The sequence below is a fragment of the Streptomyces sp. NPDC088197 genome (genome assembly GCF_044741185.1).
Lineage (GTDB): Bacteria > Actinomycetota > Actinomycetes > Streptomycetales > Streptomycetaceae > Actinacidiphila.
Genome location: NZ_JBIUSD010000001.1, coordinates 113060 through 228402 on the forward strand (window position 1 = coordinate 113060; position 115343 = coordinate 228402).

At 71.6% G+C, this 115343-nt stretch carries 91 protein-coding genes, 4 tRNA genes and 1 pseudogene (1 of these 96 cut by a window edge); 29 read left to right on the plus strand and 67 right to left on the minus strand.

Annotated elements, in window-relative coordinates:
• Window positions 1–243: 243 nt before the first annotated feature.
• Together bldC and ACIOC1_RS00610 are read right to left on the minus strand one after the other, a co-directional pair.
• Complete coding sequence (bldC, locus tag ACIOC1_RS00605; protein WP_003949541.1) at window positions 244–450, minus strand: developmental transcriptional regulator BldC; 207 nt, start codon at window positions 448–450, stop codon at window positions 244–246.
• 577 nt (window positions 451–1027) lie between these two features.
• Window positions 1028–1873, minus strand: a complete 846-nt coding sequence (locus ACIOC1_RS00610; protein ID WP_355336167.1) for a hypothetical protein — start codon at window positions 1871–1873, stop codon at window positions 1028–1030.
• A 249-nt stretch (window positions 1874–2122) separates the two neighbouring features.
• On the opposite strand from ACIOC1_RS00610, the gene ACIOC1_RS00615 reads away from it, so the two are divergent.
• Window positions 2123–3277 (plus strand): Leu/Phe/Val dehydrogenase, encoded by a 1155-nt coding sequence (locus ACIOC1_RS00615; protein ID WP_401716927.1) that lies wholly within the window; start codon window positions 2123–2125, stop codon window positions 3275–3277.
• 244 nt (window positions 3278–3521) lie between these two features.
• A complete protein-coding gene (locus ACIOC1_RS00620) occupies window positions 3522–3773 on the plus strand; it encodes a DUF3073 domain-containing protein (RefSeq protein ID WP_355336163.1) in 252 nt (83 codons plus the stop codon).
• A 107-nt stretch (window positions 3774–3880) separates the two neighbouring features.
• On the opposite strand, the gene purM is transcribed toward ACIOC1_RS00620, so the two are convergent.
• The 5 genes from purM to ACIOC1_RS00645 form a co-directional block, all read right to left on the minus strand.
• Window positions 3881–4978 carry a phosphoribosylformylglycinamidine cyclo-ligase gene (gene purM, locus ACIOC1_RS00625; RefSeq protein WP_355336161.1) on the minus strand — a complete coding sequence of 366 codons (1098 nt, stop codon included), beginning with the start codon at window positions 4976–4978 and terminating at the stop codon, window positions 3881–3883.
• A 54-nt stretch (window positions 4979–5032) separates the two neighbouring features.
• On the minus strand, window positions 5033–6550 hold the full coding sequence (gene purF, locus ACIOC1_RS00630; protein ID WP_355336160.1) for an amidophosphoribosyltransferase: 1518 nt from the start codon (window positions 6548–6550) through the stop codon (window positions 5033–5035).
• A 225-nt stretch (window positions 6551–6775) separates the two neighbouring features.
• Window positions 6776–7582: a sterol carrier family protein gene (locus ACIOC1_RS00635; protein ID WP_401850818.1), complete on the minus strand. Its 807-nt coding sequence runs from the start codon at window positions 7580–7582 to the stop codon at window positions 6776–6778.
• A gap of 36 nt (window positions 7583–7618) precedes the next feature.
• Window positions 7619–10279 carry a caspase family protein gene (locus tag ACIOC1_RS00640; RefSeq protein WP_401850821.1) on the minus strand — a complete coding sequence of 887 codons (2661 nt, stop codon included), beginning with the start codon at window positions 10277–10279 and terminating at the stop codon, window positions 7619–7621.
• A 4-nt stretch (window positions 10280–10283) separates the two neighbouring features.
• Window positions 10284–10652, minus strand: a complete 369-nt coding sequence (locus tag ACIOC1_RS00645; protein WP_401850824.1) for a hypothetical protein — start codon at window positions 10650–10652, stop codon at window positions 10284–10286.
• A 253-nt stretch (window positions 10653–10905) separates the two neighbouring features.
• Between ACIOC1_RS00645 and ACIOC1_RS00650 the strand changes: the two genes are divergently transcribed.
• On the plus strand, window positions 10906–11862 hold the full coding sequence (locus tag ACIOC1_RS00650) for a TIGR03564 family F420-dependent LLM class oxidoreductase (RefSeq protein ID WP_401314307.1): 957 nt from the start codon (window positions 10906–10908) through the stop codon (window positions 11860–11862).
• A gap of 94 nt (window positions 11863–11956) precedes the next feature.
• On the opposite strand, the gene ACIOC1_RS00655 is transcribed toward ACIOC1_RS00650, so the two are convergent.
• The 10 genes from ACIOC1_RS00655 to purS all read right to left on the minus strand — a co-directional run bounded on the left by ACIOC1_RS00655 (window position 11957) and on the right by purS (window position 24237).
• Window positions 11957–12751: a hypothetical protein gene (locus ACIOC1_RS00655; protein ID WP_401850827.1), complete on the minus strand. Its 795-nt coding sequence runs from the start codon at window positions 12749–12751 to the stop codon at window positions 11957–11959.
• 36 nt (window positions 12752–12787) lie between these two features.
• Entirely contained in the window at window positions 12788–14227 is a 1440-nt protein-coding gene (locus ACIOC1_RS00660) for a serine/threonine-protein kinase (RefSeq protein WP_401850829.1), read from the minus strand.
• Window positions 14214–16637 carry a PQQ-binding-like beta-propeller repeat protein gene (locus ACIOC1_RS00665; protein WP_401850832.1) on the minus strand — a complete coding sequence of 808 codons (2424 nt, stop codon included), beginning with the start codon at window positions 16635–16637 and terminating at the stop codon, window positions 14214–14216. The genes ACIOC1_RS00660 and ACIOC1_RS00665 overlap by 14 nt, the downstream gene beginning before the upstream one ends.
• 131 nt (window positions 16638–16768) lie before the next feature.
• Window positions 16769–18577, minus strand: a complete 1809-nt coding sequence (locus tag ACIOC1_RS00670) for an NB-ARC domain-containing protein (protein ID WP_401850835.1) — start codon at window positions 18575–18577, stop codon at window positions 16769–16771.
• Window positions 18578–18822: 245 nt separating this feature from the next.
• Complete coding sequence (locus tag ACIOC1_RS00675; protein WP_401850837.1) at window positions 18823–19284, minus strand: hypothetical protein; 462 nt, start codon at window positions 19282–19284, stop codon at window positions 18823–18825.
• Window positions 19285–19772: 488 nt separating this feature from the next.
• Window positions 19773–20300 carry a DUF664 domain-containing protein gene (locus ACIOC1_RS00680; RefSeq protein WP_391130444.1) on the minus strand — a complete coding sequence of 176 codons (528 nt, stop codon included), beginning with the start codon at window positions 20298–20300 and terminating at the stop codon, window positions 19773–19775.
• A gap of 93 nt (window positions 20301–20393) precedes the next feature.
• A complete protein-coding gene (locus ACIOC1_RS00685) occupies window positions 20394–20792 on the minus strand; it encodes a hypothetical protein (RefSeq protein ID WP_391159372.1) in 399 nt (132 codons plus the stop codon).
• Window positions 20793–21068: 276 nt separating this feature from the next.
• Window positions 21069–23318, minus strand: a complete 2250-nt coding sequence (purL, locus tag ACIOC1_RS00690; RefSeq protein ID WP_401850841.1) for a phosphoribosylformylglycinamidine synthase subunit PurL — start codon at window positions 23316–23318, stop codon at window positions 21069–21071.
• Window positions 23315–23995: a phosphoribosylformylglycinamidine synthase subunit PurQ gene (gene purQ, locus ACIOC1_RS00695; RefSeq protein WP_355336137.1), complete on the minus strand. Its 681-nt coding sequence runs from the start codon at window positions 23993–23995 to the stop codon at window positions 23315–23317. Before purQ ends, purL begins: the two co-directional genes overlap by 4 nt.
• Window positions 23992–24237 (minus strand): phosphoribosylformylglycinamidine synthase subunit PurS, encoded by a 246-nt coding sequence (gene purS, locus ACIOC1_RS00700; RefSeq protein WP_093716007.1) that lies wholly within the window; start codon window positions 24235–24237, stop codon window positions 23992–23994. The genes purQ and purS overlap by 4 nt, the downstream gene beginning before the upstream one ends.
• Window positions 24238–24640: 403 nt before the next feature.
• Between purS and ACIOC1_RS00705 the strand changes: the two genes are divergently transcribed.
• The 4 genes from ACIOC1_RS00705 (at window position 24641) to ACIOC1_RS00720 (ending at window position 25551) form a co-directional block, all read left to right on the plus strand.
• Window positions 24641–24958, plus strand: coding sequence for an Lsr2 family protein (locus ACIOC1_RS00705; RefSeq protein ID WP_188284161.1), 318 nt, complete (start codon window positions 24641–24643; stop codon window positions 24956–24958).
• Window positions 24959–25099: 141 nt separating this feature from the next.
• A tRNA-Gly gene (locus ACIOC1_RS00710) sits at window positions 25100–25171 on the plus strand.
• Between the two features lie 49 nt (window positions 25172–25220).
• Window positions 25221–25296, plus strand: a tRNA-Gly gene (locus ACIOC1_RS00715).
• A gap of 179 nt (window positions 25297–25475) precedes the next feature.
• A tRNA-Gly gene (locus tag ACIOC1_RS00720) sits at window positions 25476–25551 on the plus strand.
• A 66-nt stretch (window positions 25552–25617) separates the two neighbouring features.
• Here ACIOC1_RS00720 and ACIOC1_RS00725 read toward each other — a convergent pair.
• From ACIOC1_RS00725 to purD, 4 genes are all read right to left on the minus strand, one after another.
• Window positions 25618–26520, minus strand: coding sequence for a phosphoribosylaminoimidazolesuccinocarboxamide synthase (locus tag ACIOC1_RS00725; protein WP_401850845.1), 903 nt, complete (start codon window positions 26518–26520; stop codon window positions 25618–25620).
• Between the two features lie 155 nt (window positions 26521–26675).
• Complete coding sequence (locus ACIOC1_RS00730; protein WP_391042664.1) at window positions 26676–28160, minus strand: N,N-dimethylformamidase beta subunit family domain-containing protein; 1485 nt, start codon at window positions 28158–28160, stop codon at window positions 26676–26678.
• 519 nt (window positions 28161–28679) lie between these two features.
• A complete protein-coding gene (locus ACIOC1_RS00735; protein WP_401850848.1) occupies window positions 28680–30491 on the minus strand; it encodes a hypothetical protein in 1812 nt (603 codons plus the stop codon).
• Window positions 30492–30686: 195 nt separating this feature from the next.
• The gene (gene purD / locus ACIOC1_RS00740) at window positions 30687–31934 is read right to left on the minus strand and encodes a phosphoribosylamine--glycine ligase (RefSeq protein ID WP_355336130.1); all 1248 of its coding nucleotides are present in this window, start codon (window positions 31932–31934) and stop codon (window positions 30687–30689) included.
• Between the two features lie 236 nt (window positions 31935–32170).
• On the opposite strand from purD, the gene ACIOC1_RS00745 reads away from it, so the two are divergent.
• A complete protein-coding gene (locus tag ACIOC1_RS00745; protein ID WP_355336128.1) occupies window positions 32171–32917 on the plus strand; it encodes an SLATT domain-containing protein in 747 nt (248 codons plus the stop codon).
• Between the two features lie 107 nt (window positions 32918–33024).
• Here the strand turns inward: ACIOC1_RS00745 and ACIOC1_RS00750 are convergent, their stop codons facing one another.
• Entirely contained in the window at window positions 33025–33675 is a 651-nt protein-coding gene (locus ACIOC1_RS00750; RefSeq protein WP_188284155.1) for a hypothetical protein, read from the minus strand.
• Window positions 33676–33728: 53 nt separating this feature from the next.
• Window positions 33729–34415: a GntR family transcriptional regulator gene (locus ACIOC1_RS00755; RefSeq protein ID WP_401850852.1), complete on the minus strand. Its 687-nt coding sequence runs from the start codon at window positions 34413–34415 to the stop codon at window positions 33729–33731.
• A 244-nt stretch (window positions 34416–34659) separates the two neighbouring features.
• On the opposite strand from ACIOC1_RS00755, the gene ACIOC1_RS00760 reads away from it, so the two are divergent.
• Window positions 34660–36402, plus strand: a complete 1743-nt coding sequence (locus ACIOC1_RS00760) for a protein kinase (RefSeq protein ID WP_401850854.1) — start codon at window positions 34660–34662, stop codon at window positions 36400–36402.
• 83 nt (window positions 36403–36485) lie between these two features.
• Here the strand turns inward: ACIOC1_RS00760 and ACIOC1_RS00765 are convergent, their stop codons facing one another.
• Window positions 36486–37769, minus strand: coding sequence for an adenylosuccinate synthase (locus ACIOC1_RS00765; RefSeq protein ID WP_355336123.1), 1284 nt, complete (start codon window positions 37767–37769; stop codon window positions 36486–36488).
• 134 nt (window positions 37770–37903) lie between these two features.
• Between ACIOC1_RS00765 and ACIOC1_RS00770 the strand changes: the two genes are divergently transcribed.
• Window positions 37904–38749 carry a diacylglycerol kinase family protein gene (locus ACIOC1_RS00770; RefSeq protein WP_355336121.1) on the plus strand — a complete coding sequence of 282 codons (846 nt, stop codon included), beginning with the start codon at window positions 37904–37906 and terminating at the stop codon, window positions 38747–38749.
• A 31-nt stretch (window positions 38750–38780) separates the two neighbouring features.
• Here ACIOC1_RS00770 and ACIOC1_RS00775 read toward each other — a convergent pair whose 3' ends face one another.
• On the minus strand, window positions 38781–39263 hold the full coding sequence (locus ACIOC1_RS00775) for a helix-turn-helix domain-containing protein (RefSeq protein ID WP_355336119.1): 483 nt from the start codon (window positions 39261–39263) through the stop codon (window positions 38781–38783).
• Window positions 39264–39364: 101 nt separating this feature from the next.
• On the opposite strand from ACIOC1_RS00775, the gene ACIOC1_RS00780 reads away from it, so the two are divergent.
• Window positions 39365–40489, plus strand: coding sequence for an ATP-binding cassette domain-containing protein (locus ACIOC1_RS00780; protein ID WP_401850859.1), 1125 nt, complete (start codon window positions 39365–39367; stop codon window positions 40487–40489).
• A complete protein-coding gene (locus ACIOC1_RS00785) occupies window positions 40486–42093 on the plus strand; it encodes an ABC transporter permease (protein WP_401850860.1) in 1608 nt (535 codons plus the stop codon). Before ACIOC1_RS00780 ends, ACIOC1_RS00785 begins: the two co-directional genes overlap by 4 nt.
• 116 nt (window positions 42094–42209) lie before the next feature.
• On the opposite strand, the gene ACIOC1_RS00790 is transcribed toward ACIOC1_RS00785, so the two are convergent.
• From ACIOC1_RS00790 to ACIOC1_RS00810, 5 genes are all read right to left on the minus strand, one after another.
• Window positions 42210–43460, minus strand: coding sequence for a cytochrome P450 (locus ACIOC1_RS00790; protein ID WP_401850863.1), 1251 nt, complete (start codon window positions 43458–43460; stop codon window positions 42210–42212).
• Entirely contained in the window at window positions 43457–44290 is an 834-nt protein-coding gene (locus ACIOC1_RS00795) for an MBL fold metallo-hydrolase (RefSeq protein WP_401850865.1), read from the minus strand. The genes ACIOC1_RS00790 and ACIOC1_RS00795 overlap by 4 nt, the downstream gene beginning before the upstream one ends.
• Window positions 44287–45240 (minus strand): NUDIX hydrolase, encoded by a 954-nt coding sequence (locus tag ACIOC1_RS00800; RefSeq protein WP_401850867.1) that lies wholly within the window; start codon window positions 45238–45240, stop codon window positions 44287–44289. Before ACIOC1_RS00800 ends, ACIOC1_RS00795 begins: the two co-directional genes overlap by 4 nt.
• A 157-nt stretch (window positions 45241–45397) precedes the next feature.
• Complete coding sequence (locus ACIOC1_RS00805) at window positions 45398–45865, minus strand: RidA family protein (RefSeq protein ID WP_355336109.1); 468 nt, start codon at window positions 45863–45865, stop codon at window positions 45398–45400.
• Complete coding sequence (locus ACIOC1_RS00810; RefSeq protein ID WP_188284144.1) at window positions 45862–46023, minus strand: DUF4177 domain-containing protein; 162 nt, start codon at window positions 46021–46023, stop codon at window positions 45862–45864. Before ACIOC1_RS00810 ends, ACIOC1_RS00805 begins: the two co-directional genes overlap by 4 nt.
• 208 nt (window positions 46024–46231) lie before the next feature.
• Between ACIOC1_RS00810 and ACIOC1_RS00815 the strand changes: the two genes are divergently transcribed.
• Window positions 46232–47350 carry an ArsA-related P-loop ATPase gene (locus ACIOC1_RS00815; RefSeq protein WP_355336106.1) on the plus strand — a complete coding sequence of 373 codons (1119 nt, stop codon included), beginning with the start codon at window positions 46232–46234 and terminating at the stop codon, window positions 47348–47350.
• A gap of 3 nt (window positions 47351–47353) precedes the next feature.
• Window positions 47354–48688 carry an ArsA family ATPase gene (locus ACIOC1_RS00820; RefSeq protein ID WP_355336104.1) on the plus strand — a complete coding sequence of 445 codons (1335 nt, stop codon included), beginning with the start codon at window positions 47354–47356 and terminating at the stop codon, window positions 48686–48688.
• Between the two features lie 71 nt (window positions 48689–48759).
• Here ACIOC1_RS00820 and ACIOC1_RS00825 read toward each other — a convergent pair whose 3' ends face one another.
• Window positions 48760–49092 carry a WhiB family transcriptional regulator gene (locus ACIOC1_RS00825; protein WP_093716024.1) on the minus strand — a complete coding sequence of 111 codons (333 nt, stop codon included), beginning with the start codon at window positions 49090–49092 and terminating at the stop codon, window positions 48760–48762.
• A gap of 397 nt (window positions 49093–49489) precedes the next feature.
• Between ACIOC1_RS00825 and ACIOC1_RS00830 the strand changes: the two genes are divergently transcribed.
• Window positions 49490–51847 (plus strand): transglycosylase domain-containing protein, encoded by a 2358-nt coding sequence (locus tag ACIOC1_RS00830; RefSeq protein WP_355336102.1) that lies wholly within the window; start codon window positions 49490–49492, stop codon window positions 51845–51847.
• A 137-nt stretch (window positions 51848–51984) separates the two neighbouring features.
• On the opposite strand, the gene ACIOC1_RS00835 is transcribed toward ACIOC1_RS00830, so the two are convergent.
• Complete coding sequence (locus ACIOC1_RS00835) at window positions 51985–52443, minus strand: GatB/YqeY domain-containing protein (protein ID WP_391042635.1); 459 nt, start codon at window positions 52441–52443, stop codon at window positions 51985–51987.
• 263 nt (window positions 52444–52706) lie between these two features.
• Between ACIOC1_RS00835 and ACIOC1_RS00840 the strand changes: the two genes are divergently transcribed.
• The 5 genes from ACIOC1_RS00840 (at window position 52707) to ACIOC1_RS00860 (ending at window position 56272) form a co-directional block, all read left to right on the plus strand.
• Window positions 52707–53636 carry a metallophosphoesterase gene (locus ACIOC1_RS00840; RefSeq protein WP_355336098.1) on the plus strand — a complete coding sequence of 310 codons (930 nt, stop codon included), beginning with the start codon at window positions 52707–52709 and terminating at the stop codon, window positions 53634–53636.
• 35 nt (window positions 53637–53671) lie between these two features.
• On the plus strand, window positions 53672–54334 hold the full coding sequence (locus ACIOC1_RS00845) for a Pr6Pr family membrane protein (protein ID WP_401850873.1): 663 nt from the start codon (window positions 53672–53674) through the stop codon (window positions 54332–54334).
• A gap of 17 nt (window positions 54335–54351) precedes the next feature.
• Window positions 54352–54425 (plus strand) — tRNA-Pro (locus tag ACIOC1_RS00850).
• 368 nt (window positions 54426–54793) lie between these two features.
• The gene (locus tag ACIOC1_RS00855; RefSeq protein WP_401850875.1) at window positions 54794–55480 is read left to right on the plus strand and encodes a DUF488 family protein; all 687 of its coding nucleotides are present in this window, start codon (window positions 54794–54796) and stop codon (window positions 55478–55480) included.
• Window positions 55481–55882: 402 nt separating this feature from the next.
• The gene (locus tag ACIOC1_RS00860) at window positions 55883–56272 is read left to right on the plus strand and encodes a hypothetical protein (protein ID WP_401850878.1); all 390 of its coding nucleotides are present in this window, start codon (window positions 55883–55885) and stop codon (window positions 56270–56272) included.
• 583 nt (window positions 56273–56855) lie between these two features.
• Here ACIOC1_RS00860 and ACIOC1_RS00865 read toward each other — a convergent pair.
• The 20 genes and pseudogenes from ACIOC1_RS00865 to ACIOC1_RS00960 form a co-directional block, all read right to left on the minus strand.
• Window positions 56856–59924, minus strand: a complete 3069-nt coding sequence (locus ACIOC1_RS00865; protein ID WP_401850880.1) for an AAA domain-containing protein — start codon at window positions 59922–59924, stop codon at window positions 56856–56858.
• Window positions 59925–60072: 148 nt separating this feature from the next.
• Window positions 60073–61134 (minus strand): annotated as a pseudogene (locus ACIOC1_RS00870) (3'-5' exonuclease); the annotation flags it as partial.
• A 264-nt stretch (window positions 61135–61398) separates the two neighbouring features.
• Window positions 61399–61893 carry a hypothetical protein gene (locus ACIOC1_RS00875; RefSeq protein WP_401850883.1) on the minus strand — a complete coding sequence of 165 codons (495 nt, stop codon included), beginning with the start codon at window positions 61891–61893 and terminating at the stop codon, window positions 61399–61401.
• Window positions 61894–62686: 793 nt separating this feature from the next.
• Window positions 62687–65284: a DUF262 domain-containing protein gene (locus ACIOC1_RS00880; protein ID WP_401850886.1), complete on the minus strand. Its 2598-nt coding sequence runs from the start codon at window positions 65282–65284 to the stop codon at window positions 62687–62689.
• Window positions 65285–65374: 90 nt separating this feature from the next.
• On the minus strand, window positions 65375–70279 hold the full coding sequence (locus tag ACIOC1_RS00885; RefSeq protein ID WP_401850888.1) for a DUF3320 domain-containing protein: 4905 nt from the start codon (window positions 70277–70279) through the stop codon (window positions 65375–65377).
• Between the two features lie 387 nt (window positions 70280–70666).
• Window positions 70667–71179 carry a protein phosphatase gene (locus ACIOC1_RS00890; RefSeq protein WP_355336006.1) on the minus strand — a complete coding sequence of 171 codons (513 nt, stop codon included), beginning with the start codon at window positions 71177–71179 and terminating at the stop codon, window positions 70667–70669.
• Between the two features lie 277 nt (window positions 71180–71456).
• The gene (locus ACIOC1_RS00895) at window positions 71457–71762 is read right to left on the minus strand and encodes a DUF6368 family protein (protein ID WP_401850891.1); all 306 of its coding nucleotides are present in this window, start codon (window positions 71760–71762) and stop codon (window positions 71457–71459) included.
• A 287-nt stretch (window positions 71763–72049) separates the two neighbouring features.
• Window positions 72050–72217: a hypothetical protein gene (locus ACIOC1_RS00900; RefSeq protein ID WP_401850894.1), complete on the minus strand. Its 168-nt coding sequence runs from the start codon at window positions 72215–72217 to the stop codon at window positions 72050–72052.
• Between the two features lie 345 nt (window positions 72218–72562).
• Window positions 72563–74401, minus strand: coding sequence for a hypothetical protein (locus ACIOC1_RS00905; protein WP_401850896.1), 1839 nt, complete (start codon window positions 74399–74401; stop codon window positions 72563–72565).
• A 152-nt stretch (window positions 74402–74553) separates the two neighbouring features.
• A complete protein-coding gene (locus ACIOC1_RS00910; protein ID WP_401850899.1) occupies window positions 74554–75003 on the minus strand; it encodes a DUF2199 domain-containing protein in 450 nt (149 codons plus the stop codon).
• 290 nt (window positions 75004–75293) lie between these two features.
• Window positions 75294–75965 carry a response regulator transcription factor gene (locus ACIOC1_RS00915; RefSeq protein ID WP_355335994.1) on the minus strand — a complete coding sequence of 224 codons (672 nt, stop codon included), beginning with the start codon at window positions 75963–75965 and terminating at the stop codon, window positions 75294–75296.
• Window positions 75962–77224 carry a histidine kinase gene (locus ACIOC1_RS00920; protein WP_391042552.1) on the minus strand — a complete coding sequence of 421 codons (1263 nt, stop codon included), beginning with the start codon at window positions 77222–77224 and terminating at the stop codon, window positions 75962–75964. Before ACIOC1_RS00920 ends, ACIOC1_RS00915 begins: the two co-directional genes overlap by 4 nt.
• Window positions 77225–77580: 356 nt before the next feature.
• The gene (locus ACIOC1_RS00925) at window positions 77581–78399 is read right to left on the minus strand and encodes an ABC transporter permease (RefSeq protein WP_401850904.1); all 819 of its coding nucleotides are present in this window, start codon (window positions 78397–78399) and stop codon (window positions 77581–77583) included.
• Window positions 78399–79328: an ABC transporter ATP-binding protein gene (locus ACIOC1_RS00930; protein ID WP_401850906.1), complete on the minus strand. Its 930-nt coding sequence runs from the start codon at window positions 79326–79328 to the stop codon at window positions 78399–78401. Before ACIOC1_RS00930 ends, ACIOC1_RS00925 begins: the two co-directional genes overlap by 1 nt.
• 268 nt (window positions 79329–79596) lie before the next feature.
• On the minus strand, window positions 79597–81420 hold the full coding sequence (locus ACIOC1_RS00935; protein WP_401850909.1) for an alkyl/aryl-sulfatase: 1824 nt from the start codon (window positions 81418–81420) through the stop codon (window positions 79597–79599).
• Between the two features lie 109 nt (window positions 81421–81529).
• A complete protein-coding gene (locus ACIOC1_RS00940) occupies window positions 81530–82855 on the minus strand; it encodes a PP2C family protein-serine/threonine phosphatase (RefSeq protein WP_401717099.1) in 1326 nt (441 codons plus the stop codon).
• A 463-nt stretch (window positions 82856–83318) separates the two neighbouring features.
• Window positions 83319–83606: an RICIN domain-containing protein gene (locus ACIOC1_RS00945; RefSeq protein WP_401850912.1), complete on the minus strand. Its 288-nt coding sequence runs from the start codon at window positions 83604–83606 to the stop codon at window positions 83319–83321.
• A 22-nt stretch (window positions 83607–83628) separates the two neighbouring features.
• Window positions 83629–84177 (minus strand): EF-hand domain-containing protein, encoded by a 549-nt coding sequence (locus ACIOC1_RS00950; RefSeq protein ID WP_355335982.1) that lies wholly within the window; start codon window positions 84175–84177, stop codon window positions 83629–83631.
• Window positions 84178–84486: 309 nt separating this feature from the next.
• Window positions 84487–85104, minus strand: a complete 618-nt coding sequence (locus ACIOC1_RS00955; RefSeq protein WP_355335980.1) for a DUF6879 family protein — start codon at window positions 85102–85104, stop codon at window positions 84487–84489.
• Window positions 85097–85366 (minus strand): hypothetical protein, encoded by a 270-nt coding sequence (locus ACIOC1_RS00960; protein ID WP_355335978.1) that lies wholly within the window; start codon window positions 85364–85366, stop codon window positions 85097–85099. The genes ACIOC1_RS00955 and ACIOC1_RS00960 overlap by 8 nt, the downstream gene beginning before the upstream one ends.
• A 242-nt stretch (window positions 85367–85608) precedes the next feature.
• On the opposite strand from ACIOC1_RS00960, the gene ACIOC1_RS00965 reads away from it, so the two are divergent.
• Both ACIOC1_RS00965 and ACIOC1_RS00970 read left to right on the plus strand, forming a co-directional pair.
• Entirely contained in the window at window positions 85609–85767 is a 159-nt protein-coding gene (locus tag ACIOC1_RS00965; protein WP_401850913.1) for a hypothetical protein, read from the plus strand.
• A gap of 20 nt (window positions 85768–85787) precedes the next feature.
• Entirely contained in the window at window positions 85788–87920 is a 2133-nt protein-coding gene (locus ACIOC1_RS00970) for a tetratricopeptide repeat protein (RefSeq protein ID WP_401851939.1), read from the plus strand.
• 5 nt (window positions 87921–87925) lie between these two features.
• Here the strand turns inward: ACIOC1_RS00970 and ACIOC1_RS00975 are convergent, their stop codons facing one another.
• Together ACIOC1_RS00975 and ACIOC1_RS00980 are read right to left on the minus strand one after the other, a co-directional pair.
• On the minus strand, window positions 87926–90022 hold the full coding sequence (locus tag ACIOC1_RS00975) for a UvrD-helicase domain-containing protein (RefSeq protein ID WP_401850915.1): 2097 nt from the start codon (window positions 90020–90022) through the stop codon (window positions 87926–87928).
• A gap of 194 nt (window positions 90023–90216) precedes the next feature.
• Window positions 90217–92322, minus strand: a complete 2106-nt coding sequence (locus ACIOC1_RS00980) for an ATP-binding cassette domain-containing protein (RefSeq protein ID WP_401850917.1) — start codon at window positions 92320–92322, stop codon at window positions 90217–90219.
• A 318-nt stretch (window positions 92323–92640) separates the two neighbouring features.
• On the opposite strand from ACIOC1_RS00980, the gene ACIOC1_RS00985 reads away from it, so the two are divergent.
• Both ACIOC1_RS00985 and ACIOC1_RS00990 read left to right on the plus strand, forming a co-directional pair.
• Complete coding sequence (locus ACIOC1_RS00985; RefSeq protein ID WP_401850920.1) at window positions 92641–93567, plus strand: patatin-like phospholipase family protein; 927 nt, start codon at window positions 92641–92643, stop codon at window positions 93565–93567.
• Window positions 93564–94772 (plus strand): hypothetical protein, encoded by a 1209-nt coding sequence (locus ACIOC1_RS00990; RefSeq protein WP_401850922.1) that lies wholly within the window; start codon window positions 93564–93566, stop codon window positions 94770–94772. The genes ACIOC1_RS00985 and ACIOC1_RS00990 overlap by 4 nt, the downstream gene beginning before the upstream one ends.
• 152 nt (window positions 94773–94924) lie before the next feature.
• Here the strand turns inward: ACIOC1_RS00990 and htpG are convergent, their stop codons facing one another.
• Complete coding sequence (gene htpG, locus ACIOC1_RS00995) at window positions 94925–96898, minus strand: molecular chaperone HtpG (RefSeq protein WP_401850924.1); 1974 nt, start codon at window positions 96896–96898, stop codon at window positions 94925–94927.
• A 196-nt stretch (window positions 96899–97094) separates the two neighbouring features.
• On the opposite strand from htpG, the gene ACIOC1_RS01000 reads away from it, so the two are divergent.
• On the plus strand, window positions 97095–97364 hold the full coding sequence (locus ACIOC1_RS01000; RefSeq protein ID WP_391042525.1) for a DUF1905 domain-containing protein: 270 nt from the start codon (window positions 97095–97097) through the stop codon (window positions 97362–97364).
• Window positions 97365–97459: 95 nt separating this feature from the next.
• Here ACIOC1_RS01000 and ACIOC1_RS01005 read toward each other — a convergent pair whose 3' ends face one another.
• From ACIOC1_RS01005 to ACIOC1_RS01015, 3 genes are all read right to left on the minus strand, one after another.
• On the minus strand, window positions 97460–98059 hold the full coding sequence (locus ACIOC1_RS01005) for a hypothetical protein (protein ID WP_401850926.1): 600 nt from the start codon (window positions 98057–98059) through the stop codon (window positions 97460–97462).
• A gap of 128 nt (window positions 98060–98187) precedes the next feature.
• Window positions 98188–98811, minus strand: a complete 624-nt coding sequence (locus ACIOC1_RS01010; RefSeq protein ID WP_355335962.1) for a GNAT family N-acetyltransferase — start codon at window positions 98809–98811, stop codon at window positions 98188–98190.
• A 184-nt stretch (window positions 98812–98995) separates the two neighbouring features.
• Window positions 98996–100345 (minus strand): damage-control phosphatase ARMT1 family protein, encoded by a 1350-nt coding sequence (locus ACIOC1_RS01015; protein ID WP_401850929.1) that lies wholly within the window; start codon window positions 100343–100345, stop codon window positions 98996–98998.
• A 245-nt stretch (window positions 100346–100590) separates the two neighbouring features.
• On the opposite strand from ACIOC1_RS01015, the gene ACIOC1_RS01020 reads away from it, so the two are divergent.
• From ACIOC1_RS01020 to ACIOC1_RS01035, 4 genes are all read left to right on the plus strand, one after another.
• On the plus strand, window positions 100591–101427 hold the full coding sequence (locus ACIOC1_RS01020; RefSeq protein ID WP_401850932.1) for a sensor domain-containing protein: 837 nt from the start codon (window positions 100591–100593) through the stop codon (window positions 101425–101427).
• 100 nt (window positions 101428–101527) lie between these two features.
• The gene (locus ACIOC1_RS01025) at window positions 101528–102976 is read left to right on the plus strand and encodes a serine/threonine-protein kinase (RefSeq protein ID WP_401850935.1); all 1449 of its coding nucleotides are present in this window, start codon (window positions 101528–101530) and stop codon (window positions 102974–102976) included.
• Between the two features lie 417 nt (window positions 102977–103393).
• Complete coding sequence (locus ACIOC1_RS01030; protein WP_401718563.1) at window positions 103394–103840, plus strand: universal stress protein; 447 nt, start codon at window positions 103394–103396, stop codon at window positions 103838–103840.
• 98 nt (window positions 103841–103938) lie between these two features.
• The gene (locus tag ACIOC1_RS01035) at window positions 103939–105741 is read left to right on the plus strand and encodes a prolyl oligopeptidase family serine peptidase (protein WP_401718444.1); all 1803 of its coding nucleotides are present in this window, start codon (window positions 103939–103941) and stop codon (window positions 105739–105741) included.
• Between the two features lie 322 nt (window positions 105742–106063).
• On the opposite strand, the gene ACIOC1_RS01040 is transcribed toward ACIOC1_RS01035, so the two are convergent.
• The 9 genes from ACIOC1_RS01040 to ACIOC1_RS01080 all read right to left on the minus strand — a co-directional run.
• Complete coding sequence (locus ACIOC1_RS01040) at window positions 106064–106969, minus strand: SURF1 family protein (RefSeq protein ID WP_355335954.1); 906 nt, start codon at window positions 106967–106969, stop codon at window positions 106064–106066.
• Window positions 106970–107177: 208 nt separating this feature from the next.
• Window positions 107178–108581, minus strand: a complete 1404-nt coding sequence (locus ACIOC1_RS01045) for a hypothetical protein (RefSeq protein ID WP_401850939.1) — start codon at window positions 108579–108581, stop codon at window positions 107178–107180.
• Window positions 108578–109255: a SigE family RNA polymerase sigma factor gene (locus ACIOC1_RS01050; RefSeq protein ID WP_401850942.1), complete on the minus strand. Its 678-nt coding sequence runs from the start codon at window positions 109253–109255 to the stop codon at window positions 108578–108580. Before ACIOC1_RS01050 ends, ACIOC1_RS01045 begins: the two co-directional genes overlap by 4 nt.
• A 316-nt stretch (window positions 109256–109571) precedes the next feature.
• Window positions 109572–110633 (minus strand): aspartate-semialdehyde dehydrogenase, encoded by a 1062-nt coding sequence (locus tag ACIOC1_RS01055; protein ID WP_355335950.1) that lies wholly within the window; start codon window positions 110631–110633, stop codon window positions 109572–109574.
• On the minus strand, window positions 110630–111952 hold the full coding sequence (locus ACIOC1_RS01060; RefSeq protein ID WP_355335948.1) for an aspartate kinase: 1323 nt from the start codon (window positions 111950–111952) through the stop codon (window positions 110630–110632). Before ACIOC1_RS01060 ends, ACIOC1_RS01055 begins: the two co-directional genes overlap by 4 nt.
• 172 nt (window positions 111953–112124) lie before the next feature.
• The gene (locus ACIOC1_RS01065; protein WP_401851942.1) at window positions 112125–112790 is read right to left on the minus strand and encodes a DUF5063 domain-containing protein; all 666 of its coding nucleotides are present in this window, start codon (window positions 112788–112790) and stop codon (window positions 112125–112127) included.
• 91 nt (window positions 112791–112881) lie between these two features.
• Window positions 112882–113481, minus strand: coding sequence for a recombination mediator RecR (gene recR / locus ACIOC1_RS01070; RefSeq protein ID WP_355335946.1), 600 nt, complete (start codon window positions 113479–113481; stop codon window positions 112882–112884).
• Window positions 113482–113536: 55 nt separating this feature from the next.
• Window positions 113537–113869 (minus strand): YbaB/EbfC family nucleoid-associated protein, encoded by a 333-nt coding sequence (locus tag ACIOC1_RS01075; protein WP_391042507.1) that lies wholly within the window; start codon window positions 113867–113869, stop codon window positions 113537–113539.
• A gap of 305 nt (window positions 113870–114174) precedes the next feature.
• Window positions 114175–115343: the final stretch of a DNA polymerase III subunit gamma and tau gene (locus ACIOC1_RS01080; RefSeq protein WP_401850947.1), read on the minus strand. 1213 nt of this gene lie beyond the right edge of the window; 1169 of the gene's 2382 nt are visible here — the last part of the coding sequence; its start codon lies off the right edge, out of view — the gene reads right to left on this strand; the stop codon is at window positions 114175–114177.

Sequence of the window (115343 nt, forward strand, 5' to 3'; positions counted from 1 at the left end):
CACGGAACGCCCACAAACCGCCCGCGCGGCCCCACATGACCCCGCGGCGCCCCGGCGCCGCCCCGGGCCGCCGCGGGCACGAAAAAGACCGCATCGGACCCGGCGGAGTCCGATGCGGTCTTGGTGAAGCTGGGTGGAGCTGGTAGAGCTCGTAGCTCCCTCCGGCGTCCCTGATGGGGGCAGGTGGCCTTCGGGCCGGGCGACGTATGGGGTGGGGGCCCCGTTAGCCGCCCAAAAGGGCTGTCAGGCCTCGCTGCGCTGCTGCGGAATGCCCGCCAACAGCGCGCGGACCTCCGCCTCGCGGTAGCGGCGGTGCCCGCCGAGCGTGCGGATGGATGTGAGCTTGCCGGCCTTTGCCCAGCGCGTGACCGTCTTCGGGTCGACGCGGAACATGGTGGCGACCTCAGCAGGGGTTAGCAACGGCTCGGCATCAGGGGTGCGAGCGGTCATGAGCGGCCTCCTCGAGAGAACCGAACCAACGCGGTTCTTTCCTCTAAATTCTGCACCTTGACCCACGTTGCCCGAAATGGCAGACGCGGGCCGAGTCGGTAATAGGACGAACGGCTTGTCCTCGGCACTACAACTACACCATCCGTCCAGCCTCGTCGGCCAAACCGATGGAATTGCCCTCTCAGGTGTTCAAGCTCGGCGGAAGCCGATGGACCGTGTCATAGCGGACAGTCACACCAACGTGACGATCAGTCACAACCTGATCATCTGCCCCATCCCCACCTTCGAAACGAGTCCGAGGAGGACCCGATGTCCCATTTTGACACGAGACATGGTGATGCAGGCAAGAGTCCGCTTACGTGCTCTCCGTCACGCTTGGGCCATTACCGCCGCTCTCGATGCCAAAAGGCAAGCTGAGAGGCGGAAGAGACACAACGAGACAACAGAGGACCCGCGAACCCTGCGCCGAAGGTCACATCGGCCCATGCGTCGAACGCGGAGTCGATGCCAGGGCCAGAGCTTCGGCGCACATTCCGCCGGAGCCCCGACCGTGACCCGCGTCACGTCCCGCCTGCCCTCAACTGGAGAACTGAAGCTCCCTGACCGCCCGCCATCGGTCGGTCAGCCGCTCGTACGCCACCCCGGCCGCCGCCGAGTCCCCGGCCCGCAGCGCGGCGAGCCCCTCGGCCACATCGGCCGCCGAGCGGTCCTCCGCGAGGGTGTCCTGGCCCATCACGTGCACCAGGCCGCCGTAGTCCAGCTCGACCAGCGAACGCGGGTGGAACTCCTCGAGCCAGCGCCCCACATCGATCAGCCCGTCGATCAACGGGCCCTCGTCCAGGGCGTCCTTGAGCACCCGCAGCGCCCGCGCGACCCGCCGCCTGGCCTGGACCATGGGCGTGCGGTACCGCAGCAGCGGCTCCTTCGACTCCCCCGCGCCCGACGGCTCGTACTCCCGCTCGTCGTCCCCGACGAGGGCGAACCAGCGCACCGGCACGTGCCAGGTGGCCGAGCGGATCCACGGCCGGGCGTCCGGATTCCGCTCCCGCCAGCTCTCGTGGTCGGCGGCGGCCTGCCGGCGTACGACCGGCGGCAGCATCGCGTCCAGCACCGGCTCGGGCAGCAGCTCCCCCACGTTCTCCAGGGCGAGCCAGCCGCGCAGCCGGGTGCGCCAGGGGCAGATGTGGGTGACGCCGGAGACCACGGCCACGAAGGCGTCGCCGCTCTCGTGCACCGGGACGGCCACCGGGGGCACCGGCAGGAGGTCGGCCAGGGACTGCCGTAGCTCGTCCTGAGCGGTACGCGTCAGCCCGGCCGACGCATACCGGTACCAGTGGGTGCGTTCGGGCTCTGGAAAGGCCGCCAGGGGCTCGTAGACCCGCAAATAGGCCGCGTACGGGACCAGTACCGGTGAACCGCCCACACCCGCTCCCTCGTCACGGCCTTGATGCTCCGATCGTCCCACGCGACCCCCCGCCCCGGAGGTGATCCCGGCCACTGTGAAAAACCGTCGCGGGATCACCGGAAACCCACACATGTACGCGGTCCCATGATCGCCCGCCCAGGGCCTACCCTTCTGCATATCCGGCCTCCCGCCACCCGCACGGGGAGCCGGAGGCCAGCAAGGCCAACCGGGTTCGCCCGGAAAAACTGGACTATGGGAGTCACCACCGTGACCGACGTACGACAGACCGACCGCTCCTCGTCAGTCGAGTCGACCGGCTCCACCGCGTCGACCGTCCTCGCCAAACTGTTCCGATCGGAACAGGGCGGGCACGAGCAGGTCGTCCTGTGCCAGGACCGCGCAACCGGCCTCAAGGCCGTCATCGCGCTCCACTCGACCGCCCTGGGCCCGGCCCTCGGCGGCACCCGCTTCCACGCCTACGCCTCCGACGAGGAGGCCGTCGAGGACGCGCTCAACCTCTCCCGCGGCATGTCGTACAAGAACGCGCTCGCCGGGCTCGACCACGGCGGCGGCAAGGCCGTCGTCATCGGCGACCCCGACACGCTCAAGACCGAGGAACTGCTGCTCGCCTACGGCCGGTTCGTGGCCTCGCTCGGCGGCCGGTACGTCACGGCGTGCGACGTCGGCACGTATGTCGCGGACATGGACGTCGTGGCCCGCGAGAACCGCTGGACGACCGGCCGCTCGCCGGAGAACGGCGGCGCCGGCGACTCCTCCGTGCTCACCGCCTTCGGTGTCTTCCAGGGCATGCGCGCCGCCGCGAAGACCCAGTGGGGCGAGCCGACGCTGCGCGGCCGCCGGGTCGGCGTGGCCGGCGTCGGCAAGGTCGGCCACCACCTGGTGGAGCACCTGCTGGAGGACGGCGCCGAGGTCGTGATCACCGATGTCCGCGCGGACGCCGTCGACCGGATCGTCGCCCGTCACCCGCGGGTCACCTCGGTGAGCGACGCGCAGGTGCTGGTGCGCACCCCGCTCGACGTGTACGCGCCCTGCGCGCTCGGCGGCGCCCTGGACGACGCGACGGTCGCCGCGCTGACCGCCACGGTGGTCTGCGGCGCGGCCAACAACCAGCTCGCCCACCCCGGCGTCGAGAAGGACCTCGCCGACCGCGGCATCCTCTACGCGCCGGACTACGTGGTGAACGCCGGTGGCGTGATCCAGGTCGCGGACGAGCTGCACGGTTTTGATTTTGACCGCGCGAAGACCAAGGCCACGAAGATCTACGACACGACTCTGGCCATTTTCGACCGGGCCAGGACCGACGGCGTCCCCCCGGCCGTGGCCGCGGACAGGCTCGCGGAACAGCGGATCGCGGACCGTACACCGGCTTCGGAATGGCTGCGTCCGGAGGGGTCCGCGTGACCGACAGCACGGCCCGATAGCAAGTTCGCGCTAGAAGAAGGTAAAATCGGCCCTGACCAGGCAGAACAGGGCCGTGAACGACCCCTGTTCCGACGCGTGTCGTGCGGGCGACGTACCGTGCGGCGTCGGAAGCAGGTACCGTTGTGGGCCTACGGACCGGTCTCTCTCCGGGGAGGCCGCTCCGAATCATGAACGCGTGTCAAGACTCGGGGCCGCTGAGCCCCGCCGTTAAGGGGGTCGAGCCATGGGGCGCGGCCGGGCCAAGGCCAAGCAGACGAAGGTCGCCCGCCAGCTGAAGTACAACAGCGGCGGCACGGATCTCTCACGTCTGGCCGACGAGCTGGGCGCATCGTCACCGCTTCCGGTCAATCCGGAGCCTGTCGAGGACGATGACGACGAGGATGACGACCCGTACGCACAGTACGCGGATCGCTACAACAACGACGGGGACGAGGACGACGAGTCCGAGTCATCCCCCCAGCGCCGTCACGCTTGACACCTGTCACGTAGACGCACATCACCGCATGTCACGTCGGCCCGGTCCGGGGTCCCGCCCGGACCGGGTTTCGTCGTCGGCTCGTCGGCGCTGAGGACCCCACCGCTCTACCGCGCGTAGTCGCCGGTCAGTTCGACGGCCGCCGTGCCGCTTTCGCGTGCCGTGATCTCGCCGCTCACCCAGGCCCCGACGCCCCGGTCGGCGAGGGTCGCGAGGGCGACGTCCACGGACTCCTGCGGCAGGACGGCGATCATGCCGACGCCCATGTTCAGCGTCTTCTCCAGCTCCAGGCGCTCGACCCCGCCCAGCTCCCCGACCAGTCCGAAGACCGGCGCGGGCTCCCAGGTGGAGCGGTCGACGGTGGCCCGCAGGTGGTCGGGGACGACCCGCGCCAGGTTGTTGGCGAGCCCGCCGCCGGTGATGTGCGAGAAGGCGTGCACCTCGGTGGTACGGGTCAGCGCCAGGCAGTCCAGCGAGTAGATCTTCGTCGGCTCCAGCAGCTCCTCACCGAGCGTGCGGCCGAACTCCGGCACCTGCCGGTCCAGCGACCAGCCCGCCCGGTCGAACAGCACGTGCCGGACCAGGCTGTAGCCGTTGGAGTGCAGCCCCGACGACTCGATGGCGACGACCGCGTCACCGGGCCGGATCAGGTCCGCGCCCAGCACCTGGTCGGCCTCGACCACTCCGGTGCCCGCGCCCGCCACGTCGAAGTCGTCCGCGGCCAGCAGCCCCGGGTGCTCGGCGGTCTCGCCGCCGACCAGCGCGCAGCCCGCGAGCACACAGCCCTCGGCGATGCCCTTGACGATGGCCGCGACCCGCTCGGGGTAGACCTTGCCGACGCAGATGTAGTCGGTCATGAACAGCGGTTCCGCGCCGCACACCACGAGGTCGTCCACGACCATGCCGACCAGGTCGTGGCCGATCGTGTCGTAGACGCCCATACGGCGGGCGATGTCCACCTTGGTGCCGACGCCGTCGGTCGCGGAGGCGAGCAGCGGGCGCTCGTACCGCTTGAGCGCGGAGGCGTCGAAGAGTCCGGCGAAGCCGCCGAGCCCGCCGACCACCTCGGGGCGGGTGGCCTTGCGGACCCACTCCTTCATCAGGTGGACGGCACGGTCGCCGGCCTCGATGTCGACGCCCGCGGAGGCGTAGCTGGCACCGGAGAAGTCAGCGCCGGTGGAGGCGGCGCCGGTTGACTCAGACATAGCTGGGGAACCTTCGTGTCGTTCGTGCGGAGGGCTGCGTGGCTGCCGCGGAGCCTACGGGCGGCGGAGCGCGTCCGCGGCGTCCGCGCCACCGGCCAGTTCGGTCTCCAGCAACTGCTTGCCCAGCAGCTCCGGGTCGGGCAGGTCCATCGGGTACACGCCGTCGAAGCAGGCGCGGCAGAGGTTGTCCTTGGGGATGGTGGTCGCCTCGACCATGGCGTCGATGGAGATGTACGCGAGCGAGTCCGCGCCCAGCGAGGTGCCGATCTCGTCCACGGTCATGCCGTTGGCGATCAGTTCGGCGCGGGTGGCGAAGTCGATGCCGAAGAAGCAGGGCCACTTCACGGGCGGCGACGAGATCCGTACGTGCACCTCGGCGGCGCCCGCCTCGCGGAGCATCCGGACCAGGGCGCGCTGGGTGTTGCCGCGGACGATCGAGTCGTCCACGACCACCAGGCGCTTGCCGCGGATGACTTCCTTGAGCGGATTGAGCTTGAGCCGGATGCCGAGCTGCCTGATGGTCTGCGACGGCTGGATGAACGTACGGCCGACGTAGCTGTTCTTGACCAGCCCGGAGCCGTACGGGATACCGCTGGCCTCGGCGTACCCGACGGCGGCCGGGGTGCCGGACTCCGGAGTCGGTATCACCAGGTCGGCGTCGACCGGGGCCTCCTTGGCGAGACGGCGGCCCATCTCGACGCGGGAGAGGTAGACGTTGCGCCCGGCGATGTCGGTGTCGGGGCGGGCGAGGTAGACGTACTCGAAGACGCAGCCCTTGGGGGCGGCCTCGGCGAAGCGGGAGGTGCGCAGGCCGTTCTCGTCGATGGCGATCAGCTCGCCGGGCTCGATCTCCCGGACGAAGCTGGCGCCGCAGATGTCGAGGGCGGCGGTCTCGGAGGCGACGACCCAGCCGCGCTCCAGGCGGCCGAGGACCAGCGGGCGGATGCCCTGGAGGTCGCGGGCCGCGTACAGGGTGTGCTCGTCCATGAAGACGAGGCTGAAGGCGCCCTTGACCTGCGGCAGCACCTTCGTGGCGGCCTGCTCGACGGAGAGCGGGTTGCCCTCGTCGTCGACCTGGCCCGCGAGCAGCGCGGTGACCAGGTCGGTGTCGTTGGTGGCGGCGACCTTGGTGGCCCGCCCCGGGCCCTGCGGGAGGGAGGCGACCAGTTCGGCCAGCTCGGCCGTGTTGACCAGATTGCCGTTGTGCCCGAGGGCGATGGAGCCCTGGGCGGTGGCGCGGAAGGTGGGCTGCGCGTTCTCCCACACGGAGGCGCCGGTGGTCGAGTAGCGGGCGTGGCCGACGGCGATGTGGCCGGTCAGCGAGCCGAGGGAGGTCTCGTCGAAGACCTGGGAGACCAGGCCCATGTCCTTGAAGACCAGAATCTGGGAGCCGTTGCTCACTGCGATGCCCGCGGACTCCTGACCGCGGTGCTGCAGGGCATACAGCCCGAAATAGGTGAGTTTGGCGACCTCTTCACCGGGGGCCCAGACACCGAAAACGCCGCAGGCGTCCTGGGGGCCCTTCTCACCGGGGAGCAGGTCGTGGCTGAGTCGTCCATCACCACGAGGCACGTTCACGAGTCTAGGGCAGGATTGCCCATCGTCCGAACGGGCGACCCTTGCATCTCCAGGTTCTATGCGCGTAGTGCCTTGCGGGGCAAGGGCATGTGACGTGGGCCCCGCCGTTCGGGTGCCACCGGTCCGGGCGGGGCAGCTCCGGGCGCCGCCAGGTCCGGGGGCCGGGTCGGCTCCGGGTGCCGCCGGTCCCGGGGGCCGGGTCGTCGTCCGGTGGGGAGGTCAGCCCAGGACGGGGAGGTACGCGTCCAGGTCGGCGCGCTCGCCGCTGGCGCTCACGGTCGCGGCGTCCACTTCCCGCGCCCAGGTCGTACGGCCGGTCGCCAGCCGGATCCAGGTCAGCGGATCGGTCTCCACGACGTTCGGCGGCGTGCCCCGGGTGTGCCGCGGGCCCTCGACGCACTGCACCGCCGCGTACGGCGGGACGCGGACCTCCACGGAATTGCCCGGCGCCTTGGCGGCGAGCGCGTCCGCAAGCAGCCGGACGACGGCCGCGACGGCGTGCCGGTCCAGCGGCACGTCCACGCCGGTCGCCCGCGCCAGGTCGTCGCTGTGCACCACCAGCTCCACGAGCCGCGTCACGGTGAAGTCCAGCGCCCGCATCCCGCCGAACACGTCCGGCACCGCCAGATCCGTCCGCAGCGCCCGCTCCCTGCACCCGGCCAGTTCCTCGGCCGCCGCCGCCATCGCCTCGGCCGGGTCCCCCATGGCCGCGGCGGCCTCCTTGGTCGTGGCGTCCAGCCGGTCGGCGATCCCGGCCGTCGAGACGGCCCAGGTGTCCAGGTCGGTCAGCTGCCCTTTCCCGGCGGGCACGGCTTCGGCCACGTAACGCGGCAGCACCACGGTCTGCCGTACGACATGCGCGACGAGCGTCCGTACGTCCCAGCCGGGCAGCCCGCTCTCCCGCTGGAGCCGCTCCCCCGTCAGGGCGTTCACGGCCGACCGGAGATGCCCCGCCTGCGCGGTGAGCGCCCCCCACGTCCGGTCGGGCTCATACGTCCGCGCGCGTCGGCGCCGTTCAACGGGCATGCGCCCGAGGTTATACGGGCCCACTGACAGCGACGGTCATCGGCGGGACGGGGCCGGGAGGGCGGGCATGAGGGCGAGACGGCGGGCGAGGGCGCTGACCTGTTGGGGGCCGAGAGCGAAGGCGTACCGCTTGAGGGCGAAGGTGGCGGCGTCCTTCATGTCCGCCTCGGCGAGACCGGCGACGAGGTCGGCCAGGATGGGCGGGCTGCTCTCGGTGAGGGAGCGGCTGGCGATGACCGCGTTGACGCACTCCGGCAGGGAGTGGTCGTGCAGGGCGACGAGCCACCTCACCAGGTAGGTGCCTGTCGCCACGTAGTGCTGGCGGGACAGGGCGGTGCGGACCTGCTCGCCGTATCCGGCGGCCCACAGCGCGGCGGTGGCGTAGACGCGCGCTTCGAGGGCGGCGGTCGGACCGACCAGACGGCTCACCTCGGCGACCGACAGCTCGCTGTCGCCGTCCCGCTCCTTGGCGGCGAGCGCGGCCAGCACCGCCCTCTCGACGCCGAACGCCTCCGCGTTGTCGATGAGGAAGAGCAGCCGCCTCGCGGCTCCCATCGGGTCGGCGCGGATCTGGAAACGGAACAGCGTGACCAGGGCGGTCGGGTCGTCGGCGGCGCGCAGCGCCTCCAGGACCTCCAGGAAGTCCTCGTCCGGCAGGAGCGCGACCGAGGCGAGGAAGTCCTCGTAGTCGCCCGGCGCTGCCAGCAGACCGCTGAGGAGCCGGAGCCGGTCGGCGACCGGGCGGCTGTTGACGGCCGTGACCAGTTGAGCGCGGTCCCGCTCCCGGCCCGGCCCGAACGACGCGAGCAGCGCCGCGATCTCCTCTGGCGAGCGGGTCAGGGCGGTGGCGAGCAGCCGGTTGGCGTCCACCGGCCAGCCCATGTCGCGCAGCGCCTCCACGAAGTAGGGGGTCGTCTCGACGGGATGCGTGAAAGCGGCGGCGCGCATCAGGTGGCGTACGCCGTCCGCGTGGCCGCTCTCGCGGAGGGCGTCGGCCAGCTCCACGACGGCAGGGGCGTCGTACGACTCGGCGGCTGCCGCGAGCGCGATCAGCGCGCGGCCCTCCATGCCCGCGCTCCACAGCGCCTCGCACAACTCGGCCAGCCCGGCGGGTGTTTCGGCCTCCGCGACGGCGGTGTCGAGCAGGGTGGTCGCGAATCCCTGGAGCAGGACGATCCGCGCGTCCGCCGCCTCGGGCGGCCGGCCCCCGGTCCGCTCCTCCTCCCGCTCCTCGTCCAACGCCTTGAGGACACGGATGAGGTCGCCCGGCGACCTTCGGACGACGACCGCCGCGGCCCGCACGTACAGCTCGAACGCCTTCTGCCGACGGCCCATCGTCAGCAGCGCGTCCGCGAACCGTACGGCCTCCTCGCCCGACTCGGTGGTGGCCTCGGCCAGGACGCGGTCGGCGTCGGCGTCCAGCTCCGCGGACCACAGGGCGCCGAGCAGACCGAGGACGTACTCGGTGTACGCGTTCTCCGCGACCGTCCTGGACAGCAGCCGGTCCGCCTCCGCCGGGTATCCGGCGGCGCGCAGCGCCCGCACCGTGCCCACGACGATTTCGGGGATCTGGGTGGTCACCACCTCGATCAGCCCGTGCGGGGCCTCTTCCGCGCCGTCCACGGCGTACAGCGCCTCCAGGCACTCCACGACCGCCTGCGGGCCGCGCGCGGCGACTTCCTGGAAGGGGATGCCCCAACTGTCCCCGTTCAGAAGGGCGACGAGCGCCGCGACCTCCTGCGGGGGCCGCAACGCGCCCGCGAGGCGCAGCAGTTCCCGGGCGTGCGCGCGTCCGCCTTCGGTCTGCCCCAACCGCACGTACTCCCTCGCGAGGGCGCGGGGCTTTCCTCGCAGCGCCTCCTTCAGGTCGTCCGGGATCGTGAGGGCGGGCGGGGCGGGCTTCGGGCCCGGCAGCGTCTCGGACGGCGGCGGCGCCGCGTGCGCCGCCCCGTACCGGTTGCGGGCGATGGCCAGCGTGCGGCCGGTGTTGCTCAGCCGCTGCTGCGGCAACGGCCGTCCCTTGGCGAGGAGTTCGCCGCGCAGCCGCTCGTAGACGCTGGTGACCTCGATCAGGGAGTCGCCGCCGGGCAGGCCCTGGTCGAGGAGGCGGATCAGCTCGCCGGTGAAGGCGGTGTAGGTCTCGCCGGGCGGGGCGAGCGCCTTGCGGGTGGCGGCGCTCGCGGTGAGGAGGTACGACCCGGCGATACGGGTCTGCTCGGCCATCTCGACCGGTGCGTTCGCCGCGCCGCCGCCGCTCATGCCGCCGACGAGCGCGCCGCCGCTGTAGCAGCAGTCGAGGATCACGATGCGGTTCGCGTCCCGTCGGGCGGTGAGGACTTCGCGGCGCACGGAGTCGAAACCGACCGAGGTGTACGGGCGTTGGGGGTCGGTGGACGGCAGCGTCAGCAGCAGGCCGTCGGCGTCGCTGAGGCCGTGGCCCGCGTAGTACACGAGCAGCGTGTCCTCGGTCCTGCGGGCCGCGTCGTGGACCGCGTCCAGCACCTCGCCCGGCGACGCGGGTTCCGGGACCCGTACGCAGCGGTCGGGCGGCAGGCCCCAGACGGTGGGGTCTTCGAGCAACTCCCCTAAGCGGGCGAGGTTGTTCGCGACGGCCGGCAGGTCGTCGAGGCCCGGGTCGGCGAAGGTCGATGAGCCGATGAGGACGGCGTACGAGCGGAGCGGGTCGGCGAGTTCCACGGCCCTACTCCACCTCGGGCGGCCCCGCGGGCGGCTGCTGCGGCTCCGCGAGGACGGCCAGCAGGCGGCGTACGGACTCTTCGGAACCGTCCTGCCCCGACACGGTCACGCTCAGCCCGTCGGATTCACGGGTGAAGGTGAAGCCCGATCCCGGCGGGCGCGGCGCCCGCGACTTCCACCAACCGGCGTACACCACGGCGAGGTTGGCGAGGGCCACGGCGTGCGTGAGCACGAGGTCGATGACCTCGACGGGGCCCATCTCCCCGGCCTTACCGCCGGTCCGCGTCGCCAGCCGGACCTCGTCGGGACCGTCCTCGTCGGTGCGCAGCCACTCGGACAGCTCCCGCAGCTCAGCGGCCCCGTCCTCGTCCACCGCCGCAATACTCAACCGCACTACCGCCACCCCCCGGCGTCCGTTCCCGCGCCCACCAGAACACGGTCTCACCGGATCGTGTCACAGCCGGGCGCGCGCCCGGCACCGGTTCGCCACAAGTGAGCCGGTCGGCCGGTGCGGACGCGCGCCGCGGGCGGGCAGGCGGGGCCGGACGCCGGCCGACCGCGACCCGGCCCGGTCTCCTTCCGCCGCCGGTTCACACACCTGACACGACGCCGTCACACTCGGCGGAATACCTGGTCAGGAGCGCGGGGTTCTCACCACCATGACTGTAGGAGTGACACTCCACGCGTCCGAGGCGGCGAACCAGGTCGACGCCACCGTAGAACTCGCCCGTGAGGCCGCGGCCCACGGCCTGCGCTCGGCCTGGTTCGGGCAGACCTTCGGCGCCGACTCGCCGCAGCTCGCCGCGATCGTCGGACGGGAGGTGCCCGGCCTCCACGTCGGCACCTCCGCGATCCCGGTCTTCGGGCGGCACCCGCTGCTGGTCTCCAGCCAGGCCCAGACCGCCCAGGCGGCCACGCACGGCCGCTACCACCTCGGGCTCGCGCTCGGCACCAAGCTGCTGACCGAGGCCGGATTCGGCATCCCCTTCGAGCGGCCCGTGGCCCGCCTGCGCGAATTCCTCACCGCCCTGCGGCAGTTGACGCAGACCGGCGCCGCCGACTTCCACGGCGAACTGCTCACCGCCGCCACCCCGGTCCCCGCGCGCGTGCCGGGCGCCGAGGGCGGTGTTCCGCTGCTGGTCGCCGCGATGGGGCCGCAGGCCCTGCGCGTCAGCGGGGAACTGGCCGACGGCATCCTGCCCTACCTGGCCGGGCCGCGCGCCCTGAGCGAGCACATCGTCCCGGCCGTCACCGCGGCGGCGCGGGCGGCGGGCCGCCCCGCGCCCCGGATCGTGGCCCTGGTGTCCGGCGTGGTGACGGACGACGTCGACGCGGTCCGGGCGAAGGCCACCGAGCAACTGGCCTTCTACGAGCAGATCCCCTCCTACGCGCGCGCCATCGAACTCTCCGGCGGCCGGCGCGCCTCCGACGTCGCGGTCATCGGCGACGAGGAGACGGTCGCGGCCGAGGTACGGCGCTACCGGGACGCCGGCGCGACCGAGGTGGTGTTCTCGGGCACCGACATCGCGGGCGAGGCGGACCGCCTGCGCACCTGGAGGCTCCTCGGCGAACTGGCGGGCTGACCACGCCACTTCACCGGGCGGGCGTGGTTATCGCCGTCGTCAATCGCCGTCATCTGTCGCCGTCATCAGTCGCCGTCATCCTCAATCGCCGTCGTCAGTCGCCCAGGAGGTCCAGGTCGGCCTTGGTGATCGTGGTGGTGAGCAGAAGGTCGGTGATGAGGTTGTGGTTGAGCGCGTTGCCGACCGGCGGGGGCACCTCGTGTTCGAGGAGGCCGCGGATGTCGGTCTCGCGGTGGAGACGGCGGCGGAGCTTGGCGACGACGTGGGCCGCGCGTTTGGCGCTCCAGGGGTCGGCGGGGTGGAGGTCGGTGAGTTCGTAGGCGACCTGGGACCAGGTGAGGGGCTGGGGCTGGGGGTCGTTGCGGAGGTAGCGCTGGGCGAGGCAGGTGAGGACCAGCTTCTCCTCGTCGGTGAGGTCGCGGGTCTCGCGGTCGCTGGTCTCGCGCTCGTGGGCGACGGAGGCCGAGCCCCGGACGGCGGCGCCGGGCTGCGGGCCGGCGGAGGCGATCCGGACCTCCAGCAGGTGCTCCTGGCGCGGGGCGACGATGAAGAGCGGGGTGTAGCCGGTGCTCAACTCGGCCTGGTCGCCGCCGAGTACGAGACGTGAACCGGGAAAGCGGATCGGCAGCTTGCCCATGTTGCCGAGGGTCCAGCGGGAGTGCGCGTAGGTGATGATCCCCTGGCGGCGGCTGACGCACGCGTCGCCCGTGCCGACGCAGACGTGGACGTCCAGCTCGTTGCGGCCGAACATCACGGCGAAGTCCGCGTCCGGGGCGACACTCATGCCGCCGCTCGGGCCGAGCACGAAGAGCGTGCCGGGCGCGGCGGCGGGAATTCCCCGGCTGAGGCTGCCGATGTCCTTGGGCAGGAAGCTGACTTTGCTCACCATGGTGAATGCCTTTCTCCTCGGCCGGGGGCGCACACGCTAACCGTCGAGCCCCGGGAGGGGTCCCGGCAGGGAACTGGACCCGCCCCCCGCGATGTCGGTGGGATACGTCGGACCGAACGGCGTTTTGGTGGGAGCGCGTTGGTCGAACACCGCGCTGCCGTCCAGCAGGATGCGGCAGTGCGCCGTGCCCGAGCCGAGGGTGAGCCTGATCTCCCAGCCGACGGAGCCCGCGACCCCCGGCACCTCGACCGTCCTGCGCCAGGGCAGCTTCTGCGGCTTCCTGCTCCTGGTCACCTTGCCGTTGACGGCGTACGAGACCGTCGTCAGGGTGCCGGTCCCCGTGACCTCGAAGACCAGGGAGACCGGCTTCGCCGAGGGCGTGGGGGTCGTGGGGGCCGCCGTGGCCGTGGGAGTGGCGCTCGCGCGCGAACGCGTGGGCGACGTACGCGACTTCCCGTCACCGCCCGGTCCCTCACCGGACGACGAGCCGTCCGAGCGCGTGGCCAGCACCGCCGCCGTGCCCCCGGCCACGGCCACGACGGCCGCCGCCACGCCGCCCAGCAGGACGCGGCGCCGCCCCGGCCCGGTTGACGGCGACGAGAGGCCGGGCGGGTTGTCGGCGGCGCTCGCGTTCGCGTCGATGGCCGTGACGACCTGCGGCGGGAGCCAGTGGACGGCGGGGACCGCGCTCTCGTTCGGCGCCGGGGCGAGCCGTTGGACCAGCGCGGCGGCGGTCGGGCGCGCGGCGGCGTCGGGCCGTCGGCAGTCGGCGACGAGGGCACGCAGCGCGTCCGTACCGCCGCCGTCCTCGACCCCGCCGTCGGCGCTCCCGTACGCGTACGCCAGCGTCGCGCCCAACGAGTAGACGTCGCTCGGCGGACCGGCCGCGCCCGCGACCTGCTCCGGGGACATGAAGCCCCAAGAGCCCGCGTGGCCGGACGCGTTGACCGATACGTGGCCGGGTCCGGGCGGCGTCCCGGGCGGCGCGGGCGGGGCCGTCGTCGCGATGCCGAAGTCGATCAGCCGGGGGCCGTCGGCCGTCAGCAGGACGTTCGCCGGCTTGACGTCGAGGTGGGCGACCCCGTTGCGGTGGAGGTCGGCGAGGGCTTCGGCGAGACCGGCGGCGAGGCGGCGGACAGAGGCGGCCGGGAGCGGGCCGAAGCGCTCGACGGTGTCGCGCAGGGAGAGCGACGGCAGGAATTCGGTGGCCATCCAGGGCGTGGCGGCGTCGGGGTCCGCGCCGAGGACGGAGGGGCTGTGGACGCCGCCCACGGCGGAGTTGGCGGCGATCTCACGTCGGAACCGTTCGCGGTACGGGAGTTCGCGGGCGAGGTCGGCGTGCATGACCTTGACGGCGACGGACCGGCCGCCCCGGGAACGGGCCAGGTAGACGGTGGCCATGCCGCCCGTGCCGATGCGCGCCAGGGTCTGGTACGGGCCGACCGTACCGGGGTCGCCGGGTTCAAGCCGCAGCATTCGGGGCTCCGTTCGGTGATCCACTCGGTGTGACGGTCGGCGCTCCACCCGGTGTGACGGTCGGTGCCACGCCGCCTGACGTCGCGCCCGGCGTTCCGTTCCGGCTTCCGCCCGGCGTTCCGTTCCGGATTCCGTCCGGCGGGCTGACCGCGTCGAGGTAGCCGTCCCGTGTGCCCAGGACGACGAGCCCGCCGACTGCCAGCGCGCCCCACGCCGGATCGGCGGAGGCGCCGGGTTCGTTCATCGCGTCGGCGCCGTAGGTCCACAGGACGCTGCCGTCTGCGGCGTCGAGGGCGTGGACGACGGAGTCGGTCGTGCCGACCCACAGCGTGCCGCCCGACAGGCCGATCGCCGTCGACTCGCCGTACGGACTCGCCGTGTCCTGGCCCATGCGGCGCGACCAGACCTCCGCGCCCGTACTGGCCCGCAGCGCGCGGATGTGGCCGTCGACGTCGTCGGCGAAGAGCAGGCCGCCGCCGGTGCGGCGGTACGAACTCCGCGTGTCCACCGTCTTGTTCCACGCGGCCTTGCCGGTGGCGGAGTGGAGAGCGAACAGGTTGCCGTAAGCGTCGTGGGTGAACACGAAGCCGTCGCCGCCGATGACGGTGTCCATCGGCTGGTCCGCCAGCTTGTGCGTCCAGCGGACGCGGCCGGTGGTCGCGGACAGGGCGGTGATCGCGTTGGTGCCCCGCGCGGTGCTCTCGACCAGGACGAGCCCGGCGCCCGCCGTGGCGTACTGCCCTTCCACGGTCGTCCGCCAGATGACCTTGCCGCTCTTGGCGTCGAACGCCGTCACCGCGTCGCCGCCCGTGACGCAGACCATCGAGCCGGTGGCCGCCGCGCCCCACACGAAGTTCATGAGCGGCACCCGGTAGGTCCACAGGGTGGCTCCCGACGCCGGGTCGAGGGCGCGCAGCGTGGAGGTGTCGTTCTTGCGCTCGTCGATCACGAACACGGCGCCGTCGCCGACGGTGATCTTGGATGCCTGGGTGGCGAAGTCGATGGGTCGCGACCAGAGTTGCCTTCCGGTGCGCGCGTCGAGGGCGCGGGCCACGGCGGCGCCCGTGTCGTTCGCCGTGAGGAGGACGTCGCCGGTGGCGTAGATGTCGGGGTAGCCCTGCCCGTTGGCGGGCACCTTGGTCTTCCACCGCGAGGTGGCCTCCGGGGGCGCGGCGGGGGACGGGGCCGGGGCGCTGGAGGGTTTCGGCCGACCGGAGTCGGCGGACGTACGGTCCTTGCCGGACGACGGGGAGCCCTTGTCCGATCCCGTGCCCCGTACGGCCAGTACGACCCCTGCCGTGACGGGTACGGCGGCGACGGCGGCCACCGTCAGCAGCAGTGTGCGGCGGCTCGGGTCGCGGAGGGTGCCGGGTGGCTTCGGGGGCCGGGGCGGCAGCGGCGGCGGACCGGCGGGCGGGTCGGCCGTCGGGTCGGCCGTCGGGTCGGCCGTCGTCTGGCCCGGCGCCACGGCCTGCGGTCCCGGCGCTCCTTCGTGCCACACCCGCCCCGGCGTCGGGGCGTACGGCGGCGGCTCCGCTCCCGTCATCCGCCGGTCCACCGCCTCGGCCATCGGCGGCGGCAGCCACCGCGTGCCCTGCACGGACGCCTCCGGCTCGCCGAGCCGTTCCAACAGGGCGGCGGCGCTGGGGCGTTCGCCGGGCTCGCGGCGCAGGCAGGACGCGACGAGGGCCCGCAGCCCCCGATCCGTCACCCCGGTGAGATCCGTCCGCGCGCGCCGTACCCGTTCCAGCGTGGCCGCCCGGTCGCCGTCGCCGAAGGGCTCCCGCCCGGTCGCCGCGAACACCAGCACCGCGCCGAGCGCGAAGATGTCGCTGTCGGAGCCCGCGAGCCCGCCGGACGCCTGTTCGGGCGACATGAAGCCCGGCGTGCCGAGCAGCGCGCCGGGGGCGGTGATCGACGTGGCGTCGTCGGGGCGGGCGATCCCGAAGTCGATCACGCGGGGGCCGCCCGCCGTGAGCATGATGTTCTCCGGCTTGAGGTCCCGGTGCGCGAGGCCCGCGCGGTGGATGTCCACCAGCGCCTCGGCCAGGGCGGCGGTCAACAGGCGTACGGCGGCGGGCGGCAGACCGCCGTACGCGCCGACCGCCTCCCGCAGCGACAGGCCCGGCAGGTACTCGGTCACCAGCCACGGCACGGCGGCGTCCGCGTCGGCGTCCAGCAGCGGCGCGGTGAACGCCCCCGTCACCGTACGGGCCGCCGCCACCTCCCTGCGAAAGCGCGCCCGATAGCGCGCGTCCCGCGCGAACCCGGCCTTGACGACCTTGACCGCCACCGCGCGTCCGCCCGGCGAACGCCCCAGGTACACCACGCCCATTCCGCCCGCGCCCAGTCGCGCCAGCAGCCGATGGCCCCCGATCTGCTCGGGGTCCTCCGGTTGTAGCGGCTCCACGGCGCTCATTCCTTCTCGGCCGCCGGGGCGGGAGTCACAGGAGCACCAATTGTCGCCTTGTGCGGGGCGGGGATCGCGGGGTCCTCACAAGGACTTCACAGCACGTTCTAGAGGGGGCGGGAGCGGGTGCTTCAACGCGTCCGGTCAGTGGCGGACTTCGCTTGCCAGTGGGCCAGCCGCTCGCGTACGAGAAGGAGGTCGCGATGCTCGGGGTCGAGCACCTTGACCATGTCGTCCAGCACCGACGTGAGAGCGGTGACAGCGGCGGCGGCGCTCCTGTCCACGCCGAGCCAGTTGGCAAGCCTGGCACGGAGGAGGAAGGTCTGCGGATGCTCGGGGCCGAGGACCCGCGCGTAGTCCTCGTACAGCGCCTCGTACGCGGCCACGGCACCGGACGGAGCACCGGCTCTGCCCTGCCATTCGGCGAGGTGCCCACGGATGGCGAGCGTCTGATCGTGATCGGGGCCGAGCACCCGCGTGGCGTCCGCCAGGAGTTCGACGTACGTCGCGACGGCTGAGGACGGATCGCCTGTGCCGCCTTCCTGGTGAGCGAGGTCGCTGCGGATGGCGAACGTGAGCGGATCGTCGGGGCTCACCTTCAGATGCGGGCTCTCCAGCCACTCCCCGAGCGCGGCGGCGGCCGTACCGTCTCCCGCCCGCCCGTACCAGTTGGCGAGGACGGCACGGTTGAACAAGGTGTGCCGGTGGGCGGGGCCCAAAAGCGTGTGCGACACGCGTACGACGTTCGCGTAGTAGGAGATGGCATCGGAGACTTGGCCCGCCATTCCCAGCGACCTGCCGTAGCGGTGCAGCACGACGTGCGACGCGGGCTCGTACAGCGCCTTCTCCGCGACCCCGATCACGGCGGCCGTGTTCGCCCGCAGCGACTGCGCCAGTTCGGTGTCCCGCTCGACCTCGGGCCAGGCTTCCACCAACCCGTCGGCGGCCACCCGCGCCAGCGCGTCCTGTTCCGCCTCGGTCAAGGTGTCGCGCACCGCGCGCTGGACGAGGCGGTGGACGCGGACGGCGCGGTGCGGGGTACGGGGGCTGTGGTCGAGGAGGCTGAGGCGGTGGAGGACGCGGAGGGTGCGGACGGCGTCGTCGGAGGAGACCGTGTCCTGGGAAGGGGCTTCTTGGGCAAGCCAGTTGAGCGCCGGGGCGCCGGTGAGGACGGCCTCGGGGATGCCGTTGGGGTCGAGCATCGAGGCGAGTTGGAGCATGGGGCGGGCGAGGCCGACCGGGGCGTGGTGGTCGGCGCGGTCGAGCGACAGGGTCCAGGCGGCGGCGACGCCGGTGGTCTGGTCGTCGGGCAGGGCGGTGGGTCGCAGGTCGGCGAGGCGCTGGGCGCGGTCGGCGAGGCGGGCGCGGTAGGTCGCGCAGGTGATTCCGGCGTCCACGACGTACGCCGTGGCCTGGGACATGGCGAGCGGCAGCCAGCCCAATGCGCTGCCCAGCGCCATGAGTTCGCGCAGCGGCTCGCGGTCGTGGGCGGCGAGGGCGGTGGTCAGATAGCCCTCGCTCTCCTCTTCGGTGAAGACGCCGACGGTGACCTGTCGGCGGCCCCGGCCGGTGAGGGCGGCGTCGCGGCTGCGGGTGGTGACGACCGTACGGCCGGTGGGGCTGTCGGGCGGCCACAGGCCGGTGAGGTCGGCGGGGTCGGTGACGTCGTCCAGGACGACGAGCCAACGCGGCGCTTCCGGGGCGGGTTTGGGCTCAAGCCACGCCAGGAAGGCGCGGGCGGCGCGCTCGGGGTCCTCGCGGTCCGCCCCGAGCAGCGTCTGCGCGGCCTCCGCGAGGCCGTCCACCACCGCCTGGCGGCTGGTCGCCGTGACCCACACCAGCAGGTCGAGGCGGCCGGACCGCCACGCGTCCCGGGCGTGCCGCGCGGCGAGTTGGGTCTTGCCCACGCCGCCCATGCCGGTCAGGACCTGGCCGACCACGGCCGTACTGGCGTCGGTGAGCGCCGCGTCCAGGGCGCCGACGGCCGCGCGGACCTGGAAGCAGTCCGCCTCGCGCGGGACGACGCCGATCTGTACGGGCCAGGCGGCGGGCGGGCGCGGGGGCGGGTGGTGGTGCTGGTGGAGTCCGCCGTGGACGGTGTGGGCCGCGACGGAGCCGTCAACGGCCCTTATCGTGACGGCCGTTGGCGTCCTCGTGGGCTCGTCGGGTGGAGCGCCGGGTGCGCTCAGCCCTGCGGCGGACCCGGCACCTGAGGGTCCGGCGCCGGGGGGTTTCCGATCGTCACGTCACCCATCCGTACGGCGGCGGCCGAGCCGCCGTCCGCGCGGATCTCGACGTTCCCTCCGATGGCGACGCCGTCGCCTTCCGCCGAGGCCGTCGCGGGCGTCAACGCCCGTACCTCGTCAACGACGCGGCGCAGCGCCTCCGCCAACTCCCCGTCCTGCTCGACCGCTTCGTCCAGCGCGTCGGTCAGACGACGGCGCGTCCTGGCGGACACCTCCCCGGCGTCCGCCTCCCGCGCCGCCCGTACCAGCGCCGGGTCCTCCCCCAGCGCACCGGAGACCAGCGTGTGCAGCCGGTCCATTCCGGCGTCCAGACCCCGGTCCACCTCCGCGTCCGCCCGCCCCGCCACCCGCCGCGCCTTGGCCACCAGCCACGCGCACACGTACCCGATCGCAATCTCCACACCGGTCACTCTTCGACGGTAGCCCCAACTCCCGTGCCGCCGCACCGAAAGCGGCGGCACCACCGGGGCGCGGCGGGCGGCCCCGTGAACTCCGCCCCCTCCGCCGCCCTCACCCACGACGTGCCCCGCCATGGGCCGCGACCCACCCCCGCCGGGCTGCCAGCCCGAAAACAACCGCATCTGCCCCACTGGGGCCGGTTCTCAAAGGCGCACCAACCCCGTGGCCGGTCGCGCAGTTCCCCGCGCCCCTCAAAAGACCGGCCCACCGCCCGGACAAAAGACAGTGCGCCCCGTCACGGGCAAAGGCCCTCGCGGATGGGGACAAGGGCCGCTGGCCTTGCGCAAGGCGGGGCATTTCAGGGGCGCGGGGAACTGCGCGACAAGCCACCACCGGTCGGTGGTCCGGGAACAGCCGAACTGCCCCGCCCGGGGCGGGTGGTGACCTGCGGGAGCGCGGTGGGTGAGCGCGCCCACGCGGAACGGCGCCGTCAGGCGCCGACGGTGCCGTCGATGGCCTCGCGGAGCAGATCGGCGTGGCCGTTGTGACGGGCGTATTCGAGGATGACGTGCTGCATGACCAGGCGGAGCGAAACATCCTCGTCGTGGCGGGAGTTGTGGACGACGAGGTCGAGGGTGGGGGCGGCGCCCTCGATGCGGCGGGAGTGGGCGACCTCGGCGTGCCAGGCGGAGAAGGCTTCGTCGCGGGTGGAGCCGGAGGCGTCGTACGCCTCCTGGAAGTCGCCGGTGGCGGACCAGACGAGAGGGATGTCCTCGCCGTCGATGATCCGGCGGAACCAGGCGCGTTCGACCTCGGCCATGTGCCGGACGAGCCCGAGCAGGCTGAGGGTGGACGGCGGCATGGAACAGCGGCGCAGTTCGTCGTCGGTGAGGCCGTCGCACTTCATGGCGAGGGTCTCGCGGTGGTAGTCGAGGAAGCCGCGCAGCGTCTCGCGCTCACCGCCCGTGGTCGGCGGGCCGGTGCGCGGGTCGGGGGTCTCGGTCTGCTCTGAGGTCACGGTCCATTCTGACCGGCCCCCCAGCACCCTGGCACCCTGGCCTCCCGGCGCCCGCGGCACCGGGAGGCGGTCATCCCCGAGTGGCGAACGCTCTCAGCACTCCCGCAGGCCGGGCGCCGGGTCCTGGCCGGTGTAGAGGTCGACGGCCGGGACGTTGCCCCAGGCGCCGTTGTCGAGCTGCGTCCAGTACCAGATGTCGTTCTGGCCCGCGTGCGGGTCGCCGTGGCCCCAGCAGACGAACCAGTTGAAGCCGGTGGTCAGGGTGCCGCGGGTCGCCGAGCGGTAGGAGCGGTCCGCGAAGCCCCTGGCCCCGACCTTGTTGCCGCAGTACAGACGGCCGTCGGACCGGACACCGCACTCGGCGGCCGGCCTGACCTTCTCCTTCGCCGGAGCTGCGGCGGCGGCCGTGGCCGAGGCCCCGCCGGTCATGGCGAGACCCGCCGTCATCACGGCGGCGGACAGCAGCACGGCGATGTTCTTACGTGTGATCACTGCACATTCCCCTCGTTTCGTGCGCCAACGTGCGAGCGCGCGAAACGATCATGGGTGACGGCGCACAGCCCCGAGCACCGCCATACGGGTGGATCCGGCACATGCCGTCTTATGACGCCTCCGGCAATTGCCACGACGCCCGATTCCCGTAAAACGTCAAGCCGTTCGTCAGACCGTTAAGACCATCGCCGGTCCACGCCACACCACACAGATGCCCCGGCCGCGTCATCGCGGCCGGGGCACCCGGTGGACTTTTCCGTCACATCAGCGGAACGCTCAGGCGAGCAGCGCCGGAATCGTCCCCTCGTGCGCGGCGCGCAGTTCGCCCAGCGGAATGCTGAACTCCCCCTGCACGTCGATCTCGTCGCCGTCGATGACGCCGATCCGCGCCGCCGGAAGCCCCCGCGCCCCGCACATGTCGGTGAAGCGCAGTTCCTCGGAGCGCGGCACCGCGACGACGGCGCGGCCCGCGGACTCGGAGAACAGGAACGTGAAGGCGTCCAGACCGTCCGGGACGACCAGCCGCGCGCCGTGCCCGCCGCGCAGGCAGGACTCGGTGACCGCCTGGACGAGACCGCCGTCGCTGAGGTCGTGGGCGGCGTCGATCATGCCGTCGCGCGACGCGGAGATCAGGATCTCGCCGAGCAGCCGCTCGCGGTCCAGGTCGACGGCGGGCGGCAGACCGCCGAGGTGGTCGTGGACGACCTGCGACCAGGCCGAGCCGCCGAACTCCTCGCGGGTGTCACCGAGCAGGTAGATCAGGTGGCCCTCGTCCTTGAAGGCCATCGGCGTACGCCGGTTGACGTCGTCGATCACGCCGAGCACCGCGACCACCGGGGTCGGGTGGATCGCCACGTCGCCGGTCTGGTTGTACAGCGACACATTGCCGCCGGTCACCGGGGTGCCGAGCTGGAGGCAGCCGTCGGCGAGACCGCGGGTGGCCTCGGCGAACTGCCACATCACGGCCGGGTCCTCGGGCGAGCCGAAGTTCAGGCAGTCCGAGATGGCCAGCGGCCTGGCCCCGGAGGCGGCGACATTGCGGTACGCCTCCGCGAGCGCCAACTGCGCGCCCGTGTACGGGTCGAGCTTCGCGAAGCGGCCGTTGCCGTCGGTGGCGATGGCCACGCCGAGGTCGGTCTCCTCGTCGATCCGGATCATGCCGGAGTCCTCGGGCTGCGCCAGCACCGTGTTGCCCTGCACGAAGCGGTCGTACTGGTCGGTGACCCACGCCTTGGACGCCTGGTTCGGCGAGCCGACCAGCTTGAGCACCTGCTCGCGCAGTTCGGCGGAGGTGCCGGGCCGCGGCAGCTTCCCCGCGTCGTCGGCCTGGAGCGCGTCCTGCCAGTCCGGCCGGGCGTACGGGCGGTGGTACGTCGGCCCGTCGTGCGCGACCGAGCGCGGCGGCACGTCCACGATCTGCTCGCCGTGCCAGAAGATCTCCAGTTGCGAGCCCTCGGTCACCTCACCGATGACGGTGGCGATGACGTCCCACTTCTCGCAGATCGCCAGGAAGCGCTCGACCTTGTCGGGCTCGACGATCGCGCACATGCGCTCCTGCGACTCGCTCATGAGGATTTCCTCGGGCGAGAGCGTCGCGTCGCGCAGCGGCACGGTGTCCAGTTCGACGCGCATGCCGCCGGAGCCGGCCGAGGCCAGCTCGCTGGTGGCGCAGGACAGGCCCGCGCCGCCGAGGTCCTGGATGCCCGCGACCAGTTGCTCGCGGAAGATCTCCAGGGTGCACTCGATGAGCAGTTTCTCCTGGAAGGGGTCGCCGACCTGGACGGCGGGGCGGCGGGACGGGCCGGTCGAGTCGAAGGTCTCGCTGGCCAGCACCGAGACGCCGCCGATGCCGTCGCCGCCGGTCCTGGCGCCGTACAGGATCACCTTGTTGCCGGGGCCCGACGCCTGCGCGAGGTGGATGTCCTCGTGCTTCATGACGCCCACGCACAGCGCGTTGACCAGCGGATTGCCCTGGTAGCAGGGGTCGAAGACGACCTCGCCGCCGATGTTGGGCAGGCCGAGGCAGTTTCCGTAGCCGCCGACGCCCGAGACGATGCCGGGCAGGACGCGCCGGGTGTCGGGGTGGTCGGCCGCGCCGAACCGCAGCGGGTCCATCACGGCGACCGGCCGCGCGCCCATCGCGAGGATGTCGCGGACGATGCCGCCGACGCCGGTGGCCGCGCCCTGGTAGGGCTCGATGTACGACGGGTGGTTGTGCGACTCGATCTTGAAGGTGACGGCGTAGCCCTGGCCGACGTCCACGACGCCCGCGTTCTCACCGATGCCGACGAGCAGCGCGTCGGTCTGCGGGGCCTTCTCGCCGAACTGCTTCAGGTGCACCTTGCTCGACTTGTACGAGCAGTGCTCCGACCACATGACCGAGTACATCGCCAGTTCCGCGCCGGTCGGGCGGCGGCCCAGGATCTCGCGGATCCGGGCGTACTCGTCCTCCTTGAGGCCGAGTTCCTTCCACGGCTGCCCGGCCTCGGGCGTCTCGGCGGCGTGCTTGACGGTATCGAGGGTCATGCGGAGACCAACTTCTTCAGGACCGAGGTGAAGAATCCGAGGCCGTCGGTGCGGCCGGTGCCGATCAGCGGCTCGACGGCGTGCTCGGGGTGCGGCATGAGGCCGACGACATTGCCCGCGGCATTGCTGATGCCCGCGATGTCACGGAGCGACCCGTTCGGATTGCCGTCCAGATAGCGGAAGACCACCCGGCCCTCGGCTTCCAGTTCGTCCAGCACCCGCTCGGCGGCGGTGTAGCGGCCGTCGATGTTCTTCAGCGGGATGGAGATCTCCTGGCCGTCCGCGTACTGGGACGTCCAGGCGGTGGCGCTGGTCTCGACCCGCAGCTTCTGGTCGCGGCAGACGAAGTGGAGGTGGTTGTTGCGCAGCATCGCGCCTGGCAGCAGATGCGACTCGGTGAGCACCTGGAACCCATTGCAGATGCCGAGAACCGGCATTCCGGCCTTCGCCTGTTCGATGATCGTTTCCATCACCGGCGAGAAACGCGAGATCGCGCCGGCCCGCAGATAGTCGCCGTACGAGAAGCCGCCCGGCAGAACCACCGCGTCGACCTGCTGGAGATCCTTGTCACGGTGCCACAGCGGTACGGCTTCGGCGCCCGCGACCCGGACGGCGCGCTGTGTGTCACGGTCGTCGAGCGTGCCGGGGAATGTGACGACGCCAACGCGCGCAGTCACGACTCCACCTTTACGGCGAAGTCCTCGATCACGGTGTTCGCGAGAAAGGTTTCCGCCATCTCGCGAATGCGGGCGAGGGCGGCGTCGTCGACCGGCCCCTCGACCTCTAGTTCAAAGCGCTTTCCCTGGCGGACGTCGGAGATCCCGTCGAAGCCCAGGCGCGGCAGTGCTCGCTGCACCGCCTGGCCCTGGGGGTCGAGGATCTCCGGCTTGAGCATGACGTCGACTACGACGCGTGCCACTTGCACTCCCGGTGGTGTGGTGCGTGAGGTTCTCTCAGCGTACCCGGTGCGAAAATCTACGCGAGTAGATATGAACGCGACCCCTAGCGCACCCCTAGATCACTGATCACGTTTATGTATCGGCCGCCGAAATGCTTGGGGAAACCCGTAGGTGAAACATAGGGTCCCGATTACGAAGCGGCACCCGGGGGAATTAACAGGTGTCACGATGTATCACGCGGTGCCCATTTCGTGGCATCGTACAAATGAAAACTTGTCGACACTCGACTTGTCGGCCCACCCGTGACACCGGGGCCCGGCGTCCGGTCGCGACCGTTCCCGCTCGCGACCGCCACGACACACGGGCCGCGTGCGATCGCCGGGCCCCGGCAAGGCCGATGGCGTACGAAAGGACCACATCCCTATGGCGCAACGCGTACTGGTCACCCTCGCCGACGACCTGGACGGCGGAGAAGCGGCGGAAACCATCGCATTCGGCGTCGACGGTCAGTGGTACGAGATCGACCTCTCGTCCCAGAACGCGGACAAGCTGCGCAATGACCTGGCTCCTTACGTGGAGGCCGGCCGCCGCCGCACCCTTTCGGGCCGCGCCTACAAGCGCACGCCGATCGCCCCGACCCCGGCCACCGTCCGCGCCTGGGCGCAGTCGAACGGCTTCGAGGTCCCGGCCCGCGGGCGCATCCCCAAGAAGGTCTACGAAGCGTTCAACAAGGCCAGTTGACGGTTCCGCGACAACTCACTGACAACCGCCGGGCGAACGGGCGGGGGCGGTGGTGCCGACTGGACAGCCACCCCCACCCTTCCGCTAGTGTGTGGAGCACGCCGAGGGCAGGGCCGGAAAGGCCAGGTCAGCGGAGGTCACGCGGGTGTAGCTCAGTAGCAGAGCGCCCCCCTTCCAGGGGGGAGGGGCAGTGTGCAATTCCTGTCGCCCGCTCTGGTCGCTCCGGCCGGTCCTATGGATCGGGTAGAGTGGCCGCAGCAATGCGGACGTGGCTCAGTTGGTAGAGCATCACCTTGCCAAGGTGAGGGTCGCGAGTTCGAATCTCGTCGTCCGCTCCAGCGTCACGAAGGCCCCGGTCACCACGACCGGGGCCTTCGTCGTATCCGGGCGTCCGCTCGGCGCGTCGCCGGGCGTCCGCTCGGCGCGTCGCCGGGCGTCCGCTCGGCGCGTCACGGGGCGACGGGATATATCGGTTTCTAATGGCCGCGTCCGATCGGGTACAGTGTCTGCACGGCCTGCGGACGTGGCTCAGTTGGTAGAGCATCACCTTGCCAAGGTGAGGGTCGCGAGTTCGAATCTCGTCGTCCGCTCCAGCATCGCGAAGGCCCCGGTCACCACGACCGGGGCCTTCGTCGTCTCTCCGCTTCCGCGCCGGGGTGCTACGACCAGGCGGTGCCGGTGAGGCGCTCGTACGCCTCCACGTAGCGGGCGCGGGACTGCTCGACGACCTCGGCGGGCAGGCCGGGCGGCGGCTCCTCGCCGTTGCGGTCCCAGCCCAGCGCCGGGTCGGTGAGGTGGTCGCGGACGAACTGCTTGTCGAAGGACGGCTGCGCGTGGCCCGGCTCCCACAGGTCGGCCGGCCAGAAGCGGGACGAGTCGGGGGTCAGCACCTCGTCGGCGATGACCAGCGTGCCCTGTTCGTCGTAACCGAACTCGAACTTCGTGTCGGCCAGGATGATGCCCCGCTCGCGCGCGATGTCGCGGGCCCTGCCGTAGACGGCCAGCGTGGTCTGCCGGAGCAGCGTCGCGGTCTCGGCGCCGACCTCGCGGGCGACCTCCTCGTACGACACGTTCTCGTCGTGCTCGCCGACCTCGGCCTTGGTGGCGGGGGTGAAGATCGGCGCGGGCAGCTCGGAGCCGTCCACCAGGCCCTCGGGGAGCGCGAGGCCGCACACCGTACGGTCCCGGTTGTACTCGACCAGGCCGGAGCCGGTCAGATAGCCGCGTGCGACGCACTCGACCGGCACCATGCGCAGCGAACGGCACACCATGGTGCGGCCCGCCCACTGCGCGGGGGCGCCCTCGGGCAGCTCGGTGGAGATCACGTGGTTGGGCACGATGTCGGCGAGCAGGTCGAACCACCACAGCGAGAGCTGCGTGAGAATCCGGCCCTTGTCGGGGATCTCGGTGGGCAGTACCCAGTCGTAGACGGAGGTGCGGTCGCTGGCGACCATCACCAGGTCGCCCTCCGCGTTCTGGTATAGATCGCGCACCTTGCCGGTGTGCAGATGTACCAGTCCCGGCACCTGGACAGGTTCGGGTTTCTCGACGAATCCGGACACGGGTCGTCCTCCCCACTCGGCGGTTCAGCTCCCGATTCTCGCTTATCGGGACAGGTGGAGCGCGCAGGGGCTCCTCCTTTCGCCGCCCGCTCGCCTCCGGCGGCTTGGACCCGGTGCGCCGCCTCCGGCGCGCCGGCCACCGGCGGACCCACCCCTCAGTCGTGCTTGCAGATGCGGTCGAGGAGGTTGGCGGTGGCGCGCTGGACGCGCGGGTCGACGTGGTTGGGGCGGTCGAGCGCCGGGGACCAGGCGAAGGTGCCGGAGGCGAAGACGTAGGCGCCGCTGGGGGCCTGGTAGAGCGAGGTCTCCTGGTGGCAGCGGCGGCCGTCGGTGGACTCGTACGGCGAGTGGGCCAGCAGGATGCGTTCGATGCTCTCGGGCAGCGGGGCGCGCGGGTAGTAGCGGTCGGCCTCGCCCGCGACCAGGCCGTCGATCTCGTCGCCCTCGGTGGCGCCGGTGGCCTCCCACAGCCAGTGCTCCGCGTTGCGGACGACGAGCGGCGACGGCTGGGGGACGCGGCCCGCGTACTGCACGCCGAGCACGAGCTGTTCCGGCTCGCCGAGGTCGCGCCAGAGCGCGGTGCGGCCCTTGTTGTCGCCGCGGCGCTTGCGGCAGCTCAGCAGCCGGTCCGCGTCCCCGGCCGGGGACGCTGCCAGCTCGACCTGCCAGTACATGGTGTTGGCCGACAGGAAGACCAGCGAGGTGCCCGCGTCGCGCGCGGTCTCGGCGGCCCGGCGCATCGGCTTGGACCAGTACTCGTCGTGGCCGGGGAAGACCAGGCCGCGGTAGCGCGTGGGGTCGATACGGCCCGCGTGCAGGTCGCGGGCGTCGGCGTACGCGAGGTCGTAGCCGTAGCGCTCGGCGAAGCGTACGAAGTCGTAGGCGTGGCCGATGTGCAGCGGGAGCCCGGCGCCCGCGTAGGGGCGGTCGAAGGAGACGGTGGTGGCGGCCTGTTCCTCGCCGAGGAGCTGCCCCTTCTCGTCCCACGCGTGGTACAGGCTGGCGCCGGTCCTGCCGTCCTCGGGGTAGAGGTTGTACGCCTGCCACGTCACGTCGGGCATCAGCAGGAGCAGGTCCGCCTCGTGGGTGGCGCGGACGGTGAAGGGGACGTGGCTGCGGTAGCCGTCGGCGGTGGTGAGGACGGCCACGTACGCGCCGGTGTTCCAGTACGTGGGGATCTGCAACCGCCAGGACTGCCACCAGTGGTGGCAGGAAACCGTCCTTCCGGCGGCCAGCGGCGCGGGCTGGACGATGCCGGACAGCCGGGGGCTCGCGGACATCTTCGCGGCGCCGTCGCCGCCGTAGTGGCCGATCCGGTAGACGTCGACCGTGAACTCCTGCGGCGGGTCCACGGTGATCCGGAAGTCGATGGCCTCGCCGGGCACGACGGATCCCGCGGAGGCGAAGCCCTTGATCTGACGGCGTACGTCGTCGGCGGTACGCGGTCCGGGGAAGCGCGGGCGGTGCGCGGCGTCGCCGCTGCTCACGGCCAGGTCGACGTACCAGGGGACGACCTGGCCGTCGTCGTCCAGGTACTGGGAGGCGCCGCGCAGCCAGGGCAGCGGGCCCTGGCCGAAGGGGTCGGAGACCCCGTGGGCATGCGCTCCGGACTCCCACCGTCGGATCTGGTCCGTACTCATCGAAGCCCCTCCCTCACCCGATCCCCGGCCGCGCCGGCTCCCGCGGTTCCCCGCTCCACCCGTGGTTCACCCATGCGGTGCAATAGTGCGGCGCACATACCCAGCACATCACAGAAAGCACCGCACCGGTTACCGTTCGTGGTGAATTATCGGAACGGATCGGGCGACGAGTGAAGCAGATTCGGTCAACCGGCGTGTGGTGAACGTCACATGACCCAGGTCAAGAGGTCGCGCCGCGCGCTCCGAGCGGTCGGGAGCGGGCGGTACGGGCCAGAAGCCGGGCGGGTTCCACGCCGTGTGGCGCGCCGCGCGGCGGTGCGCGAGGCGGTGCCGGGCGGTGTGCGGTCGTGGCCGAAACGCACCGCCCCCGGACGGCGCTCGCGCGGGGGCGACGTGGCGCTTGTCACATTGGTTGATCATGACGGCGCGTCCGTCGGTTGGTCACGACGGCGCGTCACGTCGGTCGATCACGACGACGGGTCACGCCCGTCGATCACGACGGCGCATTACGTCGGTTGATCACACCAGCCGGATCGGCTTGTCGGGGCGGACGCCGACGGCCCTGAGCCAGGAGCGCAGCGGTGCCGCGTCGCCGTTCTCGACCAGGCGGAGCACCGGCCAGGTCAGATCGGCCCGGCGGGCGCCGCCGACGAGCAGCGTGGGCCCGTCCAGCCAGTCCAGGCCCGCGTCGGCGCCCGCGGTGTCCACGGCGGCGCAGCAGACGACGGCGGTGACGTGGTCGGTCAGCAGCTCACGGCCGGTACGGGGCGGCAGCAACGGGGAGACGGGCACGGGGGTTTCCTCCGTACCGCCGCCCGTTCCGCCCCCGCTTCCGCCACCGTTTCCGCCGCCGCCCTTGGCGTTCTCGGCCGTCGCGGCGTGCCGGGCCGCCTCGTCGCGGGCGGCGAGCGCGCCGATCCTGGCGGCCAGCTCCTCGCTGCCGCCGCGCGAGAGCCGGTCGATGACGCGGGTGAGGGTGGCGCGGCCCGGCTCGTCGGCGAGCGCGGCGGCGGCCCGTTCCGCCGCCGAGGTGCGGGCGGCGGCGGTCGGCCCGGTCATGGCCCGGTCGCCGAGGAGCAGGCCGCTGCGGCGCCCGCCGCCGATCGCGGCCGGTCCTTCGTCCTCCTCCTCGGCCGCGGCGGCGATGCCGGGCTCCGGCGGCGGCACCTCGTCCAGGACGCGTATCAACCGGGCGGCCTCGGTGCGCCAGATGCGGTCGACGACCTCGTCCGGATAGCCGTTCCAGCTCACCGGCGCCCAGTCGGGGCCGGGCCGCTGCGGGCCCGCGTGGAAGAGCCGGGCGGCCAGCAGTGAGACGGCCTCGTCCATCGCGCCGGGCTCCTCCAGGAGATCGCAGGCCGGGCGTTCGCCCAGCCGGGTCTCGAAGCCGTCGGCGAGCCGGTCGCGCCGGGACAGCTCGGTGAGCGCGGCGACCACCCCGGCGTCCAGCCGGGACGGCCAGCGGCCCATCCGCCAGGCGGGCAGCGCGACGCGGGTGAGCAGCCGGTCCCAGCCCGCGTAGGCCAGGCCCACCTGTTCCTGGGCGACGATCCGCAGCCCGTAGTCGACGGCCTGCGCGCGCTCGGAGGCGGAGGCGGCGACGCCCCGCTCCATCTCGGCGACATGGACACGGCAGCCGTTCAGCAGCAGCCGGACCGTCCAGCCGAGGACGCCGAACACCGGTCGCAGCAGCACAGTGCCCTCGCGGCCGTGCGCGGCGACTCCGGCCGCCGCGTCGAGGCCGCGCACGAAGCGGCGGGCGGCCGCTATCTCCGGATCGGCGGCGGGTCCCGTGCCCGCCACCACGGGCGCGAGCAGCGCGCGCAGCTCCGCGATCCGCATCCACCACATGAAGGGCGAGCCGATCACCAGCACGGGCGCGGTCCGCCTGCCCTCTTCCCTGGCGGCCTTCCTGGCCTTGCGGCCCGCGGGCCGGTCGGCCCTGCGCTCCTCCAGCCAGCTGTCGCAGTCCGGCGTCAGCTCTATCGCCGACGGCGCGGGCACCTCCATCCGCTCCGCCAGGTCGCGGACCATCCGGTAGAGGTCGGGCGCGGCGGTCTCGGCCACCGGCACCGCGGGACTGACCGCGGGCCTGGCCCGTACGATCACCGCCGCGACGGCCGCCGCGACCAGCAGCACCACCAGCGCGCCACCGGTCATTCCCCAGCGCACACCGTCCCAGCGCGAGCCGATCCGGCCGGTCGCGCCGCCCGCGTGCAGGACGACGGCGACGGCGGCGGGCAGCAGGGCCGCGCCGAGCGCGGCGCCCCGGACCCGGAGCACCGCCAGGGCACGGGAGCGCGCGACCGCCTCACCTGCTTCTCCGGCCATCGGCGACTCACCCCCTGCGCTGTGGTGACCGCCCCGATGGCGGCCTCCCCCCACTGTCGCACCGCCCACGGACATCGCAATGGCCGTACGGCTGATTGCCGCAATGTCCCGCAGTGCGCTTTCGGGGCACCCTAGTTCGGCGCCGGGAAGGAGTCAGCCTTATGGCCGAGTCATCACTCCTTGGAGTGGCTTTGGTCAGAGACCGGCCGCTTTCGCGGCGATGTCCGTACGGTGGTGGCCACCGTCAAGACCGATCCGGTCGACCGCGCGGTAGGCCCGGTCACGGGCCTTGGCGAGGTCGGAACCGGTCGCGGTGACCGACAGCACCCGGCCGCCCGCGCTGACGATCCGCCCGTCGTCCTCCCGGGTGCCCGCGTGCAGGACGTACGCGTGCTCGTCCTTCTCGGCGACGTCCGCGAGCCCGGAGATCGGGTCGCCGGTGCGCGGGGTGTCCGGGTAGTTGTACGAGGCGATGACCACGGTCACCGCCGCGCCGTCGCTCCAGCGCAGCCGCGGGAAGGCGGCGAGCTGCCCGGTGGCCGCGGCCCGCAGCAGTCCGGCCAGCGGCGTCTTGAGCCGGGCGAGTACGACCTGCGTCTCGGGGTCGCCGAAGCGCGCGTTGAACTCGATGACCCGCACACCGCGCGAGGTGATGGCGAGACCGGCGTAGAGCAGGCCCGCGAAGGGCGTGCCGCGGCGGCGCAGCTCGTCCACGGTCGGCTGGAGCACGGTCCGCTCGACCTCGTCGACGAGCTTGGGGTCGGCCCACGGCAGCGGCGAATAGGCGCCCATACCGCCGGTGTTGGGGCCCTCGTCGTCGTCCAGCGCCCGCTTGAAGTCCTGCGCGGGCTGGAGCGGTACGACCGTCTCGCCGTCGGTGACCGCGAACAGCGACACCTCGGGGCCGTCGAGGAACTCCTCGATGACCACCCGGTCGCAGCTCAGCGCGTGCGCGCGGGCGGTGGCCAGGTCGCCGGTGACGACCACGCCCTTGCCCGCCGCGAGCCCGTCGTCCTTGACGACATAGGGCGCGCCGAAAGCGTCGAGCGCCACGTCGACCTCGTCGGCCGTCGTGCAGACGTAACTGCGCGCGGTCGGCACCCCGGCCGCCGCCATCACGTCCTTGGCGAACGCCTTGGAGCCCTCCAGCTCCGCGGCCCGCGCCGACGGGCCGAAGCAGTCGATGCCGCTGGCCCGTACCGCGTCGGCGACCCCGGCGACCAGCGGGGCCTCGGGCCCCACGATCACGAAGTCGGCGCCGAGGGAGACGGCGAGTTCTGCGACGGCCGCGCCGTCGAGGGCGTCGACCTGGTGCAGCTCGGCGACCTCGCCGATTCCGGCGTTGCCGGGCGCGCAGTGCAGCGAGGTGACGTCGGGGTCGAGCGAGAGGGAGCGGCACAGGGCGTGTTCGCGGGCGCCGCCGCCGATGACAAGGACCTTCACGCGCACCAGGGTAGTGGGCCGCGGGGCGGCGGGCCGCCCTCACTCTTTCGAGCGACCGCATTCATCGGCCTATACCTGATCACGCTGCCCGTATGGGCGGATATCCGGAGATCGCTACCCCGCGCTCAGCCGTTCGGCGGTAAGAAGAGTGCTTCACCACCGGGCCGGACATCCGGCGCCGAAAGCCGCATATGAGGTCCACGAGGGGCCCTTGGGGCCATACGAGGGAGCGTGCAGTGAGCCAGCCGGACATGTTTCCCGAGGAAGCACCTCGGGACGAGCCTCAGCGGCGGGCGCTGCACCATCAGCACGAGGACCTGCGGGCGCTGCCGTTCCCGCTCGGCGACTGGGGCGAGCCCGCGGAACGCCTGGCGGAGCTGTACCGCTGGGCCGAGACGGGCGCCCTGCGCACCGCCGACTGGTACCTCGACGACCGTATCCGCAAGCGCCGCGCCGCCCGCGCCCTGCGTCTGGGCGCCGTCCTCTTCGGCACCGCCGGCGCCGCCCTGCCGCTGGTGGAGCTGACCGGCACCGCGGACACCAGCGCGAGCTGGGGCTATCTCGCGCTGCTCCTGGCGGGTGTCTGCCTCGGCACCGACCGCCTCTTCGGCCTGACCTCGGGGTGGATGCGCGACGTCGCCACCGCCCAGGCCGTCCAGCGCCGCCTGGAGTCCCTGCGCTTCGACTGGGCCTCCGAGAGCGTCCGCGAGGTCCTCGGCCCCACCGAGGGCACCGCCGCCGAGGCCGCGGAACGCTGTCTGGCCATCCTGCGCCGCTTCTGCGACGACCTGGCCGACCTCGTCCGGATGGAGACGTCCGACTGGATCGTCGAATTCGGCGGCCACACCTCCGGCGCTCCGCTGCGCACCCAGTCCGCCGCCTGGTGGCCGAGCCGCCAGGAGCCGTCGCCGGGTCCGCGCCTGGCGCACCCGAGCACGCGCCCCAACATGCCGCGCCAACGGCCGCCGGAGAGCCCGAGGTAGCCGGGGGCGGCTCGCCAAGTGGCCGGGGTGGCCGGGTGCGGCTCGCCAGGCAGCGCGGTGCGGCTCACCAAGGAGCCCGGTGCGGCTCGCCAAGGAGCCCGGTGCGATTAGCTGAAGACGATCATCGAGCCCTGGCCCAGGCTCCGCGTCGCCGCCGCGTGCAGGCCGAGCCACACGTGGTGTTCCCGCGCGAACGGCCCGTTGCCCACGACCGGTGAGACGGCCGGCTCCTCAAGAGTGGTGTGGTGTTCGGGCGGCGCGGGCGGCAGCGGCGGGTTGGCGGGGTCGATGCCGATGACGGGGGCCACGAATTCGAGTTCGCGCAGCAGCCCGTGGCTGGAGCCGAGGGGGCCGCCGCCTTCGAGGAGTTCGTCGTTGACGACGGGCTGGGGGAAGTCGAGGGGGACGTACGCCCCCGCGTGGTCGTAGTGCCAGACCAGGTGCGACCGCTGGGCGGTGGCCTCGAACATCTCCAGGAGCTGTTCGTAGTCGCCGCCGAGGGCGTCGACCGGGGTGACCTCGAGCCCCTGGAGGCTGAGCAGATAGGCGCGGCGCAGGAAGTGCAGGGCGTCGTAGTCGAAGCACGCGATCGGGCCGACGTCGCCCGACAGCCCCGGCATGTAGTTGTAGACGGGGACGGGCGGCTGTCCGGCGTCGTTCAACGCCTTGTCGTATCGGGCGAGTTCCTCGGAGAAGGGGTTTTCCGGGCTGTGGCAGAGCACGTCCACGAGGGGCACCAGCCACAAGTCGCAGGCCACGAACACTCCATCCGGTCGGGGGCGTACAGCCTAAAACGCCCGTGCCGGTCGCGTCATGGCCGGGCGGGGACGAGCTTTTCGATGAGGGCGCTGGTGTGGTCGCTGTGCTCCAGGGTGAGCTGCCGGGCGGTCGCGGTGTCGCGTGCGGCGACGGCGTCCACGAGGGCGACGTGGTCGGACCAGCAGACCCCGGCGGTGTCGTGCAGGGCGCGCAGGTGGGGGACGGCGTAGATCCAGGTCTGGGTGCGCATGCGGTCGAGGAATTCGCAGATGTGCGGGTTGCCGCCGAGGGCGGTCAACTCGCGCCAGAAGCGCAGGTCGCAGCCGATGAGGATGTCGAGGACACCGGAGCGGGCGGCGCGGGCGGCGGCTTCGGCGCGGCGCCGTACGGACGCGATGGCGTCGGGCGGCACGTCGCCCATGCCGACCTCGGCCATCCGCCGGAAGGACGCCTCGACGACGAAGAGCCGCGCTTCGGTGAGGGTGCGGAAGTCCTGCGCGGTGAAACGGCGGACCTGGAAGCCGCGGTGCTGCTCGACTTCGAGCAGTCCCTGTGCCGCGAGGTCGACCAGGGCCTCGCGGACGGGGGTCGCGGAGACGCCGTACAGCTCGGCGATCTCCTTGACGGTGAAGTGGCGGCCGGCCGGGAGCCGTCCGGTCAGCACCTCGTCGCGCAGGGCGTCGGCGATCTGCTGGCGCAGACTGCTGCGCCGCACAGGCGATACGCCGCCGTCCGGCATGCCGTCTCCTTCGTCGTCCTTGTGCGTCGCGCGCGCCCACGTACTCCGGTGATTCGTACGTTCGTACGCGCGGGTGACTGCCGCACACGATATGCGAAGCCCGTACGCGTATGCGCGGCGAGCGGAACGGGGAACACCTCTGACCCCCTGCCGTTCATACGCTTATTCTTCGCCGTACGGGTGGGCGGCGGCGCGGTGCCGGGACGGAGCCGCACAGTGCGGAGCGGGACGGGGAAGAGCGACGATGGACGAGCTGAGGTCCGGCGATCCGCGGTCGATCGGCGCGTACCGCCTCCTGGGCAGGCTCGGGGTGGGCGGGATGGGCATCGTCTACCTGGCGCGTTCCGAGCGCGGGCGCACGGTGGCGGTGAAGCTGGTCCGCGACGAACTGGCGTCCCAGGAGGAGTTCCGCACCCGTTTCCGCCGTGAGGTGCAGGCCGCGCGCCGGGTGGGCGGGAAGTGGACCGCGCCGGTGCTGGACGCCGACACCGAGGCCGAGGTCCCGTGGGTGGCGACCGGTTATGTGGCGGGGCCCTCGCTCAGCCAGGTGGTCAAGGAGTACGGTCCGCTGCCGGAGCGTTCGGTGCGGGTGCTCGCCTCCGGGCTCGCGCACGCGCTGCGCGACATCCACGCCGCCGGTCTGGTGCACCGCGATCTCAAACCCTCGAACGTGATGATCACCATCGACGGTCCGCGGGTGATCGACTTCGGAATCGCGCGCGCCCTGGAGACGGTCGTCGACGGCGGCTCCCTCACCTATACCGGCGCCATGGTGGGCTCCCCCGGTTTCATGTCGCCCGAGCAGGTGCGCGGCGACCGGGTGACGCCCGCCTGCGACATCTTCTGCCTCGGCTCGGTGCTGGCCTACGCGTCGACCGGTCTCCAGCCGTTCGGCGCGGCGGCCAGCGGTGTGCACGCCCAGATGTTCCGGATCGTGCAGGAGCCGCCCGACCTGGACGAAGTGCCCGACGGGCTGCGCGAGTTGGTGGCCGCCTGCCTGGTGAAGGAGCCCGAGGAGCGGCCCTCGCTGGCGCGGGTGCTGGAGCGGCTGGGCGAGGCGGACGGCGGGAGCGACGACAGCGCGGCGCAGGACTCGACCGCCGAGCCGTGGCTGTCCGGCGCGATCGTGGCGCAGCTCGGACGGCACGCGGTGCGGCTGCTGGAGGTGGAGGCGGCGGCGGAGTCCCCCACGCCCACGGAGCTGGACGTGGGGGTCGTGGCCGCGAGCGGACCGGGCGCCCCCACGCCGACACGGGCGGACCCCGGCCACCTCTCGGGCACCGGCGCGCGCACCGACGGCGCGACCCCGGTCAGGCAACCGCCGCCGACCGCGTACTCACCGACCTACGGCTCGTACGCGCCCCCGGCCGGTGCGGCACCGGCCGGTCCGACGCCGCCCCCGCCGACGTACACGCAACCGCAGGCGGCAGGGCCGGACGCGGGCGGGCCGCGCAAGACGCGGCGCGGGCCGCTGATCGCGGCGATCGTCGCCCTGGTGGTCGTCGCGGGCGGCGTGACGGCGTACATCGCGGGCCAGGGGGGCACGAAGAACACGGCCGATCCGGACCCCGGTGTGAGCACACCCACCGGTCCGACGTCCCCGCCGGTCTCGGGTCCCGCGCGGACGTCGCCGGGCCAGGCGGACCCCGCGAACGCGGCGGTGCCCAGCGGCATGGTCGGCACCTGGCGGACCTCCTTCACCAGTGACGACGCGGGCGACAACACCCGGACGCTGACGGTGAAGGCGGACGGCTCCGTGGAGCTGTCGGGCGACAGCGCCTCCTACGCCTGCTTCTGGTCCATGCACGTCGTCTCGGTGGGCCCGCCGGTCGAGTTGAGCCCGTCGCAGGTGGTGACGGGGAAGCCCGCGTCCTCGTGCAGCCCCGGCGACGGCACCACGCTCACCCTGGTGGACGACACCCATCTGCGCCGCGACAACCTCGACACGAGCAAGGCGCCGCTGACGTACACCAAGGTCGACCAGTGACCGCGTACGGACACAGGTAAGCCCCGCTCACCTGGGTGGGCGGGGCTTACCTGTGGAACCGGGGCCTGGGGCCTGGGGCCGTTCTAGAGGAACGAGTTGATCTCGATCGTCTCGGTACGGCCGGGGCCGACGCCGATCGCGGAGATCGGGGCGCCCGACATCTCCTCCAGCGCCTTCACGTACGCCTGCGCGTTCTTCGGCAGGTCGGAGAGCGACTTGGCCTTGCTGATGTCCTCCGTCCAGCCGGGCAGGTACTCGTAGACCGGCTTGGCGTGGTGGAAGTCGGACTGGCTGTAGGGCAGTTCCTCGACCCGGCGGCCGTCGATCTCGTACGCGACGCAGACCGGGATCTGCTCCCAGCCGGTGAGGATGTCCAGCTTGGTGAGGAAGAAGTCGGTGAGGCCGTTGACCCGGGTCGCGTAACGGGCGATGACCGCGTCGAACCAGCCGCAGCGCCGGTTGCGCCCGGTGGTGACGCCGAACTCGTGCCCCACGGTGCGCAGTCGCTCGCCGTCCGCGTCGAACAGCTCGGTGGGGAACGGTCCGGAGCCCACACGCGTGGTGTAGGCCTTGAGGATGCCGATCACCCGGCTGATCTTCGTGGGGCCGATACCGCTGCCGGTGCAGGCGCCGCCGGACGTCGGGTTGGACGACGTGACGAAGGGGTACGTGCCGTGGTCGACGTCGAGGAGCGTGCCCTGGCCGCCCTCCATCAGGACGACCTTGCCCTCGTCGAGCGCGTTGTTGAGGATCAGGGTCGTGTCGGCGACGTAGCTCCTGATCTGCTCCGCGTAGCCGAGGTACTCCTCGACGACCTGGGCGGTGCTGATCGCGCGCCGGTTGAAGAGCTTGACCAGCACCTGGTTCTTCTCGCTGAGCGCCGCGTCGACCTTCTGCTGGAGGATCGATTCGTCGAACAGATCCTGGATGCGGATGCCCACCCGGTTGATCTTGTCGGCGTAGGCCGGGCCGATGCCGCGCCCGGTGGTGCCGATCTTGCGGTTGCCGAGGAACCGCTCCGTCACCTTGTCGATGGTCTGGTGATACGGCGTGATCAGGTGCGCGTTACCGCTGATCAGGAGCTTGGACGTGTCGACACCGCGCTCGTTCAGCCCGCTCAGCTCGGAGAGCAGGACCGCCGGGTCGACGACGACACCGTTCCCAATGACCGGGGTGCACCCCGGTGACAGGATTCCGGAGGGGAGGAGATGCAGTGCGTACTTCTGGTCGCCGACGACGACCGTGTGGCCGGCGTTGTTGCCGCCCTGGTATCGCACCACATAGTCCACGGAGCCACCGAGCAGGTCGGTGGCCTTCCCCTTGCCCTCGTCACCCCACTGAGCACCGAGCAGCACAAGTGCGGGCACAGGCGTACACCCCTTCCGGGCGGGGCATGTCCAACGTGCAGAGAGCCGTCGAACCTGCCCCGGAATAGACGAAGCCCCTGACGCAAAGGCGCAAGGGGCTCTTGCACCGAGATTTTACCTGAGGAAGGACCAAGGTGTCGGCCGTGTCTCCTGGGCATCCTCCCCCGGACTCCGACCGGGGGCACCCCCTGCTCCTGGTCATCGACCCCGCGGCACGCGCGGTCGACGGCGAATCCGTGCGGATCGCCAAAGATGTCCTGTGCGCGGGCGCGTACTCCGTAAAAGTTTGCGTCCCGGATTCCGCGGAGGAGGCGGAGCGCGCGCTGGCGCACCGCGGTCGCCGTCACCCTGTGGTGCTCGGCGACGACGCGGCGCTGCTGCGGATGGTGCGCGCGCTGCACCGCGACCGCACGCTCGGGGAGGCGCCGGTCGCGCTGGTGCCGATCGGGCCGCGGTCCGCGCTGGCTCGCGGCCTCGGGGTGCCGGGCCAGGTGCTGGCGGCGGCGCGGGCGGTGCTCGACGGCGTCGAGCGGGAGCTCGACCTGCTGGTCGACGAGAGCGGCGGGATCGTGCTCGGCACGCTGAGCATCCCGTGCGGCACCCCGGTCTCGCAGACCGCCGCGCACTGGTGGACGCCGGTCGAGAAGACCGCCCGCTCCCTGGTCCGCACCCTCACCGCGCCGATCCCGGTCAACGGTCAGCAGCCGCGGCAACGGCTGCGCGTGGAGGCCGACGGTGTGCTGCTGGCCGATCTGGACCAGCCGGTGCAGGAGATCTCGGTCCGCACCTCGCCGTCGGGCGTGGCGGAGGTCTTCGTCCGCCGTACGGAGGGCGCGGAGCACGTACGCGCGCAGGCGCGGACCATCACCGTCTCGGGCCGGGACTTCCGCTACCGCGCGGACTCCGCCGTCACCGGGCCGGTGCGCAGCCGTACGTGGACGGTGGAGCGGTCGGCGTGGCGGCTGACGGTGCCGCGCTGAGGGCGGCAGGAGCGTTTCAGCGGGCCGCGCGTCACATCGTGGCCTTGTGCTCCCGCCAGCGGTCCATCATCGCGCCGAGCTCCCTTTGCAGGAAGTCGAAGAAGGCGGCGGTCTCGGCGAGCCGCTGACCCGCGTCCGTCTCCTCGCCGACGGTGTCTATTCCGGTGCGCAAGGTGTTCTCCCAGCGGGCGAGGACGCCGCTGCGGCTGGTGAACGTCTCGTACCACTGGTCGTGGTGCACCCGGTACAGCTCGCGGCGCGAGCCGGGGTCGCGCTCGCGGTGCACCATCCCGACCTGGGCGAGGTAGCGCACGGCGCCGGAGACCGCGGCCGGGCTGACCTGGAGCCTTTCGCTCAGCTCGGCGGAGCTGAGCGCGCCGTTCTCGGACACGAGCAGCGCGGAGAAGACCCGGGCTGCCATCCGCTGCATTCCGGCCTCGACCATCTCGGCGGCGAAGCGCTCGATGAAGGTCAGCACCTCCGCAGGTCTCTCCTCGTCCCGCGGGTCCGCCATGGCCGCCGCCTCCCTCGTCCGATCCGCCCAAGTCACGCTGAGTGAAGTTTATCCGCTTCGTCATCTTCACAAATTTCTGAATGTACTGTAGCTTCACAAGCATGACGGACGCAATCATGGTGGCCGGGCTCCACAAGACCTTCGGCCGCACACACGCACTCGACGGACTCGACCTGTCCGTCCGCACCGGCGAGGTGCACGGCTTCCTGGGTCCCAACGGGGCGGGGAAGTCCACCACGATCCGCGTCCTGCTCGGCCTGATCAGAGCCGACGGCGGCGAGGCCCGGCTGCTCGGCGGCGACCCGTGGCGGGACGCGGTGGCCCTGCACCGGCGGATCGCCTACGTGCCGGGCGATGTCACGCTGTGGCCCAATCTCAGCGGCGGCGAGATCATCGACCTCTTCGGCAGACTGCGCGGCGGAGGCGGCGGAGGCGCTGTGCGCGGGCGGTGGCGCGGGCGCGGGCGCAGGGAGCCCGGCGAGCGGGGCCACGGCGGTGCCGCGAGCCGGAAACGGGAACTGCTCGACCGGTTCGAGCTGGATCCGACGAAGAAGGGCGGCGCGTATTCGAAGGGCAACCGGCAGAAGGTCGCCCTGGTCGCCGCCTTCGCCTCGGACGCCGACCTGCTGATCCTGGACGAGCCGACCTCGGGACTCGACCCGCTGATGGAAGAGGTCTTCCAGGGCTGCGTGGAGCAGGCCAGGGACCGCGGGGCGACCGTGCTGCTGTCCAGCCACATCCTCAGCGAGGTCGAGGCGCTCTGCGACCGGGTCAGCATCATCCGCCAGGGCCGCACCGTGGAGACCGGCGCCCTCGGCGAGCTGCGCCATCTGACCCGCACCAGCGTCACCGCGGAGCTGGCCGCCCCACCGCACGGCCTCGACGAACTGCCCGGCGTGCACGACGTGGACGTCAGCGGGCACCACGTCACCCTCCAGGCCGACACCGACAAGCTCGACGCCCTGCTGCGCGCCCTCGCCGACACCGGCGTCCGCAGCCTCACCAGCCGCCCGCCCACCCTGGAGGAGCTGTTCCGCAGGCACTACGAGGACCCGGACGTCGACGGTCACGCGTCGGCTGCCGAGGGCCGGGCCGGTACGCGGTCCGGACCCGACGGGCCGTCCGCGACCGGTACGTCCGCATCCGGTACGCCGTCCGGACCCGACGGGACGACCGCATCCGGTACGCCGTCCGCGACCGGTCCGCGTAAGGCGACGCCCCGATGAGCGGCTTCGCGGGCACCGGCGCCCTCACCCAACTGGCCCTGCGCCGCGACCGGCTGATGATCCCGGCCTGGCTGTACGTGCTGGCCGCGTCCGTCATCGGCACCGCCGCCTCCTTCCGCACGCTCTACGGCGACCAGGCCGAACGCGCGGACCTCGCGCGCAGCACCAACGCCAGCGCGCCGCTGCGCGCGCTCTTCGGACCCATCTACGACTGGGACACGATCGGCGCGCTCACCGGCTGGCGGATGGGCGTGCTCGGCGCGTCCCTCACCGGGCTGATGAGCATGCTGATCGTCGTCCGGCACACCCGTGAGGAAGAGGAGACCGGCCGCCAGGACATGCTCGGCGCGACCATGGTCGACCGCCGGGCCCCGCTCACCGCCGCCCTGTCGGCCGCCGCGACCGCCGACGTCGCCATCGCCCTGGTCGTCCTGTGCGGCATGACCGTGCTCGGCCAGAGCCTGACGGGCTCGGTCGCGCTCGCCCTCGCCCTCGCGGTCGGCGGCATGATGTTCGCCGGGGTCGCCGCGGTGACCGCCCAGGTCACCGAGACCGCGCGGCTCGCCAAGGGTGTCGCGGGAGCCGTGCTCGGCGGCGCCTTCCTGCTGCGCGCCGCCGGGGACGCCGCGACCACCGACTCCTCCTCGCCCCTGGTGTGGATCTCGCCGCTGGGCTGGCTCGAACACCTCCATCCGTACGCCGACGAGGCGTGGTGGGTGCTGCTGCCCGCCGCCGCCTTCGCCGTACTGACCTGCGGCGCCGCGTACGCCCTGGTCGCCCGCCGGGACACCGGGGCCGGTCTGCTGCCCGCCCGTCCGGGACCCGCGCGGGCGGCCCGCTCGCTGAACGGACCCCTCGCCCTGGCCTGGCGGTTGCAGCGCGGCACCCTGTACGCGTGGGCCGCGGGCCTGGCGGTCGCGGGCGGGGTCTACGGCTCGGTCACCGACTCCGTCGGGGATCTGATCGGCGGCAACGGCCAGGTGGACGACATCTTCCAGCGGATGGGCGGCCACCAGGGCCTGACCGACGCGTTCCTGTCGACCGCGATGGGCCTGCTCGGCATCATGGCCGCCGTCTTCGCCGTGCAGAGCGTGCTGCGGCTGCGCACCGAGGAGACCGGGCAGGGCGCGGAGGCCGTGCTCGCCCAGCCGGTCGGCAGGGTGCGCTGGGCCGCGAGCCACCTCGTCCACGCGCTGCTCGGCACGGTCGTCCTGCTGGCCACCGGCGGCCTGCTGATGGGCCTGGCCTACGGCGGCGCCATCGACGACATCGGCGGGCAGGTCCCCCGGCTGATCGGGGCGGCCGTCGCGCAGGCGCCCGCCGTGTGGGTGCTGATCGGGCTCGGCACCCTGCTGTTCGGCCTGCTCCCGAGGGCGTCCACGGCCGCCTGGGGCCTGCTCGGGCTCTTCGTGATGATGGGCCAGCTCGGCCCGGTGCTGCGGCTGCCGCAGCCCCTGCTCGACCTGTCGCCGTTCACCCACGTGCCGAAGCTGCCCGGCGGCGAGATCACCGCGACGCCGTACGCCTGGCTGATACTCGTGGCCGCCGGGACCCTCGCGGCCGGCCTGGCCGGGCTGCGCCGCCGCGACCTCGTCACCGGCTGACCCGCGGCGATCCGCGCAGGGGGCCGTGCGCGCGGGCCCGCCGTACGGTCCCGCGCGCGGCTGCCCGTACGGTCCTGCGCCCGTCCGCCCCGCGGCCTGCGCGCGGTTCCGCGCCGTCACCAGGTGACCAGCAGCTCCTCCGGTCCGCGGATCACGTAGCCGGGGCTCCAGGCGGGCTCGGCGACCAGCCGCAGGCCGGGCGCCTGGCGCAGGAAGGTGCCGAAGGACGCGCCGAGTTCGAGGCGGGCCAGCGGGGCGCCGAGGCAGTAGTGGATGCCCGCGCCGAAGCTGACATGGCGGTTGTCGGCGGCGGGGCGGGTGACGTCGAAGCGGTCGGGGTCGGTGAAGCGGGCCGGGTCGCGGTTGGCGGAGCCGAAGAGCAGGGCGACCTCGGAGCCGCGCGGGATGACCGTGCCGCCGACCTCGATGTCGTCCAGCACCCAGCGTTCGAACATCTGCAAGGGGGTGTCGTAGCGCAGCATCTCGTCCACGCCGTCCCGCAGCCGCTCGGGGGCGTCGTAGAGGAGTTGGAGTTGGTCGGGGTGGTGGAAGAGGGTGAGCCAGCCGATGGTGGTGGTGTTGACCGTGGCCTCGTGGCCCGCGTTCAGCAGCAGCACGATGGTGGAGATCATCTCCTGCTCGCTGAGCACGTCCCCGTCCTCGCGGGCCGCGATCAGCGCGCTGATCAGGTCCTCGCCGGGGTCGGCGCGCCGGGCGGCGATGAGTTCGTGCAGATACGCGGAGAACTCCTCGCTGGCGGTGACCGCGCGGCGGGCGCTCTCCTCGGTGGGGTTCAGCTCGAACATCCCGGTGATCGCCGCCGACCAGGGCCGCAGCAGACCGCGGTCGGCGGCCGGGATGCCCAGCATCTCGGCGATGACCGCGACCGGCAGCGGCTCGGCGATCCGGGAGAGCAGGTCGCCGCCGCCGTCGGCGTGCAGGGAGGTGATGAGTCCGGCGGCCAGGCGCTCGACGGTGGGGGCCAGATTCTCCACCGTGCGCGGGGTGAAGGCCTTGGCGACCAGGCGGCGGATGCGGGAGTGCGCGGGGGCTTCGAGATCCAGCATCCCGTTGCCGTTGAGCGTGGTGAACGGCTCGTGCTCGGCGGGCGGCGCCTCGCGGCCGAACTCCTCGTGGGTGAAGCGGTGCAGGTAGGTGCGGCCCAGACGGCGGTCGCGCAGCAGGGCGTTGACGTCGTCGTAGTGCGGGATGAGCCACTGCCTGGTCGGCTCGAACCAGTGCGCGCGGCCGGCCGCGCGCAGGGCCTCGTAGGCCGGGTAGGGGTCGGCGACGAAGGAGGGCGACCAGGGCTCGAAGGCGGGTCCGGGCGAAGGGGCGGCGGGTGACGCGGGAGGGGTGGGTGTCATGGCAGATCGATGAGTCCGTGTTCGCGTAGGTAGGCCAGCTGGGCCCGGACGGAGAGCTCGGCGGCGGGCCACAGGGAGCGGTCGACGTCGGCGTAGACGTGGGCGACGACGTCGGCGGCGGTGAGCAGCCCCGACTCGACGGCGGTCTCGACCTGGGCGAGCCGGTGCGCGCGGTGGGCGAGGTAGTACTCGACGGCGCCGCGGGCGTCGGTGAGCACGGGGCCGTGCCCGGGCAGCACGGTGTCCACCCCGCCGTCGACCGTCAGGGCCTGGAGCCGCCGCAGCGAGTCCAGGTAGTCGCCGAGCCGCCCGTCGGGGTGCGCGACCACGGTGGTGCCGCGGCCCAGCACGGTGTCGCCGGTCAGGACGGCGCCGTCGGCCGGGAGGTGGAAGGAGAGCGAGTCGGCGGTGTGGCCGGGTGTGGAGACGACCTGGAGTTCCAGGCCGCCGGTGGTGACGGTGTCGCCCGCGGCCAGGCCCTCGTCGCCGAGCCGCAGCGCCGGGTCCAGGGCCCGTACGCGGGTGCCGGTCAGTTCGGCGAAGCGGGCCGCGCCCTCCGCGTGGTCGGGGTGGCCGTGGGTGAGCAGGGTGAGGGCGACGCGCTTGCCCGCCCGCTCGGCGACCTCCACCACGTGGGCGAGGTGGCCCTCGTCCAGCGGGCCGGGGTCGATGACGACGGCCAGCGGTGAGTCGGGTTCTGCCACGATCCAGGTGTTGGTGCCGTCCAGGGTCATCGCCGAGGGGTTGGGCGCCAGCACGCACAGGGCGCGGGCGGTGGCCCGACCGCCGATGGTGGCCCGCGGCTCGCCCGGCGGCTTCGCGGCGGTCATCGGCCCGCTCCCTCGTCCTGAGCCCGGTCCTGGTCCCGGCCCTGACCCTGGCCCTGGCCCTGGCCCCGGTCCGGCAGCGGACCCGCCGTGCCCGGGATGAAGCGGGTGAACTCGTCGTGTCCCGGCCAGGTCAGGACGACGTCGCCGTGCTCGTCGAGGGCGGCGCGGGCCAGGACCGGGGTGAGGTCCCGGTCACCCGCGGCGGTGAGCGCGTCCGCGGCAGAGGCGTACGGCAGCAGGTCGCGCAGTGTGGTGACGGTCGGCGGCAGCATGCTCAGCTCGCCGCGGTCGTAGCCCGCGACGGCCTCGGCGGGCGGCAGCCATACGGTGTGGTCCGCCTCGCCCGACACGTCCCGCGTGCGCTGCCCGGCCGGGAGGGTGGCGAGGAAGAACCAGGTGTCGTAGCGGCGCTCCTCGAACTCCGGGGTGATCCAGCGGGCCCAGGGGCCGAGCAGGTCGGAGCGCAGGACGAGTTCGCGGCGGGCCAGGAAGTCGGCGAAGGACAGGTGGTGAGCGGCCAGCGCGGCCCGGTCCGCCTCCCAGTCCGCCCCGGTGATGTCGGCGACGACGGTCTCCGGGTCGGGCCCGGCGAGCAGCACCCCCGACTCCTCGAAGGTCTCCCGCACCGCCGCGCACACCACGGCCTGCGCGACCGCCTCGCTCGCCCCCAGCGCCGCCGCCCACGCCTCCAGCGACGGCCCGGCCCACCCCACGGGACGCTCGTCGCGCGGGTCCACGCCGCCGCCCGGATACGCGTACGCGCCCCCGGCGAAGGCCATGGAGGCGCGTCTGCGCAGCATGTGGACGGCCGGTCCGCCTGCGTCGGTGTCCCGCAGCAGCAGTACGGTCGCCGCCCGCCGCGGCGTGACGGGGACCAGTTCCCCGCTCGTCAGCGCCCGGATGCGGTCCGGCCACGAGGCGGGGAACATCTGTCCGTCGGTCCTGGTCATGGGCGGGATGCTACGTCCATCCGGCGCGATTTTCGAGAGCCGCCGCCCGCGGGGGCCTCCCCGCGACGTTCGAGAGCCGCCGCCCGCGGGGGCCTCCCCGCGACGTTCGAGAGCCGCCGCCCGCAGGGGCCTCCCCGCGGGCGGCGGACCGGCGGACTCAGTCCGTCAGCTCGACCTGGACCTCGACCTCGACCGGGGCGTCCAGCGGGAGGACGGCCACGCCGACGGCGCTGCGCGCGTGCACGCCCTTCTCACCGAGGACCTCGCCGAGCAGCTCGCTGGCGCCGTTGATCACACCGGGCTGGCCGGTGAAGTCGGGGGCGGAGGCGACGAAGCCGACGACCTTGACCACACGGGCGATCCGGTCGAGGTCACCGATGACCGAGCGGACGGCGGCCAGCGCGTTGAGCGCGCAGATGCGGGCCAGGTCCTTCGCCTCGTCGGCGGTCACCTCGGCGCCGACCTTGCCGGTCAGCGCGAGCTTGCCCTCGACCATGGGGAGCTGCCCCGAGGTGAAGACGTACCGCCCGGAGATCACCGCGGGCTGGTAGGCCGCCAGCGGCGGGACCACGTCCGGCAGCGTCAGCCCCAGCTCCGCGAGCCGCGCGTCGACGGCGCCGCTCACGCGGCCTTCTCCCGCTTGAAGTACGCCACGAGCTGCTCGGGGCTCATCCCCGGCACGACCTGCACCAGTTCCCAGCCGTCCTCGCCCCACGTGTCGAGGATCTGCTTCGTCGCGTGCACGAGCAGCGGCACGGTCGCGTATTCCCACTTCTTCGCCATACGGCGACTGTAGTGCCTCCCCGGCGGCCGTCCGGCACGGCGCTCCCCGACCGGCGGGGACCGTACGCGGACCACCCGCGGACCACTGCCGCGCCCCCCGTTCGGCCCCGCGCCGCCGCCCCGGATCGACACCCGGCGGTCATCGCGCCGTCACCCCAACCGCACGGCCGCCCGAGTACGTGGTGCCTTCAGTGGTTAGGCTCGCAAGGTGAGCCCTCAACAGTCTTCCGCCGTCAGGCTCCACATCGTGACGGGCAAGGGCGGCACGGGAAAGACCACGGTCGCCGCCGCGCTGTCCCTCGCGCTCGCGTCCGAGGGACGGCGTGTGCTGCTGGCCGAGGTGGAGGAGCGGCAGGGCATCGCCCAGCTCTTCGAGACCGAGGCGCTGCCGTACCAGGAGCGGAAAATCGCTTCCGCACCCGGCGGCGGCGAGGTGCACGCGCTGGCCATCGACGCCGAGCTGGCGATGCTGGACTACCTGGACATGTTCTACAAGCTCGGCCGCGCCGGGCGCGCGCTCAAGAAGCTCGGCGCGATCGACTTCGCCACCACCGTCGCCCCCGGGCTGCGGGACGTGCTGCTGACCGGCAAGGTCTGCGAGGCCGTCCGCCGCAAGGACAAGGCGGGCTGGCCGGTGTACGACGCGGTGGTGCTCGACGCCCCGCCCACCGGGCGGATCACCCGCTTCCTCAACGTCAACGACGAGGTCGCCGGGCTGGCCCGGATGGGCCCCATACACAACCAGGCGCAGACCGTGATGCGCGTGATGAAGTCCCCGCAGACCGCCGTCCACCTGGTGACGCTCCTGGAGGAGATGCCGGTCCAGGAGACGATGGACGGCGTCGCGGACCTGCGCTCCGCCGGGCTGCCGGTGGGCGCCGTCATCGTCAACATGGTGCGCCCCGTCCTCCTGGAGGACGCCGCCCTCGCCCAGGTCACCGACCTCCCGGCGGGCGGCAGCGGTGGCGGCGTCGGCAAGCGGCGCACGGCCGTCGCCAAGGCGCTGTCCCAGGCCGGGCTCGGCGGCGCCCGGCGCGGCGGGGTCGCCGAGCGGCTGGTCGACCCGCTGCTCGCCCAGGCGTACGAGCACGCCGAGCGGGTGGTCCTGGAGCGCGAGCAGCGCGCCGAGATCGGCGGACTCGGCCTTCCCGTACGGGAGTTGGAGCTGATCGGCGAGGGCGTGGACCTCGGCGGGCTCTACCGGCTGGCCGACAGCCTGCGCAAGCAGGCCGTGCCGGGCTTCGGCGGCACCTTCGCCAAGGACGGCGCCCGCGGGAAATCCGCCGCTCACCCGGACGAAGACACCGACACCGGAGACGAGGCCTGACCCATGAGCCTGGAGAGCCCCGTGCTGGAGATCGACCCGCTGCTCGACGACCCCAAGACGCGGATCATCGTGTGCTGCGGTTCCGGCGGTGTCGGCAAGACGACGACCGCCGCGTCCCTGGGCGTACGCGCGGCCGAGCGCGGCCGTACGGCCGTCGTACTCACGATCGACCCGGCGCGGCGGCTGGCCCAGTCCATGGGCCTGACCGAACTGGACAACACCCCGCGCGAGGTGGCCGGAATCGATCGGTCCGCCGGCGGTTCGCTGCACGCGATGATGCTGGACATGAAGCGGACCTTCGACGAGGTCGTGGTCCAGCACTCCGATCAGGAGCGGGCCCGCGCGATCCTGGAGAACCCCTTCTACCAGTCCCTGTCGGCCGGTTTCGCGGGCACGCAGGAGTACATGGCGATGGAGAAGCTGGGCCAGCTCAGGGCCCAGGACGCCTGGGACCTGATCATCGTCGACACCCCGCCGAGCCGCAGCGCGCTGGACTTCCTGGACGCGCCCAAGCGGCTTGGCTCCTTCCTCGACGGCAAGTTCATCAAGCTGCTGATGGCCCCGGCCAAGGTCGGCGGCCGGGCCGGGGTGAAATTCCTCAACATCGGGATGTCGATGATGACCGGCACCCTCAGCAAGGTGATGGGCGCGGGACTGCTGCGTGACGTGCAGACCTTCGTGGCGGCCATGGACACCATGTTCGGCGGCTTCAGGACCCGCGCCGACGCCACGTACCGGCTGCTCCAGGCGCCGGGCACGGCCTTCCTGGTGGTCGCCGCCCCGGAGCGGGACGCCCTTCGGGAGGCGGCCTACTTCGTGGAACGCCTGGCGGCCGAGGACATGCCGCTCGCCGGTCTGGTCCTCAACCGCGTCCACGGCAGCGGCGCCGCGCACCTCACCGCGGAGCGGGCGCTGGCCGCCGCCGAGGCCCTGGAGGAGGCGCTGGAAGAAAATCTTGCGGACGGCGGCATTGTGGATCATCCGACCGGGAAGGCTGACTCCCAGCGGGCCTCCGCGTCCAGTCAGGCAAGCACCGCCGGCAGCTCGAGCGCCAGCGGCTCAGGCACGTCCAGCACTGCGAGCACGGGCAGCACAGCGAGTACGTCCAGCACAGCGACCGCGGCCGGTACCGAACGGCTGGCCGCCGGATTGCTGCGCCTCCATGCCGAACGCATGCAGGTGGTGGCGCGTGAACGACGCACGCGCGACCGCTTTGTGTCCGTCCACCCGGAGGTACCCATGGTGGACGTGACAGCGCTGCCCGGTGACGTACACGATCTGACCGGGTTGCGGGCGATCGGCGAGCAGTTGGCGGACGGTCGGCCCGCGGCCGCGTAGTGGTGCGAGGTCGGACCGCGCGGTGAGGCGGGGCCGGACCACGTACGTCATGGTGCGGTTCTGACCGGTCGTCAGCCCGCGGCGGCGTAGTCGTCCTCGTCGTCGAGCGGGATGAGGCCGGTGCTGCGCTCGTACTCGGTGCGTGCCGTCTCCAGCAGTCTGCGCCACGAGGTCACCATGGGGCGCCGTCGCAGCAGCGCACGGCGTTCACGCTCGGTCATACCCCCCCACACGCCGAACTCCACCCGGTTGTCGAGCGCGTCCGCCAGGCACTCGGTCCGCACCGGGCAGCCGGTGCACACCGCCTTGGCCCTGTTCTGAGCCGCGCCCTGGACGAACAGCTCGTCCGGATCTGTGGTCCTGCACGCCGCCTGCGTGCTCCAGTCGGTTACCCAGCTACTCATGCTGGCGCCGTCCTCTCCCGAATCGAGGCTCCCCCACGGCGGCAAGCGGCATATTCACCGTTGCCAGTTGAGGACGTTACGGAAGGTAGGCGCGGCGCAACAGCCCTTTCCGGCCCAATCTTGCATGGCCCGAACGGACTATGCGTGCGCGGGAGATCACCCAACGGAGTGAGGCGGGCTTATGTGGCACCAATATCGGACTTAAGAGGCGAAGTAGCACACATCGTCTCGCCATAAGGGACAAGTCCCTCGGCATATGCCGAATTTCGGGCAGTTCTCATCACTCACAAGAGTGACGAAGGAAGGCAGGAACGCGCCCGACGATCGCGCCCTGTCCGTTACAGAGTAGGCGAACAGTTGGGCGCACGTCCGGGGAATCGCAACGTAGGCTGCCTCCATGGCACACAAGCGATCGGGCGGGGGGCTGAGCACAGCCCAGCAGGCCGCCAAGTTCCTCGGCGTCAGCGTGCTCTCCGGCGTGGTCCTCGCGGGCATCGCGCTGCCCGCCGTGGGCGCGCTCGGCCTGTCGGCCAAGGGCACCGCGGCCGGCTTCGACGACCTGCCGGGCGAGCTGAAGACCCCGCCGCTCAGCCAGGCGTCGAAGATCCTGGACGCGCACGGCGGCCTGATCGCCACGGTCTACTCGCGCGACCGCACCGTCGTCCCGATCGAGGACATGAGCCCCAATGTCCTCAGCGCCATCGTCGCCATCGAGGACTCGCGCTTCTACGAGCACGGCGCGCTCGACCCCAAGGGCATCCTGCGCGCGCTCAGCAACAACGCGTCGGAGGGCGGCACCCAGGGTGCCTCGACCCTGACGCAGCAGTACGTGAAGAACGTCTTCGTGGAGGAGGCGGGCGACGACCCCAACAAGGTCGCCCTCGCCACCCAGCAGACGATCGGCCGCAAGATCAAGGAAATGAAGTACGCGATCCAGGTCGAGAAGGAACTCGGCAAGAAGAAGATCCTGGAGAACTACCTCAACATCACCTTCTTCGGCGAGCAGGCGTACGGCGTCGAGGCGGCCTCGCAGCGGTATTTCAGCAAGCACGCCAAGAACCTGTCGCTCACCGAGGCCGCGCTGCTGGCGGGCCTGGTCCAGTCGCCGAGCCGCTACGACCCGATCAACGACGAGCAGGAAGCCCTCAAGCGCCGCAATACGGTGCTGGCGCGCATGGCGCAGCTCAAGGACATCACCCCTGAGCAGTCCGCCACCGCGCAGAAGGCGCCGCTCGGCCTGAAGGTCAGCTCGCCGAAGAACGGCTGCATCACCGCCGTCAACGGCGCGGGCTTCTTCTGCGACTACGTGCGCAACACCTTCCTCACCAACGCCGCCTTCGGCAAGACGAAGGAGGAGCGCGCCAAGACCTGGGACACCGGCGGTCTGACCATCAAGACCACGCTCGACCCCAAGGCGCAGGCGGGTGTGCTGGACGGCATCAGCAAGCACGTCTACAAGAGCGACGCCATCGCCGCCGCCGTCACCCTGGTGGAGCCCGGCACCGGCAAGATCGTCGCGATGGGCCAGAGCAAGCCGTACGGCTTCGGCAAGAACGAGACGCAGATCAACTTCTCGGTCAACGCCAACATGGGCGGCGGCCAGGGCTTCCAGAACGGTTCGACGTTCAAGCCCATCACGGCCGCCGCGGCGCTCGAAGCGGGCTACAAGCCGGACCAGTCGGAGCCGTCGCCGAACAAGATGACGTACCCCGACGTCACGACCTGCGACAACAACACGATCCACGGCACCGACGAGACGGGCAACGAGGACCCGTCCGAGGTGGGCCCGTACCAGATGCCCGAGGCGCTGAAGAAGTCGATCAACACCTACTTCCTCCAGCTCGAGAGCCAGACCGGGCTCTGCCCGATCGTCAACATGGCGACCAAGCTGGGCCTCAACCGCGCCGACGGCAAGCCGCTGAACCAGATCGCCTCGCTCACCCTCGGCACCAACGAGGTGTCGCCGCTCAATGTGGCCGCCGCGTACGCCGCCTTCGCCAACCGCGGCGTCTACTGCACGCCGATCGCCATCCAGTCCGTGACGGCGGCGGGCGGCAAGAAGCTGACGGTGCCCAAGTCGCTCTGCTCGCAGGCGATGTCGCAGAACACGGCCGACACCATCAACACGATGCTCAAGGGCGTCGTCGACGACGGTACGGGCGAGGCGGCCAACCTGGACGACGGCCGGGACACCGCCGGTAAGACCGGTACGACCGACGACCGGTGGGCGGCCTGGTTCGCCGGCTACACGCCGAACATGGCGGCGGCCGTGTGGATGGGTGACCCCAAGCACTCCAAGAAGATGAAGAACATCACCATCGGCGGCAAGTACTACCCGCTGGTGTACGGCGCCGACGGCCCCGCCCCCATCTGGAAGGACGCCGTCTCCGCGTCCCTGGAGGGCAAGCCGGTGCTCAGCTTCGTGACGGTGCCGCTCAACATCCAGGACAAGGGCAAGAACCCCCCGGCGTCGCCCGATCCGAACAACCCGGGCAACGCCACCAACACCGACGACAAGCACAAGGGCCGCGGCCACGGCCCCGGCGGCGTCACCACGATGGGCACGACCACCGGCGCCATCACGGCGGGCGCCGCCGGCGGCGGCACCAACGGCGGTACGACGACGGGTACGACCGTGGGCGCGACCGGTGCCAACGGCGCCACCAACGGCAGCCCCAACCCCTTCCCGACCTTCCCCGGCCTGACCACCGGCGGCGGGAACGGCCGGGCGGGGGGTACGACGGGGGCGACGTAGGGGTCGACGCGGGCCGATGCGGGCCGGCGCAGGTCGGCGCAGGTGTGAGGCGTCGGCCCGCGCATAAGTGACGTCGTAAGGGGCGCCCTCCTGGGAGGGCGCCCCTTACGCGTGAGGTCTGCTGATGAGTGCGCGGATCAGCCCGCGAGCTGGCGCTTCACCTCGGCGGCGACCCGGCCGCCCTCCGCGAGCCCGGCCACCTTCGGGTTGACGATCTTCATGACGGCGCCCATGGCGCGCGGTCCCTCGGCCCCCGACTCGGCGATGGCGTCCCGGACGATCGCGGTCAGCTCCTCGTCCCCGAGCTGCTTGGGCAGGTACTCCGCCAGCACCTCGCCCTCGGCGCGCTCCCGCTCCGCCGACTCCGCCCGGCCGCCCTGCGCGAAGGCCTCGGCCGCCTCCCGCCGCTTCTTCGCCTCGCGCGTGATCACCTTCAGCACCTCGTCGTCGGAGAGGGTGCGCGCGGTGGTGCCCGCGACCTCCTCCTTCGTGATGGCCGTGAGGGTGAGCCGGAGCGTGGCGGAGCGCAGTTCGTCGCGTCCCTTGATCGCCTTGGTGAGGTCGTCGTGCAGTCGCTGCTTGAGCGTGGTGGTCATACGCCGAGTTTCGCATCCCTGCGGGGCGGTCGCGCCGCATATACGAGGGAGGCGGGGGGCGACTGCCCGTCGGGGGGCTGTGCGGCTGGCCGTGGCAGGGTGCGCCCTGGCTGAAGGGTGCCCGGCTGAAGGGGGCTCCTGTCTGAAGGGTGCGCCCGGCTGAAGGGCGCCCGTTTGAAGGGAGCGCCTGTCTGAAGGGTGCGCCCGGCGCCGGTCGAGGGGCCTTGGCGCGCGTACGGCCCGGACTCTGACACGATGGACGTATGCGCGCGCGATACGGAATTCCCCTCGGTGTGACGGCGGCCGGCGCGGCCGGCCTGGCGTACGCGGCCGGTTTCGAGGCGCGGTCCTTCCGCCTGCGCCGCGTCGACATCCCGGTGCTGCCCGAGGGCATGCGCCCGATCCGTATCCTCCAGGTCTCCGACATCCACATGGTGTCGGGCCAGAACAAGAAGCGCCGCTGGCTCCAGTCGCTGGCGGGCCTGCGCCCCGACCTGGTCGTCAACACCGGCGACAATCTGTCGGACCCCACCGCCGTACCCGAAGTCCTGGACGCGCTGGGCCCGTTGATGCAATTCCCCGGCACGTACGTCTTCGGGTCGAACGACTACTACGGCCCCAAGTTCCGTAATCCCGCCCGGTACTTGGTGGAGAAGGCGCGCGGCCAGCACGGGCTGAACGGCAAGGACCGCGCCGCGCACGGCGTCCTGCGCAACCCCTGGGGCGAGCTGCGCGACGCGTTCGACGCGGCGGGCTGGGTCGGCCTCAGCAACTCCCGCGGGCAGCTCAAGCTCGACCACGGCCCCGTGCTCGGCCTCACCGGCCTGGACGACCCGCACATCAAGCGCGACCGCTACGCCGCGGTCGCGGGCGGCCCCGACCCGGACACCGACTTCAACCTGGCGGTCGTCCACGCGCCCTACCTGCGCGTCCTGGACGCCTTCACCTCCGACCGCTACCCGCTGATCCTCGCCGGGCACACCCACGGCGGCCAGATCTGCGTCCCCTTCTACGGCGCGCTGGTCACCAACTGCGACCTCGACACCGACCGCGTCAAGGGCCTGTCCACCCATACGGCCACCGGCTCCACGTCCTACCTGCACGTCTCCGCGGGCTGCGGTGCCAACCGCTTCACCCCGGTCCGCATCGCCTGCCCGCCCGAGGCGACACTCCTGACGCTCACCAGCCGCTGACCCGTCCCGCCGTCCGCCGTCTCGTACGGTGAGGCATGCCTGCAATCCCCCGTTCGTACGTGGCGGCCTTCCGGCTGCTGATCGCGGCAGCGGCGGTGACGGGAATCACCATCGAGTGCGCGCACTTCCCGCCGCTGCGGGTCTTCACGTACTTCACGGTCCTCACCAACGCGGCGATCGCGCTGACCTTCGCCTGGTCCGCGTACCGCACCTGGACCCGGCGTCCCCCGATCCCCCCGCTGATCCACGGCGCCGTCCTGCTCTGCATCGTGATCACCGGCCTCGTCTACCACCTCGTCCTCGCCAATGACGCGAGCGACTTCTCCGAGTCCGAGGCCCTGGGTGCCCGCACCGGCGCCCTGGCCTTCTCCAACCAGCTCCTCCACACCGTGACCCCCCTCACGGTCGTCCTCGACTGGCTCCTGCTCACCGCCCCCGGCCGCTTCCCCTGGCGCTACGCCGGCCAATGGCTCCTGCTCCCCCTCGCCTACTTCGCCTTCGCCCTCATTCGCGGCCCCTTCTCCGGCTACCCCTATCCCTTCCTCGACGTCGACACCCGCGGCTACCCCGCCACCCTCCTCACCGCCCTCCTCCTCGCCCTCGCCTTCGCCGCCCTCTCCCTCCTCCTGATCCTCCTCGACCACCACCGCCCCGCCCCCGAGGAAACCGGATTTCGCCCTCAGCCCCCCGTCCGCTAAAGTAAACCCCGTTGCACCGGGGTGTGGCGCAGCTTGGTAGCGCGCTTCGTTCGGGACGAAGAGGCCGTGGGTTCAAATCCCGCCACCCCGACTGGTGACACTGCACGTGAGGGGCGGTCTTCCGATCAGGAAGACCGCCCCTCACGGCGTTTGCGGGGGGGCCTTGGGAGAAGATCGTGGTCGGGGCCGCCCTACCCTCCGCCGAGCTGCGGCGGGGGCACGCGGTCGCGGCCGGAGCGACGGGCCCATGGACGAAGCCACGTCCCCGGCGTCCGGTGCCATGGATCAGCCACTCGCGGGGCGCCTGAGTACATCGCATGCGAGTCCGGCTCGATCCTGACCGCCGCCGCTCGATCGAGACAGAAAGCCAGCCGAATAGTGCGCGGCTTCGGGTCTCTCCGCTCAAAGGCACCACCGCATCTGGTCATCCCTTCTCAGCGCTCGTTAGGATCACGATTCATGGCCGGTCACCTCTTGCGGCAGCCCGACAACCGCGTTCTCGCATGCGCTCTCGCGAAGCGAGTCCGTGAACTGCGGGCTGAACGAGGCTGGACACGTGAACAGCTTGCGGAAGGAGCCGGAATCCAACCCTCCACACTCGCACGGCTGGAGAATCAAGGGGCTAGCCAGCCGGGCTTCTTCACCGTCGGCAAGATCGCGAGTGTTCTCGGGGTCTCGCTGGACGATCTGTTCCGGGATGCCAAAGCCAGCCCGGGCCTGTGGTCCGCCGGCTACGAGGGGCGGGACATCGACTCGTTCGTCGCCTCACTCGTGGACAGCCGAATCGACATCGTGGCCGACGTTCGACTCACGCCCATCAGTCGTAAGCCGGGCTTCAGCAAGACACGACTCGGAGCCGCACTGAGCGGAGCGGGCATTGAGTACGCCCACCTGCGCACCCTGGGCAATCCGAAGGCCAACAGGGCGCCCTTCTGGGACGGCCGCCTCGCCGAGGGCAAGGCTCAGTTCCGCAGCGTCCTGCGTTCCGACGAGGCTCGCTCGGACCTCGACCGCCTCGCCGCCCACGCCAAGCACTCACGCGTCGCGGTGTTGTGTTTCGAGGCGGACGAGAATCGCTGCCACCGCCAGGTGGTCTTGGAAACGGTCCGAAAACAGGCTTCCGTAGCCGTACACCCGCTGGCCTGACTTCGCCCCAAGCCTCGTAAGCACTCTTGCATAATGCGCATAGCTCCTTTCTCATCTGATCGAGGGGATCAGGGGAGGGGGCGAAATGGCGGGGACGCCGGAACGCGCGCGGATCATGATCACGGTCAAGACGTATCCCGAGCTGTCGAACAAATACCGCGAGACCAGCTGTGTCGCCGGCATAAGGCTGGACCAGAGAGTGCCTCAGCACGTTCGCCTGTTCCCGGTGCCGTTCCGGCTTCTCGAAGAAGGCGTTCAGTTCGCCAAGTATTCGATCATCGAAGTCGATGTCGAGCCGCACAGTCGGGACAGACGCCCGGAGAGCCTACGGCCGAACCTCGACCAGGACGCGGCACGTCGCTCGGCATCTTCCGGCCCGCCGAGGTCACGGACTTCCGCCTGGTGGATGCCCAGCCCTGGACGGCATCCAAGGCCGCACTGGCCGACCAGCTCGATCTGTTCGACAACGACATGAGTCGGCTCGAATGGGTACCGATCGAGTTCCGCTATCGCTTCCGGTGCGTGGACGACGACTGTCCGGGCCACCACATGGGGCTTCAGGACTGGGAAGCCGGAGCGTCGTACCGCAGGTTCCTGTGCAAGTACGGCGAGCAGGAAGTTCTGAACAAGCTACGGCAACGCTGGTTCGACGAGATCTTCACCTCTGACCGGGCCGTCCACTTCTTCGTCGGGAACATCGCGGCCCACCCCAAGACGTTCATGCTCCTGGGCCTGTTCTACCCGCAGCGGCGCGTCGTGGAATACGTCCAGGACGGCCTCTTCAGCTTGTGAGCCGAACGCACGGCAGATGAACTGTTCGAGGGCGAGCGAGCCGGCCCGCCGCCGGGGAGGCCGACGACGGGCCGACACTGTGCTACTTGCGCCGACAACGCCGAAGGACGCTCACCAGTGCGGCAAGTTCACTCAGTACGGCCGGGACGGAGGCCGGGGTGGTGTTCCAGCGTTCGCTAGCCGGAGCCTGTAACCACAGGAGCGAAACAGCAGCGACCGGACGCCGAAAGGCACCCGGTCGTCTGCATCAGACACTTTGGACCCAACAGATCTGATAGTTACTCACCTGCCACCCAGAAGGTCAGCCTGACTGCCAGACAGCTCGGCACGTGTCGACGCGCGAGCGGCCACGTCCTGCGAATTGGCCCACCGCCGCGGAAGAGAGTGCGCCAACTCATGCTCAGCGACGTCCATGCCCAGCTCACAGAGCACCTGGCAGATCAGCGAACACCGTCGTCGGCATGTGCGAGCCCCAAGCCCAAGAAACGGTAGCCCCGCGGACGTGACCGACGAAGACGACGGCCAGGGAGCAGGTTCGCCAGAGTAGAAGGATGTGTCTTCGACCTGGAGAACGCGGCCCCGTTCACGGCAACCAGCGGGCGGCCTGCTCGCGGGTGACGCGTTCGGCATCCACGTGCCACAGACGGCTCTTGCTGTCCCACCGGGCGCCAACGGCTCGTTTCGCATCGTCCTTCTCCGCGAACGGTACGTTCAGGTAGAGGCGGCCCGCGACGACGGCGCCGGGGCGGATGCTTTCGGCACCCGCCGAGGCGGACGAGGCGGCTGATGTAGAGGACACGAAGGACGCGGCGCGGGGGTTCCAGGCGGCCCGGTCCTTGCGGGCGCGGTCGACGACGCGGCCGACACGTGCGCAGGACGTCGGGTCGGTGAGCCTCATCATCAGGTCCGTCGGGCCGGTGTTCGCCAGAAGATTGAGTGAGCCGTGCCAGAGGACCGTGTCGTCGAGGATGAGGACCTTCTCGTGCATGCGCTCGCGGAAATCCACCTCGCAGCCGGCCGAACGCAGTTCGTCGATCCGCTGCTGGTGACGGATCACAGCGGCGCTTTCGCGCTGTTCCTCAGCCGGCCGGGTATGGACGACGACGCGTACCCCCGCGGCTGTGCGTGCGGCGAAATGTGCCGACCACTTGGCCACAGGTCTCGGATCAAGGAAGGCGCAGTAGATCTCGACGGAGGTGGTCGCGTGGGCGACGTCCCACTCGACGGCCCGGTACACCTCGTCCGCGGGGAAGAACGCGGGGCGGGCGAGTTCCTCCTCGGACAAGCCGCCGAGCTGGTCGGCGCCGCGCGTGGGGATGAGCTGGTCGGCGGATATCAGCTGCGCGTGGGCCCCGAGGTGGTCGAGCATCCGCACGACCTCGCTGTGGGGGGCCAGATGCCGCCTCAGGTGGTCGACATCGGAGACGACGACAAGGTGGTCCTGGGCGCGGCTCAGCGCCACGTTGAGCAGGCGGCAGGTCTGCGAGTCCAGGCCGGCGCCCTCATAGAAGTAGCCGGGCCCTTTCCCGGCTCCCGCCACGGTGTCCAGGATGACGACCGGGCGCTGGCTGCCCTGGAAACGGTGCACGGTATCGACCAGGCCCTCGTATCCCTGGCCGAAGCGGTACTTCAGACTTCCCTGGAGCGCACGGACCTGGTCCCGGTAGGGGGCGATCACTCCGAGGCGGTCGGCGGGGCCCTCACCTCGCCCGATCTCGTCCTGGTCCCATTTGCGGCCCGGGAGCACGCCCTCGTGCTGGAGTCCTCGCACGATCTCGTGGACGACCGCCTCGTTGACGGTGTTGGTCCTGTGATCCGAGCCGATGATGCGCTGTTCGGAAGTGTCCACGAGGATCACGGGCGCGTCGATCAGGCCGTTGAACGGAATCCTGCTCCGGTCGTCACGGCCGGTGGCGAGCCGGGCGTCCGGATACGCGACTGTGTTGACGAGGTCGCAGATCGGCGCCCGCATGCGGTATTGGGTGTCGAGTGCGACGAGACGGGGGTCCACACGCACTCGGCCGCGGGGGTCCACCAGACCGGCCGCCCGGAAGGGATCCCGGGCAGTCCACTGCCGTGAGTGTCCTCGCTCCGCCTCGGTCGCCTTGGGATCACTGTCGCCCTTGGTCACCGCAGGCAGTTGACGGAAGTCCCCCGCGACGACCAGACGCTTGCCCGCGAGCCCGGCGGCCAGCCAGGCGGAGGGCAGATTCACCATGCCGGCCTCATCCATGACGACGACATCGACCCGGTCGAGGAGTTTGCGCGACTGAATGGCCTTGGCGACGGTCGCTCCCATGACACGGCACTTCGCCCGCACGGTGTCCTGGATCTTTCTGCCCTGCTTGTCGAGTCCGTCGATCTGCTCCTGGAGCCGCTCGGCCTGCCGGGCAAGGGCAGGCCGGGGCGACGTCCCCGCGAGCCGGGCGCGGGCAGCGGCTGCTCGCCCCTGCAAGTCCTCGATGGTGACGGCGGTCCTGCGGGCACGGAACAAGCTGTCGGCCGCGAACGCCCGAGCCCCGGCTGCGACGGCATCAGCCTGGGCGGCCTCCCCCTGGAGCTGCGCCAGCTGGAGCTCCTTGCGCTTGGCGAACACGCCCTTCGGCAGGCCCGTCCGATGGATTTTCAGGCGGAGTTGTGCGGCATGGGCCTCGGCCCTCAGCTGATCCGCCTCCGCGACCTGCGCAGCCTGCGCGTCAGCAGTCCGGGCGGCACGGGCTCGGGCGAGCTCCCCCTCGACCGTCGCGGCCTCGTCGTGCAGGGCAATGACGGAGCGCGTTTCGGACAGCGCCTGTACGGCCTGGGCCAGTGCGGCATCCAGCTGCGTCGACATGCGGGCGGTGATCTGGGCGGTGTCGACCTGGTCGCCGTAGCGCTCGTTCAGGGAGAGGAGTTCGATGTCACCTGCGCGCTGTACCAGGCCGTCGGCGAAGCCCGGTTCGGCGCGCATAAGGTCGCAGATACGTTCCAGCGCCTGGTCGACGGCCACCTTCGTCGGGGCGAGGAACAGGACATTGAGGCCCTGCCGGACGCTGCCTTCGATGATGTGGCCGACCACATCGGTCTTGCCGGTGCCCGGCGGTCCCCAAAGAAACAGCACCTCGCTCGCGAGGGCCTGTTCCACGGCCTGGCGCTGGCGTGCGTTGAGGTTGAGGCCCGGCCAACCGGCGACCCACCGGGCGGGATCGGGATCCCGCGCGACGCGCGGATTACCCTGGCCGAGTATCCAGCCCGCGCTCTCCAGCCGCACGACGCCGTCCGCCGTACCCGCTGTTTCGAGGCTCCGGGCCATGACGGCCCAGCTCTCCGCATCGTCCCTGCGCAGCTGGGCGTTGGCCACCGACCGCCCCCATTCGGGTCCGGAGACCACGACCCGCACCTTGCCGTCAGGCATACGGGACGCCTCGGCCGGTGTCCAGGTTCCGCGGGCCTGCGAGGGGCGGATCAGGACCTTGGCGCCGTTCAGCGCCGGAATCCACTTTAGGCACGTGAAGACGTGTTCGGCGCGTCCTCCCTCGGTGGAGACCAGCCGCCCCGAGCCGAGGGAGACCTTCTCTGCGTCCTTGCCGTCGCCCCGCCATTCGGCAGCGATCTCCGACCGTACCGCCGCGAGAAGTTGCGGTATCGGAAACGGCTGCACGGCCCGCACCATTCGTGTGCTCCCCCAAGACGTTCGCGACAAGTCGCACGACTTTACGTGACTACCGAGGCCGAGGACCCGCAACCGGCCAGACCCGCATTACGTTACGTCGCCAGTCGGTCACCGGCGAATCGTTGGGTCATCAGCCACCGGGCTCCGGTCACCGAATGAGCGGCCGGATGAATCTGCTCGGCTCACCGCTCCAGGTGATCGTCAGGGCGTCGCGGGCACGCGTCGCCGCGACGAACAGCAGCGACCGTGCCCGCTGGAGTTCTCTGCGATGGCGCACCGCGTCGGCGCGCGCCCAGGAGTCCACCGATGAGCGCGGGACAAGGCCTTCCGAAACTCCGACGAGGATCATGCACCGGTATTCGAGCCCCTTGAACCGGTACATCGTGCCGATGTGCACTCCCTCGTCGCTCCGAGGGCCGTCGCGCGTGATCTCCGCGGAGACGATGCCCTGCCGCGCGAGCCGCTGCCCGACTTCCGCGACCATGTCATTGGTCGGGACGCAGATCGCCACCGACTCCCGGGGGACGTCGTGCCATTCCTTCAATAGGTCGGCCACCAATTCGAGTTCACCGGACCGGTCGGAGGCACCGCGCAGCATGGGTGTCGGCCCGTGCAGGATCGAGCGGTATCCGTCGAGGGTGTCGCGAGCGCCGTCCAGGTCGTCGTATTCCTGTTCGACGCCGTCCAGGATTCCCTTCGCGAACCTCAGGATCTCCCTCGTGGTGCGATAGCTCAGGGTCAGCCGGCTCGACCTACCGCGGATGTTGATGCCGAGACTGCCCAGTGTGACCTGATTGTCGTAGATGCGCTGGTGGGTGTCCCCGACGAGGAAGATGTCGTCGGGCCCGGTGGGGGCCATAGCCCGAAGCATCTTCCAGTGCGCCGCGCTCAGGTCCTGGGCCTCGTCGACAACGATGTGGCGATACCGATATTGCAGCCAGGCACCGGATCCGGACTCCACGTGGATGTTGCCCGGTCCCCCGCTCGCGTCCCGCTTCTCCTGCCGCGAGTCGATCCTGGCTTTGCGGACCGTCTCCAGCTGGGCCGCGCGCTCGGCGACCTGCCGGTGGGTTTCCCGTCCCTGGAGTTCGAGCCGTTGCGTGAACCGCTCCGCCATCTGCCAGATCTCGGCACGTTCGGCCCGGCTGATGCTGCGGCCGCGGCCACGCCGGCTCGCGCCCACATCGCTCGCCGCTGGTGCGCGTTGCCCGGCATCTCCTGGGCGGTGTCGAAGGAGTGGGCGGCCCAGCTGTTCTCCGACGCGGTCCGCTCGACGGCCGTCGACCAATGCAGGTGGGCGTCTATCCACGCATCGGCTCTATCGCGGAAGATCTCGACGGCGGATGACAGTTTCCTCAGGTGATCGCGGCCGGTGGGGAGTAGGTGCTCAGCGGCGAGCCGGCTGAGGGTGCGCAGGGAGTTCGCGACCTCGGCCTCATGGTCGGCCAGAACGCCTACCGCACCCCGTACGGCGTCATCCCGGACACCGCCGCCTTCCTCGGCCCGGTCCCAGTTCCGGCGTTTTGCGTCGGGCAGCGAGGTCCGCTTCCAGCCGGGAGCGCCGTTCACGCAGGTCCCGCACCTGCCCGTCGAGCACCGCGATGGTGTCGTTCACTTCCGAGAGTCGCTCGGTGAGTTCGGCGATACGGCGGTGCCTGACCCTTTCGCGGGCGACAGAGCCGATGTGGACCGGCTCCGACTTACTCCATGTACCGGTGGCGGAGCCTCCGTCGGCGCCGATCGCGGCCAGGTACTCGGTGGGAAGGAGCAGGCCGAAGGCGCTACCGGTCAGGAGTCGGGACACGATGTCAGCAGGTACGGCGGCATCGGGTTCGGGACGCAGCACGTCCAGCAGCGACGGTCCTGGAGCCGGCACCGCCCAAGCGACGTCCGCCTGGGTGTCGTGACCGGGCAGCGCGACGCCGCCGTAGGGGCTCACCCAGGCGTCCAGCAGGCCGGATACCTCCAACGCCGCCTCCACGCCGGATTGGACAGTGCCGGGAACGGCGTCGTGAAAAGCCACCAGCGGCCCAACGGCGCTCCACTCATCGTCGAACGGTCTGCGGTCCGGGTCGGCGGAGCCACCGGAGGCAGGTCGGTTTCCCCATGCAGCGTGTCGATGGCACTCGCGAGCTCGGCGCGCTCGGTCAAAGCGGTTCCGCGAACCGCTTCCGCCCGGGTCCGGGCCTCGGTGATGTCCCGGTCCGCGAGACGGGCCGAGGAATCCACGGTCGCCACCACGTCGGCCTCGACCGCCGTCCGGGAAACCAACTCCTCGATGTCCTCGAAGCGCAGTTCGACACACCCGGCAGCCCACTCCGTCAGCAACTCCGCCTGTCGGACGAGACCTTTGGGCTTTCAGCGCTCCGTGGAGATCTTTGCCGGAGATGGCATCCAACCAGCCCGCCGTGCGCAGCCGTTCCCGAATGTCGTCCAATACGAGGGCGGTCTCCAAGCGCTCATTAGCAGCGCCGAAGGCGCTCACGATCGCGCCATAGAGATCAGCACACTCCCCCGTAGCGAAGCGGAACATCTCCGGTGGAACCCTGCCCACGCCTCCTCCCCCTCCGCCCGGCACCGTGACCCCCGCTCACTACAACGGAAGGGGAAGGGTCCGACAGCGGAGTCGGAAATGACGGATTCGGCAGCTCACGGCGGCACCGACGGGCATTGTGACTGGCCGCAGCCCGGACGACCGGACCGAGCACTCCTCGAAGACGGTGGGCGGCACTTCGTCGCCGGCTCTTCCCAACCCCCGGACGTCAGGGCGCGGTGAAGTTCTGCTCTCCCAACTGGCGCTTCCCGGCGGCCGCAACGATATGCGCGAACCATTCCAGCACTGCGCAGAGCTCGTCGCTGTGCTCCGCGAAGACCTCCACCGGGAACGACGGCCGCAGGTCCAGCTTGGCTGCCGCCAGAGCAATCCCGTCGATACCGTTGAGCCGATCGAGCAGCTCGCGCCGCAACGGTTCGTCGTCGAACGGGGGGCGGCGCTTGAGGTACTGGAAGACGACCTCGACCGTCCCGGACACCGGGTAGAGCCCCAGGGGCCACGTCATGCGAATGCCAGGCGTTCCCTCGAGGTGTGCCGTGGGGAAGCAGCTCGTCTCGTGCGCCCGGCCGTAGGTGAGGTAACCGCCTTGCTGTTCCCAGAAGCGCAGTGCGCTCAGGACGCCGTCCACCGTCTCTGCGGTCTGGTTGTCCCGCAGCTGCGTCTCGAAGCGTACGGCCGCAGTCGACTGCTGATCGGCGTTGTCCCCTGCGGCGGCGGGTGCGGGCTCCTCGTCGACATCGCGGCCCGTCAGGGCTGCCAGATCTCCTGTCGTCAGCCTGTGGGAGCGTCGGGCTCGGCCGGCTTCGTCTAAGGGGACGCCTTCGGCTTCCAGGAGGTCGCGCGCGTCTCCGGACCCCTTACCGTCCGGCCATCGGAAGCCGGCCGAGACGCGGCCGTCAGCCGTCAGGACCCGGTGGGCGCCGAGGATTCCGGCCTTGGTCGCCAGATGCTGGCCGACCGGGACGGCGTGTGTGCCGATCAGGCCGGCGACGTCGCCGTACGTCGTCCACGTTCCGGTCGGCATGGCGAGGAGCGCGGCGCGCAACTCCTTCCAGCCGGTCCACTCGTCGTCGGCGGAGACCGTTCCCGCGACAGGTCCGGGCCACAGCCGCACGGCCCGCCCGGCGAGGTCGTCGGCGCGCTCCAGGATCTCCGCCCGCCCCCACCGTTCCTGCTCTGCAATCGTCTGGTTCATCCGCAGAGCACTGGAATCCAGGATCTCCTGCTTCCGGCGGAAAGGATGGTTGGACAATTTCGCATTGTCCGCCGACAGCGTCAGGTTGCCCAACGTGTGGACCAGCAGCGCATGCAGCTCGTCCGGGGTCTGCCCGTCCCCCGTCTCTTCGGCGAGGAGGTCGAGCCACTGATGAGCAGGGCGCTGCGGAAGGACGTGTTCGACGGTGAGATGCGCCTTGGCGTAGTCGACCGGTTCGCTGCCTCCGTAGCTCTCCTCAAGCCTTCGCAAGACCTGGAAGCGCTGGTTGCTGCGACCCGCCTTGTAGAAGGGCCTCGTACGGATCGCCTCGCGGAGAGCCTCGTCGTCGGGCCAGACGCGTGCGCCCGTGGTGTTCCGCGACAGGAAGCGACGCACCGCCTCTGCGGGATCGTCGTCCTTCTCCAGCTCCTTGGGCATCTCCATGAACACCCGGTTGCTGCCCATCGTGGAGTATCCGGTGAGCAGACGTCGCACCATGTAGCTCTCGGCGTACGCCAGCGCCTGGGCGGCCTGGCGAGCCGTTGCCCGCCCGGTATCCACGCGGTCGAGCAGCTGGAGTGCCAGGGGATAGTGCGTCTGGCCACCCCACCGGGACAGCCTTTCCAGGATTTCACGCAGGTCCGGGTCGGGTTCCCGTGCGGGCTGCAGGATGCGCACGAGGCGTTCCGCGCGCCTCCCTAGGGCTGCGATCTCTTCCTCAAGCGCCGCCTCATCGTTGCTGATGGATTCCAGGCGGCTCTTCTGGTCGCGGTAGATCTCGCTCTGCTTGGCCCGGCTGTTGCCCCCCACCACCAGGTCGAGCCACACAAGGAGTTCGAGATTGGCGGGGCCCAGGAGTTCCTGCATGGGCAGCCAGCGGTTGCGGTACACCGACTCACCACGGGTCGGCAGGCACATGAAGAGGTAGTTGCGCAGCAGGTCGCTCTGGCTGAGTCCGACCCCGGTGTTGTTGATGGACTCGAAGATGCGGTAGACGTTGTCGCTCTCTGCCGCGGTGATCTCGACGATCGAGACCAGGCTGCTCAGGACGGCTTCCACGGCGTCCGTCCACGCCTCTCCGCCAGTTTCCTCGCCCACGGTCAGCGCCGCCAGGAAGAACCGGTACGCGGCGCCGACGTTGCCGGGGCCACCCGCTCTGGGAGAAGTCTCGACGCAGGCGGTGAAGGCGTCACGGTCGGCCTGCGTGGGCAAAAGCCGATAGTGGTCGTCACCGCCCCGGTATTTGTTGACCAGCATCAGGTCATGGATGCGGTCGGCCTTCACTTCCGAGCCTTCCGTGCCACGTGCGCGGTGGCGATCACGCAGTGCGGTGAAGGCGAGCATGAGGGTGGTGAGCCGCTGCTGCCCGTCGACGACGAGCCAGCGCTGCATTCCACCCGCGGTGATCCGGCCGGGTGCCAGGACGACGGAACCGAGGAAGTGAGCCGCCGGGTCACGGCCTTCCAACCGGTCCTCGACCAGCTCCTGCACGTCGTTCCAGAGTTGCTTGAGCTGATCTCGCTCCCAACTGTACGTGCGCTGGTAGAGGGGAATCTGGTACTGCTTCTCGCCTTGGACGAGATCTTTGAACGTGGTCTCCTGAGCGTGCACGTACGCCTCTCCCCGAGGTGGGTCTTGAACTGCCGCATTCGTTCTGCGTCGCTGAACCGCCGGGAATACAACCGGAGGATCGTCAAGCCCTCATCCGCTGCTCGTCATGCCGCTGGCCGTTTCCGTGAGGGCACCTTCGGCGAGCAGCGCGGCGATGTCTGTGTCCAGGGCGGAGCGAATGTCCGGACCCCGGCGCTTCCAACCGAAGTAGTCGCAGGTCTGGCGGACGAGTTCATCGCGCGACATACCCGGGCTCTCCGCGGTGAGTTCCCGCAAGGCGAGCTGTCTCTCAACGGCCGGAATGTGCGCACATTTGCGCAGCACGTCCGCTGCCGGATGCCGTGCCCGAAGCTCCGAACGGGCAACGGCGTCAAGGAATTCGCCGTCTGCCACGACAAGCCCGGCTGCAGCCAGAGCCCGGACGACCTGGTGGATGTTCTCGCGAATCCGGACACCGGCACGGCCTACACCCCATATCTCGCGGGCACGTTGAACGAGCAGGTCCTCGTGGATCGGGCCTTCGGTCTCGATCACGCGAGTCAGCAGCCTGCGCAGAACGGGACGGGCCTCGGCGGTGTGGAGCTCGTACCTCGGCGTCACCTCCAGCGCGCACACCTCGTACGGTGCACTCCAGGGCCGGTCCGGGGCGGTGTCAACGGGTACCCGTTGTTCCGCGGGAGTCGGCTCGGCTGTCACCTGAGGCGGGACAGGTGGCGGCTCCGCAAGAGCTTGACGAGGCTCGGCGGCCACCGCCGACTCGACGGCCTTCCGCAGGCGCTGCTCGGCCGCGGTGCGGTCCCGGTACCAATCGGTTCCCCAGATGCGGTGGAGCGTCCATCCCAGTCCGGCCAGGACCTCCTCGCGCAACCGGTCGCGGTCGCGGGCCGCCCTGGAGGAGTGGTACATCGCCCCGTCGCATTCGATTCCGAGGGCGTACGCGCCGGGGATCAGCGGGTGTCGCAGACCCAGGTCGATCCGGTAGCCGGCGACCCCGACCTGCGGCCGCACATCGTATCCCCATGTGCGGAGCACCTGGAGAACGGAGACCTCGAACGGACTCTCCGGCTCGGCATCCGGCTGGACGAGGTCGAGGGCCAGGGATGCGGGGCCCTTCTCCGCATACTCCAGGTACCGCTTGAGGTGCTGGACGCTGGGATTCGGGCTCTCGCCAAGTGCTCCTCCCGCGAAGGACGCGACGACCTCCATGCGATGGCGCGCCCGGGTAACCGCGACGTTGAGGCGCCGCCATCCGGCCTCCTTGTTAATGGGGCCGAAGTTGAGGCCGAGCTTGCCGTTCTCGTCCGGGCCGTATCCGACCGACATGATCATGACGTCCCGCTCGTCGCCCTGCACGGACTCCAGGTTCTTGATGAAGAAGCCGTCCAGACGGTCTTCCGTGAAGTACGGGTCGAGGTCCGGGCGGACCAACCGGGCCTGCTGGAGCTCCTGGTCGATGGCTGACGCCTGGGCCTGCGAGAGGGCCACAACTCCCAGTGTGCGGCCGGGGCGCGTGTCGAAGTGGTGGATGACCCGCTCCGCTACCGCTGCGGCCTCGGTGCGGTTGTCCCGGCGACCGCCGCGGTCGTATGTACCCGCGGCGTTGATGAACGCGACTCCCACGTCGTTGCCCTGTTCGGTGGCGCCGGGGAAGGTCACCATTGAGTTTCCGTAGAACGAGCGGTTGCTGAAGGCGATCAGGTTCTCGTGGCGGCTGCGGTAGTGCCAGCGCAGCGGGAGTTCGCGCAATGCGCCGGCCTTACACGCCTGGAGGAGCGACTCGAACGAATCGGGTGCGTCCTCATTGAACTCCTCGCTGTCGTCTTCCACGGAGGAGTCGAAGAACGAGGTGGGAGGCAGTTGCTTGTCATCGCCGGCGACGACCAGGGAACGCCCTCGATAGACACAGTTCACCGCGTCGGCCGGCCGTACCTGGGATGCCTCGTCGAAGATCACCACGTCAAAGGTGAAGTCAGACGGGAGGAACTGGCTCACGGTGAGCGGGCTCATCATGAAGCACGGCTTGATGAGGTGCACCACGTCCTTGGTGCGGGAGAGGAGTTCGCGTACGGGCATGTGCCGTCGCTTCAACTCCGCCTGCCGCTTGATCACGGCAGCCGCCCCCACTCCGAAGCTACGCGGCCGACGCTTGTTGCACGCCTCGATCACGGCCCCGGATGCAGCGGCGACCAGCCGGCGATCAGCCGCTTGAAAGTCGCCCACCCGAATGTCCAGTTCCGCGGAGCGGGTGACCCGCAGCCTTGCGTCAGAGGCCAGCTGGCGGTCGGCCCAGGCCCTTAGGACGGCGTACTCGACCGCGTCCGGCAGAAGTGCCGGCGAGACGTTGCGCTCAGCCGCTAGCAGCAACAGCTCCGCGACTCCGTGACGTACGAAGACGGACCTCCCGCCCTGGTAAGTCCGCCATTCCTCTGGCCCGTGCGGATCGGACAGCAGCCTGTCGACAGTCTGCTGCGCTTGGTCCAACGTCCCCAGGACCGTCGTCGAGAGCTGCCCGCGCCGGGCGGTGCCGAAAAGGCTGAGGACCCCATCGGCCGCGGAAGACCAGCGCGCCGCCCGCTCCTCCGCGGCTCGGCACCAAGCAGACAGCGATGTACGGACGTTCGCTGCCAGCAGGGCGGCCAGCTGGTCGCCTTCTGCACCATCCGCCAGGCGGGATCCGAGTACGTCTCGCCGTTCTACCTGGGTGGAGAGCGCGTCAATACGATCCGCGACGGCCAGTGCCTCATCGAGGACATCGAGATCTTGCGACGTGCGAGGCGTGTAGCGCCCCAGCAGGGGGGCATGTTCCATGGCCGCGCGCCCCACCTCGGCTGCAGCCCTCTGCCAGGTGAGTGCATCCTCCAAACGGGTGGGCAGACTCTTGTGCCACGTCCCTTCGCGGGTCAGGAGCACTACCGCCTGACGGTCGGCCTTGTACTGGCCGGAGAACCGTGCCGTGATCCCCCGGTGCTGATCGGCGAAACGACGGACGAGGTCGCCCAATTCCGCCGCGTCGACGGCCTGCTCCCCAAAGGTGTCCTCGGCAGCGGTACGCGCCCGCGTCTCCTCATCCAGCAACCGTCGCATCTCCCCCGTCGCCGCATGCGCCGCACTCAGGCCCTTCGGATCGAGCCACTGCCGGACCGGCCGGTTCTCTACCTCGGCCAGGTCGGTGAGCGCAAGGAGCTCATGGGCCTGTTGGGCGGCCATGGGTTTGCGGACTCCGTGCATGTCGGCAAGCTGGGCGAGAGCTGCGGTCACGTCCTCGGGTAGTCGGTCCCCGTGCGGGTCGTCGGCCTGGGTCTCGAGCTCGGTGCCGCCCGGCAGTCCATCCCGCACGGAGGTGACGAGGGTCCGCAACTCGCGGAGCGTGCGGGGCTCGGTGGTATCGGTGAACGGCCGTCGCTCGATAACAGTCCGCAGTCCTCGAAGCGCCTCGGCCCCCTCTTCCACAACGGCCAGCGGCGTGTCCCCCTCCAGACCTCGCCATGCGAACGCCTCCCCTTCGGCGACCGGTCGCCAAGCGCGTCCGACAACGCCCGCCGCGGCTATCAGGTCGGAGAGGACGGCCTCGGTGAGGTCTTTTGCCGGGCCGTTCCGTGGAAGGCGTGCGGTCAGTTGCGGTGTCCCTGCGCGGTCGAGCAGGACGAGACGGCCCAGCACATCGTGCAGCCTTCGCCCCAAGGGATCGCGCGGCTGGTTCATGGCCGCGGCATAGCCCGTCAGCTCCTCGCGCAGCCGGCGCGCCCGGTCCAGCTCGTGGTGTGCCGCTCCCGTTGTGCGGACCTCGGTGGAGAGCACACGGTGCAATTCCGTGGCGACGGCCTTCTTGGACGTGTCGCCGCTGTGCAGCGCGAGAACGAAATCGCCCAGACCTACGGAACTGAGCCGGTTGCGTACGACATCGAGCGCGGCGGCCTTCTCGCTCACGAACAGGACAGTTCGCCCCGCGTGCATCAACGCGGCGATCATGTTCGTGATGGTCTGGCTCTTGCCCGTACCGGGCGGCCCGCTGACGACGAAGGAGCGGCCGTCGAGCGCAGCAGCCACACTCTGACGCTGCGAGGCATCGGCGTCGAGCACCAACGGCGTGTGTTCAGGGAGTTGGATCTCGTCGATCCGGTCCAGGTCCGGCGGGTCGAAATCAATGGCGTCGTCGCGCAGCCCCGCATCAGGGCCGAGCGCCACGGCCCGCACCAGCGGATGGGCCGCTATCAGGCCCTCATTCTGGAGCAGGTCCTGGTACATGGCCTCCTTGTAGGAGGCGAACAAGCCGAGCACCAGACGTTCTTCGACCGACCAGCCCTCCTGTCCGGCAGCCACCTGCCGAGCCGCAGACAGAACGGCGGACGTGTCCGCCGGGTCCGCCTCGGCCACACGGGACCAGTCGATCCCCAATCGCTCTGTCTTCACCGCCAATGCTGCGTTGAGCATGCGCTCTTGACCGTCGGCAGCGTGCAGTCGAAGGCGGCCGTCGCCGTTGGGGCGCAAGTCCACGGGTACCAGGAGAAGGGGTGCGGCGCTGGCCTCCCGAGCCCCGGGCTCGCGCCAGTTGAGCATTCCCACGCCCAGCCACAGCACCCAGAGACCGTAATCGTTGAATGTCCCCGCTGCCCGGTTCCGCAGCAGACGAAGAGCAGCGTCCAGCGAGGTCTGCTTGGTCTTATGCGTGCACAGCCCTTGTGCACCCGCCCCACGATCGGGAGCGGTCGGCGCCGACGCCTTCCGCAAGTCCACACCCGTATCGGTACCCGGCTGCGGGATCGACGCGAACTGCCATCCCTTGCCCAGCCGTTCTAGTACCGTCGCGACTTCCGGGGCCGTGACCTCTAACGTCGCTGTCCTGGTGTGCCGAAAGTTGAGCAGTCGGTTGCGACCACCCAGGTCGAGCAGCGAGTCGCGCCACTCACTCAAGACCTTCTGCAATTTCGGGTGCACCTGGGTGCCGACCCCTGGCCCTGCTATGTGGCCAAGGCCGGTCGGATAACGGTCAGACATGAGAAGGGCACCTCCGGGTGTGGTCAGCACACAACAAGGGCGCTCCCCCGAAGGCCCCAATACCCGTACTTATCACTCCGCGCAGTGCAATGTCGGCAAAACTGGGCTTCGTTGTACGAGGTAGTGCAGATGTGGAGCACCGTTGTCACATCGAGCGGCCGTGGGCTCACGATGCGAAAGCCAGGCGGTCGCTCAGGGCCGCAGTCGCCGGTTGCCGGCTGGCGCTGCCTGTCTTCAGGCAGGCTCGTTCAGCGCCGACGTCTCTATGCCACTGCCCGATTGCCCGATCCAAGGCAAATGTGCCGGTCACCGGTCCGCCGCGGCGGGCCTCGCGGCGACGGGCTGAAAACGCCGCCGATGACCTATGGAAGGCGATGGTGGCGCCTGTCACGGGAGCGCCTCCAGCCCGGTCAGGAGATAGGCGGCGTCGAGCCCCGCCGTGAGGTACTGCTCGAACACCTCGTTGTTCAGCGCCCAGGGCGACCGCTTCCGGCGGATCAGATCCACGGCCGCGCCCGGGTCGCTCCCCAGCTCAATCAGCACCTGGCCGACGACCAGGCCCGAGCGGTTGTAGCCGGAGTGGCAGCGTACGAGGACGGAACGCCCCGCCCGAGCGGCAGCGGAGACACGGATAGCTAGTTGCTGGACCGCAGCGATCTGGTCCGGCACCAGCGGGCCGTCGGGGAGCTCTAAGACCACATGCTCGACGGCGGCGGACGGGCCGTGCCCGGGGAGGGTGAAGAGGCTCACCACGAGGTCGAACTCACCGCCCACGACAGCCGTCTGCAACTCGCCCGCCATGTCGATCCAGTAGTGCCCGCCCATCCACAGGCCGGGGCGTATCTCACTCCACGGCTCATCGGGCCCAGGGACCTCTCGATCCTTCTGTCGTGTCTTCACCGGCGCTCCCCTCCGACCAGGAGAACGAGCGTCCGCTGTACGGACGTTCCCGCCGCCGTGGCTTGCTGGTGTCACCTCCTCCGCCGCGGGCCGAGAGACGACAAAGGGGCACGTCAAACCGGGAATTCCTGGGAGCCATATGGGAGCCGAACCGCTCCCCGAGTCCCCTCGACACCACCCCAGGCCCACTCAGCCCGACGCCCCTGACCTGCGGCAACGCAAAACGCCCAGCGAGTAACCGTGGTTCGACGGCGTTCGGGACGAAGTGGTCGTGGGTTCAAATCCTGCCGCTCCGACTGGTGAAACTGCAGTTGAGGGGCGGTCTTCCGATGGGGAAGGCCGCCCCCACGGCGTTGTGGGAGCCTCCCGGGTGGTCGAGGTTGGAGGCGGGGGCGGCACAGATGCGGTACGTGCTGATGGCAGGTTCGAAGGATGGGGCTGCGATCAGCGGGGGGACTGAGTCCGGCTGCTTCAGGAGGCGGAAGCCCGGCTGTTGGGCCCATGCCCTGAGGAACTTCGCTGAGCAGTATGCGGCGGTCCACGGTTCGGTCATCACAGCGAGGCTGCCCGGAGGGACAGCCACAATCGAGTTCGGCGTTGGCGACGCCGCCGGCCATGTCCGTGACAGCGGCTGTCAGGGAGGCCGTGATGACGTGGTCGGCGGGGGGCGGGGTGGGGGCCCGTCAGGGGTTCCTGGTCCGCCTCGTCGGCGTGTTCGGTGCCGCGGAGCGGACCAGTGCGGGGACGGACTCCGCCGGCTCGGTCGCCAATACCGGTCCGGCCGTGGCTCGGAGCGCATCCAGCCGGGTCATCGTCCCCCATGGATCACGCGGATAGCGCGCGAGCTGCTACGCGGCGGGGAACTGGCGGTCAGAGGGCGGTGTTGTACTGGTGGGCGGGGAGGACTCCGGTGAGCTCTCGTTTGGCGAAGGGGGCGGCGGCGTTTCCGGTGCCGAGGTAGCGCCATGTCGTGCCGGTACTGTCCCGGGTGATGAGGTCGGGCTTGCCGTCGATGTTGCTGTCGCCGATGCCGAACATCTGCGTGTAGACGTTCCAGCCCGGACCGATCTTGATGCCGGGGGGCGAAGGTGCCGTTGCCCCTGCCCGTGTACAGCCACAGCAGACCGGCGTTGTCCCGGGCGATCAGGTCACCGGCTGAGGAGCCGGCGACGTTGCCGACCGCGACGATCCGGCTGTAGATGTTCCAGCCCGGACCGACCTTGACCCGGTCGGAGGCGGTCAGTTGGTGGCTCTCGGGGTAGTACACGGTGTCCTCGCGCCACAGGACGCCGGAGCTGTCGCGGGCCAGGATGTCCGGGGAGCCGTTGTCGGTGTAGTCGTGCGGAGCGGGCGGGCGCGCGACGGTGAAGCCGCCGCTCACGTTCAGCGTCGGCCCGAGGTTGTCGTACGGCTTCGCCGTGATCTGCCAGGTGTAGGCGCCATTGGGGGCGGAGCCGCTGTCGATCCCCCCGTCCAGTCCATGAAGATCCGCCCGGCCCAGTCCATCCGCACCCAATCGGTGGTGTTGTCGGTCCGGTCCAGATGCCACCGGCCCACGGCTCCCGTCGCGGTGTGGCGCAGGGTGAGGGTCACTTCGGCGTTACTGCGGGACAGTTGCCACCGCGCCTTCCACGGCGCCGGGTCGAGAGTCGCCACCGCGGGGACGCTGGAGCCGAGGAGAGCGAGCTTGGTCGGAGCCCCCTTGCTGGCGACCATGTCGGCGACCGGCGCGCCGTCGGGGCCGACGGAAACCCGGTACACGCCCTCGCCCTTGGCGACGGTGCCGCCCGTCACGAGCACCGCGCCGTCCGGCGCCGGGACGACGGTGGTGGCGTGGTCCAGGACCTTGCGCACGGCGCCGCCGCCCACCGGGACGGCCCGCAAGGAGAAGTCCCAGTCGGCCGAGCCCGCCCCGAGCTGTGTGTTCGGACCGAACACCGCCCAGTTCCCTGCCAGGCCGGTCAGGGGGTAGCCGGGACCCAGCGCGGACAGCCGCGTCACCGTGCCCGTGGCCCGGTTCTCCACGCTCAGCACCGGAGCGTTCCCGGTGCTCACGCTGGACACGTACGCCGGGGAAATGGCGGTCGTGAATCCGGCCGAGGCGAGGTGCGACGTGGTCGCGGTACCGGACGCGAGGTCGACCACCGCGAGACCGTCGGCCGTGGTCCCGCCCGCCGCGGAGGTCTTGTAGGACAGCGCGAGCGCGCCGGTCGTGGCGGCCGCCGCCCGCAGTCCGAACGCACCGCTGGGCAGGCCCGTGACCACCCGGTCGGTCGTGACTCCGTCAGCGACACTCATCAAGTGCGCCTCGGTGCACGTGTCATCCGTGGGATACGGCACCCGGCACGCCACCACCGTCGATCCGACGACCCCCTTCAGGGAACGGTTCCTCCCCAACGGAACGACCGAGATGTCACCGGTCCCCATGTCGTGCAGTTCCACCCGGTGGTCCGTGTCGTACTCGGTGCCGCGCTCCAGGGCGACGACGTCGGACACCGACCCGTGCATCAAGGTCGCGGTGGACCGGCCGATGTCCCTGCCGAGCGGCGTGGTGGCGCCGCCCGCGTACCGGGTCCACAGCAGGTCGGAGTCCAGGCCGATCGAGAGGAAGCCGGTCGTACCGGCGCTGATGACATCCGCCGGAACCGGCAACGGCGGGGTGGCGCGGGGCGTGAGGCGTGAGGAGGGACGGTTCGAACGGTACCGATCCGCCGGGAACGTGAATCCTCCGGCGGCCCCCCACGTTCGAATTCGCCAGGATCGTAGCAGTCCACGGTCTCGATCGCCGAGGTCCGCGCGGCGGGCCCGGACCCCGACAACCTGACTGATCTGCGGCTCCGCGCCCCGGCCGACGCCGACAGTGACACCTCCCACCTGGTGATCAACTGCGCTGCGCAAGCCGGGAGTTGGCGCGTGCCGGGTCAGAAGGTGCCGTTGAGGCCGTACCAATCGGCGCCGGTCCTCGATGCCGTCACCGGTGAAGTCGCCGTGCCGGGTCATCGCCGTCATGGAATTCCAGCCGGGGCCGATCAGCCGTCCGCGACCGCTGCTGCCGGGAACGAACCACAGCCGACCGGCCAGGTCGCGGGACAGCACGTCCGCGTACCGGTCGCCGTCGATGTCCCCGAACCCCGCCTTCACCGGGTTCTTCTCCGCCAGCCACCACCCGTAGGACGGCTCCGTGCACTCGCGCTCGGTCTTGAAGAACTTCAGCGAGGTCATCGTCCGCAGATACGAACCACCCGCGCCTTCCCCCGCACTGCCGGGCTGCCGGCGGGACACCGATCCGTCGAGCCGATGCCCGGCGGTGGTGGGGTACTTGACGCGATCGGGAACGCGGGCGCCGGGCCATTGCCGGTTTGCCTCGGGTGTGGTCAGGCCGGGTGGAGTACCGCCGTGGCGATCTCGCGGACGCGGGCGGGCGTGATTCCGGTGCGCTGTTCGACGGCGAGGGGGTGGTCGGTGGGTTCGAGCTTGATGAAGGGGCGGGTGCCGAGCGGCCGGGTGTGGGCGTTGGTCTTGAGGTCGGTGGTGCTCTCGGGATAGAGGGACAGCTCGGTGCTGAGCCAGCCGAAGTACGGCTTCTCGGTCTCGCGGCCCTCGGTGTCCCACAGGTCGACGGCGCGGGTGAAACTCTCCTTGCTCAGGGAGACCCAGACGCCCCATGAGAAGACGTCCTCGCCGCCGATCACGGGTATCTCGATCAGGCCCTTGATGAAGAAGTGCTGGCCCCTGATGACGCACTGGTCCGACGACAGCATGCTGTTCGTATCGGCCTCGAAGGCGGGGTCCCAGACGTCCGGGGCGGGGGTCGAGTAGCTCATGGGGAGCTCCGCGTGATGGTTTCCGCAGCACGAACACGTGAAGCCGAGATCGTCAGACATGGCGGGATCCTAGTGGTCACGAAGCGCGAGGCCGCACCCCGAGGTTTCGGGCCCGCGCCCCGGGGATTCCCGTTGCCCGTACGCATCGCCGGGCGCGTACGGGTGGATCGGTTCCGTGCCGGAAGCCGCCGTCCCGCGAGACCTCGGAGCTGGGCGCGGGCCGAGCCGAGCGTGGGACGTGGGACGTGGGACGTGGCGGGAGGGGCGGCGGAATCCGTACGTTCCGGCGGTCAGCGTTTGGAGCGGACCAGGCCGGCGTCGTAGGCGAGGATGACGGCTTGGATGCGGTCGCGGGCACCGATCTTGGCGAGGACGCGGCCGACGTGTTTTTTGACGGTGGACTCGGAGAGGACGAGGTGGCGGGCGATCTCGGAGTTGGTCCAGCCGTTGCCGATGGCGACGAGGACTTCGCGTTCGCGGGCGCTGAGTTCGCGGAGTCGGGGGTCCTGGGCGGCCGGGGAGTCGGGCGGGGTGAGGACATGGTGGGCGTGGGCGTCGAGGAGGCGGCGGGTGAGGCTGGGGGCGACGACGGCGTCACCGGTGGCCACGGCCTGGATGCCCGAGACGAGTTCCTCGGGGCCCGCGTCCTTGAGGAGGAAGCCGCTGGCCCCGGCGCGCAGGCCCTCGTAGGCGTACTCGTCGAGGTCGAAGGTGGTCACGATGAGGACGCGGGTACGGCCGCCGGCCGCGATGATCTGGCGGGTGGCCTCCAGCCCGTCCATGCCGGGCATGCGGATGTCCATGAGGACGACGTCGGGGCGCAGTTCGGCGGCCATGCGGACGGCCTCGGCGCCGTGGGTGGCCTCGCCGACGGGGGTCACGCCGGGGCTGCCCTCGAGGAGCATGCGCAGGCCGAAGCGCTGCATGGGCTGGTCGTCGACGATCAGCACGGAGGTGGTCATGGCAGGTGGCTTTCCGCCTTGTGGTCGGTGGGGTCGACGGTCGCGTCGAGCTGGACGTCGACGGTCCATCCGGGCTGGTCGGTGGTGGGGCCGATGGTGACCGTACCGCCGTACAGGGCGACGCGCTGGCGGATGCCGACGAGGCCGTGGCCGTGCTCGTCGTCCCCGGTGGCGGGCGCCGCGGGGCCGGCGGCGTGCGACGGGGGGCCGGTGTCGGTGACGCGGATGCGTACCGTCCCCGCGTCGGCGGTCACGGTGACCTGCGAGGCGGTGGCCGTACCGGCGTGCTTGAGGGTGTTGGTCAGGGCTTCCTGGACGATGCGGTAGACGGTGAGTTGCAGGCCCTCGCCCAGTTTGGCGAGTTCGCCCGTGGTGCGGTACGTGACCGCGAGGCCCGCCGCGCGGACCCGTGCGAGGAGCATGTCGAGGTCGCCGATGCCCGGTTGCGGTCTGAGCCGCCGGTCCGCGGCGTCGTCGTCCCCGCGCAGGACGCCGAGCACGCGGCGCAGTTCGCCCAGCGCCTGCCGCCCGGTGTCGCCGACCATGCGCAGGACCGGGGTCGAGCTCTCGTTGTTGCGGGCGGCGAGCGTCGAGGCGCCGTCGGCGAGGGTGACCATGACGGAGAGGTTGTGGCCGACGATGTCGTGCATCTCGCGGGCGATACGGGTGCGTTCGGCGGCGGCGGTGAGCCTCGCGCGCTGGTCCCGTTCGACCTCCAGGCGCCGGGCGCGGTCCTCCAGCGCGGTCAGGTACAACCTGCGGGTCCGCAGGGTCAGACCGGTGGCGACGGCGGCGGTCACCAGTCCGAGGAGGAAGAAGAGGACGAGGAACTCGCTGCCCGCGGGCTCCAGGGCGAAGACGTCGACCACGTTCGCGGCGGCGGCCACGGCGGTGGCCCAGCCCAGCACGCGCGGGGAGCTGTGCCGGGCGACATTGTGCAGGGCGATGAGCGGGCTGAACGAGGCGACGAGCCCGGCGTCCATCGCGGACTGGACGAGGAAGGCGGCGATCGTCACGACCAGCACGGTGGCCGGGGCGCGGCGGCGCCACCACAGCGGCAGGACGAGCGCGGCGAACAGCACGTAGAGGGTGGCGGTCGACGGCGCCCCGTGCGCGTCGGCCGCCGCGACGGCCGCGGGCGCGCCGCCGGAGAGCAGGTTGGGCAGGCAGACGCCCGCGAAGAGCAGGACGACCGCGGTGTCCAGCAGCCAGGGGTGCCGCCGGTCGTACTCCCGCAGGAGGCCGCTGGCTTGCAGCATGAGGTTCAGGACCGGGTGCCCCAGGGCGGCCTCGGGACCGAGGGACGGCACCGGCGTCCCCCGGTCCGGGGCGGCGAAGGCGGTTCGGGGGTCGCGGTCGAAGAATCCGGCACCGGGGCCCCGGTCCCGGGCGGAGACCTCGACGCGGGGGTTCCGCCTCCTGGCCAGAAACCCGACTCTGAGATCCCGCCTCCCGGCCAGGAACCACGCCCTGACATCCCGGCCACGAGCCGAAAGCCCGTCCCTGACATCCCGGCCCCGGGCCGCGATCGTGGCCCTGAAGTCCCGGTCCCGGTGCATAAGCCTCATTGTCACCGCTGGTGACCCTTCCGACGAACGGTCGGCCGCCGCGACGATCAGACGTCGGACCGCTTCAGCCGGATGGCTGCGGCGCCCAGGGCCACGGCCACCCAGGCGGCGAAGACGGCGAGTCCCGCGCCGGGCGACAGGGAGTCCGACGCCTTGTGCAGGGCGTAGATCGCCGAGCCCGCGTTGCCGGGGGCGTACCGCTCGACCGCGTCCTGGAGCGAGTCGGGCAGCAGCGCGGTCAGGCCGGGCAGCAGCATCAGCAGGCCGACCAGAGCGGCGATGCTCCCGGAGGCGGAGCGGATCAGCGTCCCCAGGGCCACGCCGAACACGGCGAACAGCGCGAGGTAGACACCGGCGCCGACCAGGCCGCGCAGCACGCCCTCGTCGCCCAGGGACAGCGCGATGTCGTCGCCGCGCAGGCTCGCCGCGCCCAGGCCGAAGGTGACCACGGCGGCGACCGCGGTGAGGACCAGGACCAGCGAGCCGATCACGGCGCTCTTCGACGCCAGGACCGGCCACCGGCGCGGCACCGCCACGTAGGTCGAACGGACCATGCCGGTGCTGTACTCGCCCGCGGACATCATCACCCCGAGCACGCCGACGATCAGGCCGGTGACGCCCGCGCCCGTCAGCGCGAGGCCGACCGGGTCGTCGGGCGTCCCGGTCGCGTCGGCGCCGGGGGGACGGTAGACGGCGGCGGCGATCACGCCGAAGGCGACGAGTACGGCGACCGAGGCCCCCAGGGTGATCCAACTGGAGCGCAGCGAAAGGAACTTGCTCAGCTCCGAGCGCAGGACGCGGCGGCCGGTCACCCCCTGCCCGTCCCGGTCGGCGCGTACGGCGACGGCGATCGTGTCGGTGGTCATCAGGCGGCCTTCCGCTCGGTGCCCGCGGGGTCGCTGTGGTACTCCACGGAGTCATGGGTGAGGCGCATGAAGGCCGTCTCCAACGAGACGGTCTGCGGGGCCAGTTCGTACAGCGCGATCCCGCAGTGCGCGGCGACCGTACCGATGTCGCGGGCCGCCCAGCCGTGGACGAGCAACTCCTCGTCGGAGGAGGACGTGATGGTGACGCCCGGCGCGGCCAGCGCGTCCCGCAGCCGGGCGGCCTCGCCGCTGACGACCCGCACCCCGCCGCCGCCGGCCTGGTGCGTGAAGTCCTTGAGCGAGGTGTCGGCGAGGAGCCGTCCGCGCCCGATGACCACGAGGTGATCGGCGATCAGCTCCATCTCGCTCATCAGGTGCGAGGAGAGCATCACGGCCCGGCCCTCGGCGGCCAGCCCGGTCAGCAGATTGCGCACCCACAGCACGCCCTCGGGGTCGAGGCCGTTGACCGGCTCGTCGAGCATGACGGCCTCGGGGTCGCCGAGCAGGGCGGCGGCGATGCCGAGCCGCTGGCCCATGCCGAGCGAGAACGCGCCCACCCGCTTGCCCGCCACGCTGCCGAGTCCCGCCAGTTCGATGACCTCGTCCACCCGGCCGCGCGGAATGCCGTGCGTGAGCGCGAGCGCCTTGAGGTGCCCGAACGCGCTGCGCCCCGGGTGGACCCCCTTGGCGTCGAGCAGGACACCGATCTGGCGCAACGGCGCCCGGTGCCGGGCGTACGAGCGGCCCCCGACGGTCGCCGAGCCCCGGGTCGGGGCGTCCAGGCCGACGATCATGCGCATCGTCGTCGACTTCCCCGCACCGTTCGGCCCGAGGAAGCCCGTCACCTCACCGGGCTTCACGGAGAACGACAGCCGGTCGACCACCGTCTTGTCCCCGTACCGCTTCGTCAGTTCACGCACTTCGATCATCGGCCTCTGGTCCCCTGGTCCTCTCACGTCCCGCGCGCACGCCTCGCGTACGGAACTCACGCGCTCACCGCGTTCGCAGCAGTCGTCGCACTCATCGCACTCGTCACGCTCGTCGCGTTCCTCGCACTCGTCGAGAACGCGGCGCGACCCGCACCTTCGACGTTACGAGGGCGGGCGGGGCGATCCCTGGAACCGTGGGAGACCCTTCGGCACGGCACTGGTACCGCGGTACCAGTGCGCTCTCATCACCCAGAACGACGGGCGCCGCTCACGGCGTGACGAGGGGGAAGTCCGGGTCCGGGGTGGCGAGGAGGGAGAGGAGGCGGGAGAGGGTGTCGGGGGTGCCCTCGGTGGTGACGTTGTCCAGGTTCCGGGTGGCGAGGGCGGTGAGGAGCTGGGCTTGGGTGAGGGTCAGGGTGAGGTCCGCGGTGGTGGCGGTGGGGGCGCCGGGAGTGGACCGGTAGGTGAGGGCGCCGTTGGACAGGGTCAGGCGCCAGGTGCGGCGGTGGTCGGTGACGTGCCAGTCCATCGTCAGCCGGGTGTCCCAGGCGCGGGGGCCGTCGACGCGGACGGCGAGGGAGTCGATGAGCTGGTCGACGGTGAGGGCCATGGCCATCTCGGGGTTGGCGGTGTCGAGGCGGACCTTGGCGAGGCGGCCGCGCAGCTCCATGGCGCCGGTGAGGTAGAAGTTGCGCCAGGTGCCGTTCTCCGCGCCCTGGCCGAGGCGGTCGTAGACGGCGGCCAGCGCCTCGCGCGCGCCCCGGTGTCCGGGCTCGGCGAACACGGCGTGGTTGAGGAGCGTGGCGGCGAACCGCAGGTCGTCGGCGTCGGCGTACTCCCGGCCCTTGGCCACGAGGGCGTCGGTGCCGCCGTAGTCGGCGGCGAAGCGGCGGGCCTGCTCGACCGGCGGGTGCTCCCACAGGTGGGCCGGGTTGCCGTCGAACCAGCCCATGTAGCGCTGGTAGACCGCCTTGACGTTGTGCGAGACCGAGCCGTAGTAGCCGCGGGCCGCCCACGTACGTTCCAGAGCGGGCGGGAGGGTGAGCTCCTCGGCGATCTCCGGGCCGGTCAGGCCCTGATTGATGAGCCGCAGGGTCTGGTCGTGGAGGTAGGAGTAGAGGTCGCGCTGCCCGGTGAGGAACGCGGTGATCTCCTCCTGACCCCAGGTGGGCCAGTGGTGCGAGGCGAAGACGACGTCCGCCTTGCCCTCGAACATCGCCAGGGCCTCGGAGAGGTAGTGCGCCCAGATCCGGGGGTCGCGGACGACCGCCCCGCGCAGGGTCAGCACATTGTGCAGCGTGTGGGTGGCGTTCTCGGCCATGCACAGGGCCCGGTGGTCGGGGAAGAGGAAGTTCATCTCCGAGGGGGCCTCGGTGCCGGGGGTGAGCTGGAAGGCGATGCGTACGCCGTCGACCGTCTCCTCCTGCCCGGTGCTGGTGATGTGCACCGTCGGCGGCACCAGGCTGATCGTGCCGGTCGAGGTCGTCGCGCCGAGACCGGCGCCGATCTGGCCCGCCGGTCCCTTGGGCAGCTCCGCCCCGTACATGTAGACCGCGCGGCGGGTCATCGCGGTGCCCGCGTACACGTTCTCCGCGACCGCGTGCTCCAGGAATCCGGCCGGGGCCAGGACCGGGATGTCCTGCTCGGTGCCGTGCGGGACGATGGCGCGCGAGCCGCCGAAGTGGTCGCCGTGGGAGTGGGTGTAGACCAATCCGGTGACCGGGCGGTCGCCGCGGTGCTCGCGGTACAGCGCCAGGGCCGCCGCCGCGGTCTCCGTCGAGATCAGCGGGTCGATGACGACGACGCCGCGCTCCCCCTCGACCAGGGTCATGTTCGACAGGTCGAACCCCCTGACCTGGTAGATCCCCCGCGTGACCTCGTACAGGCCGTACCGGGCGCAGAGCTGCCCCTGCCGCCACAGCGACGGATTCGCGGTCGGCGGGCACTGCGCCGCCGTCATGAACGCGTACGCCCCGCAGTCCCACACCACCGACCCGTCCTCGGCCGTCACCGCGGTGGACGCGGGCGCGGCGACGAAGCCGCGGTCGGCGTTCGCGAAGTCCCGGACGTCGTCGAAAGGGAGGTCAGCCATGAGACGAGGCTAGGGCGCTATGCGGCTTTTGTCCTCGGGGCGCCGAGATGAATGGCTGAGGTGAACGCCGAGGTGAGCAAGGGGCGGCGGCCCCGGGGGGCGGGCGGGGTCAGATACCGGCCGTGCGGGGCGGGACGCGGAGCGCCAGCAGGGCGGTGTCGTCGCTCGCCCACCCACCGCTGTGGTCGTCGAGGACGCGGCCGATCCGCTGGACGACGGAAGGGGCGTCCATGCCGTGGCAGGCGGCGAGGGCGGCGGCGAGATTCTCCTCGCCGAACAGCGGCCGCGGGGCTCCGGGGACGATGGGGCGGGGACGGGCCTCGGTGGCGCCGTCGGTGTAGAGCAGAAGCGTGTCGCCGGGCGCGAGCCGGAAGCGGACGTCGGTGAGGTGCACGTCGGGCAGGACGCCCAGCAGGCTGCCGCGGCGGCCCGACTCCTGGACGCGGCCGTCGGCGCGCAGGATCAGGGCGGGCGGGTGCCCGGCGGTGCACAGCCGGCCGGACACGCCGGTGGCGGTGGTACGGAAGGTGGCGTGCACGGCGGTCAGGAACCGGCCGTCCGTGCGCTGGTCGAGCAGCGCGGAATTGAGGTGGTCGAGGACCACGGCGGGCGACAGGTGTTGCGTGGCCTGCGCGCGCAGGGTGTACCGGGCCAGCGCCGTGACCTTGGCGGCCTCCGGGCCCTTCCCGCACACGTCGCCCATCGTGGCGCACCACCAGGGGCCGCGGGCCTGGAAGAGGTCGTAGAAGTCGCCGACGACCATGCCGCCGTCCGCCGGGGTGTACGAGGCGGCGGCGTCCAGACCGGAGACCGTCGGCAGGACGGGCGGCAGGAAACTGTCCTGGAGGCTGCGTACGAGGTCGGTGGTCGCAGCCAGCGCGGTGCGCGCCGTCTCCAGCGAGGTCCGCAGATTGATCTCGTTGCCGACCGCCCGCGCGAGGGTGGCCAGCGTGGCCAGTTCCGTGGGGCGCCAGGCGTGCGGGCGGTCGTCGATCACGCACATGCTGCCCAGCACCTCGCCGCCCGGTCCGAGGATCGGGTAACCCGCCCACGCGCCGATCTTCATCGGCTGTACGGAGGGGTGGTCGCGGGTGCGCGGGTCGGTGGCCGCGTCCTCGACGGCGAAGGGCTCGCCGTCCAGGCCCACCAGGAAGTAGCAGAAGCTCTCGCGCACCGGATTCTGCCGCCCCGCGATCTCCGTGATGTCGACCCCGACGCACGACTTCCAGAACGAGCGGCGCTCGTCGACCAGCGTGATGAACGCCCGTGAGCAGCCGGTCACCGCACCGGCCAGGGCCGCCAGGTCCTCGAACTCCGGCTCGGGACCGGTGTCCAGCAGGCCGGTCGCCGCCACCGCGGCCAGCCGCCTCGGATCGTCGAGCGCGGCGGGCAGCCCGTCCGCCCGCAGGCCGCCCCGGAAAGCCACACCCTGCATCGCAGCGCCCTCCCGGACGATCCCGGCCACCCGCGACCGGGGGCCAGAGAGGAGCCGCCGCGCACACCGACGGACGCCAAACATTTGACGTATGGCAACAATAACCACGGACGGGGGCGGGGAGCGGTCGGGCGGGCCACATTCTCCCGCCGCGGGAGGCCGGGCGGCGGCGGGGAGCCGGGCACGCCACGGCCACGGGCACCGCGACGCCGAGTGGTGTGATCGTGAGCACAGGGGCCGCGGGCGCGGCCGGTGCCTGGTCCGGGCCTGATCCGGGCCTGAACCCGGAGCGGCCGGTGGCTGGTCCGGGCCCGGTCGGGGAGGCCGGGCGTCGGGGGCGGGCGTAGAGACGTACCGCAGGGGCGTACGTACGCGGGCACGTACGCCCCTCCCGCCGCGGCCGGGACCCGCGCACCGGCTTGTCGGGGCACCGGCCGCCCACCCCCCCGAGGCCGGTCCGGGCTCAGCCCGGAAGCGTCCACGCCTGGTTCGCGCCCCCGTTGCAGTCCCAGAGCTCCACGAGGGCGCCGTTGGCGGTGGCGGCCCCGGCGATGTCGAGGCAGCCGCCCAGCACGCGGACCGCGGCGCCCGCGCCGGGAGTGACCGTCCACTTCTGCGCGGCCGTGCCGTTGCGGGTGTAGAGCTGGACGGCCGTGCCGTTCGCGGTGCCGCTGTTCGCGATGTCGACGCACTTGCCGGGGATGCCGGAGGTGATCGCGCCCGCCGTCGTGACGCGGGCCCGGCGCCTCACGCACGGGCCCGCGGCGGCGACCTCAGTGCCGCTGCGTCGGGAACCGTCCGCACAGCCAGTTGCCCGGCTCCGCCGGGTCGTCGCTGATCCAGAACTGGCGCCACAGCAGGGTGAATTCCTCACGGCTGAGGTGGCCGTCCCCGTTGAGGTCGAGGAGTTCGAAGACGCCGGTCATGTCGACGGGCCGGCCGTTCCAGGTCTCCACGAGCGTGCGGTGCTCCTCCGGGGAGATGACGCCGTCACCGTTGGCGTCCACGGCCTCGAACACGGTGTCGGCGGTGGCGACGACGTCCGCGATCATCGTGGGCAACCGGTCGACGAGCGCGAGCAGTTCACCCCAGTCGACCGCGCCGTCCCCATTGGTGTCGCCGGTCTCCAGCAGCGCCGCCCACCAGCCCATCAGCAGCGTCTCGACGCGTGCGCGCAACTCCGTGCCCGGCGCCACCGCGGGCAGCCGGTTCCAGCGGGCGACGAGCGCCCTGAAGTCCTCCTCGCGCAGGTAGCCGTCACCGTCGGCGTCGAACGCGCCGAACATCCCCCTGAGCTTCTGCTCCTGAAACGCGCTGGCCATGAGCGGTCCCCCTCGACCTCGACCCGAACCACGAAGCACCCGTGCCCGCCGCCGCGCGGCGACAGCGGGCAACAATCAACGGTAGGCCGGGACGCGCTCGCGCCACCACAAGCACATATGTATGGACATTCACCCTTTGGGGCCAGGGGTGCCCTCGCCTCCAACACCAGTCCGCCGCGCGGCAGTCGACTCCTGACGGATGCGCGGAGATGCCGGACGGCCGCGTCCGCTCCGCGGCCCCCACCTGGCACCTCACCGCCTGCGGGGTCCTCGCGAACGCCTAGGGCCCGCCCGGCGGTCGGCGGTCGGCTAGCCGACGCCGTCGATGACCGGCGGTGAGAGCGTGGCGATCTCGCGGTCGAAGAAGTCGCCGAAGGGCTCGCCCCGCGCGTAGAGCGACGCGAACCCCGCCCTGGTCTCCGCGATCAGGGCGGGTTCCGCGTACCGCCTGGCCCCGTCCGCGTTTCCCTCGTCGTCGTACTGCACCTCGTACATCACCACGTCACCGAGGATCACGACCTCCGGCACCGTGCGCTCGCGCTCGATGTCCGCGATCGTCCGCGCGTCCAGGACCCTGATCCGGTCGCCCACGGCCGCGCGCAGGCGCAGGACGTGCAATTCCCACTGCACGTAGGGCGTCACGGGGAATTCGACGACTCGGAGCCGCCGCTGCGCGACGCCCAACTCCTCCGCCTCGGCGAATTGCCGGGCGTAGGCCGGACGCCTTTCCTCGATGAGCGCGAGTGCTTCTTCCCAGCGCCCGGCGGCGAATGCCTCCCAGCTCGCGAAACCGCGTTCCTGGAAATGCTGGCCGCGTTCCAGCTTGTCCTGGCTCCTGACGCCGCTTTTGAGGATCCGGAAGAATTCCTCGTGGTAGGCGGGCCGGGCGAGGCGTTCGAAGGTGCCGTTGGGAAAGGAGTCAAACACTGGGAATGTCCGGTTTCGCCGCGATCAGCATGTTTCTCGGGATGACGACGAGTCGCTCGTCGGAGCCGACCGAGACCCCGGCGGGCAGATTCCGCCCGAGGGAAGCCGTCAGATCCCGGCCGATGACGGCGATGTCGCCGTTCTCCAGCTCCCAGATGTCGGGGCAGTCGGGGGTGTCGGTCGTATTCCCCAGCTCCTGAGGTGATTTACCGAGGCGCTTTAAGAATGTGGTGTCGGGATTTGCTTCCCATGGTCTGGTCATGGTTGCCCCCAGGATCGGCTGCGTACTGTCGTACCGCGTGCGGATCGTACCCGCATCGGCGTCACTACAGCCGGAGCGTACCCGATAACCAGCCGTCTGGCATATGCCACGACGGCGGCGACCGCCTTCGGATGCCTATCGCAATTCGACTCCCGGTGCAATAATGATCCACGCCGGACGTGAACGGTCCTCGAATTGGCTCAAAGCCAATATGATCAGATTATTGAATGGTAGGGGGAGCTGTGGATCCGGAACTCGCGGTGCTCACGCGGACCGCCGGAGCCCCCGTGGTCGCCCCGATGGCGACCGACGCCTGGCGGACCACGACCACGCGTCACCGCGTCCTGGCACAAGGGCGCCGCGCCCAAACCCGCCGCGACCAGCGCGTCACCGAGCGGTGAGCGGTACGACCGGCGGGTCCATGGACGGCCGCGCCCAGGACGACGGCCGGGTCTACCAGGCGTCGGGAGATCAGCACATCAGCGAGCACCACCACTACGACGGCGGCCCGCAGGCCCCGGCCGGTCCCGACTCGGTGCGCCGGCCCGCCGTCGGCCGCCCGCCCCTGGTCCTGCGGGACCGCACCGAAGTCCTCGACCGGTTGAGGAGCGCCCTCACCGCGCAGAGCGGCGACGACATCTTCGTGCTGTACGGCATGGGTGGCTGCGGCAAGACCGCGGTCGCCCACGCCTTCTTCCAGACCGCCACCGCCGAGTACGGGCGGGTGGGGCTCTGGGTGAACGCCACGGACCGGGCGAGCCTGCGCTCCGGGATGCTCGCGGTCGCCGCGGACCGCGGCGCGGCCGACGGCGAACTGCTGGCCGCCCGCAACGGCTACCGGCCCGCGGCCGACCTCGTCTGGCGGTACCTCGCCGGCTCCCCCGATCCCTGGCTGCTGGTGCTCGACAACGCGGACGACCCCGCGATCCTCAGCGACGGCAGCTGGCTGCGCACCAGTCCGCGGGGCACGGTGCTGGTGACCACGCGCCGAGCCGCACCCCGCTGGTGGCCCGGCGCGGAACTCCAGCACATCGGCGTCCTGCCGCGCGAGGACGCGGCGCGCGTCCTGCGCGACCTCGCCCCGCACACCGGCACGCTCGCCCAGGCCGCCGAGATCGCCGACCGCCTGGGCCGACTCCCGCTCGCGCTCACCCTCGCGGGCGGCTTCCTCTCCCACCAGGTCATAGAGCCCTGGACGATGGATGTGTACGGACGCCATCTGGAGGAAGAACTCCCAGTCCAGTTGCTCGACCGAGGGGCCGATGCCTTGAGTGATGCGGACCCCCGCCATCTGGTGGGACAGACCTGGCAGTTGACGCTCGACGCCTTCGCGGCGCGCGGACTGCCCGAAGCGGTCGACCTGTTGCGTCTGATCGCCCGACTGGCCCCCGAGCCGCTGCCGCTGTCGGTCCTCAACGACGACGGCATCAGCGCCGTATTGCCCCGCGGTCGCGCCGAGTCCGCGCTGCGCGCCCTGCTCGACCACTCGCTCGTCGAACGGGTCGACGTCGGCGACAACGCGGGGCTGCGCTGCGTTCTCGGGCACGGCGTACTGCTCGACAGTGTCGTGGCCGCCACCCCGGCGGCGCAGGCCCCTGTGCTGGACGCGACGGCCGGCCGCCTGCTCGGCGCCGCGCTGCCGGAGGTGCCCGACGCGGGCCCGTACGATCCCCGGCTGCGGCTCCTGGCGCCCCACGTACGCGCACTGCTCCGGCGGACGGGCGAACCCGCCGCCGTCGCCGAGGTGTTGGAGGTGGCCACCCGGCTGGCCACCGCGATGCACCGCACCGGCGACTACCCGTCGGCGTGGGAGACCGTCGGCGCGGCGGCGGACATCGCGGCGCGGACGCTCGGCGACGGACACCGGGCCGTACTCGCGGCACGCTCACGCGCCGGACGGGTCCTGTTCCGGCTGGGCCGCTACACCGAGGCCGAGGAGTCGCTGCGGCGCACGCTCACCGCCCAGCGGCAGCGGTTCGGAGCCGACGACCCGGACAGCCTCGACAGCGCGCACGGGCTCCAACTCGTCCTGCGCAATCTCGGCCACGCCGAGGAGTCGCTGACGCTCCTGTACGCCACGGCCGCGGGCCGCCAGGCCGCGCTGGGGCCGTGGCATCCGCTGACGCTGCGCTCCCGGTCCAGCATCCTGGCCGCGCTCGGTGCCGCGGAACTGACCGCGGAGGACGGACGCACGGGCCTGCTGTCGCTGCCGGGGCAGTGCGCGGAACACCTCGGCGTCGACCACACCGTCTCCGTGGGGGCCCGCCACAACCACGCCTGGGCGCTCTTCCAGTTGGGCCGCCTCGAGGAAGCCGACAGCGAGATCGGCGAGGTGACCGAGACCTATCTGCACCGCTTCGGACCCGACTACCCCATCGCCCTCGCCGCCCGCCAGCTCCAGGCCCGCACCCGCGCCGCGCTCGGTCACACCGGCGAAGGCATCGCGCTCATGGACGACGTCGTCGCGCGCCGCGCCCAGAGCCTCGGCCAGGACCACCCCTTCACCGTCGCGAGCCGCGACCTCCTGCGGAGGCTGCGCGCCGAGCGTCCGTAGACGCGTCACGCCTGGGCGGCGGGCGTGACGCTGCCCAGCCAGAGGGTGTCACGGGCGCGGGTCATGGCGACGAAGAGCTGGCTGCGGCCGAGTTCGCGGCGCTCGCGCTCGGTCTCGGAGAGCCCTTCGGCGCCGGTCAGCAGGGAGGTGTCGTACCGCGGAAGGTAGACGCGTTTGAACTCAAGTCCCTTGGCGCGCCGGTAGCTTCCGAGCTTGACGCCCTCGACGGCGTGACCGGCGTAGCGCTCCAGCGGGCAGACCGGGAGGCCGGAAGCCGTGAGGAGGTCGCGGTAGCGGCCGATGGCCCGTACGGAGGGGCAGAGCACGGCGGAGTCGGCCCGCTCGGCGGGGGTCAGGGCCAACAGCGCTTCCAGCAGGGCCCGGTCGTGGTCCTCGACGGTCGGCCGGTCCACACGCCGCACCTGGCCGTCGTGGTAGGTCAGGTCGACTTCCCTGGCGCCGGAGCTGCGTACGCCGTCGATGTCCTCGAAGGCGTCGTCGGCGACCACCGCGAGGGCCGCGTCGAGAATGTTCTTGCTGTTGCGGTAGTTGGTGCTGAGCACCTGCCCGCGCTCGCCGCGGATGTCGATGCCCGCGTCGGAGAGCCTGAATCCGCCGGGGTAGACGGCCTGTTGCCCGTCCCCGACGAGCAGCAGGCCGTTGGGAGCGTCGCCGATCAGGGCGTGCAGCAGCTTGACCCCGACGAGGGTCAGGTCCTGGACCTCGTCGACGATGACGGCCGCGTACGGCGCGGCCTCCGTGGAGCTGCTCGCCTCGGCGAGCGCGAGAGTCAGCACGTCGTTGAAGTCGTGCACACCGCGTTGGACGCGCAGCGACTCGTACGCCTCGTAGAGTCCCCAGACCGCCTGCCGGTGGGGCCTTCGCAGGCCCACCCGACGGCGACGGCGCGGCAGGACGGCGTATTCCTCGAAGGAGGTGATCCCGCGGCCCTTGATGACGTAGTCGATCTCGTCCTTCCAGTAGCGCGGCAACGGGTCGAGTTCGGTCAGCGGGCTGTCGCGCCCGGCGTGCGTCCAGGCGAGGCTGAAGGCCGTCTCGGCCTTGTCCCCGTTCAGATTCACCGGCACACCGCGGTCCTGCGTGTACTGCTGCGCCCACGAGTGCAGGCTGCGGAACTCCACCCGGTCGGCGACCGCGGGGGACATCGCGTGCAGGAACGTCTCCTGCACGCGCGGGAGGTTGCTGGCGAAGGTCACGTACAGGACGCGTCCCGTGGTGCGTTGGGCGAGGTAGGACGCGCGGTGCAGACCGACGACGGTCTTGCCCGTACCGGCGGGTCCGCTGATACGGGCGGGACCGGACCAGTTGCGGCGGACGAGGGCGACCTGGTCCTGGGCGAGGAAGGTCATCCACTGCTCGATCGGTGCCCGCATGGCGGCGTCCAGTGCGGCCTCGCGCATGCCGTCGAGGTCGAACAGCCCTGCGGCGGGCTGTTCTTGGCGTCCGGAGCGCGGCGCGGTGGACGGCGCTGTGGCCGGCTCTGTGACCGGCTCGGTGGCGGGCTCTGTGACCGGCTCTGTGGCGGGCTCTGTGGCGGGCTCTGTGACGGACGATCCCTCGTACTCGGGGAACACCCGCCCCAGGTGGTCGGCTATGACGCGCACCGAGGCGGCGTTGAGCCGGTGACGCTCCGCCAGCAGATACGGACCGACCTCCCGCTCCCCCAGGAGCCGGATTCTCCCCAGCGCGGTGTCCACACGCTTGTCGGCGAAGACCATCAGCGGCCGGACCGCGACCGGGGACATCCCCAACGAGGCGACCGCCGTCTCGGCGGCCTTGGTCACCGCCGAGAGCTTGCGCGCGTGCTCGTCCCTCACCTCACCACCCGCGAGGAGCCGGCCGTCCTCGACCTCCGGGTCGGCGCGCCAGTTCTTGACGTCCACAACGAAGACACCGGCGGGCCCGACCAGCAGCATGTCCACGTTCGCGGACCGCGTACCCGGCCACCGCCGGTCCACCAGAAGCCGCCAGCCGCGCTCGGTCAGCACCAACAACTGCGCGCTGACGCGCTGTTCGCCCTCGCTCGCGCTCTCCCACTGCCGCGCCTGCCGCCGCGCCGCCTGCCACTGCTCCCGCAGCAACCGCTCCTGCCGACGCGCCTCTTGAGCCCGCCGCGAAGCCGATCCCCCCGCCGCCATGGCCCACCCCCTCCCACGTAGCGCGACGATCATAGGACGCTCCGCTACGAAGCGGCAGGGGGCGTCGGCCGGGGCGAAGTGCGGCCGGACCGGCGGCGCGTCGGCAATTCCGGCGCCTCCGTAGTCGTCTCTCGGCCTCAGAGGTCGGCCGTCTGCTGCTGCTCCACGGGGCCGGAGGGCTGGGCGGGGATACCGGGCGCGCGGTCGCTCTGGAGGAGCCAGAGGTCGTGGAAGAGGCCGGGGGCGTCGCGGAGTTGGGCGAAGGTGCCGTACTGGACGAGGCGGCCCTGGTCGAGGACGGCGATCTTGTCGGCGACGGTGACATTGGTGAGGCGGTGGGTGACCAGGACGACCGCGCGGTCGGCGGCGAGGGTGCGCAGGCCGGTGAAGATGCGGTGTTCGGCGCGGGGGTCGAGGGCGGCGGTGGGTTCGTCGAGGACGAGGAGTCCGGCGTCGCGGTGGAAGGCGCGGGCCAGGGCGACGCGTTGCCACTGGCCGCCGGAGAGTTCCTGGCCGCCCCACCACTCGCGGGCCAGGAGGGTGTCCAGGCCCGAGCGCAGGGACGTGACGACCTCGTCGGCGCCGGAGGCGTGGGCGGCCGTATCAACCGCCATGTGCGGGTGGTCGGTTCGGGGCTGGCCCAGGGTGATGTTGTCGCGGGCGGTCAGCGGCCACTTCGCGTACTCCTGGGGTACGACGGCGACGCGTGACCAGGCGGCGTGCGCGTCCAGGGTGCGGGTGTCGGCGCCGTCCCAGACGACGGCGCCGCGGTCGGGGAGGTAGAGGGCGGACAGGAGTTTGCTGAGCGTGGTCTTGCCCGAGCCGTTCTCGCCGACCAGGGCGAGGACTTCGCCGCGCCGCACGTCGAGGCTGACATCGAGCAGGGCGGGCCGGTCGGCGTGCGGGTAGGTGTACGTGAGGCGGTCGGCGCGTACGACGGCCGGGCCGGTCGGTACGGTCTCGCCGCGGGCGATCCGGTGGCCACCGGCCTCGTCCAGGAAATCTGACCAGTCGTCAAGGTACATCCCGGTACGGAAGATGATGGCGCCGTAGCCGATGATGCCGCGCAGTCCTGAAGCGACCGTGCGCAGTGCGAACGTCGCCGTGCCCGCGGACGCGACGGACACGCGGCCGGTGCTGATCAGGAAGAGCAGCGCCGCCCACACCGCTCCGGCCGCGACACCCCCGGCCAGGCTCCCGACGAGCGACATCTTCGCCGCGCGCCAGGCGGCCCGGTCGGTCGCGGCGTCCACCCGCGCCCCGGCCGCCCGGTACTTGCCGAGCAGGAAGTCGGCCATCGTGCCGGAACGGATCTGGTCGGCGTGCTGCTTGTCGACCAGATTCCACCGCAGGACGCTCAGCAGGCGGCGGTCCTTCATCGTCTCCAGCGACGCGAGGTAGTTCAGCCGCGCCCCCCGTACGCCCGCGATGGCCTGCGGCAGCGCGGCCAGGACGAGCAGCGGCAGCAACACGGGGTGGACGCTGGTCAGTACGGCCGCGGCGGCGATCAACGATGCGGCGGCGGCGAGGATGTTCTGGGACTGGTTGAGCATGTCCTGCGAGACCTCGACGCCCCGGTCGGCCGCGTCCCAGCGGTCGTTGTAGCCGGGGTGGTCGTACGCCGTCAGCTCCGCGTGGGTCGCCGCGTCCAGCAGCCGCAGCTCCGCCTCGCGCGAGATCCGCGGGGCCAGGCGCGTGGACAGACCGGTGACGGCGATGCCCAGCACCGCCCGTACGCCCGCCGCCGACGCCAACAGGGCCAGGGAGGGCGCGGCTTGGCGGAGCCGTTCGTCGATGTGGCCCGACGCGATGACGGCCGTGATCGTGCCGGTCACCGCCAGCAGGCCGAGCGCTTCCAGCACGCCGGACAGGACCTGGCAGGCGAGCAGCGCGGTGACCGCCTTGCGGTCCACGTGCCAGGCCATGCCGAGCGCCCGGCGCACCAGTTGGGGCAGTCGGCGGGCCATGGCGCGCAGCGTGATCGCGTAACCGGCCTCCTCGCTGCGGTCGCCCGGAAACGTCAGGCGCAACTCCTCGTCGGGTACGGCCTTTTCGTCGTCGCCGACAGCAGCGGTGCGCGCCGTGGCCGTGGCCGTGGGGGGCCGGTCGGTCGGCGGGGACTGGCCGGTCGTCGGGGACCGGTCGATCGTCGGGGACGCGACCGGCCGGACGGTGGTCGTCGGGGGCTCTTCGGTCGTCGGGGGTTCGGTCGTCGGGGGTTCGGTCGTCGGGGGTTCGGTCATCGGTGTACGCCCTTCGCCGTGACGTGGCGGTCGGCACCGGACCGGCTCGGCGGAAGGAGGACGAAGGCACCGGCTCGGCCCGCCCGGCTCGCCCCGACGCGACGCGGCCCACCAGTCTGCTCCAACCGCCCCGCCGCAACCCCCCGCTCGCGAAGCCCCGGTCGGCGCAAGGACGCAGCCGCCGCCTCGACGGCGTACGCCGGTCCGCTACGGCCCGCGCCGTCCGCCGCGAAAGCGCCCGGCCGTCGAGGCGGCACCGCGCCTGTGGCGAGTTCGGGCGGCTGATTGGGGGGAAGGAGCGGGGGCACGCGTTCTGGCATGGACCACAGTGCGGGTGAAGCGGGGGGACCGGCGTTCGTGCTGGGGGGCGGCGGGGCCCTCGGGGCGTACGAAGTGGGCATGCTCAAGGCCCTGTTCGCGCAGGGGGTGAAGCCGGGGATGGTGCTCGGGACCTCCGTCGGAGCGATCAACGGGGCCGCCGTGGCCGCCGAGCCGTCGCAGACCGCCGTCGGCCGGCTGATCGAGCTGTGGACGGGGCTGGGCAAGGCCGGGGTGTTCGCCGGTTCGCTGATGGGCCGCGTGAGCACCGCCGTGCGGAGCCGTACGCACCTCTACACCCCGGCGCCGCTGGTCGACCTCCTGCGTGAGCACGTACAGGTCGCGCTCATCGAGGAGTTGGAGGTGCCCTTCCAGTGCGTGGCGGCGAGCATCGAGAACGCCGCCGAGCACTGGTTCGACCGCGGTCCGCTGATCGAGGCGGTGCTCGCCTCGTCGGCCGTGCCCGGACTGCTGCCGCCGGTCGACGTCGACGGCGAGCACTTCGTGGACGGCGGCCTCGTCAACAGCATCCCGGTGGGCAGGGCCGTCGCCCTGGGCGCGCGCGAGATCTACGTCCTCCAGGTCGGCCGCATCGAACGGCCGCTGACGCCGCCGAAGTTGCCGTGGGACGTCGCCATGGTCGCCTTCGAGATCGCCCGCAGGCACCGGTTCGCCCGCGACATGGCCGACCTGCCGTCGGACGTGACCGTGCACGTACTGCCCAGCGGGGCGTCGTCCGGTGAAGCGGTCGGGGCGCTGGGCCAGTTGCGGCACCGGGCCTTCGGGCAGACGGCGGACCGTATCGAGCGGGCCTACGCCGCGTCGTCGCGGTATCTGGAGAGCGCGCTCGACGGGGCCGCCCCCAAGTCCCTTGTCCCGGAAGGCTCCGGCGCCGAGGACCCGCACTCCGCCGAGGGTCCGGCGTGACGGGCCTCGACTCGGGCCTGAACGCGGGGACGAGTCCGGCGAGTTCAGGTACGGGTTCAGGTACGGGTCCAGCGAGTACGGGCCCGGCGGGTGCAGGTACGGACGCGCTCGCGAGCGCCGACCCGGCCGCGCGGGTCCGGCCGTCGACCCGTACCCGTACCCGTACCCGTACCGGCACCGCCGCCGCTGCCGCGGGCGCCGCGCTGGTCACGGCCGCCCGGCGTACGGTCACCACCGCGCTCGTGGTCGCGCTGATACCGGTGGCCGCGGCGCTCCTCATCACCGTGACCGTGCTCAGCGCGCCCGTGTCGATCCCGTCGCGCGGCGCGTGGCGGCCCACGCGTATGGCCGGATTCCTGCTCGTCTACCTCGTCGTGGACCTCACGGGAGTGCTGGCGGCCTCCGCGCTCTTCCTGCACCACCCCCGGGCGGACCGGGACCGGCGGGCGGCCGAGGCGTTCGCGCTTCTCGCGCGGCTGCTGGCCGCACTGCGCAAGGTGGCGGACCGGCTGTTCCGGCTGGAGGTGGAGATGACGCCCGCGCTGCCCGTGGGCGACCGGCCGCCGGACGTACCGCTCGTGGTGTTCGTCCGGCACGCGGGTGTCGGCGATTCGTTCCTGCTCCTCCAGACGCTGCTCACCGACGTACGCCTGCTGCCGCACACCGTGCTGAAGGGCGTCCTGCGCGCCGATCCGTGCCTCGACGTCCTGCTCGGCCGGGTCCCGCACTGCTTCCTGCCCCCCGCGCACGGCACCGCCGAGGACGCGATCACCGAACTGGCGGCGGGGCTGCGGTCGCGCGACGCGCTCGTGATCTTCCCCGAGGGGGGCAACTTCACCCCGCGCCGCCACCGCCGCGCCATCGCCAGCCTGCGCCGCCTCGGCCAGTACCGGCGCGCGGCCCGCGCGGCCCGGCTGCGGTACGTGCTGCCGCCGCGGGACGCCGGAAGCCTCGCCGTACTGGCCGCCGCGCCCACCGCCGAGGTGGTCTTCGTCGTCCACTCCGGCCTCGACGTCATCGCGTCCGCGCGCGCCGCCTGGGACTTCCTGCCGTTCCGCCGCCCGGTGCGGGTCCACTGGTGGCGGATACCGGCGGCCGAGGTCCCGGTCGGGGACGCGGCGCGCAGCGAGTGGCTGCTCGGGCAGTGGGAGCGGATGGACCGGTGGACGGCGGAGCAGGCGGTCGCGGCGACGCCGCACGTATAGAGGGCGCGCGTACGGGGGTTCGTGTGCGGGGGGGGGCGCGCGTGTGGCGGCTCATGTACAGGGGTCCACGCGTACCGGGGCTCACGCGGAGAGCCGGGGGCCGTACGGCGATCCGTACGGCCCCCGGCCCCAGCGCCCTCAAGAACCCCGTCTCACAAGGTGCGTTCGAGGCGGTCCGCGACCAGCTTCACGAAGCGGGAGGGGTCTGGGAGTTCGGCGCCCTCGGCCAACAGGGCGAGCTGGTGGACGAGTTCGGTGGTCTCTTCGAGGGCCGGGTCGTCGGGACGCTCGGCGTGGGTGCGGTTGAGGCCGACGACCAGCGGGTGCTTGGGGTTGAGTTCAAGAATCCGCTTGGCGTGCGGGATCTCCTGGCCCATGGCGCGGTAGATGTTCTCCAGCGCCGGTGACACGTCGTTGGTGTCCGAGACGACGCAGGCGGGCGAGACGGTGAGCCGCGAGGAGAGGCGTACGTCCTTGACCTGCTCGCTCAGCAGTTCCGTCATACGGGCGAGCAGGCCCGCGAACTCCTCCTGCTGCTTCTCCCGTTCGGTCCCCGCCTCCTGCTTCTCCTCCTCCGTGCCGAGGTCGACCTCGCCCTTGGCGACGGAGCGGAACTGCTTGCCGCCGAACTCCGGTGCCGTGTCGACCCAGACCTCGTCCACGGGGTCGGTCAGCAGCAGCACCTCGATGCCGCGGGCCTGGAACGCCTCCATGTGCGGGGAGTTCTCGACGGCCTGCCGCGATTCGCCGGTGACGTAGAAGATGTGCTCCTGGCCGTCCTTCATCCGCTCGACGTACTGCGCGAGCGTCGTCGGCGCGTCCTTGTCGTGCGTGCTGGCGAAGGAGCTGACGCCGAGGATCGCGTCACGGTTCTCGAAGTCGCCGAGCAGCCCCTCCTTCAGGACGCGGCCGAACTCCCGCCAGAATGTGGCGTATTGCTCGGGCCGCGCGGCCATCATGTCCTTGACCGTCGACAGCACCTTCTTCGCCAGCCGGCGGTGCATCAGCTCGATCTGGCGGTCCTGCTGGAGGATCTCGCGCGACACGTTCAGCGAGAGGTCCTGCGCGTCGACGACTCCCTTGACGAAGCGGAGGTACGGCGGCATCAGCGCTTCGCAGTCGTCCATGATGAAGACGCGCTTCACGTAGAGCTGGACGCCGCGCTTGTAGTCGCGCATGAACAGGTCCTGCGGCGCGTGCGCCGGGATGAACAGCAGCGCCTGGTACTCGAAGGTGCCTTCCGCGTGGAGGCGGATGATCTCCAGCGGGTCGTTCCAGTCGTGGCTGATGTGCTTGTACAGCTCGTGGTAGTCGGCGTCGCTGACCTCGTCGCGGGAGCGGGCCCACAGGGCCTTCATGGAGTTCAGCGTTTCGAGCCGAGGCTCGGGCTTGGGAGCCGCCGCGTCAGTACCGTCCTCGGCGTCGCCTTCGGTGTCGGTTTCGGCGTCGGTGTCGGTGTCGCCTCCGGGCGCGGGCTCCGCGGCCATCCTGATCGGCCAGGTGATGAAGTCCGAGTACCGCTTGACGATTTCCTTGATCTTCCACGGCGAGGTGTAGTCGTACAGCCGGTCCTCGGCGTCCTCCGGCTTCAGCCGCAGCACGATCGCCGTCCCCTGCGGGGCGTCCTCGACGGTCTCCACGGTGTACGTCCCCTCACCGCTGGACGTCCACCGCGTGCCCTCGGTCTCCCCCGCGCGCCGCGTCAGCAGCGTGACCTCGTCCGCCACCATGAAGCTCGCGTAGAACCCGACCCCGAACTGGCCGATCAGGCCCTCTGCGGCGCCCGCACCCTCGGCCTCCTTCAGCTCCCGCAGGAACTTCGCGGTCCCCGAGTTGGCGATCGTCCCGATGAGCTGGACCACTTCCTCCCGGGACATCCCGATCCCGTTGTCCCGCACGGTGAGCGTACGGGCCTCCCGGTCCACCTCCAGCCCGATGTGCAGGTCCGACACGTCCACGTCCAACTCGCTGTCCCGCAGCGCTTCGAGCCGCAGCTTGTCCAACGCGTCCGAGGCGTTGGACACCAACTCGCGCAGGAACACGTCCTTGTTGGAGTAGATCGAGTGGATCATCATCTGCAGAAGCTGACGCGATTCCACCTGGAACTCGAACGTCTCGGTCGGCATGGTCCGCTGTTCCTTCTCACATCACCGGCTGACAGGCACTGACCGCAGCACTGTAGATGAGCCCCCGCCGCCCGCACGTCAGCCTTCGCGGCACGCGATGAGTTTCCGCCTCGCCGCCGGTCCTACGTGGTGAACGCCCGCGGACGTCCCCGGCCGGGGCGCGCCACCGAAAGCTGCTGAACAGGCGGTATCCACGATGGACAAGCGATTCACCGCGACCCTGCTGAAAAGCCCGAACAAGGGCGGCTGGACCTACGTCGTCTGGCCCGAGTCCGCCGCCTTCTTCGGCACCCGCGGCCTCGTCAAGGTCCGCGGCACGATCGACGGCCACCCCTTCCAGAGCTCCTTCATGGCCCTCGGCGACGGCACCCACAAACTCCCCGTCACGGCCGAGCTGCGCAAAGCCATCAGCAAACAAGAGGGCGACACCGTCACGGTCCACCTCCAAGAGCGCCTCCCCTCCTAGCCCCGCCCCGACCCCAAAAGACCACAAGGCGGGTACCCGAACGGTGCTAGAGAGGTGCCGAGTTAACGGACCTGCGCGCTCTCGGTCGCGCGCCGCTATGACGTATGCGCGCCGCCCGCGATCGCGGTTCTGACGACGGTGACGGTGTCGAAGGCGTCGCCCAGGGAGCACAGCACGTCGCCGTCTATCGCGTGCAGTTCGAGGCGGTGGACCTGACGCGTCGTGCCGCCCTGGCCGATGGCGACGGAGTCCTCGCGCTCGACGACGCGGATGTCCGGCCAGGGGTGGACGTCGATCCGGGCCGGGCGGGTGATGACGATGCCGCCGTCGAAGACGTGCAGCCGCGGGATGCGGTTGTCGCGGCGCTTCTCGTAACGGAACGCGGTGATCGGCAGCGCGAGGGCGAGGACGAGGAAGGTGACGCCGATCGAGGTGACCACCGGGTTGTACGGGTGGAGGACCAGGCCGATGCCGGGCGCGAGCAGGACGACCGCGAGGCCGAAGGCGACGCAGCCGACGTCACCGCCGCCGAGCGCGTGGACGGCGCGGGACTCGCCGAAGCCGTGCCGTTGGGCGAGTCGGGCGACTTCGCGCAGGGTGGCCGGGCCGTTCGTCCCCGCCGCGTCCCGCGAACCGCCGCCCGTATCCGTATCCGTACCCGTATTCGTACCGGCTGCCGCTCCCGTGTCCGTCATCGCCCCGCCGCCTCTCCCCCGCGCGCGGCCGCGTACCAACGGCCGTGCCTCTCCTGCTCCTTACCCGCGGGCGGGGGTGCCGTACCTCCACCTAGGAGGTACGGCTGCCTGTACGGCTGCGCGTACGCCTATACGGCCGCGGCGCGCGGCTCGCGCCACATCGGCCACATGTGAGGCCCGTCCGGGAGGTCGATCGTGCGGCCGGTGAAGACGAAGCCGAGCCGCTCGTACAGGCCGCGGCTGCGCTCGCTGCTGGCCTCCAGATACGCGGACAGGCCGTCGCGGTCGCAGCGTTCGAGGACGGCGGAGATCAGTTCGGTGCCGCGGCTCTGGCCCTGCAACTCCGCGTCCACGGCGATGAGCAGCAGGTATTCGTGGGCGGGGCCCGTGGGGTGGCCCTCGCCGAGGATGCGGGCGATCTGCTCGACGCGCTCGTTGTCCGGGTCGACCGCCTCGCGGAAGGCGGCGGGGTCGTCGTCGTCCGCGTGCGCCTGGGCGTCCTCGGGCGCGTCGGTGGTCGCGGGTATCGACATCCACAGGGCGACCGCCTTGCCGTCCTCCGTCATGTCGACGTAGCCGTCGGCGAGTACCTGGTCGGCGAAGGCGCCCATCAACGACGCGTGCTTGCGCAGCCGGTGCTCCGGGTCGGGGAAGACCCAACTACTCACGGGGTCGTTCCTGAACACCTTGTCCAGCACCCCGACCACGACCTCCCGGTCGTCCGCCCCGGCCCTCCGGATCGCCACACCCATCGCCCTGTCCGCCCTTCACGTCGTCGTCCTGTGTCGTCTCACGTCGTCGGTGCGCGCTGCACCGCACGCGTCTGATCAACTGATCATGCGCGTACGGCGGTTGCAGCCTAGAGGGTGCGGCCCGGTGTGTCCGGGCGTGCCGGGGAAGAGGCCGGAGACGGTCCTTCTCCGCGGGGCCGGAGGTTCAGACCGTACGCACCTGGACGACGGCGTACGTCCCGCTCGTACGCCAAGCCGCGCCGTTCGGCGCGCTGTTGGCGTCGAGCGCGGTGACCGTACCGGCGTCGAGGCCGACGATCACATCGGACTTGAGGGTGCGCAGGGCGGCCAGCGGACTCGGGAAGTAGCCGGTGGGCAGGGAGAATTCGGTCGTCGGGGACCACATGCGGTCGCCCACCAGGCGGCGGTAGTTGAGGTCGCCCTTGAGCACCGTCAGTGTGGCGCGGCCCAGTTCGGCCCGCAGATCGGCGGGCATGTCGGCGTACGGCAGCGGCGCGCAGGCGAACGGGTGCGCGCGGACGGCGAGTCGGCCGGTGCCCAGCGCCGACCACAGCCGGGCGCCGGTCTCCCGCGCTCTGCGGCCCGGTGCCTGCCCGATCCGGCGCAGGCAGTCGACGACGTCCGAGGTCGTCGCGTCCGAGACGAAGTACGGGTACGGCTTCACGTGCAGGACCGCGGTGGCGGCGCGGCCGGTGTGCAGGAGATGGTCGATCAGGATCAGGTCGGGGATCAGCTCGCGGCCCGCGTTGTCGGCGATCACGGTCACCGCCGCGGTGCCGGGCGGGGCGGCGGCGAGGTGCCGCCAGAGGGCGGCGCTGTCGTCGGCGAGGAGGTCGTCGGAGGGGGTGCTTGTGGGGGCGTGGGTGGGGGACGCGTGCGCGGAGGGCGTGTTCGTGGAGGACGTGTTCGTGGAGGACGCGTTCGTAGAGGACGCTTCCGCCGTAGACCCGTGCGCCGTAGGCCCGTTCGCGGAGATGCGGAAGCCGAGGTCCGCGCGGTTGCCCCACAGGGCGCCTTGGAGGACGGCGCGGTCCCGGTCGTCGGGGGCGAGGTCGTCGAGCGCGTCGAGGGCGGCCAGTTCGTCGGCGACCTCGGGCCCGGTCAACTCGGCGCGCTTGAACGGCGCGAAGGGGTCGACGCCCTGCCACGGCCCCGGCCCGAAGTAGCCGACCGCGTCCAGCAGCCTGCGGTAGAAGTAGCTCTCCGCCCACAGGAAGGGCACCTCGTACCACGACGTACGGCCGACGTACGCCTCCGCGCCCCATTCGGCCCACCGTCGGACGTCGTCGGCGCGGGAGTCGGTGCCGGTGTGGGTGCCGGTGTGGGTGTCGGTGCCGGTGTGGGTCGACAGCGGGCCGATCGGCGGGCCCGAGGTCGCGTCGGCCGAGGCGGGCGCGGCCGTCTCCTCCGCGAGCGCGTCGAGTGCGCGGCGCTGCTCGGGCGGGTACGGGAGGGCGTCCGCGACCTGCCTGATCAGCGCCGGGTGGCGGTCGGCCAGCACGCTCCTGGCGAAGGAGCCGGGCGTACCGCTCATGACGACGGGGGCGGCGGGGGCTGCGGGGCCTGAGAGGCCGGATGGGCCGGACGGGCCGGACGGCCCGGACGGGCCGGATTCGGGCGGGACGTCTCCTGTTTCGCGCACCGTTCAAGAATGGCAGGGGGTGGGGCTGGCCCCACCCCCGACCGGCCGGGCTGCCGGATGCCGCGAGAGGGGTGCCGAGCGGGATCGTCTAGGTATCAGGACGGAACGGTCCCCACCGCGATGATTCGAGGCCAGCGATGACCGCCAGCACATTCCCCCACGCCACTCAGAGCGCCGCCGCTCAGGCGTCCACCGCTCAGGCGTCCACCGCGCAGCCGCACTCCTCTCCTCCCGCCGCCGCGTCGCAGGCCCGGCCCGGCCTGCTGGCGGCTCCGGACGCCGGGCATCCCGCGTACGGTTCGCCCGCGAAGGGTCCAGGACCCGGCCGCGTCCCGCCCGGCTTCTGGCGCGCGCCCTTCTCCGCCGTCACCTTCCGCGAGGTCGGTTACGCGCTCACGTCGCTGCCGATCGCCATCGCCGGATTCGTCTTCGCCGTCACGATGTTCGCCGTCGGCACCAGCCTCGCCCTCACCGCGATCGGGGTGCCCGTCCTGGCCGCGATGCTGACCGGGGCCCGCGCGCTCGGCGGCGCCGAACGCGCCCGCGCCGGGAGCCTGCTCTCCCACCGCGTCGGCGAGCCCGCCCCCGTACCCGCGCCCCGTACCCCCGGCCGCTGGGCCGCCATGACCGCCAGGCTCCGCGACGCCTCGGCCTGGAAGGCCCTCCTCTTCCAGGTCCTCATGTTCCCCTGGCGCATCGCGAGTTTCGTCCTCACCCTGACCTTCCTCGTCACCGGCTGGACCGTCGCCCTCTACCCCGCCTACGCCTGGGTCTTCCCCCGTTACGTCGACTGGCCCGGCTACCGCCTCTTCGAGTACACCTCCGGCGGCGTCCACCACGCCTACTACCTCTCCTCCCCCCTCCAGATCGCCGGCGCCTCCCTCCTCGGCCTCCTCCTCGTCTTCCTCACCCCGCCCCTCGTCCGCGCCTTCACCACCGTCGACCGCGCCGCAATCCGCTCCCTGCTGTCGTAGGGCGGGGCCCGCGCCCGCGCGAAATGAGGGACCGCACCCCGCAGAGGGGCCGTCATACTGGGCGCCTGGCCAGACGGGGGACGCGAGGAGGCGGCTGGGCGTGCAAGGCCCGAACGACACGAGCGGCACGAGCGATACGAACGGCGCGAGCGCCTCGAACGGCTCCAACGGCTCCAACGGCTCCAACGGCACAGCGACAGGCGCCGACGCGAAAGCGACCCGCATCGGAAGCTACGTCGTCGTTCGCAAGCTCGGCGAAGGCGGAATGGGCCTGGTGTACCTGGCCCGTTCGCGGGGAGGCCGCCACGTGGCGGTAAAGGTGGCGCGGCCGGAACTGGCCGCGGACCCGTCCTTCAGGGAGCGCTTCCGCGCCGAGGTCGCCGCGGCGCGCATGGTGGGCGGTTTCCATACGGCGCCGGTGGTGGATGCGGACCCGGACGCGGAGGCCCCGTGGCTGGCGACGGCGTACGTGCAAGGTCCGACGCTCGGCCAACTGCTCGCCGCGCGGGGCCCGATGGGCGAGGAACAGCTCAAGGCGCTGGGCGCCGCGCTCGCCGAGGCGCTGGAGGCGATCCACCGCTGCGGTCTGGTGCATCGCGATCTCAAACCAGGCAACATCATCATGGCCGAAGACGGCCCGCGCGTACTGGACTTCGGCATCTCACGCGCCGTCGAGAACACCCGGATCACCACCACGGGCACCTCCTTCGGCACCCCCGGCTTCCTCGCCCCCGAGCAGGCCGAGGGCCGTGACGTGGACGGCGCCGCCGACATCTTCGCGCTCGGCGCGGTCCTGGTGGCCGCCGCGGGCGGCAGCGCCTTCGGCGGCGGCACGCCGGTCGCCCTGATGTACCGCTCCGTGCACCACGAGGCCGACGTCTCCGCCGTCCCGGAGGCGATCCGCCCGATGGTCGCGGCCTGCCTCACGAAGGAGCCGTCCCACCGCCCGAGCACGGACCAACTCCTCGACTGGTTCGGCGATTCGGGTACGGCCGAGGCGGGTACGGGCGACGCCCCGCACCGCACCGGGGACGCGGCCCCCCGTACCTCGGACCCGCGGACTCCCGTACCCCCGCCTCCTCCGGCCGCCGCCAACCCGTACGCCTCAGGGGCCGTTCCGCCGCCTCCCTCGTACGCGCCCGGCGTCCCCGGTCCGTCGATCCCGCCGTCGATCCCGCCGTTGACCTCGCCGTCGACCTCGCTGGCCACGGCCTACCCGGCGCATTCGCCCGCCCCGGTCCCGGGCGTCCCGGCCTGGTCGCCGGAGGACGACGTCCCCGAATTCCTGGCGATGGACCGGAAGAACGCACTAGTTGCTGACGATTACGGCATCTCCCTCGGCGAGAACGGCCAGACCGTCGACCTCCCCTGGCCGATGATCCGTTTCGCCGAGTGCGTCGTGGAGGACCACGAATCCGTCTTCCGGATGGCCGTCGTCCTGACGAACGGCACCATCCGCACCGGCCGCGTGTCCAGCCGCAGCCTGGCCGAACTGACCGAGTGGGCCATGCGGTTCACCCTGGTGCGCGACCGCTACCTGCGCCAGTAGCCGTTTCCCACGGCCGCAGCGGTGAGTCGCGCGGGCGCCAACTCCGTATCCAGCGAAGGCGCGAAGGCCCGGCCCCTCCGCTTCCACGACGGCGCGGAGCCGCGCGCGCCGACCCGGCCCGGAAGCCGGACGCGTATCCGACGCGGACCGGCGACCGCCCGAAATGCCCCGCCACGCACCGCTTGTCACGCACGCTTGGCGTGTGGGCCGACCGTTTCCGGGGTCGGACGGGCAAGCGAGGCGAGGGAGACGACCATGGGCGAGGCGGCGCGGAACACTGGGCCGGGCACGGCAGCGGGCACGGGCTCGGACGCGGGCTCCGCCGAAGGCTCGGGCACGGGATCAGGCGCCGATTCCGGCACGGGCTCCGGCGAGGGCTCCGGCAAGGGCTCCGGTACGGGCACGGCCGCAGGCAGGATCGTCGTCGGGGTCGACGGCTCGGAACCGTCGCTCAAGGCGCTGCGCTGGGCCGCGCGGCAGGCGGCCCTGACCGGCGCCGCACTGGAAGCGGTCATCGCGTGGGAGATGCCGTCGGCGTACGGCTGGGCCGGGCTGCCGGGGCTGCCCGACGACGTCGATCTGGAGGCCAACGCGGACCAGATCCTGGCGCGGGCCGTCGAGGCGGCCCTCACGCCGGAACAGGCCGCGACCGTCACCCGCCGTACCGTGCTCGGCAACCCGGCCCAGGCCATCCTCGACAGCGGTGAGGGCGCCGACCTGATCGTGGTGGGCGTGCGCGGCCACGGCACCTTCCGCTCCACCCTCCTCGGCTCGGTCAGCCACACGGTCACCGTGCACGCCTCGTGCCCCGTCGTGGTCGTACGCGGCACGGCGGGCACGGCCCCCGCGGGCGGCGCGTCGTAGCGGCGGGGCGGTGATCCGCGGCGGCCGGGGCACGGAGTTATCCACAGGCTGTGAAGAGTGGGTGCCCGAATGTGGTCGGGGCGGAGCATCATGGGGGCATGAACGAGATCACCGGATCCCCGGCGGGGTCCATGCCGGAGTGGGAGAAGCGCTTTCGGGCGCCGCGGGTCGGGCTGCCCGAGTGGGCCGAGGACGCCCCGGACCGCAGCCTGTTCGTGTCGAACGTGACGGGGACGTACGAGCTGTACGCCTGGGACCGGACGACGGGCGGGCGACGGCAGGTCACCGACCGGCCGAACGGAACGACGGACGGCACGCTGAGCCGGGACGGCGCGTGGGTGTGGTGGTTCTCGGACACGGACGGGGACGAGTTCGGGATATGGATGCGGCAGCCCTTCGCGGGCGGTGAGGACGTACCGGCGGCGCCCGGCCTGGAGGCGTCCTACCCGGCCGGTCTCGCGCTGGGCCCCGGCGGCCTGGCCGTGGTCGGACGGTCCACCGACGACGAGGGCACGTCGGTGTACGTGGTGCGGCCGGACAGCGAGCCGGTCGAGGTCTACCGGCACGCGGAGTCGGCGAGCGTCGGCGACCTCTCGGAGGACGGCACGCTGGTCGTGATCGAGCACACCGAGCACGGCGACGCGATGCACAGCGCGCTGCGGGTGCTGTCGGTCGCGGACGGCTCGACGGTCGCGGAGCTGGACGACACCGACGGCGGCCGGGCCGAGCTGGGCCTGGACTGCCTGGGATTCGCCCCCGTCGTCGGCGACACCCGCCTCCTGGTCGGACACCAGCGGTCCGGCCGCTGGCTGCCGATGATCTGGGACACCGCGACCGGCGTGGAGACGCGGCTGGCCATAGACCTGCCCGGTGACGTGCACGCCGAGTGGTATCCGGACGGCTCGGCGCTGCTCGTCGTCCACGACTACCAGGCGCGCGGCGAGATGTTCCGGTACGACCTGGCGGCCGGCACCCTGGCGCGGCTCGACACCCCGCCGGGTTCGGTCAGCGGCGCCACCGCCCGGCCCGACGGGACGGTGGAGTACCTGTGGTCGTCGGCGCAGCGCCCGCCCGCGGTGCGGTCCACGACCGGCGCCGTCGTGCTGGAGGCGCCGGGGCTGCGGGCGCCGGAGTCGGTGCCGGTGGAGGACGCGTGGGTGGAGGGTCCCGGCGGCCGGATCCACGCGCTGGTCCAGAAGCCGGTCGGCGAGGGGCCGTTCCCGACCGTGTTCGAGATCCACGGCGGTCCCACCTGGCACGACTCGGACTCCTTCGCGGCGGGTCCCGCGGCCTGGGTCGACCACGGCTTCGCCGTGGTCCGGGTCAACTACCGCGGTTCGACCGGCTACGGCCGGGAGTGGACGGACGCGCTCAAGCACCGCGTCGGCCTGATCGAGCTGGAGGACATCGCGGCGGTCCGTGAGTGGGCCGTGTCCTCGGGCCTCGCCGACCCGCGGCGGCTGGTCCTGTCCGGCGGCTCCTGGGGCGGCTATCTGACCCTGCTGGGCCTCGGCACCCAGCCGGAGGCGTGGACGGTGGGCATAGCGGCGGTCCCGGTCGCCGACTACGTGGCCGCGTACGCCGACGAGATGGAGGCCCTCAAGTCCCTGGACCGCACCTTCTTCGGCGGCTCCCCCGAGGAGGTCCCCGACCGCTTCGAGGCGTCCTCCCCGCTCACCTACGTCGAGCGGGTCGCCGCCCCCGTCTACATCAGCGCGGGCATGAACGACCCGCGCTGCCCGATACGCCAGATCGACAACTACGTCGAGCGGCTGCGGGAGCTGGACAAGCCGCACGAGGTGTACCGCTACGACGCGGGGCACGGTTCGCTGGTCGTGGAGGAGCGGATCAAGCAGGTCCGTCTGGAACTGGCCTTCGCGCTGAAACACGCGGGCGGGTAGGCGGCAGGGCGGTGGCCCCGGGGTTGGACCAGCGCGGGTCCGACCCCGGGCCGGCCCCGGGCCTCCGGCCAAGCGGCCGGGCGGGCGAATGCGCGTACGGCCGGACAGCTGGACGTGCGGCTCGGCGGACGAAAGGCATCCGGACAGTCAGCCGGACCAGCGCACGGCTGGACACGCGCCTCGGCGGACGAAAGGCATCCGGACAGTCAGCCGGACCAGCGCACGGCTGGACACGCGCCTCGGCGGACGAAAGGCATCCGGACAGTCAGCCGGGCCAGCGCGCGGCTGGACGTGCAGCCAGGGTGCGCCTCGGCGTCCGGCCCTAGGCGTCGGCGGACGCAGACGCGGTGACCACAGCGTCCGCCCGGTCCGCGCCGGAGGCGTCCGGCTCTGATTCCGCCTTCGGCCCGGACCCCGGCTCGTCGTCACCGTCGTCGGGGACGAGACCCAGCGCGGCGTCGGCGCGTGTCTCGGCCTCGCGGCGGGCCAGTCGGAACCACATGAAGACGACGAAGCCGGCGAAGACGAACCACTCACCGGTGTAGCCGAGGTTCTGGAACGCCTTGATGTCCAGGCCGCTGTTGGGGGCCGCCGCCGGCGGCACCGCCTTCAGCGGCGCGGCGGGGTCGCTCGCGGTGATCCAGCCGCTGTAGACGGGGTAGGGCAGCACATTGACCAGCGAGGCGGCGCTGATCATGCCGAGCTGTCCGGAGGGCAGCGCGCCGTTGGACTGCACGCCGTCGGTGCCGGTGCTCTCCGGGTACTGGAGGGCGCCGGTCACGGTGACCTCGCCGGTCGGCGCGGCCGGTACGGCACCGGTACGCGCCGCGGCGGAGGCGTCGCCCGGCAGCCAGCCGCGGACGACGGGCAGGGCGGCGCCGTCCGCGCCGACCCGCAGGGGGGTCAGTACGTAGTAGCCGTCGTGGCCGTCAAGGGTGCGGCCGGGGACCAGGAGCTGATGGGAGGAGTCGTAGCGGCCGGTCGCGCTGACCGAACGACCCGAGGCGCCGTCGGGCACCTGGGTGCGCGGCTGCGGCAGCAGTGTCGCCAACGGCACCGCCGCCTCGGCGACGGCCTTGCCCTGGGCGTGCTCGGCGCTCTTGTGGGAGTCGACCCGCAGCTCGAACCGGCTCAACTGCCAACTGCCCATGAAGACGCAGAACGGCACGGCGAGCAGCGACAGCACGCTGACCGCCAGCCAGCGCGGGGTGAGCAGGAACCGGTACACACCACAACGGTACGGGGGGCCGTTCGCGGCCCCGCAACCGGGGACCCGCACCGGCCCGGAGCCGACGCCGGGCGCGCGGCCAGGCGCAGGGCTCGGCCCCCGGTGACCAGGAGCGCCGGTCCTGGTCCCGCGAGGTGCGGGGAGGGGGTCCGGGGAGAGTTCCCCGAAGTACCCGCAGTCGCCGAAGTACCCGCAGTGCCCGAAGGCCCTACGAGCCGGAGCCGGTCGCTCCCGCGTCGGTTCCGGTGCCGCCGCTCGTCCCCGTACCGGGGGTGGTGCTGCCGCTGGTGGTGCCGGGGAGCGCGGCCGTCGTGTAGAGGGTGCCCGCGCAGGCGTTCTGGATGACGGGGCCGTCGACGACGGGGGCGCCCGCGGCCGGGGTGTGGTTGAGGGCGACGCTGCCGGGGGGCGGGCTGGTCGGCGGGTCAGCGCTGCCCAGCTGGGTGGAGGCGCCGTTGCTGCCGCTGCCGCTGCCCGTGCCGGTGCCCGGGTCGGAGCCGGTGGGGCCGCCGGTGGTCGCGGGGTCGCTCGACGTCGGCGTGGGTGTCGGGGTGGTCGGCGGCGTGGTGGGCGTCGTGGGGCAACCGCCGGTGCCGTTGCCCGCGGGGATCCACGCGAACTGCACCTCGTAGGTGTCGCCCGGTGCGAGCACCACGGGTCCGTCGACGCCGGAGGGCAGCCTGCTCGCCGGGTCGCCCGGGGTGTGGCCGACGACCTGGATACGGGAGGGGTCGGCCGAGCCCTCGGCGAGGACCTGCACCTGCCCGCTGCCGGGGACCGTACAGGGGACGCCGGAGACGTTGGCGACGCGGAACCAGCCGTAGACGCGGCCGGAGGAGTCCGGGGAGTCGGCGGAGCTGGTGCCCTGGCCGAGCTGGACGCTGGAGCAGTCGGGCGCGGAGACCGCCGCCGAGTCCGAGGGGGTGGTGGTCGCGGGCGGCGGATCGTCGGTGGGGCTCTTCGTCGAGGTGCCCGCGCCGCCGGTGCCGGTGGCCGCCTGGCCCGAGGAGGGGCCGCCCGCCCAGTAGTTGGTGTGGCCGTCCTGGCCGGGGGCGGAGGCGTGGGTGCTGGAGACGTTCGCCGGGAGGGCGTTGGTGCTGCTGGAGGTGTCGGCGGCGTGGATCAGCGCGGGCACCGCCATGCCGGCCAGGACCACGGCCGCGGCGGCACCGGCCAGCGCCTGCCGACGGTGCTGCCTGCGGGCCGGGACCGCGCGCCGCAGGTGGTCGAGCGCCTCCGGGGACGCCTCTATGCCCTGGACGGCGTTGTGCAGCAGCGCCCGCAGCGCCGCCTCCTCCGGGGTGTGCTCGACGCCGTCGGCACTGTCGAGGTCGAGTTCGAGACTGGCGAAGTCGAAGCCGCCGTCGAGGCCGAAGAGGCCGTCGGCACCGGAGCCGTAGCCGGACGCACTGTCGGAGCCCGAGGCGGAAGTGCGGTCGGAGCCGGAGCCCGAGGCGGAAGCGCTGTCCGAGCCCGAGGCGTCAGCGGCGTCGGGGGAGCCGAAGCCCAGGTCGCGGCCCCGGCCCTCGCCGTGGTCCGCGCCCTTGCCCTGGTCCTGATCCTGGTTCTTGTTCTGGTCTTCCATACCGTGCGCGTCGTCGGGGGTGGTCATGCCGTCGCCTCCATCGCGACGCGCAGCGCCGCGATGCCTCGCGAACCGTACGCCTTCACCGAGCCCAGGGAGATACCCAGGGTCTCGGCGACCTGCGCCTCGGTCATGTCGGCGAAGTATCGCAGCACCAGCACCTCGCGCTGCCTGCGCTGAAGCGTACGCATCGCGGCCTTGAGCTGGTCGCGCTCCAGGATCTCGTACGCGCCCTCCTCCGCGCTCGCCATGTCGGGCATCGGCTTGGAGAGCAGCTTCAGGCCCAGGATGCGGCGGCGCAGGGCGGAGCGGGAGAGGTTGACGACCGTCTGGCGCAGATAGGCCAGGGTCTTCTCCGGCTCGCGGACCCGGCTGCGGGCGGAGTGCACCCGGATGAACGCCTCCTGGACCACGTCCTCGCACGAGGCCGTGTCGTCCAGCAGCAGCGCGGCGAGGCCGAGCAGTGAACGGTAGTGCGCGCGGTAGGTCTCGGTGAGGTGGTCGACCGTGGTGCCTACTGCCATCGCCGAGTCAGAGTCCTCGCCTTCCGCGGCCGTGACCCGCACGACCGGCCAGGGCGCGATCACCGGGATGCCACCGGAGAGCGCACCGGACGCCGACGCGCGTGGACGCGGCAGCCGGGGCGGCGCGATCGTCCCGTGCCGTCCGAATGCCGTCTCGATACCCAGTGCCTCCGCCACGACTGTTGGACACGCATCCCCCCCTCAGGGTTGTACGCGCAAGACACGCCGCTCGACGGAGCGTCAAATATCCCCATGCGTACCAGCTCTTCCTCAACGCCCTGTTTGCACCGACGCTTCCCCCCGGACCACGCTCGGTGTGCAGCACCTTAGGGACCAGACCATAGGGCAGTGCGCTGACACAAAGACGCTCCCCCGAGCGAGTCGGTTCCCGCGGGGGAATGCAAAGTCTCCAACGTTCGGGTACGTGAGTTCAAGTGGTCCAGACCAGCAACTTCGTCCCCGGGCACATTGCCGAGGACGCGCCCGAGCGGCCTCAGACGGCGATGTCCGCCGCCACCACCTCGGCGATCTGGACGGCGTTCAGCGCCGCGCCCTTGCGCAGATTGTCGCCGCAGACGAACAGTTCGAGGGCGCACGGGTCGTCGAGCGAGCGCCGTACGCGCCCCACCCACGTGGGATCGGTGCCGACCGCGTCCGCGGGCGTCGGGAACTCACCCTGCCCCGGGTCGTCGGAGACCACGACACCCGGCGCGTTCCGCAGGATCTCGTGCGCCCGCGCGACCGTCACCTCGTTCTCGAACCGCGCGTGCACCGACAGCGAGTGGGTCGTGATCACCGGGACCCGTACGCAGGTCGCCGTGGCCCGCAGACGGGGCAGCCCGAGGATCTTGCGCGACTCGTTGCGTACCTTCATCTCCTCCGACGACCAGCCGTCGTCGCCCGCGAGCGAGCCCGCCCACGGCACCACATTGAGCGCCAGCGGTGCCGCGAACGGCCCGAAGTCGCCCACCGTGCGGCGCAGATCGCCCGCCTGCGTGCCCGCGTCCGTCCCCGCGACCTTCGTCATCTGGTCGCGCAGCGCCGCGATCCCGGCCTGCCCGGCGCCCGAGGCCGCCTGGTACGACGAGACGATCAGCTCGGTCAGCCCGAACTCGGCGTGCAGCGCGCCGACCGCCACGATCATCGACAGCGTCGTGCAGTTGGGATTGGCGACGATGCCGCGCGGGCGCATCCGTACCGCGTGCGCGTTGACCTCGGGCACCACCAGCGGCACCTCGTCGTCCATCCGGAAGGCGCCCGAATTGTCCACCACGACCACGCCCTTGGCCGCCGCGATCGGCGCCCACCGCGCGGCCACCTCGTCGGGCACGTCGAAGAGCGCGACATCGATCCCGTCGAAGGCCGCCTCGTCGAGCGCGACGACCTCCGCCTCGGTGCCGCGCACCGGCAGCAGCCGCCCGGCCGAGCGCGCGGACGCGACCAGCCGGATCTCCCCCCACACGTCCTGGCGCGTGCTGAGGAGTTCGCGCACCACCGTGCCGACCGCTCCCGTCGCCCCCACCACGGCGAGCGACGGTCGCGGCGCGGCGCTCATCGCCCGGTCCCTCCGTAGACGACCGCTTCGTCGCTGTCGCTGTCCAGGCCGAACGCCGAGTGCACGGCCTGCACGGCGGGCTTCACGTCGTCGACCCGGGTCACCACCGAGATACGGATCTCGGATGTCGAGATCAGCTCGATGTTGACGCCCGCGTTGGACAGCGCCTCGAAGAAGGTCGCCGTGACACCGGGGTTGGTCTTCATGCCCGCGCCGACCAGCGAGATCTTGCCGATCTGGTCGTCGTAGCGCAGCGAGTCGAAGGCGATGACCGTCTGCGCCTTGGTCAGCGCCGCCATCGCCTTCTGGCCCTCGGCCTTGGGGAGCGTGAAGGAGATGTCGGTGAGCGCGGTGGCCGCGGCCGACACGTTCTGGACGATCATGTCGATGTTGATCTCGGCGTCCGCGATGGCCCGGAAGATCGTCGCCGCCTCGCCCGGCTTGTCCGGCACGCCGACCACCGTGATCTTGGCCTCGGACGTGTCGTGCGAGACGCCGGAGATGATCGCCTGCTCCATCGGACTGTCTCCCTGTGCTGACTCGTACGCGGCACGCGCTTGCTGCGGTCGCGGAAGGTTCGCGGGCCGTTCGCTGCTCACCCAGGTGCCGGGCAGCCCGGAGAACGACGACCGTACGTGGATCGGGATGTTGTAGCGGCGCGCGTACTCCACACACCGGTGCAGCAGCACCTTGGAGCCGGAACTGGCCAGCTCCAGCATGTCCTCGAAGGCGATCCAGTCCATCTTGCGGGCCTTCTTGACCACCCGCGGGTCGGCCGTGAAGACGCCGTCGACGTCCGTGTAGATCTCGCACACCTCGGCGTCCAGCGCCGCCGCCAGCGCCACCGCGGTGGTGTCCGAGCCGCCGCGCCCGAGCGTGGTGATGTCCTTCTTGTCCTGCGAGACGCCCTGGAATCCGGCGACGATCGCGATGTTGCCCTCGTCCAGCGCCGTACGGATACGGCCGGGCGTGACGTCGATGATCCGCGCCTTGTTGTGCACCGAGTCGGTGATCACCCCGGCCTGGCTGCCGGTGAACGACTGCGCCTCGTGCCCGAGGTTCTTGATCGCCATCGCCAGCAGCGCCATCGAGATGCGCTCACCGGCGGTCAGCAGCATGTCGAACTCGCGCCCCGCGGGAATCGGTGACACCTGCTCCGCGAGATCGATCAGCTCGTCCGTCGTGTCGCCCATCGCGGACACCACGACGACCACTTGGTGGCCCGCCTTCTTGGTGTCGACGATCCGTCGGGCGACGCGCTTGATGCCTTCGGCATCGGCGACGGAGGAGCCGCCGTACTTCTGCACGACAAGGCCCACGTGCGCTCCTCGCTCAGGGATTCCCAGGGGGTGCCGGGGGATTTCCAGGGGTTGTTGCGGTCGGCCCAGTTTAACGAGCAGGCACGATCCGCCCCGCACGTATCGCATGGTGAGATACGTCGCCCGAGGCGTGATCAGCCGCAAGTTTTACGGCCGGAGGCGCGAGAGCGTCCTACGTCGCCGGGCGCAGCCCCAGCGTCCCCAGCTCGGCCTCCATGACCTTGCCCGCCTCCTCGGCCAGCTCCTCCTCGTCGTCCCCGTCGCCGCCGGTGTCCAGGCCGTCCAGCTCGTCCAGCGGGCTGTCCAGCCGTACGTGGGCCACGAGCGACTGGAGCGCGCGCAGGCTGGCACTGGCCGTGGAGCCCCAGTTGGACAGATACGAGAACTGCCACCACCACAGCGCCTCGGAGATCCTCCCGGCCCTGAAGTGCGCGAGGCCGTGTGTGAGATCGGCCACGACATCGGCCATGTCGTCGGAGATACGGCAGGCCACCGGCGTCGACCGCGGCACGTACGGGTCGAAGACCTCGGAGTAGACGTCGATCGGTTCGAGGAGCGCCGCGAGCCGCTGCCGCAGGTCGTCCTCGTCCGGCTCGGGACCGACGTCCGGCTCGTACCGCTCGTCCGGGACGATGTCCTCGTGCGCGCCGAGCCGGCCGCCGGCCAGCAGGAGCTGCGAGACCTCCAGCAGCAGGTACGGGACCGCGCTGTCCGGATCGTCGCCCTTGGCGACCTCGCGGACCGAGAGGATGAAGCTCTCGATCTGGTCCGCGATCTGTACGGCGAACTCGTCCGGTTCCTGCTCCTTGCCCGCCACGTCCTTTGCCCGACCCCGCATCTGGTCCTGCTTCTGCTTCCGGTCCTGCCTCTGGCCCTGCGCCTGGGCCTGCTTCTGGCCCTGGTCCTGGTCCTGCTTCTTCGTCACGGTCTCAGACATCCAGCAACCGCCTCCCTTCGAAGGCCCGCCCCAGCGTGACCTCGTCCGCGTACTCCAAGTCACCGCCCACAGGGAGGCCGCTGGCCAGTCGCGTGACCCGCAGTCCCATGGGCTTCACCATCCGGGCCAGGTACGTCGCTGTCGCCTCGCCCTCCAGATTCGGGTCCGTCGCGAGGATCAGCTCGGTGACGGTGCCGTCCGCGAGACGGCTCAGCAGCTCCCTTATCCGCAGGTCGTCGGGGCCGACGCCCTCGATCGGGCTGATCGCGCCGCCGAGCACGTGGTACTTCCCGCGGAACTCGCGGGTCCGCTCGACCGCCACCACGTCCTTCGGCTCCTCGACCACACAGATCACCGAGGGGTCGCGGCGCGGGTCACGGCAGACCCGGCACTGCTCGTCCTGCGCGACATTGCCGCACACCCCGCAGAACCGCACCTTCGCCTTCACCTCGGACAGCACGTGCGCGAGGCGCCGTACGTCCGCCGGATCGGCCTGAAGGATGTGGAAGGCGATCCGCTGGGCGCTCTTGGGACCCACGCCGGGCAGCCTGCCCAGTTCGTCGATCAGGTCCTGGACCACGCCTTCGTACACGCCGACGAGCCTTCCTCACGGTTTCCGCGGTTCTCCGGTGGGGTTTCCGGAGGGGTCAGAACGGGAGGCCGGGCATGCCGCCCAGCCCCTGGGCGAGCGGGCCGAGCTTGGCCTGCTGGATCGCCTGCGCCGCCTCGTTCGCGTTGTGCACCGCGGCGACCACCAGATCGGCGAGCGTCTCGGTGTCGTCGGGGTCGACCGCCTTGGGGTCGATGACCAGGCCGCGCAGCTCACCTGCGCCGGTCACCTTCGCGGTGACCAGGCCGCCGCCCGCGGAGCCCTCGACCTCGGTCTCGGCCAGCTCCTGCTGGGCCGTGGCGAGGTCCTGCTGCATCTTCTGGGCCTGCTGGAGCAGCGCCTGCATGTTCGGCTGACCACCGGGAATCACGGTTTCACTCCTGACTGGCGTCTGCGGTGCGGTGCCACCTTTTTCGTGACAGGGCGAGCCTACGTGTTCGTACGGCCCAGCGCCCTACGCCGTACGGAGGATCGGAACCGGGCGGAGACCACCCGACGGGAGTACAACGCGTCCACCAGCGGTGGGGTGCCCGAATCCGGTGGTGAACTCGGCCGGGGACGGGTCGGGTCTTGGGCCGAGTCGTGGGCCGAGTCCTGCGCCGAGTCCTTCCTGTGCGGCGGACGCGGTCGGGCCCCGCGCCGCGCCCTGTGCGCCGCGCTGAGGGCGCCGCGCCCTCAGTCGTGCGCGATCTCCTCTATGACCGTGGCGCCCAGCTCCCGCACGAAGAGGTCGTGGCCGCTGAGCGCGGAGTCGACGAGATCCGGGTCGTCGTCCTCGGGGACGTCGTCCTCCAGCGGAGGCGGCATGTCGTCCATGGGGGGCGGCCCGGACTGGTAGGACGCGGACGGCACCTGGGACGAGGAGTGGGACTGGTAATGGCCTTGGCCCGGCCCCTGGTCGTGCCCGTATCCCTGTCCCTGGCCCTGGGACGAAGGGGGTCCGGCCTGGAAGTCCGGTCTCGGGGCGCCCTGGGGCCGGTCCTGCCCCTGGCGACCGGCCGGCGGCTGCGGCGGGCCCGAGGGGCGGGGGGCGCCACCGCCGCCTCCGTAACCGCCGCCTCCGCCCTGCCCGCCCGCGCTCCCGGCGCCGCCGCCCCCGTTCGGGGCCACGATCGCCTCGATCTTCCACTGCACGCCGAGCGCGTCGCTGATGGCGGCCTTGAGTACGTCCTCGCTGCCGCTGTTCGCGAAGCTGTTGCGGGCGCCGGGGTTGTCGAAGCCGACCTGGAGGGTCTCCCCGTCGAAGCCCGCCACCTGGGCGTTGTTGAACAGCAGCATCCAGGTCAGGCGGCGGCGGTTCTTGACCGCCTCCAGGATGTCCGGCCACATCTGGCGCACCCGGCTGGGGTCGCCGAGCGAGGCGGTCGGGGCGGGGGCCTGCGCCTGGGTCTGGGCCTGGGCCTGGGCCGGTGGGGTCTGCGGCGCGGCGGGCGGGGGCGCCTGAGCCGGGGGCTGCGCCGGGGTCCGGTTCTGCGGCTGGCCGGGCGAGGCGGCGGACGGCCAGGCACCGGGGCGCTGGGCGGGGGGTGCCTGGGCGGGCGGCACCTGGGCCGGGGGTGTCTGGGCCGGGTGTGTCTGGGCGGGGGGCGGCGGCACGGGCGGTGCGGCGGGCGCGGCGGCCTCGTCGGCGGGTGCCTCTGAGGGTACGTACGCGGGTACGGCGGGGGCCGGGGGCTGGGCCTGCGGTTGGACCTGGTGTGGGGGCGGTGCCTGGGCGGGGGCGTACGCCGTACCGTTCTCGCCCGAGGTACGGCCGCCGCCGAGTGCGGCTCTGGCGGCGGCGGGTCCGACGGCCTGCGGCGCGCCCGCAGCCGGACCCGTACCCGTGCCCGTACCCGTACCCG

Bases quoted from the DNA above. Each gene is read 5' to 3' on its own strand.
- ACIOC1_RS00910 (WP_401850899.1), bottom strand. From the start codon at position 75,003: ATGAGCTACTCGACCCCCGCCCCGGACGTCTGGGACCCCGCCTTCGAG.
- ACIOC1_RS00810 (WP_188284144.1), bottom strand. From the start codon at position 46,023: ATGGCGAAGAAGTGGGAATACGCGACCGTGCCGCTGCTCGTGCACGCG.
- ACIOC1_RS01020 (WP_401850932.1), top strand. From the start codon at position 100,591: ATGACCGCCAGCACATTCCCCCACGCCACTCAGAGCGCCGCCGCTCAG.
- ACIOC1_RS00980 (WP_401850917.1), bottom strand. From the start codon at position 92,322: ATGACCGAACCCCCGACGACCGAACCCCCGACGACCGAACCCCCGACG.
- ACIOC1_RS00845 (WP_401850873.1), top strand. From the start codon at position 53,672: ATGCCTGCAATCCCCCGTTCGTACGTGGCGGCCTTCCGGCTGCTGATC.
- purL (WP_401850841.1), bottom strand. From the start codon at position 23,318: ATGACCCTCGATACCGTCAAGCACGCCGCCGAGACGCCCGAGGCCGGG.
- ACIOC1_RS00635 (WP_401850818.1), bottom strand. From the start codon at position 7,582: ATGCCCGTTGAACGGCGCCGACGCGCGCGGACGTATGAGCCCGACCGG.
- ACIOC1_RS01015 (WP_401850929.1), bottom strand. From the start codon at position 100,345: ATGAGCGGTACGCCCGGCTCCTTCGCCAGGAGCGTGCTGGCCGACCGC.
- ACIOC1_RS00790 (WP_401850863.1), bottom strand. From the start codon at position 43,460: ATGACACCCACCCCTCCCGCGTCACCCGCCGCCCCTTCGCCCGGACCC.
- ACIOC1_RS00940 (WP_401717099.1), bottom strand. From the start codon at position 82,855: ATGCAGGGTGTGGCTTTCCGGGGCGGCCTGCGGGCGGACGGGCTGCCC.
- ACIOC1_RS00855 (WP_401850875.1), top strand. From the start codon at position 54,794: ATGGCCGGTCACCTCTTGCGGCAGCCCGACAACCGCGTTCTCGCATGC.
- purM (WP_355336161.1), bottom strand. From the start codon at position 4,978: ATGTCTGAGTCAACCGGCGCCGCCTCCACCGGCGCTGACTTCTCCGGT.
- ACIOC1_RS00835 (WP_391042635.1), bottom strand. From the start codon at position 52,443: ATGACCACCACGCTCAAGCAGCGACTGCACGACGACCTCACCAAGGCG.
- ACIOC1_RS00885 (WP_401850888.1), bottom strand. From the start codon at position 70,279: ATGTCTGACCGTTATCCGACCGGCCTTGGCCACATAGCAGGGCCAGGG.
- ACIOC1_RS00760 (WP_401850854.1), top strand. From the start codon at position 34,660: ATGGACGAGCTGAGGTCCGGCGATCCGCGGTCGATCGGCGCGTACCGC.
- ACIOC1_RS01065 (WP_401851942.1), bottom strand. From the start codon at position 112,790: ATGCGGGGTCGGGCAAAGGACGTGGCGGGCAAGGAGCAGGAACCGGAC.
- ACIOC1_RS00800 (WP_401850867.1), bottom strand. From the start codon at position 45,240: ATGACCAGGACCGACGGACAGATGTTCCCCGCCTCGTGGCCGGACCGC.
- ACIOC1_RS00735 (WP_401850848.1), bottom strand. From the start codon at position 30,491: ATGGCCGGAGAAGCAGGTGAGGCGGTCGCGCGCTCCCGTGCCCTGGCG.
- ACIOC1_RS00970 (WP_401851939.1), top strand. From the start codon at position 85,788: ATGGACGGCCGCGCCCAGGACGACGGCCGGGTCTACCAGGCGTCGGGA.
- bldC (WP_003949541.1), bottom strand. From the start codon at position 450: ATGACCGCTCGCACCCCTGATGCCGAGCCGTTGCTAACCCCTGCTGAG.
- ACIOC1_RS00930 (WP_401850906.1), bottom strand. From the start codon at position 79,328: ATGATCGAAGTGCGTGAACTGACGAAGCGGTACGGGGACAAGACGGTG.
- ACIOC1_RS00865 (WP_401850880.1), bottom strand. From the start codon at position 59,924: ATGGTGCGGGCCGTGCAGCCGTTTCCGATACCGCAACTTCTCGCGGCG.
- ACIOC1_RS01035 (WP_401718444.1), top strand. From the start codon at position 103,939: ATGAACGAGATCACCGGATCCCCGGCGGGGTCCATGCCGGAGTGGGAG.
- ACIOC1_RS00780 (WP_401850859.1), top strand. From the start codon at position 39,365: ATGACGGACGCAATCATGGTGGCCGGGCTCCACAAGACCTTCGGCCGC.
- ACIOC1_RS00660 (WP_401850829.1), bottom strand. From the start codon at position 14,227: ATGCTGCGGCTTGAACCCGGCGACCCCGGTACGGTCGGCCCGTACCAG.
- ACIOC1_RS00840 (WP_355336098.1), top strand. From the start codon at position 52,707: ATGCGCGCGCGATACGGAATTCCCCTCGGTGTGACGGCGGCCGGCGCG.
- ACIOC1_RS01000 (WP_391042525.1), top strand. From the start codon at position 97,095: ATGGACAAGCGATTCACCGCGACCCTGCTGAAAAGCCCGAACAAGGGC.
- ACIOC1_RS01045 (WP_401850939.1), bottom strand. From the start codon at position 108,581: ATGACCACCCCCGACGACGCGCACGGTATGGAAGACCAGAACAAGAAC.
- ACIOC1_RS00900 (WP_401850894.1), bottom strand. From the start codon at position 72,217: ATGTTCGGCATCGGCGACAGCAACATCGACGGCAAGCCCGACCTCATC.
- ACIOC1_RS00950 (WP_355335982.1), bottom strand. From the start codon at position 84,177: ATGGCCAGCGCGTTTCAGGAGCAGAAGCTCAGGGGGATGTTCGGCGCG.
- ACIOC1_RS00820 (WP_355336104.1), top strand. From the start codon at position 47,354: ATGAGCCTGGAGAGCCCCGTGCTGGAGATCGACCCGCTGCTCGACGAC.
- ACIOC1_RS00960 (WP_355335978.1), bottom strand. From the start codon at position 85,366: ATGACCAGACCATGGGAAGCAAATCCCGACACCACATTCTTAAAGCGC.
- ACIOC1_RS00825 (WP_093716024.1), bottom strand. From the start codon at position 49,092: ATGAGTAGCTGGGTAACCGACTGGAGCACGCAGGCGGCGTGCAGGACC.
- ACIOC1_RS00795 (WP_401850865.1), bottom strand. From the start codon at position 44,290: ATGACCGCCGCGAAGCCGCCGGGCGAGCCGCGGGCCACCATCGGCGGT.
- ACIOC1_RS00620 (WP_355336163.1), top strand. From the start codon at position 3,522: ATGGGGCGCGGCCGGGCCAAGGCCAAGCAGACGAAGGTCGCCCGCCAG.
- ACIOC1_RS00925 (WP_401850904.1), bottom strand. From the start codon at position 78,399: ATGACCACCGACACGATCGCCGTCGCCGTACGCGCCGACCGGGACGGG.
- ACIOC1_RS00775 (WP_355336119.1), bottom strand. From the start codon at position 39,263: ATGGCGGACCCGCGGGACGAGGAGAGACCTGCGGAGGTGCTGACCTTC.
- ACIOC1_RS00785 (WP_401850860.1), top strand. From the start codon at position 40,486: ATGAGCGGCTTCGCGGGCACCGGCGCCCTCACCCAACTGGCCCTGCGC.
- ACIOC1_RS00755 (WP_401850852.1), bottom strand. From the start codon at position 34,415: ATGCCGGACGGCGGCGTATCGCCTGTGCGGCGCAGCAGTCTGCGCCAG.
- ACIOC1_RS01005 (WP_401850926.1), bottom strand. From the start codon at position 98,059: ATGACGGACACGGGAGCGGCAGCCGGTACGAATACGGGTACGGATACG.
- ACIOC1_RS00935 (WP_401850909.1), bottom strand. From the start codon at position 81,420: ATGGCTGACCTCCCTTTCGACGACGTCCGGGACTTCGCGAACGCCGAC.
- htpG (WP_401850924.1), bottom strand. From the start codon at position 96,898: ATGCCGACCGAGACGTTCGAGTTCCAGGTGGAATCGCGTCAGCTTCTG.
- ACIOC1_RS00920 (WP_391042552.1), bottom strand. From the start codon at position 77,224: ATGCTGCAAGCCAGCGGCCTCCTGCGGGAGTACGACCGGCGGCACCCC.
- ACIOC1_RS00985 (WP_401850920.1), top strand. From the start codon at position 92,641: ATGGACCACAGTGCGGGTGAAGCGGGGGGACCGGCGTTCGTGCTGGGG.
- ACIOC1_RS01010 (WP_355335962.1), bottom strand. From the start codon at position 98,811: ATGGGTGTGGCGATCCGGAGGGCCGGGGCGGACGACCGGGAGGTCGTG.
- ACIOC1_RS00830 (WP_355336102.1), top strand. From the start codon at position 49,490: ATGGCACACAAGCGATCGGGCGGGGGGCTGAGCACAGCCCAGCAGGCC.
- ACIOC1_RS00655 (WP_401850827.1), bottom strand. From the start codon at position 12,751: ATGGTGAGCAAAGTCAGCTTCCTGCCCAAGGACATCGGCAGCCTCAGC.
- ACIOC1_RS01055 (WP_355335950.1), bottom strand. From the start codon at position 110,633: ATGAGCGCCGCGCCGCGACCGTCGCTCGCCGTGGTGGGGGCGACGGGA.
- ACIOC1_RS00905 (WP_401850896.1), bottom strand. From the start codon at position 74,401: ATGACCTCGCTGAAGTTCTTCAAGACCGAGCGCGAGTGCACGGAGCCG.
- ACIOC1_RS00705 (WP_188284161.1), top strand. From the start codon at position 24,641: ATGGCGCAACGCGTACTGGTCACCCTCGCCGACGACCTGGACGGCGGA.
- ACIOC1_RS00730 (WP_391042664.1), bottom strand. From the start codon at position 28,160: ATGAGTACGGACCAGATCCGACGGTGGGAGTCCGGAGCGCATGCCCAC.
- ACIOC1_RS00915 (WP_355335994.1), bottom strand. From the start codon at position 75,965: ATGACCACCTCCGTGCTGATCGTCGACGACCAGCCCATGCAGCGCTTC.